The sequence below is a fragment of the Flavitalea antarctica genome, from assembly GCF_054461535.1.
In genome coordinates this window covers 57672-159663 of record NZ_JBTLQG010000012.1, presented here as the reverse complement: position 1 = coordinate 159663, position 101992 = coordinate 57672, and the positions used below count along the sequence as shown (strand labels likewise).

Genomic DNA, 101992 nt, shown 5'->3' with positions numbered 1-101992 from the left:
AGATGCCTGGGGCGGCCGTTTTGTGCACGGGATCAGGCTGTTTGATAATGGGGACCTCGATGACGCAGTTTTAAAACTATTGAAACAATCCTACAGCGAAGATATGGCAAGAAAGAAATCCTGAGCCACCAACCGTGTGCGGCATGCTGTCGCCTCTGAAATTTCCGCAGAAGTCGCAATAAAAAATCTCCGGGCGATTAAATAACATCCGCGAAGTTCAGGGAAGTGTTAACACTTTAATTCGGGCATCCTTAAATCGCGGTGAACAGTACTAACATATTACAATAAAAATGGCGCAACTGTATCTAACAAAGACAGCTGCGCCATTTATTTGACCGGGAGTTAATTTATTCTACCGCGGGTTAATATTTGATAAGTGTAAAAATTATCTTCTTACCGCCGTCCGAAAGTTCAACAAAATAAATTCCCTTCCGATAAGAGTGCCCGATCTGTAGCGACTTGTTCATTGCCACGCTCATCCTGCTTTCTACAACTCTGCCCGTCACATCCCTTACAACCAGGTTACCAATGTAAGACACGCTGCCTTGCAGTTGAATGTTAAAGAAATTGGTCGACGGATTGGGAAACGCACGTACTGACAGCTTACCGCTAATATCTAAGCTGAGGACATTCAGGCTATTTCCGCCAGGTTCGCAAACTCCAAGCATATCCCCGTGCCCAAGGTGATCTTTTACTGCTTCCGTATCGACTTCAATATTCTTTGATCTGTCATGACATACCACCACTTTACTTCCATTTTTACCGGCTCTTACATCGACTACGGTGACTGTTTTGATTGCGGTTCCCGCACATCCATTGTTGTCAGCAACAGTTAACAAGTAAGTAGTAGTTTGAGTAGGATTCACCATTACACCTTGCGTTGTTGCTCCTGTTGACCATAAATAGTTATATGGCTCCGTACCGCCGGTAGTTATGGATGACAATTGCAGGCTGGAAGCCGGTGCATAACCCAGGTAAACGGTGTTCGCTTTAACGCCCTGTGGCAAAACCCTTGCGTCAGGTATAATAACCACTGGCCTTGAGATCTCAACGTTTGTGCTGATCGAAGATGTGTTGTTTGAAGGGCCCGGATCTTCTGTGCCGGCGCTCACGGTCACGCTGTTTTCTATTACAGTGGCATTCAGTTCGCAGTCAACTTTAACGACTATGCTGAACGCCTGTTCAACGCCGGAAGCTAATGTATTTGAAGTCGCTTTTACTACTCCGCCTTCACCCGGCTGAGGAACTGAGGTTGTCCATCCCGACGGCGCAGTAAAAGATACAAAACTTGTACCTGCAGGAAGGGTATCGGAAAGCACGATATCCTTGGCGTGGTCAGGTCCCTGGTTTTGTACAACAATATTATAAGTAAGCATTCCACCTGTTTTCACGGTACCAGGTCCGGATTTTACAACACTCAGATCGGATACGCTGTTGATTGTGAACGAAGCGATCACAGCATCATGATCAGAAGAGCGCCATGGAGATGGAGTGTATGTTGCTGCCCACGGATTCACATCAGTAGTGCTTTCTGCCGCATCGCGAACAGCATCATTATAGTCGAGATAGGTAGGCTCCGTGGAGTTGATATTCCATTTCGCAAATCCGGCGAGCAATTCATTCATTGATGCGGTCAACACGGCGTGGTCGAGGGAACCGAGCTGACCATCAAAAAGATAAGAATAGCTTGTTGAGCTACCCAGCACGATCAGTCCATTTGATCTTAGAACATCCATTGGATCCTCTTCATAATAGGCATTATAATCTCCCATGGTAATCACCCTGTCATTTCCTGTTGCAGGAACAATGACCGTGTTAATCAGGCTAACCAATGCTGCTGCCTGTTGTTTTCTTCTTTCATTCCAACATCCCTGGCCATCTCCTGCATCAAGATCGGGATTGGGTGAAGTATTTGCTGGAGGACAGCTTCCTTTTGACTTGAAGTGATTGATTATATAAGTGAATGTTTTCTGAGCCGTATTCAACATAAAGGTCTGTGCCAAAGGCGGTCTGTCGAAAATGCCATCGGCTGAAGTGAAGACACCGCCGACAGGCGTTACGACCGATGACTTATATATGATACCCGCGCGGATCTGATCAGTATTATACAGTTGACTGTTCAAACCATCCAATACAAAACTATAGGTGCCCACACCCAACCGTTCATTAAGCCCGTTCACCAGGTCCTGGATTGCTGAGGCCGGCCCGGTGCCATCATTTTCTATCTCAATTAAGCCGACTATATCAGCATTCATTTCTGCAAGAGCACTGATAATTTTATCCCGCTGCCTGTTAAATTCAACCACAGAATTTGCCCCTCTTGAAGTTGGAAAACCGCCACCCATACCATCGCCATTAAAATAATTCAGTACGTTAAAGCTGGCTATCTTAAGATTCCCACCCAGTGGAGGCAGTGAAGGTCGCAAAGCATAATTAAACACAGGGGCAGCATAGGAAACCGGTTGAATCCTGAATGTACTAAATCCGAAGCCCAGGATACCGTTCAGATTATCGAGAGTAGTTCCGACCCTGATGGTGTTTTCTGAATTAACATAAGGAAGCGTTTGTGGGACAACGTTAGAACCATCATCAAGAATAATGGACCTGTTAGTCGTGCTGGTATTATAAGCAGAAACGGCGGCTATATTGCTGTTACCTGTAGTGGTGTTTCCTGATGGATCCGTATCATTCGGGTCAATTATTTGTGTTGGTTGATAAACGGCGCCGCCTGCAGATAACCTCAGCGAACCACGGTTACCAAGTTCTGAATTATCTGTTACTGTCAGCGTTCCGTTGTGTTGCACTAACATTCCTTCATATTTTTCTAAATCAGCCTGGGTTGTCACCGGGAGTTCAAATGAAGTCGGCGCAGGAAGAATGTTCCCCGCTGAAAGTGTTGTGAAAGATGAACTGATAATTACCGCCTGGTTAAAAGAAGGTGTACTATTATTTTCCTGCACCCTTCCAACAACACGTACTTTATCACCAACTAATGAGGTGGGATTGGCTTGAACCACGAATATGCCCTCAGAAGTATTAATGTTATCATCTTTATCTGTTTCCTCTTCCTGCACATAATAGCCTGCCGGGCTCCAGTCAGAAAATACACCGGTCACAATGCCTTCGATGGCATATGATCCGGCAGTGGCTGTTGATCCTGTACCCTGGATCAAATGTATTTTTGTGACACTCAAATCATCGTCGGTCACGTTGGCTATTTCGGAAGCTGTTCCGGTTGTATATCCACCATCAGGATTGGAAATTGAGAACGTTATTGTTTCATTGCCTTCGTTCTCTGCATCGTTTATCGGCGTGATGGTTAACACTAATGATGAGACGCCTGCAGGAACCGTGATATTACCACTTGTGCTGGTAATGGCTGAAGGTATGGCACCCCCATTGAGTGATAATGAATAGTCTGTACCAAGAGTCGCGCTTCCCGTACCCGTGGCAATGTTGTAAGAAAAAGTTGTGACGGCCGTAGTTGCCGCTGAAAAGCTTATAGTAATTGATCCTGCAGTGGATGGTTCACCAGCATCGGCAAACGCCGTTATTGAGATCGTTTTCTCAGGCTGAGAATTAACCGGTGATGGAGCTCCCGAAGTAAAGTCGGCATTGTTGTTATCTGTATCTGTATGTAAAGCACTTCTCGAGACTGAATTTGTATTAGAAGGAGCAACTGTAGGACCGGTACCTTCGAAACAGTTTGCAGTTCCGAAACCAACAAAGTCTGCTAACTGGTATTCAGGTGATCTTGGGCAGGAAGTACCCGCGGGAATGGTTGTGTTTGTTCTCAATAAAGCCACTTTACCTGCTGTACCGCTCATAGGTATGGTACCCACCACATCCGGTGTAGGAAGATCAACTGTGCCCCCCGTGCCGAGGGCCTGCCTGATCAGGTAATAGCCACCCGCGGGAATGGAACCTGTCAGGTTGGTGCGTTGCCAGTTGGTGCCGGCAGCGGCCGCGTATTGAATGGACCATCCTGATAAATCGATAGCAAGGTTGCTATTGTTATAAAGTTCAATAAAGTCAGCTTTGTAGGTAGCGCCGCTATTTCCTCCACCACCATAAATTTCATTAATGACTATCGGCGAAGGAGATTGTGCAGAAATGTAATTGGCAAAAACAAAGAAAGATATCATCAGTGTATAGATCCTGAGCATAGATTTGGTTTATTAGTGGGCACAAATCTATGCGGAAACACCTGAGGCCAATCAAAACCAAGATAAAATAATCATTAAGCTCTGAATGACCGTCATGTAAGTGTAAACACCGACGTAGCTCTTCTGGAGGTACATGAGTACACAGATAATCCATCTATCATAACGCTATCACTTGCATTAAGCATAAGTGGCGCTGCTTCCCTTACAATTTCGTTTGCCTTTAAGGCCAGCCGTATGTGCCGGCGGGTACCATACATTGATTTATCCTCTTCCCATATAAGGCATCTGATTTGCCATAATTGTGAGAAATGGAATATTGGTATCTGGTGGTAAACTGGCCATAAAGGCTACAGCACGGCCAACATCCTCCACTTTCATAGTCTGTTCCTTTTGTTGAGAGCCATCAGCCTGGATTACTCCTGCTTCAATTCTTTTAGTCATTTCACTGCTTGCATTTCCGATATCTATTTGCCCACAGGCGATATTAAATGCACGGCCATCCAGTGAGATAGATCTCGTTAAACCTGTTACAGCATGTTTGCTCGCAGTATAGGGGGCCGAATTGGGGCGGGGTACATGGGCCGATATGGAACCGTTGTTTATGATACGCCCACCACGTGGATCCTGATGTTTCATTATTTTGAATGCTTCCTGCGCACATAAAAAAGCTCCGGTCAAATTAGTATTGATTACACTTTGCCATTCCTGCAAGGTTAGTTCTTCCAATGGTTTTGCCGGAGCATTTACGCCTGCATTGTTGAAAAGGAAATCCAGCCGGCCGAAGGTCTTCATTGTTTGCCTGAAGAGATTTTGAACACTTTCCTGAAGGTTGATATCGGTAGGGACAACCAGCGTCCGTTTAACGTCACATGTTTCAGCTGTCCCGACAAGCTGACTTTCCCGTCTGCCGGCAAGGACCACGGACCATCCATCATTAACGAGTGCTATTGCCACAGCCCTTCCAATGCCGGAGCCTGCTCCGGTTACTATTGCAATTTTATTAAATTGATTCATTCTTTAATGTCGTTTTTTATGTTCTCTAAACCTTCCTCTGCTATATAAGATCGTATAATTTCCTCTATAGACGAATCGCTGACAAATCCAAGTTCCTTAGCTCTGACCGTTTCGAAATATGGTGGCAATGTAAGTACTATACTTTGCAGAAATGCATCCGGTTCATAAGATATTAGTTTGATTACCTCAGGACCAGTAATTTGCTCCAGGCAGTTTATCATTTCCCTGACCGAAACAGTAAGGCCGGGAAGATTGAGAACCCTGTCCTCACCGAGCAGTTTTTCATCAATGTTGGCTGCGTGAATAAAGTTTTGGATGACATATTTTGGAGATAGAATCCAACATGGTGTTTCCGGAGGCACCGGATAAGACGCTGTTTTTCCACTTAAAGGTTCGCGGATGATCGAGCTTACAAAGGATGAGGTTGCTGCATTTGGTTTACCTGGCCGGATAGCAATGGTAGGCAACCTGAGACTTCGTGCATCTACGAAACCTCTTCTGCTATAATCATTCATCAGCAATTCTACCACTGCTTTCTGCGTACCATAAGAACTTCGCGGCTTAGGTGCCGTTTCATCAGTTATTACCCTGGACACATCGCCCCCAAATATTGCGCAAGAACTGGCAAATACAATCCGGGGATGGGTAGCAAGCTTTCTGCATAATTCTAATAACTGTAGCGAAGCGTAGAAATTTACTTTCATTCCCAACTGAAAATTCTTTTCAGCCTCCCCGCTAACGATAGCTGCAAGATGAAATATAACATTGGGCCGCTGCTGCAAAATATTCGTAATAGTGACTTCATCACTGAAATCCCCCTCGATGTATTCAATTCTCGAATCGTGAAGCCTATCTTCAGCAAAAGCAATATCCACTAGCGTCAGTCGACGAAGTTCTTCCTTGACAAGCCTGCCACTTTGAATAAGTTCTTTTGCAAGCCTTCTACCTAAAAACCCGCCAGCACCGAGAATAAGTATATGCACATGAATATATTTTTAGTATCAATTTAGTGAACATTGGCTATAGAAGATACTAAATATCATACTACAAGCAATGACCATGACAATAAGTTACCTTATTCAAACCCATTGTTGCAGCTTGTGCTTGTGCGACAGCATCACATTACTTTATGTTCGTCAATCCGATATCAGGATGAATGGTTTGGGTGTTGTTGGGCTATACATAAAACCTGCCCTGACGGGATGTAATACATCCTTATTGATTCGGGAAGTAGTTCTAAAAATGAAAAAATTCACGAATTTTCTGATCCGTCACTTTCATTTTTATTTGATCGCATCCAAAATCCAAGAGTTACAAAAAATAGTGTAACAAACAAGAAGATTATTTCAATTCCCACACAACTATTTTCTATGGAACAAATTATAGCGAAGAATTGTTTCAGAATTATTACCTAATCCACATTTGTCTTAAAAAAGCCAATTCAAGTCAGTGTTATCCCTTCAATCATCAAGCATTTTTTTAAACACAGCCTTTCGCCAGACCGGTTCTTTGACACCGATTGTTTTGTCATCAGTTTTGGCGAGGACCGAATAACCAGACGTTCGTCCTCCATCGACCGGTAAACCGTTTCTGGGGCTTGTTAAATAAAAAGGGCCGTAAATAGGCGCCTTTTGTCATCTAGGTGATTAGGATAAAAGTCATGCTGACACTTATCATCTGCATTCGTGAAGCATAAAGCCTTATTTCAACAGGTACATTTCGTTTTCATGTAATCTTTCCACCCGTTCCACCTGTTTGTTGATATTTAAAAATTGTAAAAGCACCCATGCGAGTGCAATCATAACAGCAAAAGCAAATAATGTAATTGACCAACTAAAATTTGATTTTATTGGACCAATTAAAGCAGCGAGTGATATCCGGCCAAGATTCGAAATTGTCATATACAAGGTAAACTGGCTTGCGGAAACCTTTTTCCAGCAACATTGCATAGCGATGGCAAAAATGCCGACACAGGCAAACGTGTACAAGATATTATAGGTCATCATGAATCCGGAAATGAACATCGTACTTGACCACGCGGTTTTTAAAAAAGCGAGACATGTAGTCAGGGACATCATTAGAATAAAATAAATGTTCATCATCCGTTTTTTTCCAAACTTATCTATCAGGATACCACCAAACACCATCCCCCCTATCCCGCCAATCAATGTAGATCTTGAATAAAATTGCGAATAGGAAACGTTCGTCCATCCCAGTTCCTGTACAGTAAAAATGGGGAGCAGTGTTTCGATATAACAGTAGGAGCCCTGTGCAATAAACAACATCAGTGTAAGCACCAGAGAGTTGCGCAAGCGAAAGACTTTGTATAATGATTCGAAGATGGTGCGCCAGCTACCCAACTGCAATTTTTTCGTGTCCGGCGATGCCTGTCCTGCTGTCCACGGCAGAATTTTTTCGTGTTGCCGCTCCCTTAACAATAAAGGCACAAACATAATTACACAGATCAGCGCTGAAAGACACAAAATAGCGGTCGTGAAATTATATTTGTTTAGCAGCCAGGTACCCAATGCCAGCGAGGAAGAAATACCAATAATTTTTGAACCCCACATAAAGCCATTGGCACGGGCTTGCTGGTGCACCGGGATGATGTCAACCGCCATTCCATCTGTTGCCACGTCCTGGAATGATCCAAAAAACGACACCGTAAACCCTGCAGCCAGGAAGAGGAAAGAGTTATTAAGCGGATCAGGTACAAATGCCATGACTATAAAACTGGAGATCAGGCCGAGTTGACCCAGGAGCACCCAGGGCCTCTTTCGCCCCATGGGAAGATAAGTGTACCGGTCCATGAGCGGAGCAACGATAAATTTGAAACTCCATGGCAATCCGCAAGCCACCGCAAAGGCGCTGATCTCTCCCGGTGTTTTGCCGTTCATAGCCATCCAGGCAGGTATGCCAAAAAACAACATTCCTTCCGGTACGCCCTGAGCAAAATACAAGGCAACAAAATTAAAATACCGCAAAAAAGTATTTTCCGATAGTGAAGGAACGGTTCTGTTTTGACTGAGCTGAACACTGGTGGTTGCTTTCATTTTGCATCACGATTATAAATCTCCCTGATGCATAAATAGTTACCGTTTCGTTTTTGGAAAACCCCCATGTACTTGCCCGTGCGGATGACATTACCGGTTGCATCTTTTTCTGTTGATGTCCCCACTTCTGTGACTTCGTCTGCTGTACCGTAAATGTCTTGTGTCTGAAACGAGATGGATGCATACCTTGCCGGAGCCGCAAATTCTTTTTGCTGTTGTTCCCGGATAGCTGCCTTGCCTTTGAGTGAGGGAGCATCGTTCTGCATAGTGATAGCATCATCGGCATACAAGGCCATTAATGCATCGATATCTTTTTTAGTCAGGGCAGCGGCCCAATCATTTTCGATCTTTTCTATAGCTGCACGAACCTGGCTCATATCAGTAGCAACCGCTTCTGATTTAACCATTGTAGAAGTGTCGTCCGTTTTGACAGGTTCGTTACAAGCGGTGATGGCGAGGGAGAATGCCAGGCAGGTGAGAAGTTTTGTCTTTTTCATTTAGTTGGTTTAAATTATTAGGGATATGCAGGTTCGAACCAGGCAAAGCCACCCGGATCTTTTTGGTTTGAACCCAAAGTTTTAAGGCTGGAAACAAATGACTTTATTTCCAGGAAATTGAAGCTGTAGTTGTTCAAGATATTAGCAGAACGGCTGTCTTCGCCGGATGTACCAGGTTATGGATTGCACTTGTCTCCACCCGATGATGCATCGTTTTAATCCATCACCTATTGGTCAGAGAAAGTTAATGTAGCATCAGGATAAGAAGCCTGTACAAACACGACAAAATAGACAATAACAGAAAAATTGTTGTTCAGCTAAGCCTGTAGGAGGTAATTGATATAATCCATGTCTACCACAACCATATCCGTTGGCCTGATTTTCAGGAACCGGGTGAAATAGCGTGTCAGGTGTGCCTGATCGTAATATCCATTTTCTTCGCAAAGGATGTTCCAGGTTACACCCGGGTGCTCGTGTATATAGTTCATCAGGCATTTAAAACGGTAGATTTTTGCATAATCTTTCGGGGTTAAACCGATATAGGTTTTGAAGTAACGTTCCAGGCTTCTCAAGGTGATATAGCAGGTACTTTCTATCTCGCCGATCGAAACATTGCCCTTTAGCCGATGAATGTAATTGATGGCGTGCTCCACTTTGGGTTCTATTTCGTTAGCCGGGAGACGGGATAAGAAAAAGGCATCTAAGGTCTCAATGATGGCTGCATGATCAGGCGCTTCATTCACTTTGGTGATAAACTGCTCCGCTTCCTCCTGCCCCAGCAGCTCTTGCAACGGCATGGATGTGTTAGTGAGTAAGGACATGTCAACACCAAAGAGTTGATACAGGCCGCAAGGCTGAATAAATACCATCACTATTTTTTCACGACCGCGTACGTTTCCAATCATCGGAGCCGTTATCTGGCCCGTTGCACAACAGCGGTCTTTCATAAACAGTTTTCCATTTGTAGTAGCATCAATCACATTGTGAAACGACATTATAAAGCCACAAAGCGCGAGTGGTGGTGATACATAAGGTTCACAAAACCCGTCAGGCACGTCAAAGATTCCGTAAAACGCTATGTATGGTGAAAGTGCCGGGGGTGGGGCAAAGTGAGCTGGTTGCATAACCTAATTTACGAACATAAGCCCGGCAATAAAAGATATGATTAAGGTTTTTTACGTACCATTTGTTATCATTACAAGAGTTTGACGGGATGTTAAATGATCAGGTTTCACTTATGGAGCTTTATGTTTCCAATTACATTTCCCAATTCTTTTGCTACTGATAAGCCTGTGATAATTGAAGGACGATAATGGATACCGCCATACAGGCGCGAAATACCAGCTTCCTCTGCCGCAGCAAATAAGGATGAGTATGACCTTGGCGGAAAACCACGAAAATCATAACTATGGTCAGTAAAGGCAAGATCCTCCCCAAGAACCCTGGATGCAGCCTGCATCACTGCACCGGTAATCAAAGCATGAGCGGCGGGATACTCGGGATGTGGAGGTGTATTAATAAAAGGGGTCCAGCTCGGATCAATTAATTTCTGAATAAAGGTTACCGGCCGCAGGAGGTTATATTGATACTTAGACCGGAAACAAACTATAGCGGCGTCGCGCTCTGCAATCCCGGCCTTTGCATATGCCTCAGCTGCGGTGGATAAGTCGGTCCCATGGGTTTCGATAGCCTGGGTTAGTGCCATAAAATCATGTCCACCCGGTGTAAAGCCTATCCCATTACCCTGATCAATATAAAACGACGCAATGTTTTTTTGTTCAACGGTTAGTGTCTTCGATACGTCATACACTTCTTTAGCGATTTTGTAAAAGTCAGAGGACGGGTCTTCTGAGTAGTTGACCGGAAATGCGGGTGCTATTGTAGACGTTAGCGAAGTTAGATAGGTGGGACCGTTACCTAGAAAAGGCTGTACCGGGAGATTGGCAAAACCTGGGGGCGTGGGAGCCCAGGATCCATGCACTGGCGTTGGAAGTATGTAGCCTGCATTGGTTGTATTTAGCTTATCGGTCAGGAACCAGCTGTGAATGGCAGTGGCAATGCTTTGGCCGAATACCTGGGAACGATTGAATACAGCGGAGGCCTCAACCGGTTTCGCACGTTTGTTGTACGCGTTTTCCAGTGAATCGATACTGGCGTTGTTAGCCGGCGTCAGGCCATTAAAGAACGTACGCGTCATCGCAGCCATTGACGAATTAGCGACTACTTCCCAATTGTAAGTTCTGCTATTTTCCGGTTCAGGCATGGCAGGCATTGAGTACAATTTGGTAGATAAACTAATCGAATTCTTTTGTGCGTGGTGAACCGCTTCATATAAGCCAATTCCGATATAGCCATAATAAAGCCCATTGAAGGCCGAATTACGTTGAAGCAATATCTGCAGCTGCAGCCGGTACCAATCGGTTGCAACCCTGGAAGGTTCAGCAGTTGGTTTCGAAGGATGGTGCCCGATGTCGAATAATGGTCTCTTTTCACAAGAGCAAATCAACAGAATGACAACTGCGAAGCTGAATAATTTTTTTCTCATAATTGTATTTTTGAGATGGAATAAGATGCGGTTTAAAACTACTAGCCACGAAGCTGGAGAAATAGTAAAAAATGGACATTATGGCCTCTGCTCTTGTCAATGAATAGAGTGGAGCAACCAGGCAACGATCTGATGAAAGACAAGAGAGGCTTAATGATCAGGAGGAGGTTTCAAGAGGCTCAATTTGTTCTCATAACCGAAACAAATTCTTCGTTCAGGAGCTGGTTGTTTAACTGTTTGAAAATTGAACCAGGTGTTTGCTTTATGTGTATTCTTGGCCTGCCGGATATTTTGCTTTGTATGAAAAAGCAACTGGGGTTCAACGCAGTGAATTGTCTAAAATCTTTGATGAAATGCATCTGGTCATAATATGCGCAGTCATAAGCAATTGAAGTGAAATTTTTATAGGGGTACAGCGTCTTGATTTTTATTGCCTCATTAAAGCGTAACAACTTCAAATACATTTTGGGAAGTACGCCCGTCTGTTGTAAAAAGTTCCTTTCAAAGCTTTTGACAGTCATATTTAGCACACTGGCACAATCGGTTACACTTAATAAGGTGTTTCCAGTATTAAACGCTTCTGATATAAATCTCGTGTAATCCTGCTGTATGACTTTTTTTGTATTCAGATTCAAAAAACGCAATAAACACGCATCAGCGTATTGTGCCATCAGCTGAATGTCCGCGGCATTCGCCAATTGCTCATGTAGCTCTTTAACTTTATTACCAAAGACATCTTCAGCACAATATATTTTATTGGTAAACTGAGGCATGGGCAGACCAAATATCTTATTGATCCCGTTCAGTTCAAACTGGATGATGAACGTATGGTATACACCGCAAAAATCAATTACGCCATTATACCTTGTTGAGAGGCCAACAAAACAATTCCGTTTACCGTTTAGCATTGTATCGTCGTGACTGTTTTTGTGATCCGGGAGGTTGCCTAAATAAAATATAAAACTGATTTCATTACTAGCCGCCCAATGGCTGCTAAAGCTTGTATTAATACCGCGGGAAGTCGACAAAACATAATTGCTGACGAATGGCTTCAAGAGTGGGTTGGGTGATATGAAAAGATTAGTTATCATTCATAAGAGATTACAGGAACTTTGAAGAGTGAGGCACCACCATACACTGTGCGAACCACTTTTCGCCAGCTACGAATTCAGGCTAAAGGTAAAAATTATTACATCGAAGCCTCATGGAATTGGAAATTTCCATATATTATTAATTATTTTGGTAGTAGCCAGGAATCAACAATCGCTAATGCACTGAAATTGTTTCGACTTCCGTCTATCTAAGGGCGACCGAACGAGTGACACTGTTGATCTTCTTTATGCTGGCGCATTCGCAAACAAATCGGACTAACTTCCCACCAGATAACAAAGACATGAAAATTGCAAGCAGACTTATTTTAGTTTCACTATTATGGACAAGTTGCAACAGAGAGAAAGAGGACATTGTATTTGGTTCAAATAACGGAAACTTAATAAATATTAGTGGCAAGCAGATTTATTATGAAGAATATGGACAGGGAACTCCTCTGCTATTGCTTTCGGGTGGTGGGATTGACAGGAGTATAAGAGACTTTGGAAAATGCATCCCAAACCTTTCAAAACATTATAGAGTCATCGCACCCGATACGCCAGGGCAAGGCAGGTCGGAGCAAACCGATAGTTTAAGCTATGACTTACTGACAGATTTTATCTCTCAGCTGATCGACTCTTTGGACATAGATAGTGCTTACGTAATGGGCTGGAGTGATGGTGGAATCGTTAGTCTTCTTTTGGCTGATAGAAGGGCTGATAAGATAAAAAAGGCAATTGCTGTCGGGGCAAACAATGGGATGAGAGGATTTGCACTGCCAGAGGGATATCACCTTGATTCAGTTAAACCTCCCTCGTTGCAATACTGGGCTACACAGAATAAGGAAGCTATTGAATGGTATAACACTTTGACTCCAAAAAAGGACTGGAAAAAAGCGTTCAACAATATGAACAGGATGGTGTATGCCAAAGAATATTTTCCGTTAAATGTCTATAGCAACATAAAGATTCCTGTTATGATCGTGCTCGGAGACAGAGATATGATTTCCCTGGATCATGGACAGGAGATGCACCGCCTGATAAAGAATAGTCAATATTGTGTTTTACCAAACACGACACACGAGGTATTTACTGAGAGACCTTACATGATGAATCAGGTTGCGATTGATTTTTTTAAGTGAGCTTGTTGACTATGCCTGTTTATGCATTCGTTTTGACGCCCGCTTCTTATCACACTTTCCCACCGCTAACCGATCACCCGCTTGTCCTTTGCTACATACTGTGCAAACGCCAACAAAGCGCCGGTGACCATGATATTCCGGAAGAAATTCACCATCTCCAGTTCTGCTGCAGGACCGCCCATTGAATCCATTGCGGAACCGGAACCCATAGCACGGGGCAAGTGTACGAGGAAAGCCATGAGCAATACATAGAGTGCCATCAGCACATACGCCAGCTTATCGTAGCGATGCGAAACCGCACTTATAATGAATAGAACAATGCATACAAGCGTAAAGTAATTCCAAAACAAGGGAAAAGGAATGTACGCAGGCACAAACGATGCGCCGACTTCAGGTTTGCCCAGGTGCAGTGCTACGTAAAGCAGGAAAGAAAGCGGGAAGATATACCTCCCCGCCGCTAGTATTCGATTCATATAAAGCAGTTTAATTTGTTGGAAAAGGTATTATTGGTCGAATTTCAACCGAACTCTGCGGGTACTTTAAAATCGGACAGCTTTTGCTCCACTCTTCTGCTTCAGCGTGGCTATCGGCTTTACAAATAAGATAGCCTGACACAAGTACGCTGCCTTCTTCTTTGTGAGGTCCACTGTTTACGCCGTGGTTTGTTACCAAAGACGCATTATATTCAATGGGAGCAGTATGCACCAGCTTCCCCTGCATGGCAATGCTACCAATCCAGGCTTGCCAAAGGGGCAGATCTTCTGCCATGTCTTGCGAAGTAGCCAGGTAACCATTTGTGCCACTGGCGTTGCGGAATAATAACAGGTACTCTTTCATGTTTTAAAAATTAAAGGATGAATAATGATGTAAATTTCATCCCAATAATTTCCATGAACGATGACAAAAGTCGATGTTTTAAAGCCTCGCCTTTAGCCGGCTAAATACGTCTTTGTTAATGCCGAGGTAAGAGGCAATGAGTTTACTGGAAAGACGGGTCATGAGCTCAGGGCGATATTGCATCACCCATTTTATTCTGTCCAGGGCGGTCAGCGATACAAAGGAGTTGAGCCGGTAAACCGAGTTGGCATAAGATGCCTCGAGAATTTGCTTGTACACTTTGTCAAATTGTGGAACATTTTGCATTAAGGTTTGAAAAGATGTGCGGTCGATGGCGCAAAGATCGGATGGCTCCACCGCCCGTATGTTTTCAGTTGCGGGCTTTCCGCTGCCAAACGACATCAGTTCCGAACACCAGTTGTTTTCAAGAACAATATCCCTGGTGGTTTCATTGCCGCCGGCATCTGTCCCATACACTTGCAGGCACCCATTGGCGATGAAATACACGGAGCGGCAAACGTTTCCTTCACGCAATAGCAACTCAGTCCGTTTGACTTTCACCGGTTTAAAATGAGAGAGAACGACGTCTAATTCTTCCACGTCTGTTCCTAAACGATTCAAAAGATGCTGTCGGAGGCTTTCAATCATAAGCAGATTATCGGGTTAGTGAAAAAATCAAAATGCGATTTCGCCAAAGCTGTCAGTTGATCACTAAAATCTTTTCTTATCTAATGTTAAGCAAAACAGCTTTGAGGCAAGATAGTTTTGGTAAAAATTAATTACGATGAAAACGATCTTACAACTGGAAGAAGCTGCAATGACAGCTATTGGCCTTTACTTTCTTTCTCAACACTCACTCGGCCTTCCCGTATGGCTTTGGGCCATTCTCTTTTTTGCACCCGACATCAGTATGCTGGGCTACCTGGTGAACGCCAGGGCGGGTGCCTTTGGCTACAACCTGTTTCATCACAAAGGAATTGCCTTTCTGCTGATAACCATAGGCTATCTCGTGAACCTGGAAGTACTGTTGTCAATAGGCATACTCTTGTTTGCCCATGCTTCTTTTGACCGCATCTGGGGTTATGGATTGAAGTATGCTTCCGGCTTCAAGCACACGCATTTAGGCAGTCTCAATTGATGAAGCCTACCTTTCGGTGATCCGTTTTCGGATACGGCTCATGCTCACCGGCGTAATACCCAGGTAATTGGCGACGTACTGCTGCGGTATCTGTTCAATGATCTTTTTCTTGTTACCGCTGAGTAAATCACGGTAGCGTTCTTCCGGACTTTGAATCAGGAGGCTGACCATTCGCTCCTCCAATCCAATCGCAATGTATTCCGCTATCAACCGGCCAAAGGTTTGCCAGGCATGGCTTTGTTTATATAGGTGGAGAAGTGCTGCATAAGGAAAAGACAACACCTCGCCATCGGTCAACGCCTCTATGGTTAATTGGGAAGGCTGACCCGTAATGCAACTGACATAAGCGCACATCAGATCAGCGGGAAAATAAAAATAGGTGGTTTTTTCCTCACCGTCTTTGGAATAATACTGCCGGAAGCTGCCACTGACAACAAAAGCCACTTCACCGGTGCGCTTCCCTTCGGTTGCAAAGCAATCGTATTTTTTCAGTTCTTTCAATTCTACCTCGGAGGCTAACAGGTTCCAATCAGCCTCAGGGATTTTCACATAGCGTTCTACGACTTGCCTGAAATGCTGTATTGGATCAATAAGTTCCATGCTGAGAAACATTTATGCAAAATTCGATGTAACGCTTCATCATTGACTAAGCAAAAAATAAAAAGGCAAATCATCGCCTGCGTTCTCCTGCGCCACTGGAAAAAAAAGATACCAAAGAAAGAAATGATAAAGAAGCGGCACGTCGCTTTCGCCTCCCCGTATGCGAACACCGGGTGCAGCACCATCGGTTGAAAGACCGTAAGCGAGTATAGGCTTTCTTTCTTGTTCGAGCGACCATTCAGCGAGCGGGTTGTTCCACACCTTCAGTTCCAACTGCTGGTCAAACGCTTTTACCTCCAGCCGGTTACTGTACCATTTTTTTGGACCAGCGTTGAGCAGCATCTTCCTGGTTTGCACATCTTCTATTTCCAGGCCTGATTTCCAGAAACCAGTCCGCCTGATGACAAACTTTTCGTTACCCAAAGAACAGGCGGCGGGTTGTGACGTCGATGCGTAGTCGATGGTCATCTCACCAGCTTGTTTGCCTGCGTTTAACAGGCTAAAACTAAAAGAGTCCCGTTTTTTCCATTGCATATGATGTGTGATTGATATGCGCAGTCATTATTTTTTTGGACGGAAAAGCGAACCCACTATTTCATATGGGCCTTTCACCTCCCCCCAACCCCATTGGGGAATAACGTCTTCCTCCGTCGTGGGATTTTCCGCCAGTTGAGAATTGATCAGCGCCACCCGGGTACCCCACTCAATATGGCCTACAAATACAGAACGAAACTCGGGGTCATCGGGAAGTCCAATTTTATCTGCACTTTGCAAGAGCAGCTCTACCCAACGTTTTCGTTGCGTTTCCTGTAGCTTTTTGCCAATGTGCTTGCCCACCATACGGCGCAGGGCTTCATCACCAAACTCGTTGCTATAGTACTTCGGCCCCATGAACACTTCTGCTAAAAAATGTGCTACGTGCCGCGAATGCTCTGCTGCCATGTGTCGAAAGACTGGCTCCAGTAATTCATCCTGTAGCACTTTGTTGTAAAAGACTTCAGTGAGACGTTCAAATTTTTCTACGCCTCCAGCGTAAGCATACGGTGTTGGGATGGGCGTCGATCGTTCTGTTTTCATGCGTCTATGATTACTGGTTTCTTAAACTGAGAAATCACACATTTACTCACCGTAACATCACTGCACCGATTTTGTCAACCTTTTGCCGGATAAATTACAATCAGCCCGTAATATTGTTGTTGAAAAAAGTTGGTGTTCTGAACTTATTGCAGTTGGCACCTAGATGGAAAAGTAGAATGTAAAGTTGCGGAGCACCCTTTACGCGATGTAAATCACTTTTAAAGTAGAGTGATTCAATTAATAGCCCCACCCACAACTGTAATTTTTTTTGGGAGACTATAACATGTTTTGATCTGCATCCGTCAAATGCCCGTCAGGACTTTCTAAAAATGGATCATACCAATCGGCTTTTCGTTTGGCCCATTCCGGCTACGAAAGCGTCTGTCCCGGAGCAGGAATTAAGCGGGGGAGACTGACATGTTGCTGGTCTATTGCTACAACATTCATAGAAGGTATGGAGAGTGAAGAACTAAGCCATTAACTACTCTTAATCGTTAAAGAAATTTAAAGTGCTGTGCCAATCACACCACCACAAACGAAATCCTCAGGTTACGGCAAACAATTTCGCCAACCATAAAGAAAGCGGCAACAACAACACAATCAGCAAAGCCAAATACAAACTGCCAAAAGCGGCAGCCCATGCTGCATTCATCATAATCAATGCAATGACGCCGGCTTTGACAGCTTTTCCAATAAATGGCGCGACAGGTTCGTGGATCGCTCTTTTTAAAGGAGGGAAAATCATTAACATAAACGGAAGCAAAAAGACGGACACAAATAAAGTGCGATTATTGGATGCACCAACCAGCAGAATGGCAGCAATTACTGTAACATACAAAGCCACTGCACCATACAATGTACTTCTTTTTCCTCCATGCACCTCTCCACGGCTAACCATCGTTATCGCAGCAATATAAACCACAGGTACAAAGCCCAGCCACCAGAAATTGTACAAGGCATCCGGCAGAACGCTAATGCCTAAAAGCAAATTCAGACCCCTGCATAAACCCATGTTTAACGGACCCAGAAAGGAATAATGCTTCCCCCATCGATCATATACAACTGACGCAAAGGCGATTGTGATTGCCAATATGGTTGACGGAGAAGAAATGCCTTGCGGGTGAACAAAATATGCGTGCAGAATGCCCGCAAAAAGTAATAACGTCGCAAATAACGCAGCGGTTTCTTTTTTAATTAAACCGCTGGGAATAGGCCTTTCCGGACGTTCAACCTTGTCCAGCTCTGCATCAAATACATCATTAAAAACTACACCACCACCGTACAGGCCCACAGTCGAAATGACCAACAGAACAACCGGCCGCAAGTCTGCCCCTTGCCAGCTTTGATCAGAGATATAACCTGAAATAGCAACGCCGGCAAGAATATCGGAAATGGCGGTAACAATGTTCGCCAACCGCATCAGGCGGAGCATACCGATAATTTTTTGCACTCTCACTTATCGAATGATCATTGAATCTTTATCCACTCTTGGTTGTTGTCCGCCGCGCAAAACGGTGTTGCCTTCAAACTTCCGGCTTTGATCAATTTGCTTCACAGCAGCAAAATCGGCTTCAGCCAGTTGTCCGCTTTGGCTAAAAGCCGTTATGGCGTTTTGATACGTTACCAGGCGAATGGCTTCGTCACTGATGCCGCGCTCCTTCATTAAAGCGGCCGTTTTGGGCACAGCCAGTGGATCGCTAATGCCCCAGTCGGCCGCGGAATTGACCATAATGCGTTCGGCACCGTATTGCTTTACAATTTCCACCATCCGTTCGTTGCCCATTTTGGTAAAGGGATAGATGGTGAACGCCGCCCAGAAACCCCGATCCAGCACTTCTTTTACGGTTTCTTCGTTGTTGTGGTCAACGATCACCGTGGAAGGGTCCAGGCCATGCTCAAGCGAAATGTCCATGCTACGGGTGGTACCACGCTTCTTGTCACGATGCGGGGTATGAATTTGAACGGGCAGTGCCGCCTCCTTTGCCAGTTCCAACTGCAGACGGTAATACTTTTCTTCTGCGGCAGTCTGGTCATCAAACCCAATCTCGCCTACACCGACCACGCCTTCTTTGTAAATGAACAGGGGCAGTATTTCCATGACCTGTTCGGCCAGGGCTTCGTTATTGGCTTCACGTGAATTCAAACCAATGGTGCAATAATGCCGGATGCCAAACTGAGAAGAACGGAAACGCTCCCAGCCAACCAGGCTGCTGTAATAATCGCGGAAGCTATCCACACCTGTGCGGGGCTGACCTAACCAGAATGCCGGCTCGATTAGTCCGACAATGCCGGCATCAGCCATGGCCTGGTAATCATCCGTGGTGCGGGATGTCATGTGGACATGCGGGTCAAAAAAGGTCATGCCTTTGATGCTTTCTCTGTTAAAAGTTGTTTCTGTGCGGGTTCGCGATTTATCATCCGCTATGTTATGACTGCAACACATAATATGAAGATAGTTGATGAGTTAAGAATGAATCAGCGTCGCTTTCTCTGCAATGGTATCCCACGTTAGTTCACCTGCCTCGATAGCCGATTTGAGTTCAGCGTTATTATTTAAAATATCTTTTGCCGGCGGGAAACTGCTGTCCCGGCAAGCCAATGCTGCCGCCTCCCGTTCAACGGTGCTGTTAGAATTCGCGAGCCGTTCGAAGTCCGGCAAAATCTTTTCATTGATAAACCGGCCTACACAGCGCCACAACTGCGGATTGACCACCCGATGGGCAGACCAGCGCTCATTTGCATAATCGGAAAGAATGTTTGCCAGTTCCTGGTTGGCACGGCTGTCTAAACCAATGATCTGTTGAATGGGTTTGTCTGTAAAAAAGGCCTTTAAGACCAACTGGTTCCAGGCCGCTTCGCTCAGGTTTGCGGCCGGATAAGGGTTGTTGCACATAATGGCTTCCAACACATCTCCAATGTTGCTGCGAATGCCTTCGGCACAGCGCTTCGTCCACATAGCCGGATAGGCCAGAACAGGCAAGGCAGAATAAAGTGCCACCAATTCATGCATCTCGGCAGCCAGGAAAAGGTTTTCAATTGCGCGGAAATAGCCTTCTTTTTCGGTTGCATTCAATTGCAACAGCAGCCATACCCTGGACAGTCGGTCGATCGACCACCCCTGGATGGATAAACCGGGGCGGGCAGCCTGCACAGCCTGTTGCTGTTCTTCTGTAAAATGAATAACAGCTTTACCCGTTTTCCTTGACATTATCGCGAATACCGCATTTAAACCAGGAGTAGTCACCGGCGAACCTTTCTCCTCCATCCATTTCCATATATCTGCTGAAGCGTTTTGCCTGATAATGGCTGCAAGCACCGTCTTTAAATCTTCAAACCGATAATGAAACATATTGCATCCTTATCTTGCTGAACAAAAATTTTGGAAGTAATGAAATTAATTCACTAACAAGGTAAGCACAATTTGTTTTCAACATTTTTCTTTTATTTAGGCAAATCCTTTTTTATGCTGTTGCTTTCCATTCTGAACGTCATTTTCTCTATTTCCTTTGCCGGCTTTGCTTATCTCAATCTGAATGACAAAGATTCATGGGTTTGGGTGCCCATTTATATGGCGGCCGCTGTGCTCTGTGGTCTTGCTGCGTTCAAACAGTTTTATCCGGCCATATACATTCCGCTGATAGGTTTTTACCTGATTTATGCCGTGTTTCTTTTCTTTACCAAAGATGGCGTGCGGGACTGGATCACAAAATACAGGATGCAGCACCTTGCCACGACCATGCAGGCCACCAAACCCTATATTGAAAAGACCAGGGAGTTCTTCGGCTTGCTGATCATTAGTGGTGCCCTCATTATCAATTTTCTGGTGAGTCACTACAGCCGTTAATTGTTTTTCAGTGCCTTGCATTCAAAAAAAGGCAGTATTGCTTCCGTTTGATTGCCTTTTCTTTTTTGTCCAGCGCTTTTACGCCTTTAATTACTGAGATGTTTCCGGATAATTAATTACTGAGATGTTTCCAGATAATGCCGTAAATATCCGTAGCAACAATATCTTTTTGAGACGATGGCAAATCTGTCATTAATACGGGGTGAAAAGATTTATCAGCCAGCAGGCTTCCATGCGAGCCTTTTACCAGTGTGGCATCCAGCGGAATCACATCCATCAAATAACGGAGGCCGGCCTTCTTTCGCAGGAGTTTGTACGCAGCACGGGCTTTCGAAGTCATGAATAATTCCACGGGATCATAACCCGGTTTTTTGTGAATGTCGACCACCCGTGCATAATCCGGGGCTTTAGCATCATCGAGCCAGAAATAATAGGTAAACCAGCTCTTTTCATCTGCCATCAACACCAGGTCTCCAGCCCTTTCGTGATCCAGGTGATATTTCTTTTGTGCCTCACGATCTAACACAAGCGCAATACCCGGAAGGCCTTCCACCAGTTTCCGTACCTGCGAAGCAACGGAGCGGTCATTAAAATAGATATGTGCCACCTGGTGATCGGCTACGGCAAAGGCCCTGGATGCACCTACATCCAGCAATTCCAGGCCACGCTCTACACGTATACCCAATAAACCATTTTCACGAAGAAGGCGATTGATATGAATGGGCCTGTCAACATTTGTAATGCCGTATTCTGACAACAAAATGATGCGTGCTCCCGTCCTGGAATAATGGTTTACCAACTGCTTTACAACATTGTCGATCTCGTTCAGGTCTTTGCTGATCTTCGAAAAGTCATACCCATACTTCTGTAAACAATAATCCAGGTGCGGGAGGTAGATCAGCGTCAGTGTAGGGTTGTATTTGTTATCCGTGTACACCGAAGCATCGGCGATCCATTGCGTGGAGGTGATGTCCGCACCCGGACCCCAGAATTTGAACAGGGGAAACTGACCCAGTTCTTTTTGCAGTTCATCCCGCAACTCCGCAGGCGATGAATAGCAATCAGGCATTTTACGGCCATCAGCCAGGTAATTGGGACGTGGCGTTACCGAAATTTCTGCGCTGGAATACATGTTGTACCACCAAAACATTGTCGACGTGGTAAATCTGGGATCGATGCTTTTTGCACGATCCCAGATTTTTTCGGCCTGTACGAGGTGGTTTGATTGCTTCCAGAATTTTACTTCGCAATCCGTCCGGTCGTACCAACCATTGCCAACAATGCCATGACCGGCTGGCCATTCGCCCGTGATGTAAGTTGACTGAACTGAGGTTGTCACAGCCGGCAGCATCGGTGCGATGGTTTGCAAACCTTTCATCGCTGCATAATTCTTCAAAAAAGGTGTGTGTTCCGTAATCAGCGAAGAGGACAATCCCACAATATCAATTACAACAGTTTTATGCATGATTGTTTGCTTCAACAGCCGCTTCTTGTTTCAATAAATTCTGAACAAATTCCAGTTCCCTTACGATGGATTTATTGATCGGTAGCCGCATGTCTTCCGGCAGCACTTCCCAGGTGTAGGTTTCCACTTCGAGATGTGAGGTGAAGGGTTGTTGCTTCTGCATGGCCAGCACCTGCTCAATATCTTTTTGCGTGGATTGCAATACACCATAGCTTTCTACGAACAGGGGCACATGAAAATGAGCCCGCCATTCCGTGGTCGCATCATTTTTTGCATCCGCCAACGCATCGGGTAGATCGGCATAACGCTTCAAACTTCCATTCTGCTGCCTGGCGACAACCTGGTGCAAGTACACTGGTTCATTAAATTGCTGAAAGGCCTGTATAACCGCTGCTCTTTGTTCTGTGTTTCCTGGGAACACGGCTTTTAACGCTGCACTGATTTGTATCTTGCCGACTTTTATTCCCATTGCCTGCAACTGCTGTAGGGTTGTGCCATGGTCTTCGTAACCCACGGCAAAATGACAAACATCATAGCATAATTGCACATGATCTTTCAGGGCAGCGGTCGCCTCTTCCTGGCTATATTGGAATTTGTCTTGGAGGTAAGATAACCCTAATGGCAAAAGGTGCTGTGCATACCAGTCAAAGAAAGCCTTCCCTTCGCCCAATAAACCGTCTGGCTCCGGCTCTATATCCAGATGGATCAGTTTCCCCGTTGTTCGACGGATTGCTATCAATTGCTCAACAACCTGCAAAAGATGAAGCGTGGCTTTTTCAATAACTCCCTGCAGATCTTCGCCTGTATGCCAGAAGCAGTATGATAAGGGTGATGTGGAGATACCCCCTTCCGTTTCTTCGGGCAAAAGGCGCGCGAGAATTTGTGCCAGGCGGATGGTGTACTGCACTCGTTCAACAGTGGTCCAATCCGGCGCATGTACCTTATCTTTTACGACGGTGTGATGAAAGCCACCATAGGGAAAACCGTTCATCGTGAACACATAGCAATCCTGCGTCTTCAACCATTGTTGAAATGCAATGAGTGTGTCTTCACTCTGAAGCTCCAGGCTTGCGGTATTGGCCAGGCGCAACCCAATGCCAAATGGTTGACCAGGTGATGTTCGTTCTTTGATAAAAGGAATGTGCTGTTGCAACTGGGCAAAATGATCATTCCAGCTTTCACCGGGATGAATGTTGCTGCAATAGCTCAGGTGTCCATAAGGAGTTTTCATACGTTACGTAAGTTTATATAGGCTTTCAGCCAATCGCTTGCTTCGTGCAAGATCCGCACATCCAGTTCATGCACTTCTTCGCCCGTACCGATGGCTGTCAACAACATGATGGTCAATTTGCCGCCCAGGTGCTCACGGAATTCATTCAATCCTTTCAGCACCGGGCTTTGTTCATTGTCAATCTGCATCAGCGGATGCGTCACCGCAAAACCCAGAGTGTAAAGCAGGCTCACGATTCTCCGGGCATCTCCCTCAGCTAACCGGCCCGAGAGAAAGGAATAAATACTATCCAGTGCGATGCCCATTGCCACCGCTTCGCCGTGACGGATGGTGAAATGGGAAAGCTGTTCTGTTTTATGCGCACTCCAATGACCAAAGTCGAGTGGACGGGAAGAGCCCGATTCAAACGGGTCGCCCCCGGCAATGTGCTCCAGGTGCAGTTGTGCGCAGCGCCTGATCAGGTATTGCATGGCAGTCATATCGCGATTAACCAGCGCCTGTGCATTTTCTTCCATCCAAACAAAGAATTCTTTGTCTTTGATGAGTGCCACTTTTACGGCCTCTGACATGCCCGAACGCCATTCTTCATCCGACAAGGTTGTCAAAAAATGAAAATCATTAAACACAGCGACAGGCGGTGCAAAAGTACCCAGGAAGTTTTTCTTGCCAAAGTAGTTGATACCGTTTTTCACACCAATACCCGAATCGTTTTGTGACAAGACGGTCGTCGGGATGCGGATGTGCCGTATCCCGCGGTGCGACACGGCTGCAGCGTAACCTACAAGGTCGAGAACGGAGCCGCCGCCAATGGCTACAATGTAGGATTGGCGGTCAATGCCCTGGGTGTTCACGGCATCAATGATCCTGTAAAAAAGCGCTTCATTGTTTTTTGTGTTCTCGCCACCCGGCAGGAGCAGAATTTCTCCGGCCAGGATAAACCCCTTTTCATCCTTACAATAAGTGTTGATTTGCTCTTCCAGATTCGGGTGAGACGCTGCAACGCCTTCGTCAATGACAAACAACAGCTTTTTGGTGGTATCTGTCTTCTGACCATGTAAAAAGTTCCGGAAAACGGGATTGGTGGCAGCAAACAAATGTTCTGTAAAAAATACTTTATATTCAAACCGGACACTGAATGTTTGCTGTAAATAATCCACCCCGGGCTTCACGACTGCATGAGTATTAGGCACAAAATTCATTGAAATTAAAGAAACGGGTTTTCTGGTTTTAAGCGTTAACTGCACCACTTCAAAATGCCTGGTCATCCGCTATTTTGCCGTTATGGCCATCAATAAAGGCGAAGATAAATTACAGCGGCGAAATACATGGTAAATCTTACTCATTCACTTTACTTCTCAATGGCCCATGCCTTTTCTCAACTGTTCGTGGATTCATCGTAAGCGAAACCTGCTCTTTGCTTGCAATAGAGCAATGAGTGATTGATCGAACTTGAAGTTCGGTCTGATAACCGTCGTATATCATTTACAATTAATAGGTAGGGGAATAGTATTATTGGAATAGCTGGACGAGGCGTTTTTAATTATGGTAGATGACTAACAAAGCTGCAAAAGCGCTTCTTTTCCGAAGAAATTATCTATTCCAGGAAAAATGAAGCCTTTCGAACCGGGAAGGTTGATTCGCTCTTTCCCGACCAACCTTAATTCATATCCATCTTCTGCTATCTATTTTTCTTTTTCTCAATTAAAGTACTACCGCACTTAGGACATAGGCCGTCTTTGCTAAGTGCTACTTCAGGATGCATGGGGCAAGTGTAGGCTTTAGTTACCTCAGCTTTCATCTGCTCCTTTGAAGATAGATTCATTTTTCGTCCACATTTCGGACACTTCCTGGGGTCATGGCTTGTCACGTCCATATGCACCGGACAAATATAGCTTTTAACCACTTCTGCCTTCATTTGTTCTTTCGAAGAACGATTCAATTGCGTCCCACACTTAGAACATTTTCCGGCTACATGATTAACTACATCCGGATGGTTGGGGCAGGTGTAGTATTCTTTTTGGTGAGTCGTATCAGTTTTTCCGGCTTTTGATTGGGCGAAAAGGCCAGTCGAGGCAAAGAATATTATTATGATTAGCGGGATAATGGCTCTCATTTCTGCGTTTTTTATATGAGCCGAAAGTAGTCCCTTCATTCCTGCTGGATTCTGAGATTCGTCATAACGATGCATGATTTTTAACACAGCGGACTCGAGCCAACACGTTATGATTTAACTTTCAACAAACTTGCATTGATAGCTACAACAACTGTACTTACACTCATTAAAACAGCGCCGGCAGCAGGGCTCAACAATATTCCCATCTTATATAAAACGCCTGCCGCGAGAGGCAAGGCCACAACATTGTAACCTGTTGCCCATATCAAATTCTGAATCATTTTTCGATAAGTCGCTTTTCCAAATAAGATGAGATTTACAATATCTTTTGGGTTGCTATTGACTAAAACTATACCTGCTGTCTCGGCTGCTATATCACTGCCACTACCAACAGCGATGCCAATATCCGCGATGGCCAAGGCAGGCGCATCGTTTACACCATCACCAGTCATAGCCACAAATTCTCCTTTAGCTTGCAGTTCTTTTATCTTCTCCAATTTTTGATGCGGCAGTACCTCTGCAAAAAAATTTTCCATTCCCAATCTTTTACTAACACTTGCCGCTACTTTACTATTGTCACCTGTGAGCAATATCGATTTAATGTTATTTTCACGCAATGTTTTAACAGCTTCTGCCGATTCAGGTCTTATCTCATCCGACAATGCAATGTATCCTGCCAACTCATTATTCAGCATTAAAAAAACTACTGTTTCCGTGTCATCCGCCGTAAAGCCTTCGGGAACGGTGATATTATTTTCCTTCAAATATCCCGGACTAACAACCAATACTTTCTTGCCTTCCACTATTGCTTCAACGCCCTTACCTGTAATGGCCTTGAAATTTTCAGTTGCGGGTATAGTGATCGCTAATTCCTTTACTTTTTGCAGGATCCCCGTGGCAATAGGATGTTCTGATTTTTGTTCCAGTGCTGAGGCAATGCGAATAATTTCATTTTCATCAACGCCTTCCTGCAGAGAAACGATCTTTGACACTTCAAATTTTCCTACTGTAAGGGTACCGGTTTTGTCAAATACAATGGTGGTTATTTTCCTGGCATTTTCAAATGCGGTTCTGTTCTTGATGAGCAACCCATTTTTTGCAGATAAAGCTGTAGATTTTGCAACGACAAGTGGCACTGCCAGTCCCAAAGCATGTGGGCAGCAAATAACAATTACTGTCACCATCCTTTCCATCGCAAAAGCCAGGGTTTGGCCTGTTAGGTACCAATATAAAAATGTACCAATGCCAGCAATAAGTGCTATTCCCGTTAGCCACCTTGCAGCCGTATCTGCCAGTAACTGTGTTTTTGATTTTGACTTTTGTGCATCATCAACGAGTTTAATTACCTGCGAGAGATAGGAATCTTTAGCCCCGTGAGATACCTTAACTTTAATTGAACCATTTCCATTTATAGAACCCGCAATTACTTTATCTCCTTTTCCTTTTTCCACCGGCCTGGACTCACCCGTAAGCATGGATTCATTCAAATAACTTTCCCCTTCAGTTATGATGCCATCGGCTGCTACTTTCTCTCCCGGCTTGATTAATATAACATCATTTCCTTTGAGGCTTTCAGTTTTTACATCCGTTACTTTTTCACCCTCTACCAGGTGAGCGTCATCTGGCATTAACTCAACCAATAATTCCAGTTCCCTGGAAGCGCCGGCCACTGATTTCATTTCAATCCAATGCCCCAACAGCATAATAAGGATAAGTGTTGCCAGTTCCCAAAAAAAGTCCATGCCCCGTAATCCAAACACTATTGCTGCACTGTAGATGTACGCAATGGAAATCGCAAAGCCAACCAGGGTCATCATGCCGGGGTTTTCCACTCTTATTTCCCCAACAAGACCTTTCAGAAACGGCCAGCCTCCGTAGAAGAAAACAATGGAGGCTAAAACAAGTAATACATATTTCGAGCCCGGAAAACTGATTTGGATATTCAACCAATGCTGAATCATTTCTGATAATAACATAATGGGAATAGTTAAGACCAGCACTACGTAAAAACGTTTTTTAAAATCAGCAATACCTGATGTATGGGAAGTATGGGTGGCTCCATCTTTTGGCTTAGTCAGAGGGACTAAAGTCATACCACACAAGGGACATTTGCCAGGGGAATCCTGAACAATTTGGGGATGCATTGGGCAGGTATATCGCTGAAAACTATACGAGGTTTTATCCCGATGAGCATTTATGGCAATATCCTTCTTAGTATCTGAATGAATGTTGTGGCCGGCGTGAGCGGTCGGTGGTTTACTACTAGTATCCTTGTGAGTCGAAGTTGAATTATCACCTTCGCTTTTTACAAGTACTAACGTCATTCCACATTTAGGACAATTACCCGGGCGGTCCTGAAGAATCTCAGGATGCATGGGGCAGGTATATTTTTGTTGATGTTGGTGTTCCATTTGTTTTTCTATTTATGAATCCGTGAGGAATTAATTCGAATGCCCAGAGGCTAGAAAAGAAAACAGAAGCGAATATTCTACAACACCCTTTTAAACACCAGTTCCCATACCGCCCTCCACTATGGTATGAGATTCTTAATTATTTCCAGACTTTTAGGATCGTCCCATTCCCGGGAACCCGCTTCAGAAAAATGAAGATTGCCATCTACGTCAAATATCATCGTAGTTGGCAAGGCTTTAATACCTATGTCTTCCCCGTTCCCAATCACCGCAAAATTGAAATCATACTTGCTTCTATCTTTAAACGCAATTATCTCATCTGATCCTTCTGAGGACGCTAGTATAAAAACAACTTCATTTTTAGCAAAAACCTTTGACGCCCGGTCGATGGAAGGCATTTCCTGGAGACAGGGCCGACACCAGGTTGCCCAAAAATTTAGAAAAATTACTTTACCCTTAAAGTCCCGCAGATCAATACGGTCTCCCTTCAAATCTGTTAAGTAAACACTGTCAATAAATTTACTTTGAGGAATCACGACGTCTTGCTTCTTACCGGTATCACCAGCGCAGGCACATAACACACTAAGATAGATAAAAGAAAACCTGGTAATAATTTTCATCCGGACTGTAATTTAATAACAGAATTCTGGTCAATTCATCAAAGGGTTGATCGGCGGCTTCTTTACCGCAATGATGTAATTACCTGCAACAATCATTATGCTCTATTTTATTACAACAGGAAAAGATATCTTGATTTTTTCCCAGGCAACAGCAATGTTACCTTCTTTATCCTTCCCTGTGTCGATAAAATATTGGAGTCTCTCTGTATGACTGTTTTTCGAAGGCTTAACTTTTAACCTTACCAGATCCTCCTTCTCGTCATATTCTGAAGCAAGGTGTTGTTTCCACCTTGAATTTAATATGACCGTCCATTCTTTTTCACCCGGGATCGTGAAGAACGCATATTTACCGGCCGGAATTTCTTTGCCACCGATAATGAATGCCCTGGGCACTTCAAGCGTGGTAGCATCATGTGCCCCGGTAACCCATACTTCCTCATATGGAACTAATCCACCCCAGACAATTCTCTTTCTAACGCCCGGGGAATGGTATGAGATTTTTAAAGAATCTCCCCCGATCTTGCCAACAGCCATTGACTTGATACTTTTCTTGCTGGTGTCTTTGATCAGGTTAGGGTTGTAGCAGACCTCTGAGGTCTGCGCAACGACCGTGTTCGAACCGGTGACAATAAACGTGACAATAATCATCGACTTGATGTATCCTTTAACTGTCCACATGCTGCTTGATTGTTTTAATAGTGAATTATTTAATCGTCTCTTTTACTTCCCCACAGGTAAGCATTTTATCACCGAAATAAGGATTCCTGATTTCCTTTTTAGAACTTACCCAATATGCACCCTTGTCATTCATTGCCATTGGGCAGAAATCAACATAGAGTTCACCGGAAGACATTCCAGATTTTTTTACTAATGCAATGAAATCATTGCTGAGTGTTGAATAAGCTTTGCGTTGACCTTCGATATCAGCTGCATTGGTAATTTTGGCCGCTGTAGCTGCTATTGAAGTTCCCCCGGTCAATTCCCTGGCTCCTGCCTCAATGGCATTGCTCGCAATTTTCGCTTCTGCTGCATCGTTATTTACCAGCGCAGTAGTCAAATGAACATAGTGTTGATATATGGCATTCAGTTTATCATCCTTTACATTAACTGATGCGGTTGTATTGGACGAAGAATCAGCACCTACGTGATCCGCATGCGCACTGGTATCCTTTGCATTTGCTGTAGTATTGTCAGTACTACTTTCACCGCAGGAAATAATTAAGACGGAAGCAAAAACAGGAATCGTAATTTTCAAGAACGTTCTCATAATTATCATTTTTAAGTTTTGAAGAATGTTTAATGGTTATGGGCGGCCATGGGATGGGCACCCTTTTTTAGAATATACTCGCTGAATAAAAGATAAGACCCGGTAACTACAACCTCCTCCCCTTGTTCTATACCTTTTGTTATCTCAACGGAATTGTTGTCTTCCATACCGGTCTCTACCATTCTCGGCTCAAACTTACCTTCCCCGGTTGCTATCCATACATGACTGCCTTTACCATCTCTTATAACAGCATCGACAGGCAAGGTCAACACGTTGCCCTTGGTTTTGACAGGCAACAGGATACTTGCTTGTAAACCTGCCTGCCATTGATTGTTGACATTAGGGATAGTGCCGCGCACCTGCAATAGCTGCGTTCCGCTTTGAAGCGAAGGATTAATAAACTGCACAACCATATTCTGCGGTTCATTTTCCCAGCCTGACACTATAACCTGCAGACGCTGGCCAATGCTGACTGCACCCGCTTCAGCAGGGTAAATATCCGCTTCTACCCACAGTTCATTATAACCCTCCAGTCTCATTATAGATCCGCCTTCTATGACATATTGGCCTTCAGTTACCAAAATTTCTGCAACCACACCGGACACCGTAGCTGAGTAAGTAACATAAGGCACTGCTTCTTGTGTCTCGACTAATTTGTTAATCTGTAAAGTACTTTGATCATACAATAACAACTTCTGACGCGCGGCCTTCTCGATCTGCACAAATCGTTCGTCTGTTGGGAACTGTTTTACCTGCGCCGCTGCAACCAGGTATTCCTGTTGAAGCGTTGCCAATTGCTCGGAATAGATCCTGTACAGAGGCTGACCCTTGCTTACCCGAACACCTGTTTCTTTCACGTACAGATTTTCGATGCGACCTGCAACACGACTGGATACATACGCAGACTGTTGCGGATCGGTATTGAGGCGCCCATTTAAGAGCTTAGAGTTGGTGAGCGCTGCACTACCCACTGTAACAGTTGAAACATTTGCCAGTGTTATCTGGCTTTCACTCAAAGTAAGAAAGGCGTCCTTATTGTTTTTGTCGAACAGTACGAGGTCCATTCCGCAAATCGGGCAAGTTCCTGGCTTATCCTGCACAATTTGCGGATGCATGGAGCAGGTATAAGTTTGTTTCTTTTCTTCCGCATTGGTGATTGTCTTGTTTTCTTCGCAGGCTGCAAGAAAAATTGAAGTTCCCACCAACAAATAAAGCATTAACCTTCTTGTTATTCTTTGTAGCATAATCTGGTTATTGCGGATCATTTTTTAACGTGATAAAACTTTCGCTATCGACCAGGAATGCAGCTTTTGAAGCTACTTCCCAACCATGGACATCACTAATAATCTGTACAAGGTCCTTTCCTTTGATACCCGTTGCTACAGCCACAGGCATGTATGAACCAGCGGTTTTTCTAAACACTATCGTTTTGTTACCCAACTCAAGAACTGCTGATCTGGGAAGCCATGAGCCGGATGGATAAACCACCGGGACATGTGCAGTTAAAAACTGGCCAGGTTGGAAAGCCGCGTCTTTTATGTAAACTCTTGCAACAGTAAAGTTTCTCCCTTCTTTAAATCCAGGTTCGACCAGCGCGATCGAACCTGTTACCATTTTGCTATCATCATTCGCGTCCTGGTAAAGTAAACGTTGTCCCTTTTTCACCTTTGACACCAATTGGGGTAGTAAAGAGAAATCGGCTACAAGCGACTTATTCTGATATATTGTGAACATAGATTGACCGGCACTTATGTATTGCCCTTCCCGAATCAGCACAGGGGTGGCAGTGGGTACTGTCGGCACATTAGAAGCTGAAGCTGTATTGCCACCGCCCATTCCGTTCATGCCATCATTAGATCCGGAAGATGAAGAAGCCGATGGCATTTGCGCGACTGGCGCTGCCGTGCCAGTGTTTTTTTCGAGGATATACCCGGTGGTATTGCTATAGACCGGAAAACGATAGAGAACATTTCCCGTCCTGATTACCTGCTCAATCTGCGAAGGCAACATGCCCAAAAGTGCCAGCCGCTGTTTCGATCGCGCCAGCATACCCGCGTCCTTAATCTTCGAAAGATATATCAACTCACGTTGAGCCGCAACCAGGTCCGGTGAATATACCTCCATCAACAATTGCCCTTTCTTAACTGGTTGATAGTTGTATTTAATAAGAAGGCGCTCAATCCGACCACTGATGCGGGTCGGGATGTTCACCTGGTTGCGGGTGTCATAAGTGACTACCCCTGGCACCTCCACAGAGAAAATCCGGGAACCGGTCTCCGCGCTGATAGAGGGTATAGATGAGATAATGCGCGAGTTTACCGGTTTTGATAAAGCAGCCAGGCTACTGTCAACCTGGACCTCTTTGTTTGAATTTTTAGGCACAAGATCCATATGACAAACCGGGCATTTACCTGGTTTGTCACTTATGACATGGCTGTGCATAGGGCAGGTATACCCAGCCTTAACAGCAGCATCCGCCTGTGTGACACTTGCTTCCTTTTCTTTGCATGACGCGAGGAAAGTCATCACAGAGAAGAACAAAAATAACGTTTTAACGATAAAGTTCTTTTTCATAATCAGCGATCATTTCATAGACTTTCAACTTTTCATCCAGTATACTTACCTGCATCATAGATAAAGCCTCCCACGCGTCCATCACCTCGGGCAAAGCCATCTTGTTTTCCTGGTAGTTTAAAAATTTGGCATCCAATGTTTTTTGTAGCGAAGGAATAATTTTTTCCTCCATAGCCTGGATACGGTTTTGCATGGATACAATTTCATATTGCATCCCGTACAACATCCCCTGCGTTTCCTGCAGCATTGCGGCCCTTTCCTTTTCCATTCCCTGGATGTTGTGCTGCATTGATTTTATTTCAGACTTGTACATCTTCGATGCCCACGGGACAATAGGAATACTTACCATCCCCATGACGCTGAATGCATTTGGCATCATGGCATCCAGCGGATACATATGATCAAACCGGATTCTGAAGTCCGGATTTTTTTCACGCTTCATACTCTCGATATTCAATTGCATAGAACGGATACTTGCATTCATCTTCAACACATCCTGTCTTGCCGTTGCCAGAGAAGCAGTATCATATGTAACAGCAGGTGTAAAACGGGGCTGATAGGTGCTATCAATTTCAAAAGTTTCATTTCCACTTGCATTCATCAAAGTGTTGAGCCAGGCCCTTGATTTAGCGATGATCCCTTCCTGCATCCGAATCATATTTCGGTTTTCTTCGATCTTTGCCTCCGCTTTGAATACGTTACCAAGTTGCGATTGATTATAAGGGTACCGGATCTCTTCAATTTTTTTCATCATCACCATCAGGTGAAGATTCTTATCCAAAACGTTTATGCGTTCACTTGCAACCAACCAGTTATAGTAAAGTCGCCTCGCCTGTGATTTATATTCATTAAACGTTATGCCGCGATTAGCGTTTTCAACTTCGCCCTGCGAAGCAATAAATCTGCGTTTTGCCTTCAGCTTGGAAGTATTTGGAATATCCTGTTCAATTTGCAACATGAGACTGCCGCGATCACCAGGGTCCTTCACAATCTGATTCGGGTAAGGCGTCATAAAAGTTCCAAACCCAATCATCGGAGCCATCCAGGAAGTTGCTGCTTCAGCACTATACTTGTACGCTTCCGCTTTAAAGCTATAGGATTGCAACAATATGTTGTTACGTTCAATCCTGCTTAATATACTGTCGAGCGTCAGCACCTGGATTTGCTGTCCGGACAATAGCGCGGGCAGCAACAAAAACAAAATGATTATATGTCTAGTGATTTGCTTCATGTATTTGCAATTTTCCGTACTTGCGTAATTCGTATTCTTTAGACATCAGAAATATTAATGGTGTTACTAACAGGATGTGCGTCGAGGAAGTCAGTACGCCACCAATCATAGGCAGTACAATTGGTTGCATAACATCTGTTCCTACTCCGGTTGCCCAGAGAACAGGAACCAGCCCAAATAGAGAAACGCAAACTGTCATTAGCTTTGGTCTTAACCTTTTGGCGGCACCATAAACAACATATTCCCTCAGATCATCCCTTGTTATGGTGTCACTTGAGTTGCCTTTCAACTTTACCAATTGGTTCATCGCATCATTCAGATAAATTACCATGACTATACCTGTTTCTACTGCGATACCAAATAGCGCAATAAACCCAACTGCTACCGCAACAGAAAGATTTACCCCCCAGAAATAAATCAGGTAAGCTCCACCGATAAGAGCAAACGGTACTGTTATAAGACTTAGAAAAGCCTCACGCATTGAATTGAAAGCGAAGTAAAGAGAGAAGAAAATGATGACAAGTACTATTGGAGCTATCCATAGCAGGGTTTGTTGTCCGCGGATCAGGTTCTCATATTGTCCACTCCATTCAAGGTAATAACCCTGGGGTAAAATTCCTTTAGCCTGGTTCATTTTTGAAACCGCCTCCTGCACCGTACTACCGAGATCCCTGTCTCTGACGTTGAAGAGAACGGCTCCGCGGAGCATTGCATTTTCGGATGTGATCATGGGCGGCCCGTCTTCAAATTTAACATCTGCGACGGCCGATAGTGGAACTTCACCAAAGGCCGGTGAAATTAACGGAATCCGCTTGATCGTCTCCACACTATTACGATATTCCTGCGCAAGGCGAACACCGATTGAAAACCGCTGACGCCCCTCGATGGTGGTACCAAGTGTCACTCCACCCAATGCCGACTCTACAGTCTGATTTATATTGTCAATGTCTAAGCCATATCTGCTTAGATCCTGTCTTCTGGGATTGATAGCAAGATACTTCCCCCCGGTAACCGGTTCAACGTATAAATCAGATATTCCCGCTGTCCCCTCCAGGGCATTTTTGACCCGTTCAGAAACAGCAGCAATTGTGTCAAGATTTTGACCGAAAACTTTCACACCAACGTCGGTACGTATACCAGTAGATAACATGTTGATGCGATTGACAATCGGCTGTGTCCATCCATTAACCACACCCGGTATCTGGAGTTTTGCATCGAGCTCGTTAATGATGTCCTTCTTGGTTAATCCGGGTCGCCATTGGGATTTATGTTTAAGCATGATGATGGTTTCAATCATGCTGATTGGCGAGTTGTCAGTTGCCGTATTGGCACGTCCGGCCTTACCGAGGACTTTATCTACCTCGGGCACTGACTTTATGATTTTGTCCTGTACTTGTAAAATGCGCTTCACCTCCGAGTTCGACACATCAGGTAACGTGACCGGCATAAACAAAATACTTTGCTCGTCTAGTGGGGGCATAAACTCAGTCCCAAGTTGACGTAAGAGTGGGATAGTGATGAGAAGTGCAATCAGGTTTATTGCTATGGTTGTTTTGCGCCATTTTAAAACCAGTCTTATTATTGGTTCATATACCCTTTCGAGAATTCTGTTTACAGGGTTTGCATTGTCAGGCCTGAACTTGCCCTTCATAAAAAACGAAATCAGCACAGGGGCCAGCGTTATCACCAGCAATGCATCCACAATCATGATGAATGTTTTCGTGAATGCCAGCGGATGGAAAAGTTTTCCTTCCTGGCCGGTAAGCATAAATACGGGCAGAAAAGAAGTAATGATGATTATAGTAGCGAAAAAAACACCCCGGGACACTTGTTTACTCGACTGCTCAATCACCTTTAATCGGTCTTCCTCCGAGATCCAGGGCAATTCCTTCTTTTTTCCTTTGCTTCGCCAATTCATAATTACAAAAGTTGTTTTTGCTCTTTTTGCCAGATTTCATACCGTTCAGATAGATGTTTATACGCATTCTCGCTCATGATGATTCCATTATCAACAATTACTCCAATAGCCAGTGCGATACCGGTAAGAGACATGATGTTTGAAGAAATACCAACAGCATTTAACAGGATGAAGCTTGCAGCAAGAGTAATAGGAATTTGGATGATTATACTTAACGCGCTACGCCAGTGGAACAAAAAGATTATTACGACAAGAGATACAACAATCATTTCTTCGATAAGAGTTCTCTTAATGGAATCAATGGATTCCTTAATTAATTCTCCGCGGTCATAAACAATATCAAACTTTACTTTTTCGGGGAAGCCTTTCGCAACTTCCTGCATTTTCTTTTTCACCCGGTCAATAACGGCTGCGGCATTTTCGCCATAACGCATTACAACAATGCCCCCTACCCTTTCACCTTCGCCGTTCTGATCGAATATGCCTAAACGTGTTTCCCCTGTCATTTGAACCGTAGCAACATCTGCAATACGAATGGGAACACTGTTTTGGTTTTTGATAGGGATGTTTTCGATTTCAGATATCGATTTGAGATACCCGGAAGTTTTGATGATGTAACCAATATCGCTCAGCTCAAACTTCCGCCCCCCGGATTCGTTGTTATTAGCCCGGATCGCACTGATTATTTGGGGAACCCCAACTTTGTAATACAGTAGTTTATTTGGATTCAGTGTAACCTGGTATTGCTTCTGAAAGCCACCGAAAGATGCTATTTCACTTACGCCATCCACCGTCTGCAAGGCGAATTTTACATACCAGTCCTGTAAAGCCCTTTGCTCACCAAGATCCATATTTGGTGCGTCCAGTGTATACCATAATACATGGCCGACCCCAGTGCCATCTGGTCCAAGTTGAGGTGTTACTCCTGTTGGCAACGTTCGCGTAATGGTACTCAATCTTTCAGAAACACGTTCTCTTGCCCAGTATATGTCAACATCATCATTGAAAATGATATAAATGAAACTCATACCGAACATAGATGTACCCCTCACATACTTAATACGTGGTAATCCCTGCAGATTTGTAACCATTGGATACGTGATCTGATCTTCCATCAGTTGGGGGCCACGGCCCATCCACTCCGTAAACACAATAACCTGGTTTTCTGAAAGGTCCGGAATTGCGTCAATCGGGTTTTTGTTCACAGACATCAAGCCCCATACAAATATACCTGCGGAAAGCACAAGCACGATGAAGCGATTCCTGAGTGACCATTCGATAATACGATGTACCATATACAGATTTCTATAAACGAAAGACTCCTTAGGCGACTCTTACTGCTACTTATGTTAGTGTTTGTGTTGAGACGTTTCACCTTTCTTCCGGTCATATAAACAGCAGCCGGGCAATTTACTATACGTGGAGTCCGCTGCTTTGTATTCCTCGGTGTCATGACCCACTAATGCGATTCGTTTTTTAATTGCTTCTGTAGTTGTTTTGCCCGGATCATATGACAAGGTGATCATTTTACTATCCACATTCCATTTCGCGGTGCTTACTCCGTCTGTGTTGGTTGCTTTTTCAATGCGGGTCTTGCACATTTCACAATTACCATAAACCTTAAAACTATCTGTTTTCATATCCTGTGCAGTAGCGGTAGATAGGGAGGCAGTTCCGCCGATAAGACCAAAGAGAGCTAGTATCGATTTCATAAAACTTTTATTGATTTGTTTAATATTTAATTACAATGCCGTTGGGCTTCTTCCCAACAACAATATCTTTTAACTTGGTATGATCGTTTACTTTAATTACCGAAACTGATCCTGCAAGTTGATTGGTTACATAAGCATTGATTCCATCTGCGGTAAAGGCAATAGCATGTGCACCGGTACCGCTATTAATTGTCCCCGCCTTTGTCCATTGCGCCCCTGCTTTTTTGTAATAATGAATCTTTCCATTATCAGGATCTGTTACCCAAAGTTCATTAGCAACAGAATTGTGTGCGGCGCTCCCAGGCATGAACCCGAGTGGAATGGTTTGAGTGATTGCGTTCGACGAGACATTCAACACAGAAATGCTTTGCCCTTCCTCGTTATCAACGAACATAGTTCCGTCATATCCAACCCAGGCACCAACAGGCTCGCGGCCGACTGGTACAGTTGCGATTATAGCTTTACTTGAAGGGTCTATTATTGAGATGGTATTGTCTTCGCCATTGGCCACGTAAGCCCTCGATCCATCTGCTGAAAAAGTCACTTCGGCCGGACCGGATCCCACCATAATGGTATTCCTGAGGGCATATGTTTGAGCATCAAAAACCAATACTTTTCCATCATGTTCCATTTGAGAAGTCCAGATTTCCTTTCCATTTGGTGAATAAATTGCGTTGTGATTCGATTCCGGCAACTCCAGAGACTTAATAACCTGTCCCTTCACCGCATCAACAACCATTACCCTACCCTTCATATCATTCATTCCTCCACTATGCCCTGCGCTTAGGTCCATTCCGGGCACACCGACCACCAGCCGGTGTAAATCGAATACACTGTACAATGAAAGGTGATGCGGCCACATGGCCATCTGGTTATCATCCATCATGAGCTCGATTGTCTCGGAGACCTTGTCGTCGGACAGTCTTATCACCGATAGGGTGCCACTCTCGCCATTCACTACATACGCTGCCGGATAGTTGATCATTTTATCTTCCATTCCCATATCAGGGAACTTTTGCTTGCGGCATGAGGATACCAAAACCACGGTAAAACAGGCCATTACCCATGGTAAATAACCATAGTGACGGTTGAATTTCATACGATGAAATTTTTAGTCCTTAAATAGAAAGAGATAATAATAGATAATGAAAGCGGAGCGATTAGGCGGAATAGTTAGTGAGTAATATGCAACAAGAAAGTGCTAGCCGCCATAGAGGAAAGAATCAAACACGAAAATTGCGGTATAAAATGTAAGGTTGGACAATCGATCCCGCGGGGGGGCCTTTTATGTATGGGTGAGCGTAAGGAATTGCTGACACCGCCAGGCTCATATGGTCAGAGTTATAAAACGAGCTAACCGTATAAGTGTTGCCGTTGATGAGTTTTGAACCCATTTCCGCCAGTTTCTGATCCTTCTCAAGTTTGAGCGTTTTGTGTAAATCTTTGCAGCACTCTTTTGAGCAAGAAGAAGACTTTTCTTTAGATGGGCATTTTGGGCATTTTTTTGACTCTGAATTCAAGCTCATGTTCACAAGCTTTCCCATACAATAGTGGATATGTATTGTCGCACCGGTCGAAGAACCAATGTAGAGGACAGCCAATATGAAAACAAGAAACTTCTTCATCCTTAACAAAAGTAGGCGTAATTTCCAATCCGTGGTTAAATAATTTCCAAAATAGATTGCAAAATTTTGGGAGGTAGCACTTGTTTTATTCCAAGCCAAACAGATCGCCAGGGCAATGAAGGTAGCAAGGCTTATTGATACAATATTTTGGCTTTGATATTTTTGTCTTGCTCCCACGCCATTATGAAGCTGTTCTCATCTATCACTTTTATAGCTGGAGATCCACCCCGGCCTATTACCTCCCGCTTGTTCTCTGACGTTAAACAGACGACTTCTCCGTTTTCAATCCATGAGTATACGTTTTTTCCATTATTACTGTCCATAACTCCTCCCTTCCCCGTGGTAACTGGGCTTTCCACCTCTCCTGGTTCAGATAGGAACAGCGTGTCTCCTCTCCGCCAAAAAGCTTGAATCCCGGTTCCACGTGCGGCCAGTCCGCCGCCATCCATCGGACATCCTTTGAGCTTCCAACTTCCCAGCCCCAATTTGCTTGCTTCCCTGAACGTTTTACCCCCATTATCCGATTGTATCAGGTACATATCCCGGTTACCATCAATCCAGTTACGAAACATGACGTTTACCTTATCTCCTTTAACCAATACAGAAGGTTTACAACATTCACAGACAGTTGAGTCTTTAGAAGCATAAATCAGCTGGTTTGCAGACCAGGTTTCTCCTCCATCTGATGACGATGAACCATAAATCTGATTGTGTTTGTTACGCAGATCCAGCCAAACTGCAAATAAGCGGTTGCCGTCACCACTGAGTGCCATCAGTCCTTCCTTCGCTACTGTATCTACGTCATTAACGCGAACCCTGTCTGACCACTTATCGTCTGTGCCTTGTGAAAATGCATAAATGTTGCCTGACTTGACGCATGCAGTCACAGTGATTCTGCCCGAACAGGAAGCGATTTGTGGTCCCCTGGTGTGCGAAGACACTAAGTCCGGAAGTACCGCAATCAAAGATGGGCTGGAGAATGTCTGGCCTTTATCCTGCGAACTTACGTAAAGGATGCTGTCACCGCTCCCGTACACCAGGTGAATGTTTTTATTCTGGGTAGTCAACAGCGAGGGCATTTGTCCTGAACCGAATGATATAATTTTATCATTCGGTTGGTTATTTCCCTGGCAGGCACTAAGCAATATTATAAGTGCAGGTATACACAGAAACTTTCTTCTTCTCATTTTGTAAAAATTTATCAGCCCTCCTGATAACTGGCATAGTAATCGGAGATTGAGGAATAAAGATAATGTTCAATTCTTAATATGGTTACTTGATTCCCCAATCATGCTGTCGTTGTTAGCGGCGAATTCAAGTGTGGATGTGGATCACCCGAGTTACAATGAGGGAGAATAATCTTCCCGACCCGGATCAGGTAATGTTTGCGAGATATATCAGGAATTCAGGCGATTGTAATTTCCTTCTCCAGATAAACATTCTGTATTGCCTCGAGCATATTTACTCCTTCACTGAAAGGGCGTTGAAATGCCTTGCGTCCGAGAATCAGTCCCATACCTCCTGCCCGCTTATTTACTACGGCAGTAATCACCGCTTCCTGCAAATCGGAATCTCCCAGGCTCTCACCGCCACTATTGATTAGACCAACCCGCCCACAAAAACAATTTAACACCTGATAGCGGGTCAGATCGATGGGATGGTCGGAGGTCAATTTTTCATACACGAGCTTACTGGTTTTACCATGCTTAGTAGCTAAATATCCTCCATTATTTGTCGGCAATTTTTGTTTGATGATATCTGCCTGAATTGTGACACCTAAATGGTTTGCCTGCCCGGTCAGGTCGGCGGATAGATGATAGTCCACGTCATTCACCTTGAAACCATTGTTTCTTGTGTAGCACCACAGGATAGTTACCATACCAAGCTCATGAGCCATTTCGAATGCGTCGGCAATCTGGTTCAATTGACGTTTGCTTTCTGAGCTACCCCAATAAACTGTGGCACCTACGGCTACTGCACCCATGTTCCATGCACTTTTGATTGTTCCGAAGAGAGTTTGATCATAGCTGTTTGGCAGACTCAAAAATTCGTTGTGATTAATCTTTACAATGAAGGGAATTTTGTGTGCAAACTTTCGGCTCATAATTCCTAAAACGCCATATGTGGAGGCAACACCATTACAACCACCTTCAATCGCGAGCCTAACGATATTTTCAGGATCGAAATATATAGGATTGGGGGCGAATGCGGCCCCTGCACTATGCTCAATACCTTGATCGACTGGAAATATGTTACAGTACCCTGTACCGCCCAGGCGTCCATGATTTAACAAAGAACGGAAATTTCTCAAAACCTGATTATTACGATTACTATTGATCCAAATGTCTTCTATAGTGGTGGGCGAAGGAAGGTGAATACTTGATCTCTCAATAGCAGTACATTTATGTTTTAAATAAAAATCAGCCTTGTCTCCCAATAGTTCTACCGTTTTTCCGTATCTCATAACATTCACTATTTTATTTAAAATTAGTAAATCTAGGTTACAAGTGTCTTTTGGGTCCTGACGTCTTTTTTGAATCTCTGAGTGACCGATGAGTCTTTAATATCTCAAAGCATTAGTGAATAATTGCGGTAATGTTGGTTCAATAAATCAGGTCCGAATAATTACAATCGGAATGCAGAGATCGGGAGTTATTAAGATTATTACCATCAGATACTCCTGATATTTATCTATAAATGTGATGGTTTAACAAATAGTCCTGATATATCCTTAAATATGACTAAAATCAGTTTTAAGTGTGATAGGTGTCATGGTTTACGTCGTAATCCAACACTTAATTTTATACAAAATTGTATAAAAGGTCTTTCTCACCGCAGGGACGTTCATGAGAAAGTATAGCGACAATGAATTAATTAAGCACCAAAGAATCTCAATTGTTTGTAAAGGTATCGTTGTGAGCCCTGTATCGAAGAGGGGAAACGACTACAACACCAAAACACCGCTAACGCGTTATTTGGTAGTTAAGGTGGGTATGAGCCACTATTACTTAGCCGGATTTTTTCAGCGGCAGAAGAAACAATCGTATAAAATTTCTGACCCAGCTGAAAATCAAGCGGACAAAAGAATTTCTTGTACGGAATACACCAACACTTAGTGATTACCATACCGCCCTGGCAACAGTTCATCACGAAGCCTGGCAACTCCATTCGAAGAAATCAATTGAAAAAGTGCTTGACAGTTCAGGGGTAGTCCTGTTGCCGGCAATATTTTTTTGATCAATAAGGGGCGCAAAATTTTATATAACAAGCAAACAAATGATGACAAAACTGCAAAGTATGAAATTTGACTTCGTACTAAAAATCAACAGTATTTTCTAATATAATGTGATAATGAAACAGGTAATCGTCATAGCCTTGATGCTCGTCTACCTGATTGCTTCGACAGGTATTAGCGGGTCCATGCATTATTGCGGTGGCTATCTTGCCTCGATTTCATTCGACTACGATAATACCAACAAATGCGCGTGTGGTGACGAAGAAATGAAAAACGACTGCTGCCAGGACAAAGCTTTTTATTTGCACATTGATAGCGGTTATCAAAAGGCCCGGCAACTTTCCTTAGATTTTTATAACGGGTTCAACTTTCAACCGGATTTATTTGCAGTTTCCCACTTCCCCTTTTATGAGGCTTCATCGGCACTAGTTAAGAGGCGCATTTGCCGTCATCTTCCATCTGGCGTAATTCCCCCACTTTATATTCTGAACCAGGTTTTCCGAATTTGAATTAATGTTCATTATGTAAGTTTCGTTTTTTTATTTGTATTGATAAGAGGGGTTTTTACCAGGTTTATTTCCTGCTCACGTATTGGTTTTGACAGCAACGGTGGTGGTAGCTTTTTTCCATGGCTGTAGCAGCTTAAAAAGTTACTTATCTCAACAGTCCAGCTTTTGAAAGCACACGGCTGCTTACCCAGGATCATTCTGGCATTGGTTGCCGTTTGATGCGGATAAGCATTATTGTAGTAGCAGTTAATGCCTATCCTCTTAAAAAGAAATATCATGATAGAAAAAATCATTTCATGGTCCACACACAATAGGTTCTTCGTGTGGATAGGCATATTGATGATTGTGCTTGGCGGCCTGTGGTCTGTAATAAACACAGCAGTTGATGCCATTCCGGACATGTCGGAAAACCAGGTGATTGTTTACACAGAGTGGATGGGACGCAACCCACAAATCATGGAAGACCAGGTAACCTATCCACTGGTTTCTAATTTACAGGGCATTCCCAATGTAAAATCCATTCGTGCCGCATCCATGTTCGGAATGAGCTTCGTATTCGTCATCTTTAATGACGATGTTGAAATATATTGGGCAAGAACCCGGGTGTTGGAACGTCTGAATTTTGCACAGCGGGCATTGCCTCAAGGTATAACACCAACCCTGGGGCCGGATGGAACAGGCGTGGGACATGTGTTCTGGTATACGCTGCAAGCTGATGGATATGATTTGGGTGAGCTGAGGGCAGTGCAGGACTGGTACCTGAAGTTTGCCCTGCAAAACGTAGAAGGCATCAGCGAAGTAGCATCGTTTGGAGGCTTTCAAAAGCAATATCAGGTAAGCGTAAACCCGCACAAATTGGTTTACTACAACATTTCTACAATGGACGTAGCCAATGCCCTGAAAGCCAACAACCGTGATGTGGGCGGCAGTATTTACGAAATGAACCGCATGGGTTACATGCTAAGGGGGTTGGGATATATCAAAGATATAAAAGACATCGAGGAAATTTCAGTTGGATCTTACAAGTCTATTCCTGTTAAAATGAAAGACGTGGCTGATGTTCAAATGAGCAGTGACATTCGCCTGGGGATAGTGGATGAAAATGGGGAAGGTGAAGTGGTGGGTGGAGTTGTGGTAGCCCGTTACGGTGAAAATGCAAAAGAAATTATTGACCGGGTGAAAGGGCGCTTGAGCGATGTGGAAAAAGGATTACCGCCAGGAGTTAAAATAAAAGTTGCTTACGATCGCAGCAACCTCATTGAAGCAGCAATTGCTACACTCAAAAAAGCATTGATCGAAGAAATTATTGTGGTTTCCCTTATCGTCCTGCTATTTCTGTTTCATGTACGAAGTGCGGCAGTAGCTATCATCACCATTCCTCTATCAGTGCTAGTTGGACTCATGCTCGTGAAGCTGTTTGGTATTTCGTTAAATATCATGTCGCTGGGAGGAATAGCATTAGCCATTGGCGATTTGGTAGATGCAGGAATTGTAATGACTGAGAACGCCTACAAAACCCTGGTGAATGCTGTAATAAAATCAGACGACTAATGGAAAAGCAGCGAATAGGACACACGAAAGAATTAAGCGAAACAGAACGAATCAACATTATCGAACGGTCGTCACGAACCATTGGCAGAGCTATTTTTTATTCCATTCTGGTAACACTTATATCCTTTGCCCCCATCCTTTTTCTGGAGGGCCAGGAGAAGAAATTATACTCGCCTTTAGTTTGGACGAAAACCTTTACTATGATTGGTTCCGCAATAGTTGCACTATTTATAGTACCGATGCTTTTGCGTTCCTGGATGAAAGGCAAATTAGTCCCCGAAAGCCGTAACCCTGTTTCCAACTTCTTCATCAAAATTTACAGCCCTGTATTGCATGCTTGCCAAAAATGGAAAAAAACAGTGATTGTCATTTCACTTCTGGTTGTTTTGGGGAGTATTCCCCTTGTGTTGCGATTGGGTTCAGAGTTTATGCCACCACTCGATGAGGGCTCATTGTTGTTTATGCCAGTCTCGCTGCCCGATGTTTCCAACAACGAGGCAAAACGGATCCTGCAAGTTCAGGATAAAATCATCAAAAGTTTCCCCGAAGTGGAAAATGTGCTGGGCAAAGCGGGCCGTGCTTACACTGCAACCGATAACGCGCCTGTAAGTATGATTGAAAGCATCGTTGTATTAAAAGCCAAATCGAAGTGGCGTAAAGGCATGACCACCGAAAAACTGATTGCCGAATTGAATGACAAAGTGCAGATTCCCGGTGTAACCAGTGGCTGGACAATGCCCATTATTAACCGTATCAATATGCTGTCAACCGGTGTAAGAACGGATGTTGGAGTGAAAATATACGGGCAAAACCTGGATACCATCTACAATATATCCCGTCAAATCGAAAAATCATTAATGGGTATAGAAGGTCTCGCTGATCTATATACGGAGCAGCTCACGGGAGGGAAATACTTAGATGTAAAAATCAAACGCGAAGAAATTGCCCGTTACAATCTTTCCATTGAGCAAGTGAATATGGTCATTGAAATGGCCTTAGGGGGAATGCCCCTCACAAGCACCGTTGAAGGCAGGCAGCGGTTCAATGTCGCCCTGCGGTTGGCCCAGGATTTCCGCAGCGACATTGAACAAATAAAACGTACTCCATTGCAAACGTCCGGTTATGGCGTTATACCATTATCGTCCATAGCCAACATCAGTATTTCGGAAGGCCCTCCCATGATCAATTCTGAAAACGCCCTTTTGCGCGGAACGGTATTATTCAACATAAGAGGACGTGACATGGGAAACGTGGTGAAAGACGCTAAAGAAAAAATTGAAGCTGATTTTAAAACGCTTCCTAACGGATACTTCATACAATGGAGCGGACAATATGAAAGCAAGGTGCGGGCAGAAAAAAGGTTGAAGATAATCATCCCTGTAACATTGTTCATCATTGCCTTGGTACTGTATTTCAATTTTCGTTCGGTCCAGGACATGCTTATTATACTGTCAGGCATCCCTGTTGCTTTGATTGGCGGGGCGTATTCCATGTACTTTTTTGACGTGAACTTCTCGGTAGCGGTAGCGGTAGGTTTCATTGCCTTGTTAGGAGTAGCTGTGGAGACAGGCGTGCTGATGATTGTGTACATGAACGAGGCCATCAGGGACACAGCAGAGAAAAACAAAAGTGCAACGCTTTCACAACAAGAAATTCAAAATGCTGTTTTCGCAGGTGCGGTGATGCGTGTTCGCCCTAAATTGATGACCGTCATGGCAGACATTATAGGATTGCTGCCGGTATTGTTAGCAACAGGAGTAGGTAGTGATGTAATGAAACCCATCACCATTCCTTTTGTTTTCGGGCTGGTGACCTCTACCTTTTTTGTATTAATCGTTTTGCCTGTTGTTTATCAATTTACAAAAGAATGGGAAGTAAAAAAGCATGGCAAAGTGGATTTTTTGAAAAACATAGACTAATGGAAACAGCCATTATATAGACAAATGTCATAGATAAAATTGTTATTGGCATGTCATATCAGAAGACAACAAGCCCGATAAAAAGAAATAATTGATGGGTGCTCCGATTTGTGCGAAATATTATCGGCTTCAAATATGGAGATAACATTAAAAGAAGTTACAACTAAAGAAATAATAACGAATTGGATTGTGATTACCGGAGAGTCCTGTACTGATAAAACAACTTTGTAAGTATTCTTTCTCAAAGAGGATACAAAACTACCATAGAACATCCCCGGCATTCTATTGATCCGGAAAAGATAAAGGCATGTCCGCCGAATAAGCACGGAAAAATAAAGCAGAATTTCCATTGACTATTTTAAATATGCAGCTTGAAGATCGGGGAACGTTAGATGTAAACGAACAGGTGTTTTTAAAAAGGGATTAGCCAGATGCAAATAGCAGATCATCGTTTTTGGGATTGGAATATCATGAGAGATTTATAGATCGGTATAACCGGTTCATGTCGCCGGTCTTTCGCCAGAAAAACGGGTAAATTTTATTTTGAAAAATCTTTATAAAATGTATAAGATATTTTTAGTTATCATTCTCATCCTGTCCATGCACAAAATTCACGGGCAGGATACCTTTTTTCTTTCATTGAAGACACTGTTACAACAGATAGAAACCAATTATCCAACCATTCTTCAGTATGAGCAGAACATCGAATCCTGGGAGTCTAAAGCGGAAGGGGCCAAATCATGGATGCCGCCCATTTTTTCAACGGGGGTTATGCGTTTCCCATACAACCTGATGATGCTCAATAAAAAAGACGACCCAATGAATCAGGCGGGTATAGCTTTCTCGATTGAACAAATGATACCCAACCAAAGCAAGCGCAACGCCAAAAAGTATTATATAAACTCGTTGACCGCAGTTGAGAAAAGCAAACGCGAATGGACAAAAAATGAATTACGGAAGGAGGCTAAGGTTTTGTACTACACACGATTTGTAACCGAGAAAAAACAAAGAGTAATAACCGAAAGCGAGGAAATCCTAACGTTGCTGTTATCAACCGCAGAAGCAAAATTCAGTAACAACCAATCGCAACTTCAAACTATTTACAAAGCAAAAGCAAAATTGGCTGAATTGAAAAACATGCAATACATGCTCCGGGGAATAATGTCGGAAAGCAATATCGGTTTGAATATCCTAATGGTGCGGGATGCTAATGCGCAATTCAAGATTGATACATTGATAGTGACGAACCACTATTCGCTGACTTTGACGGACACAGCTGAGATTACAAACCGAAGTGATATAACTGCGATGTCCAAATTCATCCAATCCATGAAGCTTGAGCAAAATATGCTGAAGATCGGAAACAGGCCCGATTTCGGAATCCGGGCAGAACATGCGCAAATGTTTGGTATGCCCAACCAATGGTCAATAATGGGAATGATTACGATACCTATCGCACCGTGGTCATCAAAAATGTACAAATCGGAATATAAATCAATGGGATCTGAAATAGAGTCCATGGAACTGCAGAAACAAGCAATGGAACTGATGGCAAAGAGAATGTCAACTGAGAAACTCTCTATGCTCAATTATGAAAATGAGCAGTATAAAAATTACAATGGCCACATCATCCCCGCTTTTGAGAATAACCTCCAAGCTAATTTGCTTGCATACAAACAAAACACCGGGGATTTTTTTGTACTTCTTGATGCTTGGGAAATGCTCCTGATGAGGAAAATGGAAATGTATGACAAGTTGTTTAACATTTTAAAATTAACAGCCGAATATGAATACGAAAACGAAATCAGATAGAACGCAGATGTTTATGATGTGTTATGATTTTATCATTGGAAATCTCATCAAAACACCGTGGTCAGCGATCTGTTTTTTCATTGTAGCAGTCATATTGCTTCTTTCATCCTGTAAAGACAAACAAGGTGAACACAACACGCTTAATGAGCACAAACATCCAGGTCAACACAACCATTCGGCAATCGACACCTTAGTCCAAATAATTTCACCAAACAAACAAGTTTTATCAAGACAGGCAACGGTGAAATTGTCAGCTCAAAGCGAAATACAGATTGTAGAATCCGAGGGATATATTGACCTTGACAGAAGTCGCAGTCGAAGCGTTTCAGCAAGGTTTGGTGGCCGAATAGAAAAGCTGTTCGTAAAATACGACTTCCAATTCGTAAAGATGGGTGACAGGATTCTAGAATTGTATAGTCCCGAATTAAACACATTCCAGGAAGAACATTTATTCCTGTTAAAATCTGAAGGAGAAGAACTACTGAAAGAACAATCAAGGCAAAAACTCAGATTATTAGGAATTACCGAAAGCCAGATTTCGCAACTTGAAAAAAATGGCACATTCGCGCATACAATTACGGTTTATAGTCCGGCCAACGGGTATGTTTTTTTCGATGCGGAAACCGTAAGCAGTACAAATGCATCCCAGCAAACTGCGATGAGTGCTATGAGCATAGAACCGAATAATAATACCGGCGAAATTGCAGGTTCATCCGGTGATCAAATCCGGGAAGGTGTATATGTCAGTAAAGGCGAAACGATGTTCAGTGTAAACGATCTTCAAAATGTTTGGGCAATCATTTCGATCTCGCCTCAATTTCATTCAGTCCTTCTCAAAAACAGGCAGGTAAAAATCATTTCCGAGCTTTTTCCAGACAAGCAATTAACTGGAAAAATTGCGTTGGTGGAACAAGCCTTTGAAGAAAACAATCAGCGATTTGTCAGGGTAAGAGTTGAACTACCCAATCACAATGGTCAATTAAATCTGAATTCCCTTTTAAGGGCTGAAATTCCGCTTGAAACAAATGGAAGTTTTCAGATTCCTGCTTCGGCAGTTTATCATACAGGATTAAGTTCCTTTGTTTGGGTAAAAACCGGAATAACACAAAGCGGGACAGGAATGTTTCAGTTGCGAAAAGTTCGCACAGGTGCGGCAACCAACCGGATGATCAGCGTTATAAGTGGACTTTCGGCAAATGAAGAAGTAGCTGAAAATGTGGGATACTTAACAGACAGCGAAACATTTTTAGATGAAAATTAATATGAAATCAATAATAATATTCCTGTTTTTTGGGGCTGTGCTTGTTGGCTGCAGGAATAAATATGAAAGCCCGGTAGACGGCGAAAATGCCGCGAAGTATACGTGCCCGATGCACCTAAGCGTTCAAAGAAGTTCACCAGGTTTATGCCCGGTGTGTAAGATGTCGATGGTAAAAATTGAGAGCAAGAAAAACGACCATGCGGAACATGCAGGCAATTATATTACCGTCGAAAAACGTCAGCAGCGATTAGCAGGGGTTGAAACGGACACGGTTAAATTTAGGAGCATCGTTCCTACTTCAACAATCCTGGGAACTGTTGCCATCGATGAGGAACAGGTAACCACTATCAGCAGCCGGGTAAAAGGCAGAATTGATAAACTCTACGTTAAAACAACGGGGGAATATCTCAGGAGAGGCAACCCTGTTTATGGCATATATAGCGAGGAACTATTTGCGGGAGAAAAGGAATTTATCACGTTATCCGAAAAAAAACAACAAAGCAATACACCAAACTCACTTTTAGATGATATGCTTGCCGCATCTAAAAACAGACTTTTGCTTTGGGGACTTAGTGAAAATCAAATTTCAGAACTGGAGAAAAACAAAGCGGCATCCCCGTTTAACACCTTCTATTCCCAAACAGAAGGCTATGTTATACAATTGACGATCAAAGAGGGAATGTATGTGTCAGAAGGCACACCCCTCATAAAATCAGCAGGATTAAAACAGGTTTGGGTCGAAGCACAGGTTTATACAAATGAAACAAACTACAACAGCTCGTTCCAGGTTTATTTCGAAACCTCCCCAGATGAAATTTATAGTGGTCGTCTCGTGTTTCACAATCCGAGAATTGAAGAAGGTCGCAAAATCCAATTGCTACGCATAAAAGTCAACAACACTAAAAACAAACTTATCCCTGGAATGATGGTCTATGTAAATCCGACGAAAAATCAACATTCTGTTTTATCCGTGCCAAAAACAGCCGTTTTACTCGAGAAAATGAAGACAGTTTGGGTGCAGAAAAATGAAACCACATTTGAACAACGCATGGTGAAAACAGGCATAGAAAATAAATATTTCATTGAAATACTTTCAGGAATTAAATTGGGAGAAATCATTGTTACATCGGGTGCGTATTTAATAAGCAGTGAATTTATCCTCAAAAGTGGGGCGGGACAAAGACATGACCATTAGTGATCCAACTTTTCTTAACTGTTACAAATAACTGGTAAACCAGACAATTTGGTTCAGTTTGGTTGCACCCTGGCCGTTCTTTCAAGTATGCGGTTTGCAGCTCACCTATTGAGAAGAAAATATGACAGGTAGCAACTTTGGTAGCAGAAAAAGTGAATATGACGTCACTTATCTCCTGTAAAACCAATAATTCGTTATCGCAATGCCAATTGATCGCGCAGCGTCTTTAACGCACTGGTTTCGTAGCGTAGAGTGAGGGAAATGAACCCTGTATTTAATCCTATAAACAACACTTACAACCTGCTGATCTACTCTGGAGTATATTTACTCGGATGTATTTTTTACTTCTTTGGTCTCTAAAAGTACACCAGCTAGAGAAAGAACTCTGTAAAATTAAACAGTTGTATCTATTATCCAAATACATTTTGAATCTAGGTTATAGAAGGTGGTGCGCATTTATCGATTAATTCTTCGTGCTTTTTAATAGTTCTTCCTTTGGCAACATCGACGCATCAACCATAGAGGATGGACCGTTGAGTTCCGGAAGCCAATTTGATTCTTTATCATTTCTAGGAAATTCAGTTTGTAGAAAGAAAGTAATTGCTCCCTTAACTTTTTTAAATTGAGGCACCATGGTTGAATTGTATCCCTCCGACCAAGTACATCTGGATAATCTGAGAGTTAGTTTTCATGAACGGGTCGTTTTTCTGTTTCGTGTGCCACGAACCAAGGCAATGACCTGCGATATAATTACAATTAACGACTATTCAAGACTGCTATTTGTTTTCCGGGAGATATTTTTATCCAATTTATTTCTCTCACCAAACCAATGTTAGTTTCATTGATTTGTAGCATAGATTCCGGGGGGAAATTTTGCATACACGGACTGAAGCATGGCTTTTTTTTAGAAGAGGCAGCAATATTGCAGTGTAAAATAATCTAGATAGTCAACTCTGAGATCGATAAAACTAAAATATATGCAAATGCACTACGAACGAATTGGCCAGGGAAAGCCACTTTTGTTGATTCACGGTATCGGAGGCAGTTGTAAATCGTGGGATCCAATTATTAATCAGCTTGCCCTTCAAAGAGAGGTTATTGCTATTGACTTGCCCGGTCATGGAAAAACACCTGCATTAAAAGGTGAAGTTTCTATCCGCACACTTGCAGATGCCGTGACGTTGTTTTTACAGGAAAGCAATATGACCGGAATTGATACTGTTGGTAGTTCTATGGGCGCAAGGTTAGTGCTGGAGCTATTTCGTAGAGGAGGTGTGCTGGGTGCAGTAGTGTCGCTAGATCCCGGAGGGTTCTGGAAGGGGTGGGAGATACCATTTTTTTACAACAGCATTGCAGCCTCTATACGGATTGTGCGGCTATTGCAACCCATTATGCCTGGTATTTCTAAAAGTGCTATTGGCCGATCATTGCTATTGCTCCAATTTTCCAAAAAACCTTCGCAACTTTCTCCACAACTGGTATTGAACGAAATGCAGGCATATGCAGCATCTCCGTCATTTGATGAATTGTTACAAAATCTTGCATACGGCGAGCAACAAAAAGGAGCGCCACATAAAGATGGGGCTAAACCACTGGCAATTGGATGGGGTAAAAATGACCGGGTATGTTTTCCAAAGCAAGCTGCCAGGGCAATGAAACTATTTCCGGATGCCACATTGCATTGGTTTGAAAACTGTGGTCATTTTCCACATTGGGACGCTCCACTAAAAACAATTGAACTGATTTATAAAACAACCGGCGAATAAGAGTGGCAGGCGAATAACGGTAGTAAAGTTCTCAAAAAGAGAACTTTTGTCTATGAATTTTGGAATTCTTTTAAAAGGGATGTGAAAGGGACTCTTCGAACGAAAAAAACCGCTGTAGAAGCGGCTTTCATTTACTAGCGGAGAGTGAGGGATTCGAACCCTCGATACCCTTTCGAGTATACACACTTTCCAGGCGTGCTCCTTCAACCACTCGGACAACTCTCCTAAACTAAGGGTCGCAAAAATAATGGATACCGTCTTAGCATCCGAATAAATTTTTGGCCTCAAAATGCTTCTTTTTCGGCGGTGGTTTTCGGTGGAAACGAAACTGGGTAGCGATTTTTTTTGTCCGATCAAACAATCAGATCGCTTTTCGGCGGGATTTTGGACCTTTGCCGGCGAGCCTGATCCTGTAAATGGGGATACCTGACCCTGGCTCGAATCTTAAGTGGATATTGTACTGAGTGCTTTTATACTTAGCTGCTTATCATACTTAGCTGCTTATTGCAGGAGTGCTTGTTGCCCCGAGTGCTTAGTATACCTAGTGCCTACGGTACTGAGTGCATCGTAAATCGAGTTCGTTTATCCCATCATAAACCCTCATCCCATGTCACAAATTCGAAATGCAGCAATTGCAATGAGTGGCGAGGAATTCAAATCCGCCGGCTATAAATTGATTGATCAGATCTCCATATTCCTGGAAACCATCGAACAAAAGCCTGTCACTCGTGGTGAAACATCGCGCCAGTTACAAGAACTGCTTCAATCCACACCATTCCCGGTAAATGGCAAAGCCGCAGAGCCCTTGTTACTCGATGCTGCAGAAAAGTTGTTTAATCATTCCTTATTCAACGGGCATCCAAAATTTCATGGCTATATCACTTCCTCTCCTGCGCCAATAGGTGCGCTTGGCGATCTGCTTGCCGCTGTGGTTAACGCGAACGTTGGGGCCCAGATCTTATCGCCGATTGCCACTGAAATTGAAAAACTAACGCTTGCCTGGATAGCAGAGTTTATTGGCCTCCCCCGCGGTTATGGAGGAATAATGGTAAGCGGTGGTAATATGGCCAACTTCACCGGGTTTATGGCCGGGTTAACTGCAAAAACGCCTAAAACAATAAAGGAAGATGGGCTCTCAGCAATTGTTGGCAGATTAGTGATTTATTGTTCAACGGCGACTCATACCTGGATAGATAAAGCATCTGTCTTGTTCGGGCTTGGAAAAAAATCAGTGCGTTGGATAAAAACGGATGTGAAAGGCAGGATGGATATCGGGCTTCTGGAACAAACCATTGCAGATGATCTGAAAAATGGCAGCAAACCAATTATGATCATAGGCACAGCGGGGGGTGTTAGTACGGGTGTTGTGGATGATATGAAAAGTCTCGCCGCGATCAGCCGCAGGCATCATTTATGGTTTCATATTGATGGTGCCTATGGTATCTGTGCAGCCGTAGTACCTTCTTTAAAAGAAATGTTCCAGGGAATAGAAGATGCAGATTCGATAGCGCTCGATCCGCACAAATGGCTGTACAGCCCCCTCGAAGCCGGATGCACACTGGTAAAAGATCCGAATCATCTCAAGGAAACCTATAGTTTTCACCCGGTCTATTATAATTTTGATAGCCACGATGATGATGTTACCCATAATTTCTATGAATATGGTTTTCAAAACTCCCGTGGCTTCAGGGCCTTAAAAGTCTGGCTGGCCCTGCAACAGGCAGGCAGGTCAGGATATATCCAAATGATTGAAGAAGACATCAGGCTATCAAAGCTGCTGTTTACTTTAGCCAATGATCATCCGGAACTGGAGGCATTAACCCAAAACCTGAGCATAACAACTCTCCGGTTTGTGCCCCTTGAATTTCAAAGAGAGGATCATCAAAAAGCAAACGCAGATCTTTACCTGGAAGCTCTCAATGCCCTTAATAAGCAACTATTGAATGAATTGCAACGCAACGGTGAAGCATTTTTATCGAACGCTATCGTCGGTGAAAAGTACTGCCTGAGAAGTTGTATCGTCAATTTCAGAACCTCGGAAAAAGACATTGTTGAGATCATAGAAATAATTGTCAGAACAGGAAGAAAGTTAGCGCAGAAATTCCAGGGTCAGCAACCACAAATGAATAGTTATTCAAGCCCCGAATAACCCTTCAGCGTTGATTGTTGTGATCCTGGCTATTTCTTCTTCCGGCAACCGTTTTATCTCAGCAAGCTTTGATACTATATATTTCAGGTAAGAACTTTCATTCCGCTTACCTCTGAATGGAACAGGCGTTAAATACGGGGCGTCAGTTTCAAGCACTAAAGACTCCATAGGCAATTTTTCAACGACCGCAGCCAGGCCACTTTTTTTGTAAGTCAGTATTCCGCCAATTCCAAGCAGAAACCCCAGTCCAATAATCTCGACTGCCTGTTCATAAGTACCACCAAAGCAATGAAATATACCGCGCAGCTTTCCATCCTGTTTAGCTCTGATCATTGCGATAGTATCGTCCATTGAATCCCTCGAATGAATGACTATCGGCAGTTCATGCTCCAGCGCCAGGTCCACCTGGTATGAAAAAGCATCCAGTTGCTCCTTGTCAAAATTCCTGTCCCAGTAATAGTCCAGGCCGATCTCCCCTACAGCTGCAAATTTCCTGTTATTCAGCCATCTCTTCACGAAATCCAGTTCCTGCTGGTAATTCTCTTTTACATAACATGGATGTAATCCCATCATCGCAATACACTTGCCGGGATAAGCACTTTCAAGTTTAAACATCGAATCGGCACTATTGCTGTCGATCGCCGGCAAAAATATCTTCTTTACCCTTTCAGCTCCGGCCCTGGATACCACTTCTGCGATATCAGTTGTGAATTCCTCAGCATACAAATGGCTATGCGTGTCCACAAGGTAGTTTGTACTCATGGCGCAAAATTGCGGAAATTATGTTTCTTTTAGGCTTTTGCACCTATCAGATAGTACGCTTTTAACGTTATTAGTTAACAATATCTTTTACGGAGGAATATCTTTTAAGGAGGGAAAAAGGCCGCGGCATAAGATAGGTAAGAATCTATTGGAGCTGGCTAACTATCCAGGCATTATTGATATAAGTGGCGGGATAGGCATCATAAAGGCTGTGTATCAGATATACAACTTTGAAAGCGCGGGAAGGCGTGCAATTTCTTCCCCGTTTGGACAAATAATTCAAATAGGACAATCTGATGAAATGCGCTCTGGACTTCGCCTCTAATAAATTACTTTTCTTTGATTAAAAAAGTTTATACCTTTAAACTAGTTTTCATAGGGTACGGATTAAAAACGGGCCAGGGTGTCTACCCAGGCCCAAATTTTTTTAGGGCCGTCCAGGCAGCATAAGTCTCATTCAACAGGTATTGACTCAAACCGAAATCCTTTTCCGCTAAAAAATTTGAGACATTCATTTAAGGCTGTCTTCAGACGCGGAAATGCTTTTTCGCTGTCATGAAAAACAACAATTGAGCCATTTCCTGCATTTCGCGTTACATTGAAGCTACACTGCTCCCCGGTCAGGCTTATGTCGAAGTCACCACTGAGTACATCCCACATTATTATTTTATATTTTAGCGGCTCATCTTTAAGATGTCTTATCTGGAAAGCGGAGATTTTTCCATATGGCGGTCTGAAAATTTGGCTATCGATATGTTTGGCGGCCAGTAAAATATTGTCGAAATATTGTTGGTCGCCCACCTTCCATCCGTTTAAATGGTCGTAAGTATGGTTCCCTACCCGATGTTGTTCGGAAATAATTCTTCTGTATATGTCAGGATATTCGACAACATTTTTTCCTATACAAAAAAATGTCGCCTTTGCATTATACTCAGCAAGTGTTTGTAAAACATATGGTGTTGCCTCCGGATGAGGGCCGTCATCAAAGGTGAGATATATGACCTTCTCTTTTGAGTCTATCTTCCAGGTACAACCGGAATAAAGCTTCCTGAGTAGCCATGGCGTTTTAATTGTGTAGTAGCCCATCCTGTTGATTATTGATTTGCACTGCTAATTTACAACTTCTCAACAGCTGTGGGTATTCAGTAAGACGTGATGTGAAAGACCCTGCCATTGTTTCTGAAGATCTTGCCATTTTTTCGTAAAAAAGTTCCCTGCGATTCTTCATCCTTCAAAAACTGGTCAAGATATTTTCGCACGGCTTCATCTGTGACACGGTTTTGGCTCCCGTAATTTATCGCCTGTTCTATATAACCACTTAACAGGTGCTCAAACTGGTCCCTGAACAAAGCAGGATCATTGTAAATATCTGAACCGATGATCTTATCCCCGGTCATGCAAACAAAACCAACGATACCGGTGTCACCTGCATTCAGATTTTTTGAGAAATAACGGAGATACTCATCCGAAAACAGGATATGCTTTTTGTCAATTCTTTTTGCAGCATAGGCAAGGGTCGGAGAATTAATATTACTGCTATCAAGCTGCGCATAAATTTCTTTCCAAACGAGGACTTGATTTTTTGATTGATCCAGAACACGGCGGAGTTTCGGATTGGCAAAAGCCGCATAGGTGAATTTTTTTTCTTTATCACTCCATCTACCCTCCTCTACGCACATTACGGGAATGTATTGATCTGCCTTTGATGATTGAAGGATGGTGTCTTTGGTTACCATCCTGTCTTGCCTCCCGCCGAGTACGATTTCACCCGAGGCGACAAATACTGGTTGCCCGGAATTATTATTCACACGCAACCAGTGCACATTCTCGGTAGAAGCTGTGCCTCTTTCACTGACAATTATCTTCCCGGACTGTACTGCCTTTCCAAATGATAGTAAAGGTTTGTCTGTTCCTGCGCCAGGCTTTTTCCGGATGGGGATGACTTTGAGGTTTTTATATTCTACTGAACTGTCATAGTCCACAAACAGCTCATTGTAGGTGAGTTGAGCCATGCCACGACACATGCTGAGCAAAGCAAACAAAACCAGGCACAAGCGGACCATCAATAGCGGAACGATTAAATACTTAAATTATTGTCAGTTATCTTTGCGGCTATGAGCAACAAAGTGAGGGTGCGCTTTGCACCAAGTCCCACAGGCGGCCTGCATCTCGGAGGTGTCCGGACCGTGTTATACAACTATCTCTTTGCCCGGCACCACGGAGGCGACTTTATCCTCCGGATTGAAGATACTGATCAATCACGTTTTGTGGAGGGTGCAGAACAATATATCCTCGATTGCCTGAACTGGTGCGGACTGGCCCCGGATGAGGGTCCCGAACAAGGTGGACCTTTCAGGCCATACAGACAGAGTGAAAGAAAAGCCGATTACCGCAAATTTGCCGAGCAACTGGTTGAACAGGGCTTTGCTTATTATGCCTTTGATACTCCCGCGGAACTTGAAGAGATGCGGACAGCATTTAAAACACCTGAAAACCCTTCTCCACAATATAATGCGGCGATCCGTGAACGGATGCGCAATTCGCTTACTCTCCCCCGATCAGAAGTAGAATCATTATTGAAAGAGTCAAACTATGTTATCCGTATTAAAATACCCGTTAATGAAGACATAACCTTCACCGATATGATAAGGGGCGAGGTGTCTTTTAACAGCAACCAGGTTGATGATAAAGTTCTCCTGAAAGGTGATGGCATGCCTACCTATCATCTTGCAGTTGTAGTGGATGATCATGCCATGCAAATTTCACATGCCTTCCGGGGTGAAGAATGGTTACCATCGGCCCCCGTTCATATTCTTTTGTGGAAATACCTGGGCTGGGAAGATAAGATGCCTCAATGGGCACATCTGCCGCTTATATTGAAGCCTGACGGAAACGGTAAGCTGAGTAAACGCGATGGAGACCGGCTTGGTTTTCCTGTTTTTGCCATGGACTGGAAAGACCCTAAATCAGGCGAAACAACCACCGGCTTCAAAGAAAAAGGATTTATTCCCGAAGCATTTGTAAACATGCTTGCTATGCTTGGCTGGAACGATGGAACCGGCAAAGAAATATTTACGATAGAAGAATTGGTTCAACAATTCACCATGGACCGGGTTCACAAATCCGGGGCGAAATTCGATTATGAAAAAGCCAAATGGTTTAACCATGAGTGGATAAAACATATGGAAGCACCTAAGCTTCGGCCACTTGTGCAGGTGGCACTTATGCAGAAGGGATTGATAGCGCTGAATGATGAATACCTTGATCAGGTTATCACCATGGTGAAAGATCGTTGTGTATTGATCACAGACTTTTATACGCAGGCTGGCTTTTTTTTCGAAGCTCCGAAAGAAATAGATACGGCATCCATTAAACCGAAATGGTCCGTTGAAAAAGCAAATTTCTTTACTGCGTTTGCAGAAAGCCTGGCAGCCGAGACTCAGTGGACCGCGCTGAATATAGAACAGCGTTTCAAAGAACTATCCACTGCAGCTGGCATCAAACCGGGTGAACTTATGTTGCCCTTGCGGATAATGTTGGTTGGTGGTAAATTCGGGCCCGGTGTTTTCGAAATAGCTGCTGCAATTGGCCATGACGAAACAGTCAAAAGGATGAAAACGGTCCTGGCGATTTTATGAAGCGGAATTGTACAGGTAATAGATCAGGATCAATTCTGAAGCCTAAACTTAAATAGCGATCATAACTGAAGACGGGGTTGAATTGAAGAGGAAGCAAATTTTGATTACTGATCTGAACTTACAGTCAGGGCGAATATTTAAAGAGACAAATCATTATGCCAGAATCAAATGAAAGGCCCATCAGGGTATTGGTTGCTAAAGTCGGGCTCGATGGCCACGACCGCGGAGCCAGGATCATCGCAACCGCGTTGCGCGATGCAGGGATGGAAGTGATATATACCGGGCTCAGGCAAACACCGGAGATGGTCGTAAACGCAGCACTGCAGGAAGATGTGGATGCGATCGGCATAAGCATTTTAAGTGGGGCTCACAACACTGTGTTTCCCAAAATCATTAAACTCATGCAGGAAAAAAAAATGGATGATGTATTGCTTACCGGTGGTGGCATTATCCCTGAGGAGGACATGAAATCACTTAATGAAATGGGTGTAGGAAAATTGTTTTCACCGGGGACAAGTACGCAGGACATCGCCAATTATATAAGGGATTGGGTTAAAACACATCGAAACTTTTGATGCCATGAACTATAAATCGTCGGTTATAGGACATTAATTTTAATTCATTGCTTATAATTCATTGAATACAATCATTGCTGACAATTCATCAAACATGCATTATCCCTCATACTTCTTTCAAAACTTTATTTGCCATACTTGATTACACAATTTTATCTCCATAACTAGTCACCCATTTTTTCTTCACCCATCATTCATTTCTCATGACTCAATCATACACCACAATAACAACTTCCCTCACTGACAATATCCTGACAATAACCATCAACCGCCCGGAAAAAATGAATGCGATCAACCAATCGGTTATGGCTGATCTCGACAAAGCGATGGATGAGGTTTACAGTAATAATAATATCAGGTCCGTCATGATTACAGGAAGTGGTAATAAGGCTTTTATAGCCGGGGCAGACATCTCCGAGTTCGAAGGCATGGGCAAGGAAGAAGCTATGGCTATGGCAAAAAGAGGTCAGGATGTTTTTTTTAAGATCGAAAATTCGCCGAAACCTGTTGTTGCAGCCGTGAACGGATTTGCCTTAGGAGGCGGATGCGAACTCGCGATGAGTTGTCATTTCCGCATCGCATCAGACAATGCAAAATTCGGTCAGCCGGAAGTGAACCTCGGACTTACCCCAGGCTATGGTGGCACACAGCGCTTAACCCAGTTGGTTGGCAAGGGCCGCGCAATGGAACTGATCATGACCGGAGCATTGATCGATGCGAATACTGCATTACAATATGGTCTCGTCAATACCGTTTGTGCTCCCGATGAACTAATGAACACGACCCTGTCTATTCTCAAAACCATCAATACAAAAGCACCGCTTGCCATTGCAAAAGCGATCACTGCCATCAATGCTGTTTATAATGAAACAAAAGACGGATACGTCGTTGAACTGACGGGCTTCGGTGAGAGTTTTGCAACGGAGGATATGAAGGAAGGAGCAAGTGCTTTTCTCAACAAAAGGAAACCAGAGTTTAAAGGAAGGTAGGATCAGGGAGTGATGAGTGATGAGTGATGAGTGATGAGTGCGATAACTCATAACTTACTCATCACTCATAACTCATAATTCATCACTTCCCTCGCGTCACTTCCCTCGCGTCACTTCCCTCGCCGCTTCGGTTTAATTAATGAAGTATCTCCTTCCAACATTGGCAGCACATATCCACCCGAATCAAGATTTACAGATGGGAAAGCCGACTTCAATACGGGCCAGTCTGAACGATTTACACCGGTTTTATAGAGGTAGACTGTATTGAGTTCCTTCAGCGATTTCAGATTTACCAGCCCGGCTGCTGTTACCGGTGTGCCGACAAGATTGATATCACGAAGGTTCTTTAATGAAGACAACATCGCGAGACCCTTATCGGTAATCGCTGTATTTTGAAGCTGAAGTCGCTTCAGGCTGGTACATTGCCCGATATATTTTAAGCCGGTGTCAGTAATTTTTGTGTCCCCTGCTTTGAGGCTCACTAGTTGTTTACTTATCGGTATCAATAACTTCATGTCATCATCGCTCACGTTGTCTGTACTTACAAAGTTTGCGCTGAGGTAATTGGTTTCCGCGGATACGGGAACCACCACTACGCCTCTTTTGCGCAAAGCATCAAGTGCGGATTGGTCTGCTTTGGAAACCGGCGCAGGCGGCACATCCGGAGGCAGTTGTACTATGGTGGACGGTTTTTCCAAAGCTGCAAGAATGGGCACAATTTTACCAGCCTGGGTTAGTTCCTTCACTTTGCGATCAAATGAAGCGCCGGACTCTACCCACCAATGAAGCAGGCTGAGCTCATCTTTTGTCAATTGCCTTTTATCTTTTGGGGGCATGTGCTTTTTGTCTGATAAAGGCAATAATAATCTTTTAACAATTTCACTTTCGGTCAGATTAGCGGTGTCTATAATGTCCCCGTTTTTTCCACCCTTCATGATATGCTCCGGCAGATCCAGCCTTAGTTTACCTTTCTGTTTCCTTTCATTATGGCAACTGTAACACGATGCAGAGAGAATAGGTTTTACAACTTCGGTATAGGCAACGGCTTCCTGGACATTTGGGATTGGTTTCCGTACTATAGTTTGGGAAGTATCTTCTGCCGGGCCAAAAGACAGGTAGTCTTCTCCATGAGTTAAGCTCCCACCAAGATGCCCGGTTATCATCAGTAATATAAAAACCAGGCCGCCTGTTAAAACCGTCCAGTGTGAAGCGGTCTGCCTCCTGAGCTGAAACCACCACCCCAGGCTTATCGCCGCGACCGCGATACCCAGCCATTGATGCCACCAAACAATGGCCTGATCATAATCGGCAGACTGCGACAACAGGTAACCGGTTACGCATGAAAGAACAGCAGCAACACTGCCGATCGCAACACTCACGGTGACCGCTTTATCCAGGAGTAATCCCGGATTTCTCCATGCCATAAACCTGAACACAATGGCTATAAGCAGGATACCTATTGGCAGGTGAACTAATAAAGGGTGAAAGCGGCCGAGAAATTCAGTAACATTCAACATCAGGCTCTACTGGATTTAGGATTGATAGCGTTTACGAAGTAACTTCATCATATGCACGTTTATGGCCCATTGGTCCGCCAGCGGTTTTCGGGTATACGGCTCCGTTGGCATATAATCCGGCGGTCCGAATTCGGTGAGGAATGTTATGGGAGTGTTTTGCTTTTTCTTCCTGTTTACTATAGTATCCCACCATTGAAGGTGTTGCGCAACTATCTTTTCCCACTCGGGTGCACGGGGATCATTCACCTGCGGACCTTCTGGATGACCTATGCGGGCATGGATATGCTCGGCCCGGCCCAGCGCCAGATCGACGGCTTCCTGTTGATCCTGGAGCATTGATTCATGTACATTACACCAATGCGAAATGTCGAGCGTAAGATGGAGGTCCGGGTATTTACGGATAAATTGTTTAGTGACATGGGCAGCAAACATGATTCTCGATCTGTGTGTCTCGTGACAGATCCTGATGCCTGTTTCACGGGAAAGTGCAATCGTATGTTCAATGAATGCACCGTTTTGTTCAAAAGAGAAATGATCCCGTCCCGAATGGCAGTTGATATACAATGGTCTTTGAACCTGCTGCTTAGCTGCAGCATTAACCGCATCTTTAAACAACCCGAGGTGTTTGTTAAAATCAGCTTCGCCACTGCCACATAAAAAACCTATTGCTAGGTTGTGTTTTTTCAACGCGGCGAATAGTTCATCCTGTCCTTTTTTTTCACCGGGCCACCACATTTCAATACCATCATATCCTTCCTGCTTAACCCTTGCACAAAATTCATCAACGCTTCCCTTGTAGCCCCAGTTGGTTGCAAGTATTTTAAGATCCATACTATTTTTCTGTGGATTGATAAAGGCGTTTGCGGTGGAAGCTTTGTCGAATGCAGTTAATAAAGCTGTTCCTGATAAACCAAGAAATCCTCTACGGGAGATTGACATGAGATGATTATATATTTACTGGATTAAGGGATGATAAAATCGCGAAAAAAATCAAAAAATTATAGCTTCAGCAATATGAATTCAGAATAACAAATTCTGAAGGAACGATTCTGGAAAAGTTGACGCCGGTAATGTTGCATTCGGAAACTATGGATCAAAATAAATATGCTAGGCAACTATATCAGTAATAACATTGCCTGCCACATCAGTCAGCCTGAAAGGCCTGCCCTGGAAATGATAAGTAAATGCTTCGTGATCAAAGCCCAACTGGTTAAGAATGGTCGCCTGTATATCGAACGCTGTCGTTTTTCCACTGACCGGTGCATAACCGATCTCATCAGTCTCACCATAACTACCACCGCGTTTGATCCCCCCGCCGGCCATCCACATGGTGAAGGCTTCAACGTGATGGTCACGCCCCTTAAACGGATTTGTTTTTCCGCCGCGGTTTTCCATCATCGGGGTACGGCCAAATTCTCCGCCCCAGACAACAAGCGTTTCATCAAGTAATCCACGCTGTTTCAGATCAAGCAATAGTGCTGTCATAGCCTTATCGGTGTCCCGGCATTTGTTGATGAATCCTTCATCAAGTGCAGTTGAATTATCGGTGCCATGACTGTCCCATCCCCAGTCGAACAGCTGAACAAACCTTACTCCCTTTTCAACAAGTTTTCTTGCCAGCAGGATATTATTTGCAAAACAAGCTTTACCAGGCTTGGTGCCATACATCTCGTGAATGTATGCAGGTTCACTATCTATATCCATAACTTCAGGCACAGACATCTGCATCTTGTAAGCCATTTCGTACTGGCTTATCCTTGAGAGAATTTCAGGATCTTTAAATTCTTCGTATTGCTGGCGGTTCACTTCGTTAATGGCATCAATAGAAGCACGGCGAATGTCCCGGTCCATACCAGCGGGATCTTTTATAAACAAAACCGGATCGCCTTCTGACCGGCATTGAACGCCCTGGTAAACAGATGGAAGAAAGCCACTGCCCCATACGCTTTTGCCGGCATCAGGTAAACTTCCACCGGAAGTAAGTACAACAAACCCAGGCAGGTTCTGATTTTCAGTTCCCAGTCCATAGGTAACCCATGAACCCATACTCGGTCTGCCAAGTCGCGGCGTGCCGCTGTGCATCATCAATTGCGCAGGGGCGTGATTGAACTGATCGGTTGTCATCGCTTTTATAAAACTCACCTCATCTGCAACCGTTGCAAAATGAGGAAGATTGTCAGACACCCACGCACCACTTTCACCACGTTGTTTGAATACCGCCTGTGGACCCAGCATTTTAGGTACACCTCTTATGAAAGCAAAACGTTTTCCTTCCAGCAGTGAAGGCGGACAATCCAATCCATCTAACTTATTTAGTTCAGGCTTAAAATCAAATAATTCCAACTGAGAAGGCGCACCGGCCATATGGAGATAGATAACAGACTTCGCTTTGCCCAGCCTTGGCGGTGCTTTTGGTGCCAGGGGATTCGCGGGATCGAACTGTAATGCTGAGGCCGGCTGATCAGCCGGGCCGCAACCGCCAAACAATGAACCGAGCGCTAAAGCACCGAGTCCCATCGCACTTTCCCTGAGGAAATGTCTCCTGGTCCAAAAGCTGAGTGCTTTCGCATTGGCCTCATTTAAAAGGCGCTGATTATGTATCTCTTTTTGGGTCATTATAAGTACAAATAGTTATCAGTTATTTCGCGCCAGATACCAACCTTTCTGAATTTAATTCGCCCTGGTTTTAAAATCGCTCCATCAGTTTTTTGTTATCAATTCATCGAGGTTCAGCATAGCATTTGCAACAACGACTAGCGCTGCAGTTTCCGGATTATTATGATGATCCATCATTCCAACCATCTCACAGGTGCGATCCTTATCTTTTCGAAAACTTTCAAGTGATTCATTATACAATCTAACCAATACTCCTAACGCAGCAGGTGCTATTTTTTTATTCAGGGCAAGGTAATAACCATGACTTATCCGGTCTGCTACTGCCGTCCCACCTTCATCCTGCATCCTGAACGCAAAGTTTCTTGACATCTCCAGGAACGATTCGTCATTGAGGGTTACGAGCGCCTGCAAAGGTGTATTTGTTTTTATTCGTCTCGAAGTGCATATTTCATGCGAAGTGCCGTCAAACGTGATCATGGCAGGATATGGAGCGGTTCGTTTCCAGTAAGTATAAACCGCCCGGCGATATTTTGCAGAACCATCGCTTATCTGCCATCTCTCATTTCCCGAGTATGGCGAAAGCCAGATGCCATCAGGCTGATGAGGCATTACGCTTGGACCATACATGGTGTTATCCAGCAGGCCACTGAATACAAGGGACTGGTCCCGGATCTGTTCTGCACTCAGACGAACCCTTGCACCTCTTGCAAAGAGTTTGTTATAAGGATCTTTTTCGAGCAACTCTTTATTGACCCTCGAATCCTGCCTATAGGTGGATGACATTACAATATCCTTCAGTAATTTCTTTACGCTCCAGTTATGTTCATTCATGAACCGGCCGGATAACCAGTCCAGTAATTCTTTGTATTCGGGTTGCGCCCCCTGGGTTCCAAGGTCCTCTAGTGTTTCAACAAGCCCGGTCCCGAATAACTGTTCCCAGACGCGGTTCACCATGGTACGGGCGGTTAATGGATTTTTCTTGTCTGTCAGCCAGAGTGCCATCCCAAGCCGGTTAGCAGGGGCGTTTGCAGGCATGGGGTTCAGTGATGCGGGCACACCGGGTGTAACCTGCTTGCCTGATACCAGCCAGTTGCCTCTTTCAAAAACATAAGTGTTCCGGCGCATTTCAGCGGGATTCTCCATCATCACCGGCGTAACGGGTGTATTCGCTGAGAGCAGCGACCAGAATCTCTTCTCCTGTTTCGCAAACTCAGGTGATTGTTTGCCTGGAAGCTGTTTGCCAAAATGCAGCCAGTCAAACTGAATGCCTCCTTTTTCAGTCCCGGCTATGTTAGGATTCTTATACCGGAAATATAGATCGTGAACGCCAAGAGCAGGAGGAAATTTGAAAGCAGCAATTCTCCAGCGATTACTGGTAGTATCGATCGACACACTTGTCAGTAAAGGTCCGTCGGGGCTGTCCATCCTGATCTGGATAGAACCATTTTTTTCGCCCGCCCTGTACCTGAAGATCAATTGATCTTTATCCTGAAGGTTTACCGACTTAAACCGTGCGGTGCCATTGTCCCGGAATAATAACCACTTGGTATCGTTCAGCTCGCTGTTAACCATCTGGTCAGCGGTTAAGGAGTGTATTGATGGCTGCCAGCTTTTCAAAAACGTAGTAACAGTTTTGACTTCAGCAGCAGAAGTTTGCTTACCAAGCCAGTCGGTGAAAATATCCAGTTCCTTATTTAATGAATCATTAAAATGCCTGAGTTGTGGATAATCCTCGTAAGTATCCTCATCACGGGTGTTGTCAAAAAACGCAAGGAACTTATAGTATTCTTCATGAGTAAATGGGTCATAAGGATGACTATGACATTGTACACAGGCAAAGCTGGTTCCCATTAAAGTTTCCCAGGTCGTGTTTACACGATCAAGAACAGCGGCGGTCCGGAACTCCGCATTGTCGGTTCCCCCTTCGTCGTTGGTCATTGTGTTCCTGTGAAATGCGGTGGCGATAAATTCTTCATCAGTGGCACCCGGCAACATATCACCGGCCAGCTGGTCGATGAGAAACTTATTATAGGGAAGGTCCTTATTGAACGCTTTGATCAACCAGTCGCGATAACGCCAGATAACCCGTTTATTATCTCTTTCATATCCTTTTGTATCTGCATACCGCGCGAGATCGAGCCACATCGAGGTCCACTTTTCACCATAGGCGGGGGATGCCAGCAACGAGTCCACAAGCTTAGCGTATTGCGCCTCTCCCGGGTTATCAAGAAATTCTTTTGAATAAGCTGATGCTATCGGGAGTCCTGCTATGTCGAGGCTAACACGTCTCAACAAAGTCGGTGCATCAGCAATCGCTGCCGGCTTAAGCTCTTCTTTTTGTAAGCGGGTGAGAATGAAACGGTCGATATCATTTTTTATCCAGGGATCATCAAGTTCCGGAACCTGGATTGGTTGTACAGGAACATAAGCCCAGTGATTACCCCAGACCGCACCTTCTTTGATCCATTGACGTAATGTTGAGATCTGATCTTTCGTGAGTGGCTCATGTTTGAATGGCATTCTCTCCTCGGGATCATTAAGTGTCAGCCGTCTTATCATTTCACTGTTATCAGGGTCACCCGGAATAATTGCAGGTTTACCTGATTCAGTATTCGCCAATGCTTCGCTTCTGAAGAGCACACTAAATCCAGACTCCCGTTTAACTCCTCCATGACAGGCGATACACTTAGCATTTAGAATGGGCTTTACTTCCGTATTGAAATCGATGGCCCTGCGGCTGGAGCTTAGGGTAAATAGTAAAACACCGCCTACTAAAAGCGAAACAACCCAAACCAATTTTTTAGAGAAAAATGATCGCATGGCAAGTGTTTGAACTCTTTAAAAATACTACAAAGCTTTCAATAAAAATTTTCCGACCTTGCGATTCCGTTTACAATGAAACCTCTTTAGAAGTAAGGCAGAAATATATAACAATTTTTATTAAATATTTAATTGCATGGAATTCAGGATCGAGAAAGATACAATGGGAGAAGTAAAGGTTCCCAAAGAAGCGATTTACGGCGCACAGACACAACGGAGCATTGAAAATTTCAAAATAGCACAGGATATCAACCGCATGCCAAAGGAAATCATCAGGGCATTTGCCTATCTCAAAAAAGCAGCGGCCATCACGAATTTCGAAGCAGGGGTTTTGCCCAAAGAGAAATCAGAGCTCATTGGCAAAGTTGCTGACGAGATCCTGGCCGGGAAACTGGACGATGCTTTCCCCCTGGTTGTCTGGCAAACAGGGTCAGGAACACAAAGCAATATGAATGTTAATGAAGTGATTGCATATCGTGGTCACGTAATCAATGGGGGTAGCCTGGGTGACAAGGAAAAATTTCTTCATCCTAATGATGATGTGAATAAATCACAATCGTCAAATGATACTTTCCCTACCGCTATGCACATTGCGGCTTACCAGATCCTGCTGGAACTGACTATTCCTGCGATTGAAGGGCTTCGTGATACATTGAAGAAGAAAAGTGAACAATTCAGGAATGTAGTGAAGATCGGTCGTACACACTTCATGGATGCAACTCCGCTTACACTCGGACAGGAGTTCAGCGGTTATGTATCACAGTTAGATCATGGACTGAAGGCCATAAAAAATACATTGTCACATCTGTCTGAACTAGCTCTGGGTGGAACTGCGGTTGGCACGGGCATAAATACTCCGCCAGGCTATGATAAAAATGTGGCAAAACATATTGCCGCTTTAACGGGTCTGCCCTTTGTAACTGCAGAAAATAAGTTTGAAGCACTGGCAGCCCATGATGCTATTGTTGAAGCACATGGCGCTCTGAAAACTGTGGCGGTCAGCCTGATGAAGATTGCCAACGATGTGAGAATGCTGAGTTCCGGTCCAAGGGCGGGTATCGGGGAAATTTCAATCCCTGATAATGAGCCCGGTTCTTCTATAATGCCCGGCAAAGTAAACCCAACGCAGTGTGAAGCGCTTACTATGATCGCCGCCCAGGTACTGGGTAATGACGTCGCAATAAACATCGGTGGAGCTACCGGTCATTTTGAACTGAATGTCTTCAAGCCGATGATGATCTATAACTTCCTGCACAGTGCGCGGCTGATCGGTGATGGCTGTAATAGCTTCAACGAAAAATGTGCGACGGGTATCGAACCAATCGAGGCTAACATAAAAAAGCATGTAGACAATTCATTAATGCTGGTTACTGCACTCAACACTAAGATCGGGTATTACAAGGCTGCTGAAATCGCGCAGAAAGCTCATAAAGAAGGTACCACCCTCAAAGAAATGGCCGTAAAACTGGGATATGTCACTGCCCAGGAATTCGATGAAGTGGTAGTACCCGGGAATATGGTTGGCAAAATATGAATGGTGCAAAGCCAGTAAGTAATACAGATTACCCGGTAATACAGCTGATCAGGCGTAGTTGCCAACACCGAGCTGTTCCATTAATGACATCTGATCTGCAATCAGCCAATGGTTGACGATCTTATTGTTTTCGATTTCATAGCTGATTACAAACGGAAAGTCAACTTTTCGACCTGTAGGCAAGATTCCATTTAGTTCTCCTTCATGGGTTCCTTTAAACCTTGCGCGGACGACTACCCGGTTTCCTTCAGCTGTCATTTCATCGGCAAAAATTTCATAGGCCGGAAAGGCTGAATCGAAGAAAAGAATATGTTCGATCAAAACTTCGTCATTGGTGTACTTCTCGAGCATTTGCCTGGGTTTCAGTACACCACTCACGGCATTGAAATATCGGATAATAAATTCCTTATTTTTTTGTAGCTGTTCCATAAATAAAATTTTTATGAAGCTACACCCTAAAGCAGGTTAGCAATGGTTCATTTGTTGCAATCTGTTATTCATTTGTTCCGGTTCTGTTGCTACTGCGACAATGCGATGGCAGAATACCATACTTGTGGTGAAATACCTTTGTAAAGTTGCTCCCGGTCTGGAAGCCTGTTCTGCAGGCTATTTCACTAACACTAAGATCAGTTGTTTCAAGTAGCTCTTTCGCTTTGTTCAGCCTCATAGATTTGATATAGCCTGCCGGCGCCTGGCTCACTAATGAAGTCAGTCGACGGAACAATTGAGTTCTGCTCATTGACATTGCTTTACACAAAGCATTTGTATCAAATCCTTCGTCTGCAAGGTTAACCTTGATAACGGTATTTATTTTTTTAATAAACAGTGCTTCCTGTGGCCGGTGCAATTCAAGCGCAGCTGTCAGTTTTTCGGATTGTGTGAAACAACTTCGAAGCCTTTTTTGAATTTCTGCATAAAAGCGCGGGAGATTGTTGGTTGGATTACATGCCGGGGCAGACCCTTTAATCAGGACTTCTTGTGGACCACCGGATAACGACAATGAATATTTTGTACCGTCAGGTAAAGGCTCAACATCAAACGCATATCGGTTTCTAATGGCCATTTCATTTAGCCTGATCAAATTAATTCCCGTGTTTTCTACTTCAAGTTTTAAAAAATTCTGATCACGCTGATAAAACAGGCGTACGCTGATCTGCTCTTTAACTGGCAACACACTAATGATGTTGCAAATCAAATAAGTAAGAGACTGGGAAAGTTCATATGGTTGGTACAACACTACTGCTCCCGTTACAGGCGTATCGAAAGAAACAGAGACATCATTGGCTTCAGCGTAAGGTTGTAATCCCTGCACCAGGTTTCGAATAAAAGGGACGATATCTGCTTCAAAAGGATAAATCATACCATTTCTCCTTCTATTGAAACTTAAACTTTTAGGGATCATGTGCCTGGAACGTGTTAGTAACATTTTGATGACACGCTGCCAAAGCTTATTCAAGCTTCATTGAATATACGAAAAAATGGGCTGGTTATGACCATACGCCGATAGGCAGCTGATATTATAGCCACAGGACAAGTGCCGTATGCACTATACGGATTGCCTGAATTCCCTCAGGAGACCAGGCCTAATAACACTTATAAGACAACACGTATTTTGTATCGGAATACAGGAAGGAGCCTTCTCCCTTCAGGTCGAAGCTTTTTACGTAGTTTTTGGAGTCGATTACATAATTCGTAAAGGTGGACATGTCGGTTGCCTCAACAGTGCCAGCACTATTATAAGCAGTAGCTGTGGATTTTGTTGGAACATTCTTACTATTTTTACCATAGTTAATCGCTGACTGATTATAGAATACCTCGAAGTTTGGAAAAAGGCAGATAAACTCATTTGCAGTTTTAGATGCGTCATACTCGTAATCATACTGTGTTTTCTGTAGACTTCCGACCGGGATACCGACCGTCCTCGTAAGGTTCCCGTTTGTCCAGGTGAAGTTCACTTCATACAAAACGACCGTGGGTGCCCTGAACAACGAATATTCAGCTTTTGTCATATAACCCGCCGCGTCGAATTTATAGTTGATCACCACTTTCCCTATTGTTGTATCTTTCACCGCATCAAAATACCCGGTGAAAGTTTTAATTCTCCCAGTTGCATCGAGATCAAAATATTGCTCAGCATCCAGGTTTACACGCGTAGCCGTATATACCGGTGAGAAATCTGCTAATGACTTGAGAGATGAGCTGTCGATGAACTGCACGCGGCTAACCTTGTTTGCTGTATTGAATGTATTGGTAAGAGATGCGTATCCCCTGCCGGTAGTGAGATCAATATAACCGATGTTACTGAGTTTACAAACGCCCAGTAATGGCGGCGTTTCGACAGCTTTCAAGGTTGCACTGAACCGGCCATTCGTAATGGATTTTGGCTCACCCGCTGCGTTCTCAACCTGGCCGCTGAACGTACCGGTCACTGAGGTAGCATTTATACTTGTAATGACAACGGTAAAGGCATCAATGTCGGTCGGAACATTCGAATACACTGCCGAACCATTCTCTATATATTCAAAAAAGACATTGGGATTCTTGAATGTTGTTGAGGTAAGTGTTGTGCCAAAAACCTGCATAAAGATCTGGCCCTTGCCATCCGCGCTAGTCCCTTCGAATACCAGGCTCTGGAGACCGCCCGAAGGCTCAAGATAAGCAGTATCGATTTTCCCTTTGAAGTTCGCAGTTGCTTCAGTGAATTCCCACTGAGCATTGGAATTGCCCGGATTCCCGCTTTCATTACTCAATTCTTTCTGACAGGAAAGGAACAAAACCGCAAGAGAGACAAAGAAAACCAGGTGTCGCAATTGTTTCATAAAGTATTATTTGTTTGGCCCGGCTTCCCGGGCAGTCTATGCCTTTTACAACACCTGCACTGTATCATTCACCGGAGCATTAGTATCAACGGTAGAGTGCCTCTCTTCGTTGGGTTTTTTATGAAAAAACTTTTTTTGGAAAAGGAGGATGATGATCACGCCGATGGAAATGGAGGCGTCCGCCAGGTTAAAAATAGGGGAAAAAAATGTAAACCGTTCGCCTCCCCAGACCGGAATCCATGAGGGAAGCGTTTTATCTTCAATGATGGGCATGTACAGCATATCTACTACCCGTCCGTGTAAAAAACTTTCATACCCCTTAGGAGGAAATATTTTAGCTACTGCCACTCTTGTACTGTCTTCGAAAATCAAACCATAAAACATCGAATCGATCAGATTTCCAAGGGCACCGGCAAAGATCATAGAAACACAGATTATAAAGCCGGGATGATATTTTTTCTGAATGATGCTGCGAATATAAAATACGCCAAAAACTACCGCTATCATCCGGAATACGGTCAGCAGTACTTTTCCCCACTCGCCGCCGAACTTCCAACCCCAGGCCATACCTTCATTCTCTATGAAAAACAACCTGAACCAGGATCCTATTAAAGGAATCTGTTCATGATAGGACATTGTAGTTTTCACCCAGATTTTAAGCGCCTGGTCGGCGACTATGATCAAAAGTATTATTAAGACCGCTGTTCTGCTCTTCAACTTAAAATTTTTTGAGTGTCAAAGATAAGGCTTAAAGCACCATCTTATCAGCCTTGAAGGCCCTATAGCCTGCCAAAGATGTTATTTTTAACGACATGTGTTATTCTTCAAAATACACCCTTTTTACTCTCTGGGAAACGCCGGTGAGTATTTCATAAGGTATTGTTTCAGCCCAGGTCGCCACTTCGGTGACAGGCACTCCCTCCCCAAATACCGTAACCTCGTCCCCCGGAAGTACACCGGGGACGTCAGTCACATCGATCATGGTCATGTCCATGCACACACTCCCCACGATGGGGACCCGTGTACCATGCACCAGCATCCGGCCAATGCCGTTGCCCAGTTTCCGTGAATATCCATCAGCGTAACCTATTCTGACTGTAGCAATTACAGAATCCCTGCTAAGTTTTCCTCTCCGCCCATATCCAACAGTGTCATCTTTTGAAACGTGCTTCACCTGGGCAATGGTCGACTTTAGTGTAGAAACTTCCCGGAGTTCCGAATTTTCAGGCATTCCCGAATCAATTCCGTACAATCCTATGCCAAGCCTTACCATATCGAGCTGCAAATCAGGATGCCTGGAAGCTCCCGAGGAATTAGCAATGTGTTTTATTACCTCGTAATCCAGTTTTTTCTCTATCAGTGCAACCATTTCATGATATTTCGAAGCTTGTCCGAGAGTAAACCCGTCAAAATCAACGCTTTCACTTGCAGCCAGATGCGTATAGACGGACTGGACACGAAGTGCCGGATTGATCTCAAGGCTCACTATATCATCCAAAGACATACCCAGCCGGTTCATCCCGGTTTCAAGTTCCAGGTGTACAGGGATGTTTTTTAGTCCCCGCGATTCTACAAATTCTTCGAACAGCCGGTAGATTTCAAGACTGTAAAGATCCGGTTCAAGATTATATTCAATCAGTACATCAAAAGCAGCAGCATCAGTATTCATGACCATTATTGGCAACATGATACCGCCTTTCCTGAGCGCGACGCCTTCGTCGGCATAAGCAACGGCCAGGTAATCCACGTTATGAAACTGGAGCACGTTGGCAATTTCGAAACTACCACTGCCATAGGAGAAGGCCTTTACCATCGCCATGATCTTAGTACCGGGCGAGAGCAGATTTTTGTACTCATTAAGGTTATGCACTATTGCATTCAGGTCAATTTCAAGTACCGTCTGATGCACTTTTTGCTGAAGCAACTGGTCTATACCCTCGAGCTTAAATGTACGGGCACCTTTGATCAGGATAGTTTCATCACGGAAGTTCAGCCGGTTGAAGTCCTTCCTGAAGGCGGATACAGAAGGATAATGCATAATCTGAACGGGGTAATCAAACTGGGAAGCCGTGAGATTTTTAGATATTTCTTCGCCTATGGCGATTACCTTATGGATCTCATGTTCTTTCAGCAAGCCGGCAACCTGCCGGTAGAGTTCCTGGCTTTCGAGACCGGATTCAAGTATGTCTGAAAGGATCACCGTCTTGGCAGGATGTTGTTTCTGGTGTGATAAGAAATCCAGGGCGATCCTGAGGGAACTCAGATCAGAGCTATAGCTGTCGTTTATAACCGATGAGTTATTGATTCCACTTTTTAATTCGAGCCTCATCCCGACAGGAGCCAGTCTGTCCAGTCTCTCTTCAATAACATTTTCCTTAATACCCAGGTAGAACATCAGGCAGGCACAGTGCATTGCATTTTCTATCGAGGCATTATCCGTAAAAGGAAGTTGCAATTTCAGCTCATGAGCATTCAAAGCCAGCTTTACCTCGGTCTTCGAAGCACCGGTGTTGATTTCATGCACGCGGAGAAACGCTTTGTCATTTTTTCCCCAGCTTAGTAATTTGAAGACCTCCGTTAATTGTTCTCTTATGATTCTGTCTGTCCGTGCGTCATCGTTCCGGTATATAAGTACTTCGGCAGTTTTGAAAAGCAAAAGTTTTTCCCGCAGCTTTTCAGCCGGGCTTGCAAACCCTTCGTTATGTGCTTCACCAAGATTTGTAAAGATCCCGATGGTCGGCCTGATGATCTTCGCCAGCTTTTCCATCTCATTCGTGGTGGAGATCCCTGCCTCGAAAATGGCAAGCTGATGTTTTTCATTCATCTGCCAGACACTTAATGGAACACCTATCTGTGAATTATAACTGGCGGGACTGCGAACGATGCTAAAATCAGGTTCGAGTAACTGGTTCAGCCATTCTTTAACGATCGTTTTACCATTACTTCCGGTAATGCCGATAACCGGAATTTCGAAGAGGCTTCGGTGGTATGCAGCCAGTTTTTGCAAGGCGTCGATAGTATCACGCACCACTACAAAATTCGCATCATCAAAAAAGGCCAATCCGGGCATCCGGCTCACGATGAAGTTCCTTACCCCGCGATCATATAAAGTAGATATGAATTTGTGCCCGTCCCGGCGATTCCCGGTAATTGCAAAAAACAAAGTTTCAGCAGGATAGATCAGCTTACGGCTGTCTGTGAGCAAGTGAACAACCTTCTTCCTGCCACCGCCGAACCGGAGTTCTCCACCTATGATCCGACTGATTTTTTCAATATCGTAGTTCATGATTTATAATGGACTAAGCCGTGTTATCATCAGTGAAGATCCACATCGCCCGAATCAGTTTCACTGGTTCCGCCAACATGGTTCCTGGAAGCTACTGATAACGAATAAACGATCGAAGCAACGATACAAACGAGTATTACCAGTAAAGAAACATAGACAGGGATATGAATGGGTATGATCTCAGCTAACATTTTCAGACCGATGAACACAAGCACCACGGCGATACCTTGCTGCAAATGTGTGAACTTGTTGACTGCACCCTTTAATAAAAAGAAGAGTGACCTGAGACCAAGAACAGCGAAAATATTAGAGGTATAAATAACCATCCGGTTCTGAGAGATACCAAAAACTGCAGGTATGGAGTCCAGTGCAAAAACAATGTCCGTTGTGGCCAGCATTACCACAACAACAAAAATAGAAGTGTAGTATTTTTTGCCATTATAGATCATGGTGAACTTGCCGTCTCCATCCTGTGGTATCAGGGGCAGGAAGCTTTTCAGGAACCGGTAAACCTTGTTTTCTGCGAGGTTTGCGGGTTCATCATGCTTGGCCGAAAACATTTTAATACCAGTATATAAAAGAACCAATCCGAAAATATAAAGCAGCCATTCGAATCGTTCAACCAATGCAATGCCGACAGTGATAAATATCACTCTGAACACAATTGCCATCATGATACCTATCAATAGTACACGCGCATAATAATCTTCTTTAACCCCAAAAAAACTGAAGATAAGAATGAACACGAAGATATTATCGATACTAAGCGACCACTCAGTGAGATATGCGCTGAGATATTCAAGAGCGGTCCTTTGTCCATCTTCAAACCAGATAAAAACAAAAAACCCCATTGCCAGAGACACCCAAAACACAGTTTGCCATAGTGCCTTCCTGATGGTCATATGAGTACCCTTCTTACTCAATAAACCGAGATCGAATATCAATGCTACAACCAGTAAAATTCCAAAAGTTAAATACGTGATCTGATCGGGTGTCATGTAGGCTATTAATTTTATAAAGATAGGAAACAGCGAAAAATCACTGGTATTTGCGACGACGTATAAACTGGTAAATAAACCCGAAAATAGTGATCATTGCCATAGGCACAAGAATATTCAATATCTGCCATTGCAATTTTGAGCTGTCGGTTTTTTTCGGGTCAAGCAATCTTAGTGTAAAATCTTTGGCCCTGGCTTCGAGTATTCCTGATGGATTGGTAAGGTACTCTATACTGTTCAGGATGAAATCCTGGTTGGCATATTTATAATTTGTGAATTGATTTTCGCCCATGGCCAATGGCCCGTCTTTCTGGGTAAAAACATTGCTCACGATATCGGCATCTGAAATCACGATCATCTGATTTTTGGAAACAGACTGATTTTTAAAAGGCTGGCCCATTGCGTTTAACGAGTCTGCTTTTGCTCTCGACAGCCTGTTAGCGTATAAAGAAGTGAAGTTACCTTCCAGTAACATTGCGATAGGTATATTGCTTTTGTTGAAGGTGCTGATCTCTTCTTTGGTTTTAGCACTGTTTAACGTCACTATAGCCGGCGTACTCAATGACCTGGAAGCGGATGAAGTGGCGAGCAGTACTGTCTTTTTTATCCCTTCGGTTTTGATAGTGTCTATAGAGTTAGGAAACACGCTGAGCACATCATCCAGGTTTTTCGAGATCGGGTGCCCCGAATAGGAAGATAGCAAGGGGAAATACGGCCATGGTATCAATTCAACCTGTGGTTTATCACCAAAATTGCCAACGACCTGCGGTAACTTGTCACATTTTATATCCTGAACAAGATCAGGATTGATTCTTACCCCATATTTGAAGAGAATATCATCGATGTTGAGATTGCGGTCAAAGGCCACAAAGTCGCTTTGAGCACGAACCAGGCTGTCCATCTCTGCGTACAGTTTATCGATCAGCCATATCACCTTACCACCGTTCATTATATACTGGTCAATCTTCAATTTCTGATCGTCGTTGAATGCAATGGTTGGCTTAACGATCATGAGTGCATCAAAATCTTGCGGTAACACCGGGAAGCTATCGATCGGCACAAATCCAAATCCATAACTGGGCTTGAGCGTATTCTGAATCAGGTTGTAAACATTGTAAGTCTGGGGCTGTCCGTTACCAAGAAGATAACCAATCACTGCAACCGAATCCGTTGTGACCTTTTGAATCGCATTGGCAAACCTGTATTCCAGTAAAGCCTCGGCGTTATTAAGCGTTTGGTATCCACCGGTCATGCTCTGTCCTTCCAGCAGGTTCACAGCAATTTCGTTGTCTTTATAGGCAATTACAGCCCCCGGATAAACAAGCCTTTCCTCCTGTGATTCACCGGCGCTTGCCTGCACCTGGACATTCGTGGGCTTAAGACCAAGGGTATCGGTCAGGTAGTTGATAAAATTGACGCGTGCCGTATCATTTAGCCCTTCACCCGGACGCCCGAATTTTAGCTGGATATTTGCCTTGCCCAATTCCTTGAATTCCTGAAGTAATTCCTTTGATTCATCAGACAGCTTCTTGAATGGCGCGGGCATCTCTCCATCAAGAAAAAAAGTGATTGAAACCCTGTCGTCGAGATTGCGGAGCAGTCTTTTGGTGGGCTCAGACAATGTGTAGCGGCGTTCTTCGGTGAGGTCAAAACGGTAATGAATACCTGAAGCAACGTAATTTATGCCGATCAGTATCAGAAGGAGGTAAATCCACCAGTATTTTGAAGACAACAGTTTATTCATATCTATTGGTTATGATATCTGCAGGCGCTGGCTACGGAGTGCCAGGATGCAGATCATATATTCAGCTGTATTTCCTTACCAGGTTACGATTCGTGAAAACAAGGAAAAAAAGTATGATGCTAAGAAAGTAAACCAGGTCCCGTGTATCCACCACGCCACGGCTGATGCTTTTGTAGTGAAAATCGATTCCCAGCATCGCTATGAGATAGGCCGCACTGCCACTGGCAATGAGGCTTATTGCCTCAAATCCGTTATATATCACAAAACATAAAAACGCAGCGGCTATAAAGGCAACAACCGCATTATTTGTGAGACTGCTGCAGCAGATGCCAATGGCTACAAATACAGCAGAAAGAAATAACAATCCCATATAAGCACCGGCCGTACCCCCTGTATCCAATCCCTGTTCGAATGAAAGTGCATTAAGACTGACTGCATATATCGCAGTCGGAATAAGCGCGATGATAACAACGAGCAATGAGCCGAGGTACTTGCCCCCAACCACCTGCCAGGTGCTGAGTGGCTTGGTTTGTAGTATTTCATAAGTGCCGCTCCGGAATTCGTCTGAAAAACTTCGCATGGTGATGGCGGGAATCAGTAGTAACAGGATCATCGGCGCGAGTTCAAAAAACCGGTCAAGTGTTGTGTAACCGAAGTCGAGTATGTTATCCGGGAAGACGAAAAGAAAAAGTCCGTTAACCAATAAAAAGACGGCAATCGCAATATACCCGGTCAGGCTGCTGAAAAACTGCCGGAATTCTTTTTTACAAACAGACCACATGGGTACGAAAATAAGGCTTTAAGGTTAACCAATCATATTACACGCAACAGAACAACCAAGTCTTAAGAAAAATCCCTTCATTGGAAGGGACCTTATATCATTGTTCAAAAAACATGCTGTATTAAACAGGCAGGCTGTCGTTAAACCGCAAAGCTTTCGCCACAGGCACAACTTCTCGAGGCGTTGGGATTACTGAAATGAAATCCTTTGCCATTTAGCCCATCAGTAAAATCAAGTGTTGTATTCACGAGGTATAAGAAACTCTTTAGATCGGTTACAACCTTCACTCCCTTGTCTTCAAAAACCTGGTCATTTGGTTTGCTCTGATTATCGAAATCCATTTTATAACTCAGGCCTGAACATCCCCCTCCAACAACAGAAACACGAAGGAAAAAGTCGGGCTGGCCCTCGATATGAGCTTCCTGCATCAACTTTTCGACTTTTTCTTTTGCTTTATCGCTAACGTAAATCATAATAGTATAGTTATTATCGTAAAAATGCCATTTGTTATTGCAAATTTAGCCATTTTTCAGGCCGGATTCAATGCCCGCATCCCGGTAACAGCAACTTTAATCTTTTCTATAGTAAAATTGATTTCTTCCGGTGTCGTAAAACGCCCTACACCAAAGCGGAGGGAGCTATGTGCTTCAGCGTCATTGAGTCCAAGGGCTTTCAGAACATAGCTCGGTTCTATGGACGCCGAGGTACAGGCCGATCCTGACGAAACCGCCACATCTTTATTTATGGCCATCAACAGGGCCTCGCTTTCCGCGCCGGTAAAGGAAATATTGGTGACCTGGGGCAGCCTGGACTCCCGGCTCCCGTTTACAAAGCTGCCGGGTATTTCCAGAAGACCCTTTTCGAGGGTATCCCTTAGTTCCTTTAGCCTGGTACCTTCATCTGGAAGTTCAAGAGCGGCTATCTCGCAGGCTTTACCCAGCCCGGCGATGGCCGGAACATTTAGTGTTCCACTTCTCATACCCCTTTCATGACCTCCCCCATCCATTTGTGGCACTAATCTTACCCTGGGATCCTTTCTCCTTATATATAAGGCACCTACGCCTTTTGGGCCGTATAACTTGTGCCCGCTGAAACACAAAAGGTCGATTCCGTCGTCAATGACATTAACCGGGATCTTGCCCACTGCCTGGGTGGCATCAGAGAAAAAGATGATACCATGTTGTTTTGCAATCTCCCCGATCTCGCGTACCGGTTGGACCGTACCTGTCTCATTATTCGCATACATGATTGCGATCAGGATAGTTTCAGGCCGGATGGCAGCCTCAAGTTCAGTAAGGCTGATCAGGCCTTCCCGGTTAACCGGCAGCCAGGTAACGGAAGCTCCTTTTTTCTCGAGACCCTTGCAGGTGTCAATGACGGCTTTATGTTCAGTCGTAACAGTGATGATATGATTGCCTTTCACCGCATACATTTCGTATACACCCTTAATGGCAAGATTCACGGCTTCTGTGGAGCCCGAAGTAAAAACCAGTTCTTTCGGACCGGCGCCAACCAGCCTGGCAGCCTGTTCCCTCGCCAGATCCACCGCTTCTTCGGCCTGCCACCCGTATTGGTGGTTCCGGCTGGCTGCATTACCAAAATGTTCGGTGAAATATGGCAGCATGGTTTCAACAACCCGGGGGTCGCAGGGAGTCGTTGCATTATGATCGAGATAGACTGGTAATTTCATTTCTTTAGCAATAACATAAAACTACTATAAATGGTTCTATTTTCGGGTTTGCAAAAACCACCGGATGCTAAAGATCGAACATATAGGAATCGCTGTGAAAAAACTGGAAGAAGCAATTCCTCTTTACGAGGCATTGCTGAATACACCAAGTTATAAAACGGAAACAGTTGCGTCAGAAAACGTAATCACCGCCTTTTTCAGGAAAGCGGAGACGAAAATCGAGCTGTTAGAGAGCACCGACCCGGATGGTGTTATTGCAAAGTTTATTGAGAAAAAAGGAGAAGGCATTCACCATATTGCCTTTGAAGTGGAAGATATTGAAGCCGAAATGAAAAGACTGGTTGAAAAAGGATTTGTGCTGCTCAACGAAGTGCCAAAGCCCGGCGCCGATAACAAACTTGTTTGTTTCTTTCACCCACGTACTACCGGCGGCGTCCTGATCGAACTCTGCCAGGATAACTCATAACTCATAACTCATCACTCATCACTATATTCCCCCTTCTTCTTCCATCACCTTGTTAAGCCCGAGTTTTGTTATAGCAATAGAGGAAGCGATCTGGCTTGCGTCCTTTTTATTGTACGCTTTACCTTCAGCAAGGCAAACGCCGTCAACCATAGCACCTATTGTGAAGAGTCTGCGGCCGCCTTCTATTTTTTCGTCGAGGGTTTCAAATTCAAGGTTCTTGCCATTTTTATTTGCCCAGCCATAAAGTTTGTTCTTGTTATTGATCTCAAGATTTTCAAGATCTTCCATAAACAGGTGGGGTATAATAATAACTTCAAGCACCCACTTTTTTGTTTTGTCAAAACCCTTATCAAGGTAAACTGCGCCCACAAGCGCTTCCAGCGTGTTACCAAAGATCTGGCTCATCTTAAGTGAGTTGTCAAACTTGTTGAAGAAGGTAACCTTCTTGATACCCATTTTGATGGCGATCTCGTTAAGTTTATTCCGATTCACCATTTTGCTTCTCATCTCTGTAAGAAACCCTTCTTCTTTATACGGATATTTCTTGAACAGGAAGTCTGCAACGATGCCACTGAGAATGGCATCACCAAGATACTCGAGTCTTTCATTGTTTTCATCGGCTGTATCTCTTACCGATCTGTGCGTGAGAGCGGCTTTGTATAATGCAACCTTGCCTGGTGTAAAGCCTAGTACGTTCCTTAGACTTTTTTTAAAAGAAACATTATTGTTATTACCTCTGAATCTGTTGAGAATGCGGACTAAAGTCAAGGCTTATGGTTTTTTTTCCTCAGGTCAAAAATTTTGGATGCTAACGAAAGTTACAAAAAAAACCTGCATGTCAGAACATATTCTTTCATTACGGAGTGCGCATTCTTGTGGAATTGCTGTAAGATCAGGGAACATACTTTTTCACGATCACGCATGCATTATGACCGCCGAATCCAAAGGTGTTACTCAGTGCCGCCCTTACTGTACGTTTCTGGGGTTTGTCGAAAGTGAAATTGAGTTTGGGATCAAGTTCAGGATCATTCGCATAATGATTAATAGTTGGAGGAACCATATCATCTACTACGCTCATGATACAGGCAATTGCTTCCACTACGCCGGCAGCACCCAGGCAATGACCGGTCATAGATTTTGTTGAGCTGATATTTACTTTATAAGCATGCTCACCGAAAACATCCATGATAGCTTTGATCTCTGCAAGATCACCAAGCGGGGTGGAAGTTCCATGGGTGTTGATGTAGTCTATGTCCTCAGGTTTGAGACCAGCATCACGTAGGGCTGCAAACATTACATTTTTCGCCCCGAGTCCCTGCGGATGTGGGGCAGTGATATGATGCGCATCGGCTGTGGCACCACAGCCGGCTATCTCACAATAAATCCTGGCGCCGCGGGCAAGGGCATGATCAAGATCTTCAAGGATCAGCATGCCCGCACCCTCACCCATAACAAACCCATCCCTGTCTTTATCATAGGGACGGCTGGCCGTTTTGGGATCGTCATTGCGTTCGCTGAGGGCCTTCATCGCGTTGAAACCGCCTACTCCTGACTCACTGATTACGCTTTCAGAACCTCCGCTAAGTATGATATCTGCCTGGCCAAGTCTGATCAGGTTAAAAGCTTCCATGATACCATTGGTAGAAGAAGCGCAGGCACTTACCACGGCGAAGTTTGGTCCGCGGTATCCATGTCGCATTGATATCTGTCCTGCAGCAATATCAAGGATCATTTTTGGAATAAAGAAGGGATTAAAACGGGGAGTTCCGTCACCCTTACCATAATTAATTACTTCTTCCTGGAAGGTGAGAATGCCGCCAATTCCGCTGGCGAATATAACTCCAACACGATCTTTATCGATATCGTCACCCGAGATGCCTGCATCATTTACGGCCTCATCACTCACGGCCAGGCCGGTTTGCGTGAAACGATCAATTTTACGCGCTTCCTTCTTTTCCAGGAAGTTCAGCGGGTCAAATCCCTTTAATTCGCAGGCAAATCGTGTTTTGAATTTTGATGCGTCAAAAAGAGTAATGTTGTCAGCGCCCGAAACCCCACCGATAAGATTGTTCCAATAATCAGGTAAATTATTACCGATTGGTGTCAGAGCACCAATACCTGTTACAACTACTCTTTTTAACTTCATATAGCTGTGCTCATATAGATTTAGTAACAAATCCGCCTTCGCAGCACATCCAGGCTACAGAAAGGCGGATCTTAAGGGTATTGCATCTGAAGTCAATCAGTTAATTACTTAGCATGTTCTTCTAAGTACGCAACAGCCTGACCTACAGTAGTAATAGTTTCAGCTTGCTCATCTGGGATGGAAATGTTGAATTCCTTCTCGAACTCCATGATTAACTCAACGGTGTCCAATGAATCTGCACCTAAATCATTAGTGAAGGAAGCCTCATTGGTAACTTCTGCTTCTTCTACACCTAGCTTATCAACGATGATCTTTTTAACTCGTGTTGCGATGTCTGACATTTTAGTAAAGTTTAGTTACGGCTGCAAAAATATAATTTTTGAGTTAACCACAAGAAATAGGTGGTTATTAATTACAAGTATGTAAAATTTGCGCTAAGATAAGCCTCTCATCTATAGAGCGGTAATTTTCTTTTAAAGTTTCAAAATAAATTTGATACAGCCTAAATCCTTATATTGCGACCGACATACTCCCAAAATCCCTTTAATTCATGGCGCTTAAAATTATCGATCACGGCTCCCCGGAATATCAGCAGATGGTACAGTTGAGAAACGACATTCTGCGTAAGCCGCTTGGTCTGTCTTTTACACCTGAAGAGCTGGCCAAAGAAAAAGATGAGGTCCTGATAGGAGCTTTTGAAGATGAAAAGATGCTTGGGTGTTGTATGCTTGTCAGATCTGGTAGCTCCACAGTCAGATTAAGACAGATGGCTGTACTGAATAACCTCCAGGGTAAAGGTATAGGCCGGGCATTAATGCAGTTTGCTGAAAACATTGCCCGCGACCTGGGCTATAAGAAACTTACCATGCACGCACGCGTAACCGCAGCGGGCTTTTATGAAAAGCTCGGGTACAAGGTCGTTGGCGACAAGTTTGAAGAAGTAACCATTCCGCACTACTCAATGGAAAAATCACTGATATCTTCCGACGAAGACACTCTAGCTTAGTGATGAGTGATGAGTTATGAGTTATGAGTGGAAAACAACTCATAACTCATAACTCATCACTCATCACTCTATTTAACGATTCTAATATTAAACGGATACCTATACAGCTTGCCTTCGCTCGCGCGGATCGAAGCAACTATTGCGAGGATTATGTTTACAATCCCAATCACCCAAAGCAAAAGAAAACCAATCAACAGGATAACCAGGAGAATAGAAATGAAGTAAAGGATGAGGATGGTTATCTGGAAGTTCAGTGATTCCTTCGCATGAACGGATACAAACTGCGAATCCTTGTTCTTAATAAGATAAATGATCAGTGGACCAAGGATGCCAACACCCGGAACCACCGTAAGTATATGAGATAATACCGCAAAAGTGCGATCATCGCCCGTTGGAGCCACCAGGGGTGTATCTTCTGTACCCAGGTATGATCTGTTTTCGTACGACATAAGGAGTTTTATATTAAGTTACCAATATTTTTAATGAGTCAACATTTCTGCATTAAGTTTGCAGGTCATAGCCAGTTTCTGAAGCACTGGCACGACTAATTTCCCGGTGATGCGATTCCTTAATTTCTGTGCTGCATGTTGTTTATTCTTTAATTCATTTGTCGTTAATGGCCAGGAATATTACAGGTCCGTGCAGATCAAACCCGACTCAGTTGAACGGGGAACCAGGCTGTTCATGGAAAGTCTGCGATCCATAAGCCAACCAGGGTCAGCCGAGGCTCAACGGCTGTACAGGGATTCCCTCGCTGCAATACTGATGAAAGCAGATGCAGTGTTCAACAACGGAAAAAACATTTCCGCGGCCGCACTGGATACCCTGCTACCGAGACCAACGTTCAGACTGATAAATGATCTCCTGTGGTTGAATTTTAAAATCTCATCTGATAAAAGCCAGGCAATTTCATTGATACGGGTTCTGGCAAGCCGTTATCCTGCTGAAGAATATGTGCAGGGCAATCTTTTTTTGGCCTATCAGCTAACAGGAATGAATGATTCTGCAAAAGCAGTGACCCAACGTTACCTCAATCTGAAAAGCGAGGGATTTACTTCGATGCATATAGCGGGGAGGATAGTTGATAATGATAAGGATGGAAATTTGCATAAAATCATCAGCCTCGGCTCGGACAGTTTCCGGCTCTTTACCCAAAACAAACTTTATAAATTCCCCGCCGACCTGGACTCAATCCGAAACGCCCTCGCGATAAGCATTTTGCATCGTGCCGGGGCAGTACAGGCACCGGATAAAATTACAGGAAGGCTCATCCTCGACTTTGCTGACCTGACTGCCAGGGATAAGTTGTATGCAGAAGTTTTACCCTTCTATGATATGGCAGTGAGTTACGACCCGGCGCTGGCGTCCATAGTAGCCGAAAGAAAAACAGTGATCGCTGATACGGAGAAATCAGTAAACGAAACATTCAGGTGGGCAAGCATTTTTTACGCTATTCCCCTGCTTTCTTTTGTGCTGATTTTTGTGAGCTGGTTGAGATCGAAAAGAAACAAGAATTCTTCGACATAAACAGACTGACAACTATATAAACAGACTGAAAACACCGATCGGAGAGAAAAACCTACTGCGCCGGTTAAACTACCTCTTCTTTATTTGCGAAGTTGTGCATCCTCTGCAGAAAGCCTAGGATCTGCTGCATGCTTTTCACATCTTCAACCACCAGTAAGAACAATTTGCCAACCTGTTTCAGCTTAGCCTTGTTGGTCTGTGTCTGCAGGTAAGTTAATATACTCTGGAAAGTATCTGACTCAAAATAAGGCGAATCCGCCTTATTGATGAAATAACATCTCAGCTGTTCATCCTTTAGCAACATCTTCTCGAAACCAAGCGCGACCGCCACGCGTCTCGAACGAACAGTATCAAACAGATCAATTACCTGCTTGGGCATCGGCCCGAACCTGTCGGTGAGTTCAGTGGCAAAGGCCTGCAGCTCTTCTTCATTTTCGCAGTTATCGAGTCTTGTATACAGAGTGAGTCTCTCAGTTACTGATTCTACATAACTGTCTGGTATAAGTATCTCCAGGTCGGTATCTACTGTACAATCCTGTACAAAGTCATCCTGCCTGGTAATCTCCTCTTTAAACAACCCTTTGAACTCCGTACGTTTTAATTCGCGGATCGCTTCATCCAGAATTTTCTGGTACATCTCAAAACCAATCTCAGCCATGAAGCCACTTTGTTCACCACCCAGCATGTTTCCTGCGCCTCGGATATCCAGGTCACGCATGGCAATCTGGAATCCGCTACCCAGTTCGCTATGTTGTTCCAACGTTTGTAAGCGTTTCCTCGAGTCGTTCGGCAATGAACTCATAGGCGGTGCCATAAGATAACAGAAAGCTTTTTTATTGCTGCGGCCAACACGACCCCTTAACTGGTGAAGATCACTCAGTCCAAAATGATGAGCATTGTTTACAATGATGGTGTTGACATTCGGAATATCCACCCCGCTCTCCACGATGTTTGTACAAACAAGCACATCATACTTCTTATCTATAAAATCAAGTATCCGCTCTTCCAGTTCATGACCTTCCAGCTGGCCATGAGCAAAGCCAATGCTTACATCAGGACAAAGGGCCTGGATAAGCGCAGCCATTTCGGCAAGGCCGAGCACCCGGTTATGTATAAAAAACACCTGGCCCCCACGTTCCGTTTCATAATAGATCGCATCGCGGATGGTATCTTCATTGAAGACAACAACCTCGGTTTGAATCGCCTGCCTGTTTGGCGGTGGTGTATTCATGATGCTCAGATCCCTTGCACCCATAAGGCTGAACTGAAGCGTTCTTGGGATAGGCGTCGCCGTTAGGGTAAGGCAATCTACATTGGTTCGCAGTGTTTTGATCTTTTCCTTATGAGCCACACCAAATTTCTGTTCTTCATCAATAACCAATAGTCCCAGGTCCTTGAACTTGACTTCTTTTCCAAGTAATCCGTGGGTACCTACTATTATATCAATTTTTCCTGTCTCTAAACGCTGAAGTACTTCTTTCTTTTCCTTTGAAGATTTGAAACGGTTGATATAGTCCACTGTTACCGGGAAATCCTTCAACCTGTCCTTCAGGGTTTTGTAGTGTTGAAATGCGAGGATAGTTGTGGGAACCAGAACGGCTGCCTGCTTACCATCAAGGCAGGTTTTGAATGCTGCACGAATGGCAATCTCCGTTTTACCAAAGCCAACATCACCGCAAACAAGCCGGTCCATCGGAGATGGAGATTCCATATCTTTTTTTACATCGGCTGTTGCTTTCGCCTGGTCAGGTGTATCCTCATATATAAAGGAGGCTTCAAGCTCGGTTTGCATGTAATTGTCAGGCGAATGAGCAAAACCCTGCTGAGCTTTTCTCTGGGCATAAAGCTTTATCAGGTCGAACGCTATCTCCTTAACTTTGATCTTGGTTTTCTCCTTCAGTTTGGACCAGGTATCACTACCAAGTTTATTCACTTTAGGTATTGTTCCCTCTTTCCCCGTGTATTTGGAGATCTTGTGCAGTGAGTTGATGTTCACATAAAGGATATCGCTATCCTTATAAATGATTCTTACTGCTTCCTGTATTCTTCCGTTTGCTTCAATTTTCTGAAGTCCGCTGTAACGTCCGACACCATGATCAATATGCGTTACATAATCCCCTGGCTGAAGCTCGCGTAAGGTCCGTAGCGTTAACGCCTTGTTTTTATTATAAGCCTGCTTAACCTTGTATTTGTGATAGCGTTGAAATATCTGGTGGTCCGTATAACAAACTGCCTTTATGCTTTCATCTATAAAACCTTCGTGTACTGAAACCGGTATGGGGATAAACTGAATCTCTGCACGCAGATCTTCAAATATGCTATGAAGTCTTTCGAGCTGCCGCGGATTCTCAGCAAAAAGATAAAGCGTGTAATTTTTTGCCATCCAGCTTTTCAGATCGGCGATAAGCATATCAAACTGGCGGTTAAATGCCGGTTGGATACGCGTCTGAAATTCTATGGTTTCAAAATTCTTCCCGCCAAAAACTGATGGCTTCGGGCCAAAGCTGAGCACTTGTCTTTCCCGTAATTTTTCTTCGATAAGCCGGGCACTTACAAAGTCTTCAGGCCTTACCTCTATCTTCTCGACCTTGTCTTCATCTTCCTTTTTTCCATAACCACCTGAATCACGGAGTTCAAGGAACAATTGCAGGTCTTCTTCCTGGGTAATGATCCGGTCACGGGTAAGTTCCCAGTCCTGCATCCATATTATCGTGTTGCCTGGCAAGAAGTCAAAAAGAGAAACTTTATCCTGGTCTTCAAACTGGGTCTCTATATTGGGGATGATGTTTACCTGCAGCAGCTTGCGTTCACTTAACTGGGTTTCAGGATCGAAGATGCGGATAGAATCCACATCATTCCCAAAAAGCTCAAGGCGGTACGGTTTCTCGTTTCCAAATGAATAGATGTCAAAAATGCCACCCCTTAAAGCAAACTGGCCGGGTTCATAAACAAAGTCGGTTCTTTCGAAGCCATAGTTCACCAGCTTTTCGATCATTCCGTCGATGTCGATGGTCTCATTGGTTTTTATCTGTATGATATTACCGGAAAGCACGTTTGGCAAAATCACCTTTTCGAAGATCGCTTCGGGATAAGTAATGATGATCTTTTTGTTTCCACCGCCACTCCATTTCATCAACGCTTCTGCCCTGAGCATAACATGGCTGCTATTGAGCAAACGGAAATTTTTGCGGTTTTTAAAAGATGATGGAAAGTAAAAAAGGTCCAGTGCGTTGGTCAGGTTTTCCAGCGTATTGTGCAGGTAAGCGGCATATTCAGCATCCTCACAGATCACAACGTGATTGAATGAAGAGGATTTCGGGTGTTGAAAAACGCCATTTATGACAAAGGCGGGTGAGCTGCCATGGAGGTTTTTAAGATGGATATGTTCCGGCTGCTCATAGGACAACCTGTCCGCCAGTTCAAAAAGGCGGGGGCTGTTCTTATATCCATCGAGCAAAGTTTGCAAATTCATATTGCGGCGCGAAGTTACTGATACTTGGTGAGATCACCTGCCGGATTATCACCAGGGTTGTTAATCAGCACCTAAATTTTGGTAACAATATCGGGCCATCTTCCCCAACAATATTGAGCCATATATATAACCCTTTTAGTACATTTAGAAAAAGCTAACTCATGCTACAGCCATGGCGAATCGGAAAGGTTATAAAAATAGCCGAAGAAACACCCAGCACCAGGCGATACTGGATCCAGGTTCCCGAGCTCGAAAACTTTGATTTCAAACCGGGTCAGTTTGTAACACTGGATTTACCGATTCATGAAAAACCCAATAAGCGCTGGCGGAGTTACTCCATTGCATCATGGCCGGACGGGACCAATGTATTCGAACTGATCATTGTGCTGCTCGAGGGTGGTTTGGGTACCAATTACATCTTCAGCCAGATCACGGTTGGCTCGGAGTTCATCCTCCGCGGTCCCCAGGGTGTTTTTGTGTTACCGGAACCCATTGAAAAAGACCTGTTCTTCATCTGCACCGGAACCGGGGTTGCACCCTTCAGGGCAATGGCTCACCATATCATGAATCACAATGTGCCACACAAAATGATCTACCTGATCTTTGGTTGCCGCAAGTTTGGTGATGCCCTATACGGGAAGGAATTAAGAGAACTTTCCAGAGACATGCCGGGCTTTCAGTATATACCTACCTATTCGAGGGAAGAACCCGTCTCCACACCCGATGGGGATGATCATCTTGTCCGGATCGGTTATGTGCACCAGGTTTATGAAGAGATCTGCAAGAAATCGAACGGAACCCCCGCCTCTTTCTTTTTATGTGGGTGGAAGAATATGATCGATGAAGCGAAACAACGGATAACTGCCCTTGGTTATGACAGGAAGTCGATTCACCAGGAACTATATGGATAAGGCAGATTTCGTTTGACTATGAACCGGAATTTTTCAGATTGTCTTTTCTCGTTGGAACCTTGGCTGTAAGGTCATGAGTATCAGGCGATTTATCGTCTCTTACCGGCTTCATGGCAATTACCGGGATATGCATTTGCTTGATTTGTTGTTCGAGTATTGCATTTTCCCTTTGCAGATCAAGAATTTCCGAGTGATTTGAAAGCATCTCATTTTCCAGTTCTATCACCTTTTTTCTGAGGGATATAATCTGTCGGCTGCGAAAGATAAATCCGAGGAAAGCTGCGCCCACTACCAGACCCACTAAGAGCAGCGCGTTAACATTCAATTGGATAGCAAGCATATCGAGCGTATTTTTCGTTATAGGATATCACGAGGTTCGGGATTTCGGGTTCAAATTATATTGGACAACGGCTCAAATTAACAATTAAAGCTTGTAATTCATAGTTTGGGGCATTTTAACTGCGAGAATGATTAACCAGGCAAATTCATCAAAATCTGGTTCCTGACAATCTCGGCTACCATATTGGCCTGGATCCGCTCCTGTTTCATCGAGTCCCTGTATCTTATTGTCACGGTACCATCCTCCTTCGACTGATGATCTACAGTAATACAAAAAGGTGTGCCAAGGGCGTCCATCCGACGATAGCGCTTGCCAATCGCGTCTTTTTCTTCATAAAAACACCGGAAATGCGGCTTACACTTATCAAATATTCCCTGTGCAATTTCCGGTAACCCGTCTTTTTTAGTCAACGGAAAAACTGCAAGTTTTATTGGAGCCAGGGCCGGAGGGAATCTCAGAACCACCCGGCTATCCGGTTTATCATCTGTACTGAGATCTTCCTCGTGGTAAGCCTCGCTGAGAATGAGCAGAACCGTGCGATCGAGGCCGATTGAAGTCTCGATTACATAAGGAATATAATTCTGGTTGATGTCATTATCGAAATACTGCATCTTCTTTTTGCTGAATTCCTGGTGATTTTTCAGGTCAAAATCACCCCGGGAGTGAATTCCTTCCACCTCCTTAAATCCGATGGGAAACTCGTATTCAATATCACAGGCAGCTTTCGCATAATGGGCCAGTTTCACATGATCATGGAAACGGTATTTTTCTTTTGGTATACCCAGGTCAAGATGCCATTGCATTCTCTGGGTTTTCCAGTATTCGTACCATTCGTTTTCAGTGCCGGGGCGGATAAAAAACTGCATCTCCATCTGCTCAAATTCGCGCATCCGGAAAACAAATTGTCTGGCAACAATCTCATTACGAAATGCTTTTCCTATCTGGGCAATTCCGAAAGGAATCTTCATCCGTCCGGTTTTCTGAACGTTCAGGAAGTTTACAAAGATTCCCTGGGCGGTCTCTGGTCTAAGGTAAATCTCGCTCGCATCTTCTGCAACTGATCCTACCGAAGTAGAAAACATGAGGTTAAACTGGCGGACTTCGGTCCAGTTAGCGGTTCCGCTTACCACGCACTTTATCTTTCGGTCTTCTATAAGTTTTTTGAGTCCGTCAAAATCATCCGCCGCAATCAAGGCATCCATTTCCGACAGCAAAGCCTGGGCTTCTTCAGGCTTATTCTCCTGCTCAAGTTTCTCAGCAGCTGCTTCGATCAGGTGGTCCACCCGGTATCTTTTCTGGCTGTCTTTATTATCGATCATGGGATCGCTGAAATTGTCCACGTGGCCGCTGGCCTTCCAAACCGTCGGATGCATAAAAATAGCCGCGTCAATCCCAACGATGTTCTGATGCATCTGGGTCATGCTCTTCCACCAATGATCCTTGATATTCTTCTTGAGTTCCGAGCCCCATTGACCATAGTCGTAAACGGCGCTCAGACCGTCATAAATTTCGCTGGATTGGAAAATAAAACCGTATTCTTTGCAATGAGATATAATCGCCTGGAACTTATTTGGATCTGTCGACATAATGGCGGCAAAGATAGGATGAAGCTTTTAAAATCTTTGGTTTGAGTGGTTTCAATCTTATTTCAACTTATCGTTATTGAGATGTCTTGTCGAATCCCGTTCGTTCTTTTTTTGGATATTCTGTTCAAGTGCATCGGTCAGATCAACACCTGTCTGATTGGCAAGACAGATAAGCACCCAAAGCACATCGGCCATCTCATCTGCGAGTTCCTTCCCCTTGTCTGAGTTTTTGAACGACTGGTCACCGAATTTTCTCACCATTAGCCTGGAAAGCTCGCCGACCTCCTCCATCAGGATGCCAAGATTGGTAAGCTCGGAAAAATAACGCACCCCCACTTCCTTTATCCATTTGTCAACTGTGTCCTGGGCCTGCCTTAAAGTGATTTCTTTTGTTGTTGATGACATAGATGATAATTAAACGGGTTTTAACTTAAAGCAGATGTCCGAAAACCTGGCCGGCAATCAAAGAACTGGATACACTGTTATTCTCTGTTCTTCGAATCAATGATTATTGTGACCGGCCCGTCATTTATAAGTTCCACCTTCATATCGGCTCCGAAGAGGCCGGTAGCAATTGTAGAACCGAGCTCTTTTTCTAAGGTCCGGATCATCGTTTCATAGAGCGGTACCGCTACCGGTGGTTTAGATGCCTTTATATAAGAAGGACGGTTTCCCTTTTTCGTGCTTGCATGGAGGGTGAACTGGCTCACCAGCAAAATTTCTCCCCCGCAATCTTTGACGGAAAGATTCATGACCCCCTGGGAGTCGTTGAAGATCCTGAGGTTCACGATTTTAGTGGAAAGCCAGTCGATGTCTTCCTGGCCGTCATTGTCTTCAATCCCTACCAACACGAGCAAACCATTATTGATCGAACCCCGTATACTATTATCTATAGTAACTGAAGCCCTTGACACCCGTTGAATGACCACTTTCATCCGTACTTTTTTGATTGCTTCTGGCCCGTTTTATTCCGTAAACACTGCGATCACCCTTAGCCTAATTTTTTACCTTTAAGGAATGAAGGTAGATATTTCGAAAGAGATCCGTTTTACAACTGCCCGGAGCGGGGGTGCAGGAGGGCAGAATGTAAATAAAGTCGAAACTATGGTTGCCGGCTCACTTCATATTGCCAACTCCCTGGTTCTCAACGGAGAGCAAAAAGAAATTTTGTACAAAAAGCTCGCCAACAGAATAAATTCAGATGGGGTTTTGCAACTAAAAAGCCAGATTCATCGTTCTCAGTTGGCAAATAAAGAGGAAGTCGTTGAAAAGATGACTGACCTTATCAGCCAGGCACTGATCAAAAAAAAGCCGAGGCTGGCTACGAAACCGTCAAAAGCCGCTAAGCAGAAGCGACTGGAATCGAAGAAAAAGGATGCTGTTCATAAACAAAACAGGAAAAAGATCCGGAATAATTTTGATTAGTAGTCTGCCCCTGAAAACGCTTAATCAATATGACATCGTCAAAAATCAAGCTGGTTATATCTTTTGCCGGAATCCTGGTTTTGCTGGGATCCTGCCAGAAACAATTGAGGTTCGACGATGTGCCTGGGAAGGATCACAACCTGGTGATCAATTTCAGGGCGGTCGTGGATACGGCCCAGCTTGTATTTGGTAAACAATACAGGAATTTTTTTGACGAACCCTACCAGGTGAGTGCCTTCAAATTTTACATACATGCCATCCAGATGATCAATACGGATTCGGGCAAGGTGTTCGAACTGCCGAAAGACAAATATTACCTGGTGGATTTTAGCGACCCGGCGAACACCAGGGTCCGGATCGGTGTGCAGCCCTTTAAATACAACCGCATTGCCTTCACCCTTGGAGTGGATAGCACACGCAACGTGAGCGGTGCCCAAACGGATGCACTTGATCCTGGCAAAGGAATGTTCTGGACCTGGAACACCGGCTACATTATGGCTAAGCTTGAAGGAAATTCACCTTTGGCCGCTACCCCGAATAATGCTTTCGAATATCATATCGGCGGATTCAGGACAGGGGAGAACGTGGTAGAAAAAGTAACCCTTCTTTTTCCATTTACGTCAGAGATCGACCTTAAACCGGGAAAAACAACGGAGATGTCCATTTCTGCCAACGTAAACTCCTGGTTTTACAACCCGCACGATATCATGATAACCGCCGATCCTACTTGTATGACTCCCGGGAACCTGGCGGTAAGGATTGCGGAAAATTACCGGAAAATGTTTACTGTTGTGGACATAGTAAATGAACCTTGACCACTCGCTGGACTATATTACTGAGCTTTGCGTTTTGCTTTTTGGCCGTATTGGTCAATGCCTGCAAAAAGAACGGCGACGCGGGCGCATATACCACACCGTTATCATTTAATATCCCTGAAGGTTTTCCTGCCCCGGTTTATGATTTCAGTACAAATCCGCTGACCCAGCAGGGTTTCGACCTTGGTAAAAAATTATTTTATGATGGCAGGCTGTCAAAAGACGGAAACTTCCCATGTGCTTCCTGTCACCAGCAGTTTGCCGGCTTTGCAACGCTCGATCACGATCTGAGCCATGGGTTCAACAATCAGTTCACCACCCGCAACGCACCAGGGTTATTTAACCTTGTCTGGCAAAAACAGCTGCATTGGGATGGAGGGATCAATAACCTTGAGGTGCAACCGCTTGCTCCCATTACTGCTACCAACGAAATGGCAGAAGATATAAATGCTGTGGTTGCAAAACTTAAGGAAGATGCAGAATACCGCCGGATGTTTGCTGCAGCCTTTGGTGATGGGGAAATTACGAGTCAACGTATGCTGCTTTCACTTACCCAGTTCATGGGTATGATGGTATCATCAAATTCAAAATATGATAAGATGAAACGCGGGGAGGCGGTCTTTAATTCAAACGAACAGGCGGGATACGAGATCTTCAAAGTCAAATGCGCATCATGTCATACCGAACCGATGTTTACTGATTTCAGTTATCGTAATACAGGTTTGCCCCTGAACCCTACACTCAAGGACCTCGGAAGAATGCGTATTACCAACCGGTCGCCGGACTCGTTGAAGTTTAAAGTTCCGAGCCTCAGAAACGTTTTTCTTACTTATCCATACGGCCACGACGGACGCTTTAGCTCCATTGGTCAGATGCTTGATCACTACAACACGGGCGTGAAAAAAAGTGCAACGCTTGATCCATCGCTGGCTAACGGAATCAGCTTGTCGTTCAACGACCGGTATTACCTTATCCAGTTCCTGGGTACGCTGACTGACTCCGTATTTATCAATGATAAACGATTTGCACAACCATAAGTCTCCAAACCAGGCCATAACCAACTTCCTTTTCCTTAATTTTGAGCCCTTACAAGTAAAAAGATTTTTTTGAGCGGAATTAAAAAACTTGCCGGCCAGACCTTATGGTACGGTGTTCCAAGGATTTTCGGGAGATTTCTGAATTTTGGTATCAGCCTGTTGGGTTTCCGTCTTTATGATCCCGGTGCTTCATCTTATTTCACCCAGGTGTATGCGGTGATTCCTTTTCTTTCAATTTTATTTACGTACGGCCTCGAAACCAGTTACTTCCGCTTTGCACAAACGCACGACCGGAAAAAACTCTATAATACCATCAATGTCTCGATCATTGTTTCGACGGTCCTGTTGACCTTACTGTTGTTTTTGTTTAAAGATTCAGTGGTCAGTTTTATGGAGATGGAAAAACATCCTGAGTTTGTAACATGGATGTTGTGGATCGTTTTCTTTGATACGCTGATTGCAATACCGATGGCTAAGCTGAGATTGGAAGAGCGGCCACAGAAATATGCATTCATCAACTTTTTTGGAATAATTCTGAACATTACCCTGGTTTTGTTTTTCTATTATGTGGCAAAACCTGCATATGAGGCGGACCACAGGTCATTTCTTGGAAGCTTTTTTGATCCAAAGGTCGGGATAGGTTATTTTATTCTGGCTAATGTAATCGCAAGTGCAGCAACGATGTTGCTGCTATGGAAGGAGTATGCAGCATTCAGGTTCGAGTTTGACAAGAAGTTATGGCGGGAGGTAATGAAGTATTCATATCCCTTGCTGATCGTTGGTACGGGTGGAATGATCAACGAGATGTTAAGCCGCGCCGTTTACCAGAAGATCCTTCACGATGACCCCGCCCGCGAGGAGTTTGAGCTGGGTGTGTTCGGTGCAAATTATAAACTCGCCATCCTGATAACCATCTTTATCCAGGTATTCCGGATGGCGGCCGAGCCCTTCTTCTTTAACCAGTCAAAAAACGAAGGTGCCCAACGCACTTATGCCAGGGTGATGAAATTTTTCGTGATTGCCTGCTGTTTCATGTTTCTGGTAATTAGTTTATTTCTTGATATATGGAAATTTCTTATTGCTTCGAAACATCCGGAATATGCGGAGGGCATAAACATAGTTCCGGTACTTGCGATGGCAAGCATATTCCTCGGCATTTATTATAATCTGTCAGTCTGGTATAAACTCACCAATAAAAATATGATGGGTGCCTATGTGACCATTGGCGGCGCCGTGATCACCATCGTCCTGTTATTCATCCTGATTCCGCAGTTTCGTTATATGGGAGCTGCCTGGGCCACATTTACCTGCTATGCTTTTATGATGATCGTTAGTTACAAGCAGGGACAGAAACACTACCCAATCCCCTATCCCACAAAAAAACTGATCACCTACCTGGTTATCTGTACGTTAATGTACATAATTCATGAATTGATCATCCGGTCAATCGATCGGAATGCAGGTTACTACCCCTGGATCTATTATGGAACCAGCTGTATCTTCCTGGGATTGTTCACATGGCTGATCCTCAAAGTGGAGAGACGCGAACTGGTGAATCTGCCGGTAGTGGGCAGGTACGTGGAGCGTTTCATATGATAACGCATTCTTAACATCTTTGGCCGGTTATTTTCCGGCATTCGTAATCTACCAACATCTGTTCCTCATTATTTTCGTAGCCTGAAGAATCCGGGGCGAGCGCTCTGGCGTTAAGCTTCAGCATAAAGTGCTATTTAGCCCTGTTTAGCCGGGTTAAATGAACATAGACCATTAACAATCAAATTCAACTCAGAAAATGAAATTTTCAATTTTAGGATTGTTCCTTTTTGTAAGCCTGGCCTTACATGCACAACAAAAAAATGTGTTGCTCGATCCCGCCTTCTGGCAAACCAAACCGGGGCCGGACGCCATTAAGCTGGAAATTGAAAAAGGTAACAATCCCGCCGAATACAATCAAGGCAATTTTGACCCGGTGGTTCTCGCTATTAACGGTGGAGCCCCGAATGAATCTGTCAAATACCTGCTGGATCAGAAAGGCAATGATGTAAACAAGCTTACGCATGATGGCCGGACTTATATTTTCTGGGCCGCCAGCAAAGGAAATACCGAAATGATGGAGTACCTGATTTCGAAAGGAGCAAAAATTGCGGGGCAGCAGGACAACCACGGTTACTCTGTGCTGAATTTTGCCGCAAATGGTGGGCAAAAGGATACGAAGGTTTACGATCTCTGCCTGAAAAACGGAGCTGATCTCAAGAAAGATCTTACGCATGAAGGAGCAAATGCCTTGCTACTCGCACTGCCCTCCGATGCTGATGGCAAGATCACTGAATACTTTATCTCTAAGGGTTTAAGTCTGAAAAGTACTGATGCCCAGGGCAACACAGCCTTTAACTATGCAGCACGTGCCGGTAATATCGAACTGATGAAGTCGCTTAAAGAAAAAGGCGTACCCTTTACAGATAACGCTATGATTATGGCAGCACAGGGCAGCCGTCGTGGTTCCGCACCATTAGAAGCATTCCAATACCTGGAGACCATAGGCATCAAACCTACAGTACTCAGCAAAACAGGCGAAAATGTATTGCACCTGATCGTACGTCGCCCCGGCCAGGAAAAACTGATCCGGTATTTCCTGGACAAAGGAGTTAAAGTGGACCAGGCTAACCAGGAAGGCAATACTGTATTCATGAATGCTGCAGCTGCAAACCGTGAAATTGCTACCCTTGAATTACTTCGGTCAGGCATCACCGATATTAACAGGGCCAATAAGGACGGACTTACACCACTCACACTGGCTGTTCGTAGCAATAGCCCTGAAATTGTGCAATACCTCGTTGACAAGGGTGCGAAAACAGACGTGAAGGATGCAAAAGGCGATAATCTTGCTGTATACCTTCTTGATTCCTACAATCCCCGCCAGCCAAAGGACTTTGAAGCTAAACTTGAAATCTTAAAGAAAGGTGGACTGGACATTGCAGCTGTTCAGCCTAACGGCAACACACTGTACCACCTGGCAGTAGCTAAAAATGATGTAAACCTGTTGAAGCTTGTCAATACAATGAACATTGATGTGAATGCTGCCAACAAGGAAGGTTTTACTGCTTTACACAAAGCTGCAATGCTGGGTAAGGATGATGTGGTGATGAAGTACCTGATCTCTGTTGGTGCAAAAAAAGATATCAAAACAAGTTTCAGCGAAACGGCCTTTGATCTGGCCAGCGAAAACGAAAATTTTTCAAAACAAAACATCTCTCTCGGGTTCCTAAAATAAAAATATGAAGTTGAACAGAATGGTTCTGGTGGTGGTGGCAGTTTGTACCTCGTTTCTTGTTTCGGCACAAACCGCAAAATACAAGTGTATGGTGCAGATGACGAATTATGTTGGAGAAAAGGCCTATATCGTGATATCGCTGATTGATCCAAAAGGGACCTACGAAAAAACATTATCCGTTATGGGTACCGATAAAGAGTGGTACCCTGACCTTAAAGAGTGGCACAAGGCGTATAAGAAAAAGCCGGCTAATATAAGTGCGGTTACCGGCGCATCTGTAGCTGGTGGAGACCGCAGCGTGGTTACCCTGGAGCTGGAAACAGCAAAAATTAATAAAGGTTATACATTGCGTTTTGAAAGTGCTGTTGAAGACAAGGAATACCACGTGAAGGATCTTGAAGTCCCGTTAACCACTGAAGGACTGAGTTCTAAAAAAGATGGCACAAATTATATTCGTTACGTCCGTTTCAGTGCCAACTAATATTCCTGGAATGATATGATCATATCTGTCTGGAGATACAGCCACCTTCTTTTGGCTGTATCTTCTTTTTTATTGCTCACCGTGGCTTCTGTGACGGGAATCATGCTGGCCTTTGAACCGGTCTCATACAAAATGCAGGAGTACCGGGTTGATGGTTCAGCAAATCTGAGCCTTGCAGAAGTGATACCTGTAGTAAAGAAGAGGTTCCCGGATGTTCAGAAATTAAACATTGATGATAATGGATTCGTAGTACTTGAATGGACAGATTCGACAGGCCTTGCGCAAAAATCATATATCGATCCTCGCGATGGCAAGATCCTAGGTCAGGTGAAAGAACAGTCCGGATTTTTTAAGTGGGCCACTGCGCTCCACCGATCATTATTTTTACACGAAACTGGTCGTTTCCTGGTTGGTCTTGCTTCCTTTTTGCTGATACTGATCGGCCTCTCGGGCATCATCCTGGTAATTCAGCGACAAAAAGGTATCAGCCGTTTCTTTGCACGTATCGAGCGGCTCAACTGGGCCCAGTATTACCATGTCGTATTCGGGCGCATCGTCCTCTTTCCCATTTTGTTTATCGCCATCACAGGAACATACCTTTCTGTCGCCCGCTTTGAATGGATAGATGCATCAGAAGCAAAGCTCCAGGCAAATACCGATAGCCTTGCAGAGGAACCTGTGATTGACGTAAAAGACTTCCCGCTTTTTCGCGATGTGAAGCTTCGGGACTTGCAGTCCGTGGAGTTCCCATTTTCTGAATTTCCTGAAGACTATTATTCAATAAAACAGCATGACAGTGTTGTAATGATTAACCAGTTTACGGGTGATGTTATTGCCAGTAAAAATTATTCGACTGCAGCGAAACTCGGGGCCTTCAGCCTGCGCTGGCACACGGGCCGAAATGGGATCATCTGGGCGATTGTACTGGCCATAAGTTCCGGCTATATATTGTTCTTTATCTATTCTGGATTTGTGATCATGTGGCGTCGCAGGGCAAATGTTTTGAAAAACAGATTTTCTGCTGAAGAAAGTGAGATCATCATTCTCGTGGGTTCCGAAAACGGCACGACGATGCGATTTGCAAGGACAGTATATCAACAACTCGTTGCGCAGGGAAAAAGTGTCTACCTCACTGATATGGATAACTACCGGATTTTTCCGTCAATGAAAGAATTGATTGTGATGACCAGTACTTATGGCCTGGGAGATCCGCCTTCCAATGCACATCACTTCCCTTCAAGATTGTCCAGATTTCCACAGGATCACGTATTCGGCTTTTCGGTAGTAGCATTTGGATCACGTACTTATGCCGATTATTGCAAATTTGGATTGGAAGCTGACCTGATATTGGCCCATAAGGAAGGGGCGGACCGGCGAACAGAGGTTTTCACGGTCAACGATCGTTCACCGGAGGATTTTGGAGCGTGGTGCAGCGCATGGTCATTGCACACAGGCATGACCGTTAGTGTTGCACCGGAATTGATTGGCACGGACCACCACAGGGATATGCGCAAGCTGATCGTAAAACAAAAGACGCTGATTACGGACAGTGATGATACTTTCCTGATACGCTTTTCTCCGGAAAAAAAGACAACGGTAAGGTCAGGTGATCTGCTTGCTGTCTATCCGGCCAATGATCACCGCGAACGTTTATACTCTATTGGCACAATTGAAAAAGATATTCAACTAAGCGTGAAGTATTACCCGGACGGACTGGGCTCCAGGTTCCTGGACGCCCTCACTGCAGGTAGCATTATACAAGGGCGGATTGTAAAAAATGAACATTTTCATTTCCCGGCAAAGGCATCTTCTGTGATCATGATATCTAATGGGACAGGTATCGCCCCTTTCCTGGGAATGATCAGTGACAACGTTATGAAGACCCCGGTACATTTGTTTTGTGGCTTCAGGTTTCGCCGGTCATTTGAATTGTATGAAGAGTTCCTGCTGCAACAAAAAGCAAGCGGTAAAATGACGTCATTGCATTTGGCATTGTCGCGCGAAGGTGGCCGGGAATATGTGATGAATCTTTTGTCAGCCAATGCTGCCGGGATTGGTCAGCTACTGGTGAATGATAGTATTGTTATGATCTGCGGCTCACTGGCCATGCAAAAAGACGTGCTGGAGGTATTGGCAGGTATATGCAAGATGCACGCGCTGGATGTCGACGAGCTGCATTTGAATGGAAAGATCCTTACAGACTGTTATTGAGCATTCCTCTCGCCATTCGTAATCTACTCTTGCTGATCTTGATGCCCTCTCCCTATTCTTTATCTGCTCTTGCTGATCATCATTCACCCTGGCTATTCTTTATCTGCCCTTGCTGATCATCATTCTCTCTCGCTATTCTTTATCTGCTTCGGCTCATCGTCATTCCCTCATACCCTTCTGTACTCACTCTCTTAGTCCTGTATTTTATATTTCGCGAGGTTGAAATTTTTTGATGTTAAGAATTTTCCCTTTTCTGTAATCATTATGTAACTGTATTCACGGAAACGTTTAAGCAACTTCTTACCGCGACGTTTTCCAAGTACCATCAAGGAAGTACTGAACCCATTTGCCATTTCTGCGCCTGGACCGAAAACGGTAACACTGATCAAACCCGTTGCGGGGTAACCGGTTTTCGGATTGATGATATGCGAATAGCGTTTGCCATTGATCTCAGCATATTTCTCATAATTTCCTGATGTTACTACGGCTCCTTCTGTTAGCGGAACAACTGCGTAAAGTTTGCTTGTCCTGAAAGGATTGGTAATGCCAATATTCCATGGGGACCCATCGGGTTGAGTTCCCCAGGTATTCATATCCCCTGATCCGTTCACGATACCAGCCATGATACCTTTTTTAGTCATCATCTCCCGGCACCGGTCAGCAGCATAACCTTCTCCCAGTGCACCAAAACCAATCTTCATTCCTTTTTCGGTGAGGAATATGGTTGAATTAACCGTGTCGACAACAATTTTCCGGTATCCAACCTTTTCCTTTGCTTTGAGCACCTGTTCCCTTGTTGGTAACTGTGTCATGCTTCCATCAAAAATCCAGATCTTCTCCATAGCAGCAAAGCTGATATCGAATGCTCCATCAGTTACTTCAGAAAATTTTATTGCTCTTTGTGTTAATTGCAACAACTCCTTGTCAACAAAAACCGGCTTTACCCCTGCATTGCTATTTATTC

General features: G+C 44.0%; 87 protein-coding genes, 1 tRNA gene and 1 pseudogene (1 of these 89 running past the window's edge). 26 read left to right on the top strand and 63 right to left on the bottom strand.

Annotated features, from left to right (window positions below):
* Positions 1-362: 362 nt before the first annotated feature.
* The 8 genes from ACX0G7_RS13650 to ACX0G7_RS13615 form a co-directional block, all read right to left on the bottom strand.
* Complete coding sequence (locus ACX0G7_RS13650) at positions 363-4166, bottom strand: ExeM/NucH family extracellular endonuclease (protein ID WP_458924042.1); 3804 nt, start codon at positions 4164-4166, stop codon at positions 363-365.
* Between the two features lie 261 nt (positions 4167-4427).
* The gene (locus ACX0G7_RS13645) at positions 4428-5180 is read right to left on the bottom strand and encodes an SDR family oxidoreductase (RefSeq protein WP_458924041.1); all 753 of its coding nucleotides are present in this window, start codon (positions 5178-5180) and stop codon (positions 4428-4430) included.
* Positions 5177-6163 (bottom strand): D-erythronate dehydrogenase, encoded by a 987-nt coding sequence (gene denD, locus ACX0G7_RS13640; protein ID WP_458924040.1) that lies wholly within the window; start codon positions 6161-6163, stop codon positions 5177-5179. Before denD ends, ACX0G7_RS13645 begins: the two co-directional genes overlap by 4 nt.
* Positions 6164-6880: 717 nt before the next feature.
* A complete protein-coding gene (locus tag ACX0G7_RS13635; RefSeq protein WP_458924039.1) occupies positions 6881-8233 on the bottom strand; it encodes an MFS transporter in 1353 nt (450 codons plus the stop codon).
* Complete coding sequence (locus tag ACX0G7_RS13630) at positions 8230-8730, bottom strand: YybH family protein (RefSeq protein WP_458924038.1); 501 nt, start codon at positions 8728-8730, stop codon at positions 8230-8232. Before ACX0G7_RS13630 ends, ACX0G7_RS13635 begins: the two co-directional genes overlap by 4 nt.
* Before the next feature lie 317 nt (positions 8731-9047).
* Positions 9048-9854: a helix-turn-helix domain-containing protein gene (locus ACX0G7_RS13625; protein ID WP_458924037.1), complete on the bottom strand. Its 807-nt coding sequence runs from the start codon at positions 9852-9854 to the stop codon at positions 9048-9050.
* A 107-nt stretch (positions 9855-9961) separates the two neighbouring features.
* Positions 9962-11275, bottom strand: coding sequence for a vanadium-dependent haloperoxidase (locus ACX0G7_RS13620; RefSeq protein ID WP_458924036.1), 1314 nt, complete (start codon positions 11273-11275; stop codon positions 9962-9964).
* A 179-nt stretch (positions 11276-11454) separates the two neighbouring features.
* Positions 11455-12366, bottom strand: coding sequence for an AraC family transcriptional regulator (locus ACX0G7_RS13615; RefSeq protein WP_458924035.1), 912 nt, complete (start codon positions 12364-12366; stop codon positions 11455-11457).
* A gap of 302 nt (positions 12367-12668) precedes the next feature.
* On the opposite strand from ACX0G7_RS13615, the gene ACX0G7_RS13610 reads away from it, so the two are divergent.
* Positions 12669-13505: an alpha/beta fold hydrolase gene (locus tag ACX0G7_RS13610; RefSeq protein ID WP_458924034.1), complete on the top strand. Its 837-nt coding sequence runs from the start codon at positions 12669-12671 to the stop codon at positions 13503-13505.
* Between the two features lie 65 nt (positions 13506-13570).
* Here ACX0G7_RS13610 and ACX0G7_RS13605 read toward each other — a convergent pair whose 3' ends face one another.
* From ACX0G7_RS13605 to ACX0G7_RS13595, 3 genes are all read right to left on the bottom strand, one after another.
* Positions 13571-13978, bottom strand: a complete 408-nt coding sequence (locus ACX0G7_RS13605; RefSeq protein ID WP_458924033.1) for a hypothetical protein — start codon at positions 13976-13978, stop codon at positions 13571-13573.
* A 10-nt stretch (positions 13979-13988) separates the two neighbouring features.
* On the bottom strand, positions 13989-14342 hold the full coding sequence (locus tag ACX0G7_RS13600; protein ID WP_458924032.1) for a YciI family protein: 354 nt from the start codon (positions 14340-14342) through the stop codon (positions 13989-13991).
* A gap of 78 nt (positions 14343-14420) precedes the next feature.
* Positions 14421-14990 (bottom strand): Crp/Fnr family transcriptional regulator, encoded by a 570-nt coding sequence (locus ACX0G7_RS13595; protein ID WP_458924031.1) that lies wholly within the window; start codon positions 14988-14990, stop codon positions 14421-14423.
* A gap of 136 nt (positions 14991-15126) precedes the next feature.
* Here ACX0G7_RS13595 and ACX0G7_RS13590 point away from each other — a divergent pair, with 136 nt between their 5' ends.
* A complete protein-coding gene (locus ACX0G7_RS13590) occupies positions 15127-15480 on the top strand; it encodes a DUF4260 domain-containing protein (RefSeq protein ID WP_458924030.1) in 354 nt (117 codons plus the stop codon).
* Positions 15481-15486: 6 nt separating this feature from the next.
* Here ACX0G7_RS13590 and ACX0G7_RS13585 read toward each other — a convergent pair whose 3' ends face one another.
* The 6 genes from ACX0G7_RS13585 to ACX0G7_RS13560 all read right to left on the bottom strand — a co-directional run bounded on the left by ACX0G7_RS13585 (position 15487) and on the right by ACX0G7_RS13560 (position 20506).
* Positions 15487-16080, bottom strand: a complete 594-nt coding sequence (locus ACX0G7_RS13585) for a Crp/Fnr family transcriptional regulator (RefSeq protein WP_458924029.1) — start codon at positions 16078-16080, stop codon at positions 15487-15489.
* A gap of 39 nt (positions 16081-16119) precedes the next feature.
* A complete protein-coding gene (locus tag ACX0G7_RS13580) occupies positions 16120-16614 on the bottom strand; it encodes a hypothetical protein (RefSeq protein WP_458924028.1) in 495 nt (164 codons plus the stop codon).
* 27 nt (positions 16615-16641) lie between these two features.
* Positions 16642-17157 (bottom strand): group II truncated hemoglobin, encoded by a 516-nt coding sequence (locus tag ACX0G7_RS13575; RefSeq protein WP_458924027.1) that lies wholly within the window; start codon positions 17155-17157, stop codon positions 16642-16644.
* 544 nt (positions 17158-17701) lie between these two features.
* Positions 17702-18589 (bottom strand): UbiA-like protein EboC, encoded by an 888-nt coding sequence (eboC, locus tag ACX0G7_RS13570; RefSeq protein ID WP_458924026.1) that lies wholly within the window; start codon positions 18587-18589, stop codon positions 17702-17704.
* A 24-nt stretch (positions 18590-18613) separates the two neighbouring features.
* Positions 18614-19519, bottom strand: coding sequence for a TatD family hydrolase (locus tag ACX0G7_RS13565; RefSeq protein ID WP_458924025.1), 906 nt, complete (start codon positions 19517-19519; stop codon positions 18614-18616).
* Between the two features lie 102 nt (positions 19520-19621).
* Positions 19622-20506 carry an EboA domain-containing protein gene (locus ACX0G7_RS13560; protein WP_458924024.1) on the bottom strand — a complete coding sequence of 295 codons (885 nt, stop codon included), beginning with the start codon at positions 20504-20506 and terminating at the stop codon, positions 19622-19624.
* 114 nt (positions 20507-20620) lie between these two features.
* Between ACX0G7_RS13560 and ACX0G7_RS13555 the strand changes: the two genes are divergently transcribed.
* Entirely contained in the window at positions 20621-21001 is a 381-nt protein-coding gene (locus ACX0G7_RS13555; protein ID WP_458924023.1) for a transmembrane 220 family protein, read from the top strand.
* A 112-nt stretch (positions 21002-21113) separates the two neighbouring features.
* On the opposite strand, the gene ACX0G7_RS13550 is transcribed toward ACX0G7_RS13555, so the two are convergent.
* The 18 genes from ACX0G7_RS13550 to ACX0G7_RS13465 form a co-directional block, all read right to left on the bottom strand.
* Positions 21114-22466, bottom strand: a complete 1353-nt coding sequence (locus ACX0G7_RS13550; protein WP_458924022.1) for an alkaline phosphatase family protein — start codon at positions 22464-22466, stop codon at positions 21114-21116.
* The gene (gene eboE, locus ACX0G7_RS13545) at positions 22459-23697 is read right to left on the bottom strand and encodes a metabolite traffic protein EboE (protein WP_458924021.1); all 1239 of its coding nucleotides are present in this window, start codon (positions 23695-23697) and stop codon (positions 22459-22461) included. Before eboE ends, ACX0G7_RS13550 begins: the two co-directional genes overlap by 8 nt.
* Positions 23694-24962, bottom strand: a complete 1269-nt coding sequence (locus tag ACX0G7_RS13540; RefSeq protein WP_458924020.1) for a 3-dehydroquinate synthase — start codon at positions 24960-24962, stop codon at positions 23694-23696. Before ACX0G7_RS13540 ends, eboE begins: the two co-directional genes overlap by 4 nt.
* A gap of 413 nt (positions 24963-25375) precedes the next feature.
* Positions 25376-25810 carry a heavy metal-binding domain-containing protein gene (locus ACX0G7_RS13535; RefSeq protein ID WP_458924019.1) on the bottom strand — a complete coding sequence of 145 codons (435 nt, stop codon included), beginning with the start codon at positions 25808-25810 and terminating at the stop codon, positions 25376-25378.
* Positions 25811-25917: 107 nt separating this feature from the next.
* Positions 25918-28221: a copper-translocating P-type ATPase gene (locus ACX0G7_RS13530; protein ID WP_458924018.1), complete on the bottom strand. Its 2304-nt coding sequence runs from the start codon at positions 28219-28221 to the stop codon at positions 25918-25920.
* 119 nt (positions 28222-28340) lie between these two features.
* Complete coding sequence (locus ACX0G7_RS13525) at positions 28341-28841, bottom strand: TlpA family protein disulfide reductase (protein ID WP_458924017.1); 501 nt, start codon at positions 28839-28841, stop codon at positions 28341-28343.
* Between the two features lie 102 nt (positions 28842-28943).
* Positions 28944-29519 carry a DUF2911 domain-containing protein gene (locus ACX0G7_RS13520; protein WP_458924016.1) on the bottom strand — a complete coding sequence of 192 codons (576 nt, stop codon included), beginning with the start codon at positions 29517-29519 and terminating at the stop codon, positions 28944-28946.
* Positions 29520-29544: 25 nt separating this feature from the next.
* Positions 29545-30108: a DUF3347 domain-containing protein gene (locus ACX0G7_RS13515; RefSeq protein WP_458924015.1), complete on the bottom strand. Its 564-nt coding sequence runs from the start codon at positions 30106-30108 to the stop codon at positions 29545-29547.
* A gap of 29 nt (positions 30109-30137) precedes the next feature.
* The gene (locus ACX0G7_RS13510) at positions 30138-31352 is read right to left on the bottom strand and encodes an efflux RND transporter periplasmic adaptor subunit (RefSeq protein WP_458924014.1); all 1215 of its coding nucleotides are present in this window, start codon (positions 31350-31352) and stop codon (positions 30138-30140) included.
* 7 nt (positions 31353-31359) lie between these two features.
* Entirely contained in the window at positions 31360-32682 is a 1323-nt protein-coding gene (locus ACX0G7_RS13505; RefSeq protein WP_458924013.1) for an efflux RND transporter periplasmic adaptor subunit, read from the bottom strand.
* Positions 32660-33913, bottom strand: a complete 1254-nt coding sequence (locus ACX0G7_RS13500; RefSeq protein WP_458924012.1) for a TolC family protein — start codon at positions 33911-33913, stop codon at positions 32660-32662. Before ACX0G7_RS13500 ends, ACX0G7_RS13505 begins: the two co-directional genes overlap by 23 nt.
* Positions 33897-35831, bottom strand: coding sequence for an efflux RND transporter permease subunit (locus ACX0G7_RS13495; protein ID WP_458924011.1), 1935 nt, complete (start codon positions 35829-35831; stop codon positions 33897-33899). The genes ACX0G7_RS13500 and ACX0G7_RS13495 overlap by 17 nt, the downstream gene beginning before the upstream one ends.
* A 2-nt stretch (positions 35832-35833) precedes the next feature.
* On the bottom strand, positions 35834-37126 hold the full coding sequence (locus ACX0G7_RS13490; protein ID WP_458924010.1) for an efflux RND transporter permease subunit: 1293 nt from the start codon (positions 37124-37126) through the stop codon (positions 35834-35836).
* A 54-nt stretch (positions 37127-37180) separates the two neighbouring features.
* Positions 37181-37543: a heavy-metal-associated domain-containing protein gene (locus tag ACX0G7_RS13485; protein ID WP_458924009.1), complete on the bottom strand. Its 363-nt coding sequence runs from the start codon at positions 37541-37543 to the stop codon at positions 37181-37183.
* Positions 37544-37562: 19 nt separating this feature from the next.
* A complete protein-coding gene (locus ACX0G7_RS13480; RefSeq protein WP_458924008.1) occupies positions 37563-38642 on the bottom strand; it encodes a hypothetical protein in 1080 nt (359 codons plus the stop codon).
* A gap of 124 nt (positions 38643-38766) precedes the next feature.
* Complete coding sequence (locus tag ACX0G7_RS13475; protein WP_458924007.1) at positions 38767-39345, bottom strand: HYC_CC_PP family protein; 579 nt, start codon at positions 39343-39345, stop codon at positions 38767-38769.
* Entirely contained in the window at positions 39300-40355 is a 1056-nt protein-coding gene (locus tag ACX0G7_RS13470; protein ID WP_458924006.1) for a sialidase family protein, read from the bottom strand. Before ACX0G7_RS13470 ends, ACX0G7_RS13475 begins: the two co-directional genes overlap by 46 nt.
* A 218-nt stretch (positions 40356-40573) precedes the next feature.
* Entirely contained in the window at positions 40574-41632 is a 1059-nt protein-coding gene (locus ACX0G7_RS13465; protein WP_458924005.1) for a class I fructose-bisphosphate aldolase, read from the bottom strand.
* A gap of 887 nt (positions 41633-42519) precedes the next feature.
* Here ACX0G7_RS13465 and ACX0G7_RS13460 point away from each other — a divergent pair.
* The 7 genes from ACX0G7_RS13460 to ACX0G7_RS13430 all read left to right on the top strand — a co-directional run bounded on the left by ACX0G7_RS13460 (position 42520) and on the right by ACX0G7_RS13430 (position 52416).
* Positions 42520-42912, top strand: coding sequence for an HYC_CC_PP family protein (locus ACX0G7_RS13460; RefSeq protein ID WP_458924004.1), 393 nt, complete (start codon positions 42520-42522; stop codon positions 42910-42912).
* Positions 42913-43188: 276 nt separating this feature from the next.
* Positions 43189-44463: an efflux RND transporter permease subunit gene (locus tag ACX0G7_RS13455; RefSeq protein WP_458924003.1), complete on the top strand. Its 1275-nt coding sequence runs from the start codon at positions 43189-43191 to the stop codon at positions 44461-44463.
* A complete protein-coding gene (locus tag ACX0G7_RS13450; RefSeq protein ID WP_458924002.1) occupies positions 44463-46382 on the top strand; it encodes an efflux RND transporter permease subunit in 1920 nt (639 codons plus the stop codon). The genes ACX0G7_RS13455 and ACX0G7_RS13450 overlap by 1 nt, the downstream gene beginning before the upstream one ends.
* Before the next feature lie 561 nt (positions 46383-46943).
* Positions 46944-48194 carry a TolC family protein gene (locus tag ACX0G7_RS13445; RefSeq protein ID WP_458924001.1) on the top strand — a complete coding sequence of 417 codons (1251 nt, stop codon included), beginning with the start codon at positions 46944-46946 and terminating at the stop codon, positions 48192-48194.
* Positions 48169-49455, top strand: a complete 1287-nt coding sequence (locus tag ACX0G7_RS13440; RefSeq protein ID WP_458924000.1) for an efflux RND transporter periplasmic adaptor subunit — start codon at positions 48169-48171, stop codon at positions 49453-49455. The genes ACX0G7_RS13445 and ACX0G7_RS13440 overlap by 26 nt, the downstream gene beginning before the upstream one ends.
* A complete protein-coding gene (locus ACX0G7_RS13435) occupies positions 49445-50650 on the top strand; it encodes an efflux RND transporter periplasmic adaptor subunit (protein WP_458923999.1) in 1206 nt (401 codons plus the stop codon). The genes ACX0G7_RS13440 and ACX0G7_RS13435 overlap by 11 nt, the downstream gene beginning before the upstream one ends.
* Before the next feature lie 983 nt (positions 50651-51633).
* A complete protein-coding gene (locus ACX0G7_RS13430; protein ID WP_458923998.1) occupies positions 51634-52416 on the top strand; it encodes an alpha/beta fold hydrolase in 783 nt (260 codons plus the stop codon).
* A 138-nt stretch (positions 52417-52554) separates the two neighbouring features.
* On the opposite strand, the gene ACX0G7_RS13425 is transcribed toward ACX0G7_RS13430, so the two are convergent.
* Positions 52555-52641 (bottom strand) — tRNA-Ser (locus tag ACX0G7_RS13425).
* A 382-nt stretch (positions 52642-53023) separates the two neighbouring features.
* Here ACX0G7_RS13425 and ACX0G7_RS13420 point away from each other — a divergent pair.
* Positions 53024-54565 (top strand): pyridoxal phosphate-dependent decarboxylase family protein, encoded by a 1542-nt coding sequence (locus tag ACX0G7_RS13420; protein WP_458923997.1) that lies wholly within the window; start codon positions 53024-53026, stop codon positions 54563-54565.
* Here ACX0G7_RS13420 and ACX0G7_RS13415 read toward each other — a convergent pair.
* The 3 genes from ACX0G7_RS13415 to ACX0G7_RS13405 all read right to left on the bottom strand — a co-directional run bounded on the left by ACX0G7_RS13415 (position 54551) and on the right by ACX0G7_RS13405 (position 57390).
* Positions 54551-55327, bottom strand: coding sequence for a TatD family hydrolase (locus ACX0G7_RS13415; RefSeq protein WP_458923996.1), 777 nt, complete (start codon positions 55325-55327; stop codon positions 54551-54553). The two genes, ACX0G7_RS13420 and ACX0G7_RS13415, sit on opposite strands and share 15 nt — an antisense overlap.
* 453 nt (positions 55328-55780) lie before the next feature.
* Complete coding sequence (locus ACX0G7_RS13410) at positions 55781-56413, bottom strand: polysaccharide deacetylase family protein (protein ID WP_458923995.1); 633 nt, start codon at positions 56411-56413, stop codon at positions 55781-55783.
* A gap of 56 nt (positions 56414-56469) precedes the next feature.
* Positions 56470-57390 (bottom strand): ARPP-1 family domain-containing protein, encoded by a 921-nt coding sequence (locus tag ACX0G7_RS13405; RefSeq protein WP_458924043.1) that lies wholly within the window; start codon positions 57388-57390, stop codon positions 56470-56472.
* A gap of 51 nt (positions 57391-57441) precedes the next feature.
* Here ACX0G7_RS13405 and gltX point away from each other — a divergent pair, with 51 nt between their 5' ends.
* The 3 genes from gltX (at position 57442) to ACX0G7_RS13390 (ending at position 60529) form a co-directional block, all read left to right on the top strand.
* Complete coding sequence (gene gltX, locus ACX0G7_RS13400; protein ID WP_458923994.1) at positions 57442-58965, top strand: glutamate--tRNA ligase; 1524 nt, start codon at positions 57442-57444, stop codon at positions 58963-58965.
* A 155-nt stretch (positions 58966-59120) separates the two neighbouring features.
* Entirely contained in the window at positions 59121-59540 is a 420-nt protein-coding gene (locus ACX0G7_RS13395) for a cobalamin B12-binding domain-containing protein (protein ID WP_458923993.1), read from the top strand.
* A gap of 203 nt (positions 59541-59743) precedes the next feature.
* Positions 59744-60529, top strand: coding sequence for an enoyl-CoA hydratase/isomerase family protein (locus tag ACX0G7_RS13390; RefSeq protein ID WP_458923992.1), 786 nt, complete (start codon positions 59744-59746; stop codon positions 60527-60529).
* Positions 60530-60639: 110 nt separating this feature from the next.
* Here the strand turns inward: ACX0G7_RS13390 and ACX0G7_RS13385 are convergent, their stop codons facing one another.
* From ACX0G7_RS13385 to ACX0G7_RS13370, 4 genes are all read right to left on the bottom strand, one after another.
* A complete protein-coding gene (locus ACX0G7_RS13385; protein WP_458923991.1) occupies positions 60640-62046 on the bottom strand; it encodes a c-type cytochrome domain-containing protein in 1407 nt (468 codons plus the stop codon).
* A 15-nt stretch (positions 62047-62061) separates the two neighbouring features.
* On the bottom strand, positions 62062-62985 hold the full coding sequence (locus ACX0G7_RS13380) for a sugar phosphate isomerase/epimerase family protein (RefSeq protein WP_458923990.1): 924 nt from the start codon (positions 62983-62985) through the stop codon (positions 62062-62064).
* A gap of 168 nt (positions 62986-63153) precedes the next feature.
* Positions 63154-64662 (bottom strand): DUF1501 domain-containing protein, encoded by a 1509-nt coding sequence (locus tag ACX0G7_RS13375; protein ID WP_458923989.1) that lies wholly within the window; start codon positions 64660-64662, stop codon positions 63154-63156.
* 84 nt (positions 64663-64746) lie between these two features.
* Positions 64747-67482: a DUF1553 domain-containing protein gene (locus ACX0G7_RS13370; protein WP_458923988.1), complete on the bottom strand. Its 2736-nt coding sequence runs from the start codon at positions 67480-67482 to the stop codon at positions 64747-64749.
* 136 nt (positions 67483-67618) lie between these two features.
* Here ACX0G7_RS13370 and fumC point away from each other — a divergent pair, with 136 nt between their 5' ends.
* Entirely contained in the window at positions 67619-69016 is a 1398-nt protein-coding gene (fumC, locus tag ACX0G7_RS13365) for a class II fumarate hydratase (protein WP_458923987.1), read from the top strand.
* Positions 69017-69064: 48 nt separating this feature from the next.
* Here fumC and ACX0G7_RS13360 read toward each other — a convergent pair whose 3' ends face one another.
* The 10 genes from ACX0G7_RS13360 to ACX0G7_RS13315 form a co-directional block, all read right to left on the bottom strand.
* Complete coding sequence (locus ACX0G7_RS13360) at positions 69065-69445, bottom strand: ester cyclase (RefSeq protein ID WP_458923986.1); 381 nt, start codon at positions 69443-69445, stop codon at positions 69065-69067.
* Positions 69446-69509: 64 nt separating this feature from the next.
* Positions 69510-70376 carry a helix-turn-helix domain-containing protein gene (locus ACX0G7_RS13355; RefSeq protein WP_458923985.1) on the bottom strand — a complete coding sequence of 289 codons (867 nt, stop codon included), beginning with the start codon at positions 70374-70376 and terminating at the stop codon, positions 69510-69512.
* Between the two features lie 223 nt (positions 70377-70599).
* Positions 70600-71835 (bottom strand): hypothetical protein, encoded by a 1236-nt coding sequence (locus ACX0G7_RS13350; RefSeq protein ID WP_458923984.1) that lies wholly within the window; start codon positions 71833-71835, stop codon positions 70600-70602.
* Between the two features lie 45 nt (positions 71836-71880).
* The gene (locus ACX0G7_RS13345; protein WP_458923983.1) at positions 71881-72552 is read right to left on the bottom strand and encodes a lipoprotein signal peptidase; all 672 of its coding nucleotides are present in this window, start codon (positions 72550-72552) and stop codon (positions 71881-71883) included.
* 100 nt (positions 72553-72652) lie between these two features.
* On the bottom strand, positions 72653-75121 hold the full coding sequence (locus ACX0G7_RS13340; RefSeq protein ID WP_458923982.1) for a bifunctional UDP-N-acetylmuramoyl-tripeptide:D-alanyl-D-alanine ligase/alanine racemase: 2469 nt from the start codon (positions 75119-75121) through the stop codon (positions 72653-72655).
* 29 nt (positions 75122-75150) lie between these two features.
* The gene (locus ACX0G7_RS13335) at positions 75151-76119 is read right to left on the bottom strand and encodes a TerC/Alx family metal homeostasis membrane protein (protein WP_458923981.1); all 969 of its coding nucleotides are present in this window, start codon (positions 76117-76119) and stop codon (positions 75151-75153) included.
* Between the two features lie 40 nt (positions 76120-76159).
* The gene (gene gldG, locus ACX0G7_RS13330) at positions 76160-77863 is read right to left on the bottom strand and encodes a gliding motility-associated ABC transporter substrate-binding protein GldG (protein WP_458923980.1); all 1704 of its coding nucleotides are present in this window, start codon (positions 77861-77863) and stop codon (positions 76160-76162) included.
* A gap of 61 nt (positions 77864-77924) precedes the next feature.
* The gene (gldF, locus tag ACX0G7_RS13325) at positions 77925-78644 is read right to left on the bottom strand and encodes a gliding motility-associated ABC transporter permease subunit GldF (protein WP_458923979.1); all 720 of its coding nucleotides are present in this window, start codon (positions 78642-78644) and stop codon (positions 77925-77927) included.
* Positions 78645-78784: 140 nt separating this feature from the next.
* Positions 78785-79117, bottom strand: a complete 333-nt coding sequence (locus ACX0G7_RS13320) for a HesB/IscA family protein (protein WP_458923978.1) — start codon at positions 79115-79117, stop codon at positions 78785-78787.
* A 56-nt stretch (positions 79118-79173) separates the two neighbouring features.
* The gene (locus ACX0G7_RS13315; protein ID WP_458923977.1) at positions 79174-80334 is read right to left on the bottom strand and encodes an IscS subfamily cysteine desulfurase; all 1161 of its coding nucleotides are present in this window, start codon (positions 80332-80334) and stop codon (positions 79174-79176) included.
* A gap of 64 nt (positions 80335-80398) precedes the next feature.
* Here ACX0G7_RS13315 and mce point away from each other — a divergent pair, with 64 nt between their 5' ends.
* Positions 80399-80800: a methylmalonyl-CoA epimerase gene (gene mce / locus ACX0G7_RS13310; RefSeq protein WP_458923976.1), complete on the top strand. Its 402-nt coding sequence runs from the start codon at positions 80399-80401 to the stop codon at positions 80798-80800.
* A 21-nt stretch (positions 80801-80821) separates the two neighbouring features.
* Here the strand turns inward: mce and ACX0G7_RS13305 are convergent, their stop codons facing one another.
* The 3 genes from ACX0G7_RS13305 to ACX0G7_RS13295 form a co-directional block, all read right to left on the bottom strand.
* Positions 80822-81568, bottom strand: coding sequence for a ribonuclease III family protein (locus ACX0G7_RS13305; RefSeq protein WP_458923975.1), 747 nt, complete (start codon positions 81566-81568; stop codon positions 80822-80824).
* A 124-nt stretch (positions 81569-81692) separates the two neighbouring features.
* Positions 81693-82946, bottom strand: a complete 1254-nt coding sequence (gene fabF / locus ACX0G7_RS13300; RefSeq protein WP_458923974.1) for a beta-ketoacyl-ACP synthase II — start codon at positions 82944-82946, stop codon at positions 81693-81695.
* A gap of 104 nt (positions 82947-83050) precedes the next feature.
* Entirely contained in the window at positions 83051-83287 is a 237-nt protein-coding gene (locus ACX0G7_RS13295) for an acyl carrier protein (protein WP_081146706.1), read from the bottom strand.
* Between the two features lie 209 nt (positions 83288-83496).
* On the opposite strand from ACX0G7_RS13295, the gene ACX0G7_RS13290 reads away from it, so the two are divergent.
* Positions 83497-83952: a GNAT family N-acetyltransferase gene (locus ACX0G7_RS13290; RefSeq protein WP_458923973.1), complete on the top strand. Its 456-nt coding sequence runs from the start codon at positions 83497-83499 to the stop codon at positions 83950-83952.
* A gap of 68 nt (positions 83953-84020) precedes the next feature.
* Here the strand turns inward: ACX0G7_RS13290 and ACX0G7_RS13285 are convergent, their stop codons facing one another.
* On the bottom strand, positions 84021-84401 hold the full coding sequence (locus ACX0G7_RS13285; protein WP_458923972.1) for a DUF4870 domain-containing protein: 381 nt from the start codon (positions 84399-84401) through the stop codon (positions 84021-84023).
* A gap of 109 nt (positions 84402-84510) precedes the next feature.
* On the opposite strand from ACX0G7_RS13285, the gene ACX0G7_RS13280 reads away from it, so the two are divergent.
* Complete coding sequence (locus tag ACX0G7_RS13280) at positions 84511-85479, top strand: hypothetical protein (RefSeq protein WP_458923971.1); 969 nt, start codon at positions 84511-84513, stop codon at positions 85477-85479.
* 64 nt (positions 85480-85543) lie between these two features.
* Here the strand turns inward: ACX0G7_RS13280 and mfd are convergent, their stop codons facing one another.
* Positions 85544-88951: a transcription-repair coupling factor gene (gene mfd / locus ACX0G7_RS13275; protein WP_458923970.1), complete on the bottom strand. Its 3408-nt coding sequence runs from the start codon at positions 88949-88951 to the stop codon at positions 85544-85546.
* A 161-nt stretch (positions 88952-89112) separates the two neighbouring features.
* Here mfd and ACX0G7_RS13270 point away from each other — a divergent pair, with 161 nt between their 5' ends.
* A complete protein-coding gene (locus tag ACX0G7_RS13270) occupies positions 89113-89862 on the top strand; it encodes a ferredoxin--NADP reductase (protein ID WP_458923969.1) in 750 nt (249 codons plus the stop codon).
* 16 nt (positions 89863-89878) lie between these two features.
* Here ACX0G7_RS13270 and ACX0G7_RS13265 read toward each other — a convergent pair whose 3' ends face one another.
* The 4 genes from ACX0G7_RS13265 to dtd form a co-directional block, all read right to left on the bottom strand.
* Positions 89879-90202 carry a hypothetical protein gene (locus tag ACX0G7_RS13265; protein WP_458923968.1) on the bottom strand — a complete coding sequence of 108 codons (324 nt, stop codon included), beginning with the start codon at positions 90200-90202 and terminating at the stop codon, positions 89879-89881.
* Between the two features lie 131 nt (positions 90203-90333).
* The gene (locus tag ACX0G7_RS13260) at positions 90334-91788 is read right to left on the bottom strand and encodes a glycine--tRNA ligase (RefSeq protein WP_458923967.1); all 1455 of its coding nucleotides are present in this window, start codon (positions 91786-91788) and stop codon (positions 90334-90336) included.
* A 57-nt stretch (positions 91789-91845) separates the two neighbouring features.
* Positions 91846-92193: a nucleotide pyrophosphohydrolase gene (locus ACX0G7_RS13255; protein WP_458923966.1), complete on the bottom strand. Its 348-nt coding sequence runs from the start codon at positions 92191-92193 to the stop codon at positions 91846-91848.
* A 77-nt stretch (positions 92194-92270) separates the two neighbouring features.
* Entirely contained in the window at positions 92271-92723 is a 453-nt protein-coding gene (gene dtd / locus ACX0G7_RS13250; RefSeq protein WP_458923965.1) for a D-aminoacyl-tRNA deacylase, read from the bottom strand.
* Positions 92724-92826: 103 nt separating this feature from the next.
* Between dtd and arfB the strand changes: the two are divergent.
* The 7 genes and pseudogenes from arfB to ACX0G7_RS13215 form a co-directional block, all read left to right on the top strand.
* Positions 92827-93213, top strand: a pseudogene (gene arfB / locus ACX0G7_RS13245) (alternative ribosome rescue aminoacyl-tRNA hydrolase ArfB); the annotation flags it as partial.
* 29 nt (positions 93214-93242) lie between these two features.
* Positions 93243-94028, top strand: coding sequence for an MbnP family protein (locus ACX0G7_RS13240; RefSeq protein ID WP_458923964.1), 786 nt, complete (start codon positions 93243-93245; stop codon positions 94026-94028).
* Between the two features lie 41 nt (positions 94029-94069).
* Entirely contained in the window at positions 94070-95065 is a 996-nt protein-coding gene (locus ACX0G7_RS13235; RefSeq protein ID WP_458923963.1) for a cytochrome-c peroxidase, read from the top strand.
* Between the two features lie 69 nt (positions 95066-95134).
* Positions 95135-96661 carry a lipopolysaccharide biosynthesis protein gene (locus ACX0G7_RS13230; RefSeq protein ID WP_458923962.1) on the top strand — a complete coding sequence of 509 codons (1527 nt, stop codon included), beginning with the start codon at positions 95135-95137 and terminating at the stop codon, positions 96659-96661.
* A gap of 196 nt (positions 96662-96857) precedes the next feature.
* A complete protein-coding gene (locus ACX0G7_RS13225) occupies positions 96858-98336 on the top strand; it encodes an ankyrin repeat domain-containing protein (RefSeq protein ID WP_458923961.1) in 1479 nt (492 codons plus the stop codon).
* 4 nt (positions 98337-98340) lie between these two features.
* Positions 98341-98817, top strand: a complete 477-nt coding sequence (locus ACX0G7_RS13220) for a DUF2271 domain-containing protein (RefSeq protein WP_458923960.1) — start codon at positions 98341-98343, stop codon at positions 98815-98817.
* Between the two features lie 15 nt (positions 98818-98832).
* Entirely contained in the window at positions 98833-101028 is a 2196-nt protein-coding gene (locus tag ACX0G7_RS13215) for a PepSY domain-containing protein (RefSeq protein ID WP_458923959.1), read from the top strand.
* Positions 101029-101219: 191 nt separating this feature from the next.
* On the opposite strand, the gene ACX0G7_RS13210 is transcribed toward ACX0G7_RS13215, so the two are convergent.
* Positions 101220-101992: the 3' portion of an FAD:protein FMN transferase gene (locus tag ACX0G7_RS13210; RefSeq protein WP_458923958.1), read on the bottom strand. The gene runs 220 nt beyond the window's last position; 773 of the gene's 993 nt are visible here — the last part of the coding sequence; its start codon lies off the right edge, out of view; the stop codon is at positions 101220-101222.

Coding starts and splice junctions, on each gene's coding strand:
- ACX0G7_RS13650 (WP_458924042.1), bottom strand. CDS start 4,166: ATGCTCAGGATCTATACACTGATGATATCTTTCTTTGTTTTTGCCAAT.
- ACX0G7_RS13645 (WP_458924041.1), bottom strand. CDS start 5,180: ATGAATCAATTTAATAAAATTGCAATAGTAACCGGAGCAGGCTCCGGC.
- ACX0G7_RS13635 (WP_458924039.1), bottom strand. CDS start 8,233: ATGAAAGCAACCACCAGTGTTCAGCTCAGTCAAAACAGAACCGTTCCT.
- ACX0G7_RS13630 (WP_458924038.1), bottom strand. CDS start 8,730: ATGAAAAAGACAAAACTTCTCACCTGCCTGGCATTCTCCCTCGCCATC.
- ACX0G7_RS13625 (WP_458924037.1), bottom strand. CDS start 9,854: ATGCAACCAGCTCACTTTGCCCCACCCCCGGCACTTTCACCATACATA.
- ACX0G7_RS13620 (WP_458924036.1), bottom strand. CDS start 11,275: ATGAGAAAAAAATTATTCAGCTTCGCAGTTGTCATTCTGTTGATTTGC.
- ACX0G7_RS13615 (WP_458924035.1), bottom strand. CDS start 12,366: ATGATAACTAATCTTTTCATATCACCCAACCCACTCTTGAAGCCATTC.
- ACX0G7_RS13610 (WP_458924034.1), top strand. CDS start 12,669: ATGAAAATTGCAAGCAGACTTATTTTAGTTTCACTATTATGGACAAGT.
- ACX0G7_RS13605 (WP_458924033.1), bottom strand. CDS start 13,978: ATGAATCGAATACTAGCGGCGGGGAGGTATATCTTCCCGCTTTCTTTC.
- ACX0G7_RS13600 (WP_458924032.1), bottom strand. CDS start 14,342: ATGAAAGAGTACCTGTTATTATTCCGCAACGCCAGTGGCACAAATGGT.
- ACX0G7_RS13595 (WP_458924031.1), bottom strand. CDS start 14,990: ATGATTGAAAGCCTCCGACAGCATCTTTTGAATCGTTTAGGAACAGAC.
- ACX0G7_RS13590 (WP_458924030.1), top strand. CDS start 15,127: ATGAAAACGATCTTACAACTGGAAGAAGCTGCAATGACAGCTATTGGC.
- ACX0G7_RS13585 (WP_458924029.1), bottom strand. CDS start 16,080: ATGGAACTTATTGATCCAATACAGCATTTCAGGCAAGTCGTAGAACGC.
- ACX0G7_RS13580 (WP_458924028.1), bottom strand. CDS start 16,614: ATGCAATGGAAAAAACGGGACTCTTTTAGTTTTAGCCTGTTAAACGCA.
- ACX0G7_RS13575 (WP_458924027.1), bottom strand. CDS start 17,157: ATGAAAACAGAACGATCGACGCCCATCCCAACACCGTATGCTTACGCT.
- eboC (WP_458924026.1), bottom strand. CDS start 18,589: ATGCTCCGCCTGATGCGGTTGGCGAACATTGTTACCGCCATTTCCGAT.
- ACX0G7_RS13565 (WP_458924025.1), bottom strand. CDS start 19,519: ATGACCTTTTTTGACCCGCATGTCCACATGACATCCCGCACCACGGAT.
- ACX0G7_RS13560 (WP_458924024.1), bottom strand. CDS start 20,506: ATGTTTCATTATCGGTTTGAAGATTTAAAGACGGTGCTTGCAGCCATT.
- ACX0G7_RS13555 (WP_458924023.1), top strand. CDS start 20,621: ATGCTGTTGCTTTCCATTCTGAACGTCATTTTCTCTATTTCCTTTGCC.
- ACX0G7_RS13550 (WP_458924022.1), bottom strand. CDS start 22,466: ATGCATAAAACTGTTGTAATTGATATTGTGGGATTGTCCTCTTCGCTG.
- eboE (WP_458924021.1), bottom strand. CDS start 23,697: ATGAAAACTCCTTATGGACACCTGAGCTATTGCAGCAACATTCATCCC.
- ACX0G7_RS13540 (WP_458924020.1), bottom strand. CDS start 24,962: ATGACCAGGCATTTTGAAGTGGTGCAGTTAACGCTTAAAACCAGAAAA.
- ACX0G7_RS13535 (WP_458924019.1), bottom strand. CDS start 25,810: ATGAGAGCCATTATCCCGCTAATCATAATAATATTCTTTGCCTCGACT.
- ACX0G7_RS13530 (WP_458924018.1), bottom strand. CDS start 28,221: ATGGAACACCAACATCAACAAAAATATACCTGCCCCATGCATCCTGAG.
- ACX0G7_RS13525 (WP_458924017.1), bottom strand. CDS start 28,841: ATGAAAATTATTACCAGGTTTTCTTTTATCTATCTTAGTGTGTTATGT.
- ACX0G7_RS13520 (WP_458924016.1), bottom strand. CDS start 29,519: ATGTGGACAGTTAAAGGATACATCAAGTCGATGATTATTGTCACGTTT.
- ACX0G7_RS13515 (WP_458924015.1), bottom strand. CDS start 30,108: ATGAGAACGTTCTTGAAAATTACGATTCCTGTTTTTGCTTCCGTCTTA.
- ACX0G7_RS13510 (WP_458924014.1), bottom strand. CDS start 31,352: ATGCTACAAAGAATAACAAGAAGGTTAATGCTTTATTTGTTGGTGGGA.
- ACX0G7_RS13505 (WP_458924013.1), bottom strand. CDS start 32,682: ATGAAAAAGAACTTTATCGTTAAAACGTTATTTTTGTTCTTCTCTGTG.
- ACX0G7_RS13500 (WP_458924012.1), bottom strand. CDS start 33,913: ATGAAGCAAATCACTAGACATATAATCATTTTGTTTTTGTTGCTGCCC.
- ACX0G7_RS13495 (WP_458924011.1), bottom strand. CDS start 35,831: ATGAATTGGCGAAGCAAAGGAAAAAAGAAGGAATTGCCCTGGATCTCG.
- ACX0G7_RS13490 (WP_458924010.1), bottom strand. CDS start 37,126: ATGGTACATCGTATTATCGAATGGTCACTCAGGAATCGCTTCATCGTG.
- ACX0G7_RS13485 (WP_458924009.1), bottom strand. CDS start 37,543: ATGAAATCGATACTAGCTCTCTTTGGTCTTATCGGCGGAACTGCCTCC.
- ACX0G7_RS13480 (WP_458924008.1), bottom strand. CDS start 38,642: ATGAAATTCAACCGTCACTATGGTTATTTACCATGGGTAATGGCCTGT.
- ACX0G7_RS13470 (WP_458924006.1), bottom strand. CDS start 40,355: ATGAGAAGAAGAAAGTTTCTGTGTATACCTGCACTTATAATATTGCTT.
- ACX0G7_RS13465 (WP_458924005.1), bottom strand. CDS start 41,632: ATGAGATACGGAAAAACGGTAGAACTATTGGGAGACAAGGCTGATTTT.
- ACX0G7_RS13460 (WP_458924004.1), top strand. CDS start 42,520: ATGAAACAGGTAATCGTCATAGCCTTGATGCTCGTCTACCTGATTGCT.
- ACX0G7_RS13455 (WP_458924003.1), top strand. CDS start 43,189: ATGATAGAAAAAATCATTTCATGGTCCACACACAATAGGTTCTTCGTG.
- ACX0G7_RS13450 (WP_458924002.1), top strand. CDS start 44,463: ATGGAAAAGCAGCGAATAGGACACACGAAAGAATTAAGCGAAACAGAA.
- ACX0G7_RS13445 (WP_458924001.1), top strand. CDS start 46,944: ATGTATAAGATATTTTTAGTTATCATTCTCATCCTGTCCATGCACAAA.
- ACX0G7_RS13440 (WP_458924000.1), top strand. CDS start 48,169: ATGAATACGAAAACGAAATCAGATAGAACGCAGATGTTTATGATGTGT.
- ACX0G7_RS13435 (WP_458923999.1), top strand. CDS start 49,445: ATGAAAATTAATATGAAATCAATAATAATATTCCTGTTTTTTGGGGCT.
- ACX0G7_RS13430 (WP_458923998.1), top strand. CDS start 51,634: ATGCACTACGAACGAATTGGCCAGGGAAAGCCACTTTTGTTGATTCAC.
- ACX0G7_RS13420 (WP_458923997.1), top strand. CDS start 53,024: ATGTCACAAATTCGAAATGCAGCAATTGCAATGAGTGGCGAGGAATTC.
- ACX0G7_RS13415 (WP_458923996.1), bottom strand. CDS start 55,327: ATGAGTACAAACTACCTTGTGGACACGCATAGCCATTTGTATGCTGAG.
- ACX0G7_RS13410 (WP_458923995.1), bottom strand. CDS start 56,413: ATGGGCTACTACACAATTAAAACGCCATGGCTACTCAGGAAGCTTTAT.
- ACX0G7_RS13405 (WP_458924043.1), bottom strand. CDS start 57,390: ATGGTCCGCTTGTGCCTGGTTTTGTTTGCTTTGCTCAGCATGTGTCGT.
- gltX (WP_458923994.1), top strand. CDS start 57,442: ATGAGCAACAAAGTGAGGGTGCGCTTTGCACCAAGTCCCACAGGCGGC.
- ACX0G7_RS13395 (WP_458923993.1), top strand. CDS start 59,121: ATGCCAGAATCAAATGAAAGGCCCATCAGGGTATTGGTTGCTAAAGTC.
- ACX0G7_RS13390 (WP_458923992.1), top strand. CDS start 59,744: ATGACTCAATCATACACCACAATAACAACTTCCCTCACTGACAATATC.
- ACX0G7_RS13385 (WP_458923991.1), bottom strand. CDS start 62,046: ATGTTGAATGTTACTGAATTTCTCGGCCGCTTTCACCCTTTATTAGTT.
- ACX0G7_RS13380 (WP_458923990.1), bottom strand. CDS start 62,985: ATGTCAATCTCCCGTAGAGGATTTCTTGGTTTATCAGGAACAGCTTTA.
- ACX0G7_RS13375 (WP_458923989.1), bottom strand. CDS start 64,662: ATGACCCAAAAAGAGATACATAATCAGCGCCTTTTAAATGAGGCCAAT.
- ACX0G7_RS13370 (WP_458923988.1), bottom strand. CDS start 67,482: ATGCGATCATTTTTCTCTAAAAAATTGGTTTGGGTTGTTTCGCTTTTA.
- fumC (WP_458923987.1), top strand. CDS start 67,619: ATGGAATTCAGGATCGAGAAAGATACAATGGGAGAAGTAAAGGTTCCC.
- ACX0G7_RS13360 (WP_458923986.1), bottom strand. CDS start 69,445: ATGGAACAGCTACAAAAAAATAAGGAATTTATTATCCGATATTTCAAT.
- ACX0G7_RS13355 (WP_458923985.1), bottom strand. CDS start 70,376: ATGATTTATCCTTTTGAAGCAGATATCGTCCCTTTTATTCGAAACCTG.
- ACX0G7_RS13350 (WP_458923984.1), bottom strand. CDS start 71,835: ATGAAACAATTGCGACACCTGGTTTTCTTTGTCTCTCTTGCGGTTTTG.
- ACX0G7_RS13340 (WP_458923982.1), bottom strand. CDS start 75,121: ATGAACTACGATATTGAAAAAATCAGTCGGATCATAGGTGGAGAACTC.
- ACX0G7_RS13335 (WP_458923981.1), bottom strand. CDS start 76,119: ATGACACCCGATCAGATCACGTATTTAACTTTTGGAATTTTACTGGTT.
- gldG (WP_458923980.1), bottom strand. CDS start 77,863: ATGAATAAACTGTTGTCTTCAAAATACTGGTGGATTTACCTCCTTCTG.
- gldF (WP_458923979.1), bottom strand. CDS start 78,644: ATGTGGTCTGTTTGTAAAAAAGAATTCCGGCAGTTTTTCAGCAGCCTG.
- ACX0G7_RS13320 (WP_458923978.1), bottom strand. CDS start 79,117: ATGATTTACGTTAGCGATAAAGCAAAAGAAAAAGTCGAAAAGTTGATG.
- ACX0G7_RS13315 (WP_458923977.1), bottom strand. CDS start 80,334: ATGAAATTACCAGTCTATCTCGATCATAATGCAACGACTCCCTGCGAC.
- mce (WP_458923976.1), top strand. CDS start 80,399: ATGCTAAAGATCGAACATATAGGAATCGCTGTGAAAAAACTGGAAGAA.
- fabF (WP_458923974.1), bottom strand. CDS start 82,946: ATGAAGTTAAAAAGAGTAGTTGTAACAGGTATTGGTGCTCTGACACCA.
- ACX0G7_RS13295 (WP_081146706.1), bottom strand. CDS start 83,287: ATGTCAGACATCGCAACACGAGTTAAAAAGATCATCGTTGATAAGCTA.
- ACX0G7_RS13290 (WP_458923973.1), top strand. CDS start 83,497: ATGGCGCTTAAAATTATCGATCACGGCTCCCCGGAATATCAGCAGATG.
- ACX0G7_RS13285 (WP_458923972.1), bottom strand. CDS start 84,401: ATGTCGTACGAAAACAGATCATACCTGGGTACAGAAGATACACCCCTG.
- ACX0G7_RS13280 (WP_458923971.1), top strand. CDS start 84,511: ATGCGATTCCTTAATTTCTGTGCTGCATGTTGTTTATTCTTTAATTCA.
- mfd (WP_458923970.1), bottom strand. CDS start 88,951: ATGAATTTGCAAACTTTGCTCGATGGATATAAGAACAGCCCCCGCCTT.
- ACX0G7_RS13270 (WP_458923969.1), top strand. CDS start 89,113: ATGCTACAGCCATGGCGAATCGGAAAGGTTATAAAAATAGCCGAAGAA.
- ACX0G7_RS13265 (WP_458923968.1), bottom strand. CDS start 90,202: ATGCTTGCTATCCAATTGAATGTTAACGCGCTGCTCTTAGTGGGTCTG.
- ACX0G7_RS13260 (WP_458923967.1), bottom strand. CDS start 91,788: ATGTCGACAGATCCAAATAAGTTCCAGGCGATTATATCTCATTGCAAA.
- ACX0G7_RS13255 (WP_458923966.1), bottom strand. CDS start 92,193: ATGTCATCAACAACAAAAGAAATCACTTTAAGGCAGGCCCAGGACACA.
- dtd (WP_458923965.1), bottom strand. CDS start 92,723: ATGAAAGTGGTCATTCAACGGGTGTCAAGGGCTTCAGTTACTATAGAT.
- ACX0G7_RS13240 (WP_458923964.1), top strand. CDS start 93,243: ATGACATCGTCAAAAATCAAGCTGGTTATATCTTTTGCCGGAATCCTG.
- ACX0G7_RS13225 (WP_458923961.1), top strand. CDS start 96,858: ATGAAATTTTCAATTTTAGGATTGTTCCTTTTTGTAAGCCTGGCCTTA.
- ACX0G7_RS13220 (WP_458923960.1), top strand. CDS start 98,341: ATGAAGTTGAACAGAATGGTTCTGGTGGTGGTGGCAGTTTGTACCTCG.
- ACX0G7_RS13215 (WP_458923959.1), top strand. CDS start 98,833: ATGATCATATCTGTCTGGAGATACAGCCACCTTCTTTTGGCTGTATCT.